The 115,343-nt window shown below is 47.4% G+C and carries 99 protein-coding genes, 3 tRNA genes and 1 pseudogene (1 of these 103 running past the window's edge); 65 read left to right on the forward strand and 38 right to left on the reverse strand.

Translation table 11 applies throughout. The features are described from left to right. Window positions 1–56: 56 nt before the first annotated feature. The 7 genes from ACTNEN_RS01100 (at window position 57) to ACTNEN_RS01130 (ending at window position 8,171) form a co-directional block, all read left to right on the forward strand. On the forward strand, window positions 57–2,516 hold the full coding sequence (locus ACTNEN_RS01100) for an ATP-dependent Clp protease ATP-binding subunit (protein WP_441204216.1): 2,460 nt from the start codon (window positions 57–59) through the stop codon (window positions 2,514–2,516). Continuing rightward, window positions 2,516–3,901, forward strand: coding sequence for a DNA repair protein RadA (radA, locus tag ACTNEN_RS01105; RefSeq protein WP_441204217.1), 1,386 nt, complete (start codon window positions 2,516–2,518; stop codon window positions 3,899–3,901). Before ACTNEN_RS01100 ends, radA begins: the two co-directional genes overlap by 1 nt. Window positions 3,902–3,947: 46 nt before the next feature. Next, window positions 3,948–4,018, forward strand: a tRNA-Trp gene (locus ACTNEN_RS01110). A gap of 318 nt (window positions 4,019–4,336) precedes the next feature. Beyond that, a complete protein-coding gene (locus ACTNEN_RS01115; RefSeq protein WP_441204218.1) occupies window positions 4,337–4,666 on the forward strand; it encodes a hypothetical protein in 330 nt (109 codons plus the stop codon). Window positions 4,667–4,671: 5 nt separating this feature from the next. Continuing rightward, window positions 4,672–5,073, forward strand: coding sequence for a hypothetical protein (locus ACTNEN_RS01120; RefSeq protein WP_441204219.1), 402 nt, complete (start codon window positions 4,672–4,674; stop codon window positions 5,071–5,073). Window positions 5,074–5,197: 124 nt separating this feature from the next. Next, window positions 5,198–6,271, forward strand: a complete 1,074-nt coding sequence (locus ACTNEN_RS01125; protein WP_441204220.1) for an MBL fold metallo-hydrolase — start codon at window positions 5,198–5,200, stop codon at window positions 6,269–6,271. Between the two features lie 10 nt (window positions 6,272–6,281). Continuing rightward, window positions 6,282–8,171 (forward strand): ABC-F family ATP-binding cassette domain-containing protein, encoded by a 1,890-nt coding sequence (locus ACTNEN_RS01130; protein ID WP_441204221.1) that lies wholly within the window; start codon window positions 6,282–6,284, stop codon window positions 8,169–8,171. A gap of 281 nt (window positions 8,172–8,452) precedes the next feature. Here ACTNEN_RS01130 and ACTNEN_RS01135 read toward each other — a convergent pair. Beyond that, window positions 8,453–8,537, reverse strand: a tRNA-Ser gene (locus ACTNEN_RS01135). Window positions 8,538–8,806: 269 nt separating this feature from the next. Here ACTNEN_RS01135 and ACTNEN_RS01140 point away from each other — a divergent pair. The 24 genes from ACTNEN_RS01140 (at window position 8,807) to ACTNEN_RS01255 (ending at window position 37,195) form a co-directional block, all read left to right on the forward strand. Beyond that, a complete protein-coding gene (locus ACTNEN_RS01140; protein ID WP_441204222.1) occupies window positions 8,807–11,020 on the forward strand; it encodes a PIN domain-containing protein in 2,214 nt (737 codons plus the stop codon). 247 nt (window positions 11,021–11,267) lie between these two features. After that, entirely contained in the window at window positions 11,268–13,589 is a 2,322-nt protein-coding gene (ppk1, locus tag ACTNEN_RS01145; RefSeq protein WP_441204223.1) for a polyphosphate kinase 1, read from the forward strand. Window positions 13,590–13,687: 98 nt separating this feature from the next. Further along, window positions 13,688–13,771: transfer RNA gene (locus ACTNEN_RS01150), tRNA-Leu, on the forward strand. Window positions 13,772–13,940: 169 nt separating this feature from the next. After that, the gene (locus ACTNEN_RS01155; protein WP_441204224.1) at window positions 13,941–14,702 is read left to right on the forward strand and encodes an SDR family NAD(P)-dependent oxidoreductase; all 762 of its coding nucleotides are present in this window, start codon (window positions 13,941–13,943) and stop codon (window positions 14,700–14,702) included. After that, window positions 14,699–15,754, forward strand: a complete 1,056-nt coding sequence (locus ACTNEN_RS01160) for an RluA family pseudouridine synthase (protein ID WP_441204225.1) — start codon at window positions 14,699–14,701, stop codon at window positions 15,752–15,754. The genes ACTNEN_RS01155 and ACTNEN_RS01160 overlap by 4 nt, the downstream gene beginning before the upstream one ends. A gap of 231 nt (window positions 15,755–15,985) precedes the next feature. Beyond that, window positions 15,986–17,548, forward strand: a complete 1,563-nt coding sequence (locus tag ACTNEN_RS01165) for a YifB family Mg chelatase-like AAA ATPase (RefSeq protein ID WP_441204226.1) — start codon at window positions 15,986–15,988, stop codon at window positions 17,546–17,548. After that, window positions 17,545–18,459: a DNA-processing protein DprA gene (dprA, locus tag ACTNEN_RS01170; RefSeq protein ID WP_441204227.1), complete on the forward strand. Its 915-nt coding sequence runs from the start codon at window positions 17,545–17,547 to the stop codon at window positions 18,457–18,459. Before ACTNEN_RS01165 ends, dprA begins: the two co-directional genes overlap by 4 nt. Before the next feature lie 73 nt (window positions 18,460–18,532). Next, window positions 18,533–20,620: a type I DNA topoisomerase gene (gene topA, locus ACTNEN_RS01175; protein ID WP_441204228.1), complete on the forward strand. Its 2,088-nt coding sequence runs from the start codon at window positions 18,533–18,535 to the stop codon at window positions 20,618–20,620. 177 nt (window positions 20,621–20,797) lie between these two features. Continuing rightward, complete coding sequence (rpsB, locus tag ACTNEN_RS01180) at window positions 20,798–21,547, forward strand: 30S ribosomal protein S2 (protein ID WP_441204229.1); 750 nt, start codon at window positions 20,798–20,800, stop codon at window positions 21,545–21,547. 88 nt (window positions 21,548–21,635) lie between these two features. After that, window positions 21,636–22,568: a translation elongation factor Ts gene (tsf, locus tag ACTNEN_RS01185; protein WP_441204230.1), complete on the forward strand. Its 933-nt coding sequence runs from the start codon at window positions 21,636–21,638 to the stop codon at window positions 22,566–22,568. A 157-nt stretch (window positions 22,569–22,725) separates the two neighbouring features. Further along, window positions 22,726–23,070 carry an acylphosphatase gene (locus tag ACTNEN_RS01190; RefSeq protein ID WP_441204231.1) on the forward strand — a complete coding sequence of 115 codons (345 nt, stop codon included), beginning with the start codon at window positions 22,726–22,728 and terminating at the stop codon, window positions 23,068–23,070. A gap of 18 nt (window positions 23,071–23,088) precedes the next feature. Then, on the forward strand, window positions 23,089–23,865 hold the full coding sequence (gene truA, locus ACTNEN_RS01195; RefSeq protein WP_441204232.1) for a tRNA pseudouridine(38-40) synthase TruA: 777 nt from the start codon (window positions 23,089–23,091) through the stop codon (window positions 23,863–23,865). A 107-nt stretch (window positions 23,866–23,972) separates the two neighbouring features. Beyond that, entirely contained in the window at window positions 23,973–25,355 is a 1,383-nt protein-coding gene (locus tag ACTNEN_RS01200) for an MATE family efflux transporter (RefSeq protein WP_441204233.1), read from the forward strand. A 24-nt stretch (window positions 25,356–25,379) separates the two neighbouring features. Further along, a complete protein-coding gene (locus ACTNEN_RS01205) occupies window positions 25,380–26,093 on the forward strand; it encodes an MBL fold metallo-hydrolase (protein WP_441204234.1) in 714 nt (237 codons plus the stop codon). A 64-nt stretch (window positions 26,094–26,157) separates the two neighbouring features. Beyond that, window positions 26,158–26,952, forward strand: coding sequence for a L,D-transpeptidase family protein (locus ACTNEN_RS01210; protein ID WP_441204235.1), 795 nt, complete (start codon window positions 26,158–26,160; stop codon window positions 26,950–26,952). A 43-nt stretch (window positions 26,953–26,995) separates the two neighbouring features. Beyond that, window positions 26,996–27,856: a patatin-like phospholipase family protein gene (locus tag ACTNEN_RS01215; protein ID WP_441204236.1), complete on the forward strand. Its 861-nt coding sequence runs from the start codon at window positions 26,996–26,998 to the stop codon at window positions 27,854–27,856. Between the two features lie 54 nt (window positions 27,857–27,910). Further along, on the forward strand, window positions 27,911–28,780 hold the full coding sequence (locus ACTNEN_RS01220) for a YitT family protein (protein WP_441204237.1): 870 nt from the start codon (window positions 27,911–27,913) through the stop codon (window positions 28,778–28,780). Further along, window positions 28,761–29,885 (forward strand): SLC13 family permease, encoded by a 1,125-nt coding sequence (locus ACTNEN_RS01225; protein WP_441204238.1) that lies wholly within the window; start codon window positions 28,761–28,763, stop codon window positions 29,883–29,885. Before ACTNEN_RS01220 ends, ACTNEN_RS01225 begins: the two co-directional genes overlap by 20 nt. Before the next feature lie 117 nt (window positions 29,886–30,002). Then, window positions 30,003–30,959 (forward strand): tRNA dihydrouridine synthase, encoded by a 957-nt coding sequence (locus tag ACTNEN_RS01230; protein WP_441204239.1) that lies wholly within the window; start codon window positions 30,003–30,005, stop codon window positions 30,957–30,959. Then, window positions 30,956–32,029 carry a flagellin lysine-N-methylase gene (gene fliB / locus ACTNEN_RS01235; protein ID WP_441204240.1) on the forward strand — a complete coding sequence of 358 codons (1,074 nt, stop codon included), beginning with the start codon at window positions 30,956–30,958 and terminating at the stop codon, window positions 32,027–32,029. The genes ACTNEN_RS01230 and fliB overlap by 4 nt, the downstream gene beginning before the upstream one ends. 52 nt (window positions 32,030–32,081) lie before the next feature. Then, window positions 32,082–33,500, forward strand: coding sequence for an MATE family efflux transporter (locus ACTNEN_RS01240; RefSeq protein ID WP_441204241.1), 1,419 nt, complete (start codon window positions 32,082–32,084; stop codon window positions 33,498–33,500). 154 nt (window positions 33,501–33,654) lie between these two features. Continuing rightward, entirely contained in the window at window positions 33,655–35,139 is a 1,485-nt protein-coding gene (locus ACTNEN_RS01245; protein ID WP_441204242.1) for a DUF1846 domain-containing protein, read from the forward strand. Between the two features lie 37 nt (window positions 35,140–35,176). Beyond that, complete coding sequence (locus ACTNEN_RS01250) at window positions 35,177–36,172, forward strand: Kae1-like domain-containing protein (protein WP_441204243.1); 996 nt, start codon at window positions 35,177–35,179, stop codon at window positions 36,170–36,172. A 120-nt stretch (window positions 36,173–36,292) separates the two neighbouring features. Beyond that, a complete protein-coding gene (locus ACTNEN_RS01255; RefSeq protein ID WP_441204244.1) occupies window positions 36,293–37,195 on the forward strand; it encodes a LysR family transcriptional regulator in 903 nt (300 codons plus the stop codon). Between the two features lie 39 nt (window positions 37,196–37,234). On the opposite strand, the gene ACTNEN_RS01260 is transcribed toward ACTNEN_RS01255, so the two are convergent. After that, window positions 37,235–38,530: an SLC13 family permease gene (locus ACTNEN_RS01260; protein WP_441204245.1), complete on the reverse strand. Its 1,296-nt coding sequence runs from the start codon at window positions 38,528–38,530 to the stop codon at window positions 37,235–37,237. 40 nt (window positions 38,531–38,570) lie between these two features. Continuing rightward, window positions 38,571–39,494, reverse strand: a complete 924-nt coding sequence (locus ACTNEN_RS01265) for an MBL fold metallo-hydrolase (RefSeq protein WP_441204246.1) — start codon at window positions 39,492–39,494, stop codon at window positions 38,571–38,573. A 533-nt stretch (window positions 39,495–40,027) separates the two neighbouring features. On the opposite strand from ACTNEN_RS01265, the gene pyrH reads away from it, so the two are divergent. The 30 genes from pyrH to ACTNEN_RS01415 all read left to right on the forward strand — a co-directional run bounded on the left by pyrH (window position 40,028) and on the right by ACTNEN_RS01415 (window position 72,430). After that, window positions 40,028–40,735, forward strand: coding sequence for a UMP kinase (pyrH, locus tag ACTNEN_RS01270; RefSeq protein ID WP_441204247.1), 708 nt, complete (start codon window positions 40,028–40,030; stop codon window positions 40,733–40,735). A gap of 47 nt (window positions 40,736–40,782) precedes the next feature. Beyond that, window positions 40,783–41,337, forward strand: coding sequence for a ribosome recycling factor (gene frr, locus ACTNEN_RS01275; protein WP_441204248.1), 555 nt, complete (start codon window positions 40,783–40,785; stop codon window positions 41,335–41,337). After that, window positions 41,334–42,116: an isoprenyl transferase gene (locus tag ACTNEN_RS01280; protein WP_441204249.1), complete on the forward strand. Its 783-nt coding sequence runs from the start codon at window positions 41,334–41,336 to the stop codon at window positions 42,114–42,116. The genes frr and ACTNEN_RS01280 overlap by 4 nt, the downstream gene beginning before the upstream one ends. Then, window positions 42,088–42,945, forward strand: a complete 858-nt coding sequence (locus ACTNEN_RS01285; protein WP_441204250.1) for a phosphatidate cytidylyltransferase — start codon at window positions 42,088–42,090, stop codon at window positions 42,943–42,945. Before ACTNEN_RS01280 ends, ACTNEN_RS01285 begins: the two co-directional genes overlap by 29 nt. A 65-nt stretch (window positions 42,946–43,010) precedes the next feature. Next, window positions 43,011–44,171 carry a 1-deoxy-D-xylulose-5-phosphate reductoisomerase gene (locus ACTNEN_RS01290; RefSeq protein ID WP_441204251.1) on the forward strand — a complete coding sequence of 387 codons (1,161 nt, stop codon included), beginning with the start codon at window positions 43,011–43,013 and terminating at the stop codon, window positions 44,169–44,171. A gap of 32 nt (window positions 44,172–44,203) precedes the next feature. Then, window positions 44,204–45,412, forward strand: coding sequence for a M50 family metallopeptidase (locus tag ACTNEN_RS01295; RefSeq protein ID WP_441204252.1), 1,209 nt, complete (start codon window positions 44,204–44,206; stop codon window positions 45,410–45,412). 13 nt (window positions 45,413–45,425) lie between these two features. After that, on the forward strand, window positions 45,426–46,481 hold the full coding sequence (gene ispG / locus ACTNEN_RS01300) for a flavodoxin-dependent (E)-4-hydroxy-3-methylbut-2-enyl-diphosphate synthase (RefSeq protein WP_441204408.1): 1,056 nt from the start codon (window positions 45,426–45,428) through the stop codon (window positions 46,479–46,481). A 114-nt stretch (window positions 46,482–46,595) separates the two neighbouring features. Continuing rightward, entirely contained in the window at window positions 46,596–51,176 is a 4,581-nt protein-coding gene (locus ACTNEN_RS01305) for a PolC-type DNA polymerase III (RefSeq protein WP_441204253.1), read from the forward strand. Window positions 51,177–51,298: 122 nt separating this feature from the next. After that, window positions 51,299–52,393: a prephenate dehydrogenase gene (locus ACTNEN_RS01310; protein WP_441204254.1), complete on the forward strand. Its 1,095-nt coding sequence runs from the start codon at window positions 51,299–51,301 to the stop codon at window positions 52,391–52,393. Between the two features lie 94 nt (window positions 52,394–52,487). Next, the gene (locus ACTNEN_RS01315) at window positions 52,488–54,581 is read left to right on the forward strand and encodes an elongation factor G (protein WP_441204255.1); all 2,094 of its coding nucleotides are present in this window, start codon (window positions 52,488–52,490) and stop codon (window positions 54,579–54,581) included. Between the two features lie 211 nt (window positions 54,582–54,792). After that, complete coding sequence (gene plsX / locus ACTNEN_RS01320) at window positions 54,793–55,821, forward strand: phosphate acyltransferase PlsX (RefSeq protein ID WP_441204256.1); 1,029 nt, start codon at window positions 54,793–54,795, stop codon at window positions 55,819–55,821. Then, on the forward strand, window positions 55,821–56,072 hold the full coding sequence (acpP, locus tag ACTNEN_RS01325) for an acyl carrier protein (RefSeq protein WP_441204257.1): 252 nt from the start codon (window positions 55,821–55,823) through the stop codon (window positions 56,070–56,072). The genes plsX and acpP overlap by 1 nt, the downstream gene beginning before the upstream one ends. Window position 56,073: 1 nt before the next feature. Then, window positions 56,074–56,778, forward strand: a complete 705-nt coding sequence (rnc, locus tag ACTNEN_RS01330; RefSeq protein WP_441204258.1) for a ribonuclease III — start codon at window positions 56,074–56,076, stop codon at window positions 56,776–56,778. Beyond that, complete coding sequence (gene smc, locus ACTNEN_RS01335; protein WP_441204259.1) at window positions 56,759–60,040, forward strand: chromosome segregation protein SMC; 3,282 nt, start codon at window positions 56,759–56,761, stop codon at window positions 60,038–60,040. The genes rnc and smc overlap by 20 nt, the downstream gene beginning before the upstream one ends. Window position 60,041: 1 nt before the next feature. After that, window positions 60,042–60,917: a signal recognition particle-docking protein FtsY gene (ftsY, locus tag ACTNEN_RS01340; protein ID WP_441204260.1), complete on the forward strand. Its 876-nt coding sequence runs from the start codon at window positions 60,042–60,044 to the stop codon at window positions 60,915–60,917. A 79-nt stretch (window positions 60,918–60,996) separates the two neighbouring features. After that, the gene (locus tag ACTNEN_RS01345) at window positions 60,997–61,311 is read left to right on the forward strand and encodes a sigma factor-like helix-turn-helix DNA-binding protein (protein WP_441204261.1); all 315 of its coding nucleotides are present in this window, start codon (window positions 60,997–60,999) and stop codon (window positions 61,309–61,311) included. Continuing rightward, window positions 61,301–62,686, forward strand: a complete 1,386-nt coding sequence (gene ffh, locus ACTNEN_RS01350) for a signal recognition particle protein (protein ID WP_441204262.1) — start codon at window positions 61,301–61,303, stop codon at window positions 62,684–62,686. Before ACTNEN_RS01345 ends, ffh begins: the two co-directional genes overlap by 11 nt. Window positions 62,687–62,762: 76 nt before the next feature. Continuing rightward, window positions 62,763–63,002: a 30S ribosomal protein S16 gene (gene rpsP, locus ACTNEN_RS01355; RefSeq protein ID WP_441204263.1), complete on the forward strand. Its 240-nt coding sequence runs from the start codon at window positions 62,763–62,765 to the stop codon at window positions 63,000–63,002. Between the two features lie 30 nt (window positions 63,003–63,032). Beyond that, window positions 63,033–63,260, forward strand: coding sequence for a KH domain-containing protein (locus ACTNEN_RS01360; RefSeq protein WP_441204264.1), 228 nt, complete (start codon window positions 63,033–63,035; stop codon window positions 63,258–63,260). 10 nt (window positions 63,261–63,270) lie between these two features. Next, window positions 63,271–63,789: a ribosome maturation factor RimM gene (gene rimM, locus ACTNEN_RS01365; protein ID WP_441204265.1), complete on the forward strand. Its 519-nt coding sequence runs from the start codon at window positions 63,271–63,273 to the stop codon at window positions 63,787–63,789. Further along, window positions 63,786–64,544, forward strand: a complete 759-nt coding sequence (gene trmD / locus ACTNEN_RS01370; RefSeq protein WP_441204266.1) for a tRNA (guanosine(37)-N1)-methyltransferase TrmD — start codon at window positions 63,786–63,788, stop codon at window positions 64,542–64,544. The genes rimM and trmD overlap by 4 nt, the downstream gene beginning before the upstream one ends. Before the next feature lie 170 nt (window positions 64,545–64,714). Beyond that, a complete protein-coding gene (gene rplS / locus ACTNEN_RS01375) occupies window positions 64,715–65,065 on the forward strand; it encodes a 50S ribosomal protein L19 (RefSeq protein WP_441204267.1) in 351 nt (116 codons plus the stop codon). 170 nt (window positions 65,066–65,235) lie between these two features. Beyond that, complete coding sequence (gene lepB, locus ACTNEN_RS01380) at window positions 65,236–65,763, forward strand: signal peptidase I (protein ID WP_441204268.1); 528 nt, start codon at window positions 65,236–65,238, stop codon at window positions 65,761–65,763. Then, the gene (gene ylqF, locus ACTNEN_RS01385; RefSeq protein WP_441204269.1) at window positions 65,763–66,620 is read left to right on the forward strand and encodes a ribosome biogenesis GTPase YlqF; all 858 of its coding nucleotides are present in this window, start codon (window positions 65,763–65,765) and stop codon (window positions 66,618–66,620) included. The genes lepB and ylqF overlap by 1 nt, the downstream gene beginning before the upstream one ends. Window positions 66,621–66,624: 4 nt before the next feature. Then, a complete protein-coding gene (locus ACTNEN_RS01390) occupies window positions 66,625–67,338 on the forward strand; it encodes a ribonuclease HII (protein ID WP_441204270.1) in 714 nt (237 codons plus the stop codon). Beyond that, window positions 67,328–67,684, forward strand: a complete 357-nt coding sequence (locus ACTNEN_RS01395) for a YraN family protein (protein WP_441204271.1) — start codon at window positions 67,328–67,330, stop codon at window positions 67,682–67,684. The genes ACTNEN_RS01390 and ACTNEN_RS01395 overlap by 11 nt, the downstream gene beginning before the upstream one ends. Before the next feature lie 174 nt (window positions 67,685–67,858). Next, a complete protein-coding gene (gene trpS / locus ACTNEN_RS01400; RefSeq protein WP_441204272.1) occupies window positions 67,859–69,013 on the forward strand; it encodes a tryptophan--tRNA ligase in 1,155 nt (384 codons plus the stop codon). Window positions 69,014–69,029: 16 nt separating this feature from the next. Further along, complete coding sequence (locus ACTNEN_RS01405; protein WP_441204273.1) at window positions 69,030–69,578, forward strand: Holliday junction resolvase RecU; 549 nt, start codon at window positions 69,030–69,032, stop codon at window positions 69,576–69,578. A 27-nt stretch (window positions 69,579–69,605) separates the two neighbouring features. After that, window positions 69,606–70,961 (forward strand): Trk system potassium transporter TrkA, encoded by a 1,356-nt coding sequence (gene trkA / locus ACTNEN_RS01410; protein WP_441204274.1) that lies wholly within the window; start codon window positions 69,606–69,608, stop codon window positions 70,959–70,961. Window positions 70,962–70,978: 17 nt separating this feature from the next. Further along, window positions 70,979–72,430, forward strand: coding sequence for a TrkH family potassium uptake protein (locus tag ACTNEN_RS01415; RefSeq protein ID WP_441204275.1), 1,452 nt, complete (start codon window positions 70,979–70,981; stop codon window positions 72,428–72,430). A gap of 261 nt (window positions 72,431–72,691) precedes the next feature. Here ACTNEN_RS01415 and ACTNEN_RS01420 read toward each other — a convergent pair whose 3' ends face one another. Then, window positions 72,692–74,920, reverse strand: coding sequence for an ATP-dependent helicase (locus tag ACTNEN_RS01420; RefSeq protein ID WP_441204276.1), 2,229 nt, complete (start codon window positions 74,918–74,920; stop codon window positions 72,692–72,694). A 233-nt stretch (window positions 74,921–75,153) separates the two neighbouring features. Between ACTNEN_RS01420 and ACTNEN_RS01425 the strand changes: the two genes are divergently transcribed. The 3 genes from ACTNEN_RS01425 to ACTNEN_RS01435 all read left to right on the forward strand — a co-directional run bounded on the left by ACTNEN_RS01425 (window position 75,154) and on the right by ACTNEN_RS01435 (window position 78,381). Then, the gene (locus ACTNEN_RS01425; protein ID WP_441204277.1) at window positions 75,154–75,762 is read left to right on the forward strand and encodes an AAA family ATPase; all 609 of its coding nucleotides are present in this window, start codon (window positions 75,154–75,156) and stop codon (window positions 75,760–75,762) included. Between the two features lie 104 nt (window positions 75,763–75,866). Next, window positions 75,867–77,228 (forward strand): MATE family efflux transporter, encoded by a 1,362-nt coding sequence (locus ACTNEN_RS01430; protein ID WP_441204278.1) that lies wholly within the window; start codon window positions 75,867–75,869, stop codon window positions 77,226–77,228. An 85-nt stretch (window positions 77,229–77,313) separates the two neighbouring features. After that, complete coding sequence (locus tag ACTNEN_RS01435) at window positions 77,314–78,381, forward strand: tyrosine-type recombinase/integrase (RefSeq protein ID WP_441204279.1); 1,068 nt, start codon at window positions 77,314–77,316, stop codon at window positions 78,379–78,381. 8 nt (window positions 78,382–78,389) lie between these two features. Here the strand turns inward: ACTNEN_RS01435 and ilvN (ACTNEN_RS01440) are convergent, their stop codons facing one another. The 6 genes from ilvN (ACTNEN_RS01440) to ilvB (ACTNEN_RS01465) all read right to left on the reverse strand — a co-directional run bounded on the left by ilvN (ACTNEN_RS01440) (window position 78,390) and on the right by ilvB (ACTNEN_RS01465) (window position 84,910). Beyond that, on the reverse strand, window positions 78,390–78,869 hold the full coding sequence (gene ilvN / locus ACTNEN_RS01440) for an acetolactate synthase small subunit (RefSeq protein WP_441204280.1): 480 nt from the start codon (window positions 78,867–78,869) through the stop codon (window positions 78,390–78,392). After that, window positions 78,870–80,498, reverse strand: a complete 1,629-nt coding sequence (ilvB, locus tag ACTNEN_RS01445; RefSeq protein ID WP_441204281.1) for a biosynthetic-type acetolactate synthase large subunit — start codon at window positions 80,496–80,498, stop codon at window positions 78,870–78,872. Window positions 80,499–80,599: 101 nt separating this feature from the next. Beyond that, a complete protein-coding gene (ilvA, locus tag ACTNEN_RS01450) occupies window positions 80,600–81,796 on the reverse strand; it encodes a threonine ammonia-lyase (RefSeq protein WP_441204282.1) in 1,197 nt (398 codons plus the stop codon). Between the two features lie 74 nt (window positions 81,797–81,870). Then, window positions 81,871–82,887 (reverse strand): ketol-acid reductoisomerase, encoded by a 1,017-nt coding sequence (ilvC, locus tag ACTNEN_RS01455; protein ID WP_441204283.1) that lies wholly within the window; start codon window positions 82,885–82,887, stop codon window positions 81,871–81,873. Window positions 82,888–82,964: 77 nt separating this feature from the next. Next, the gene (gene ilvN, locus ACTNEN_RS01460; RefSeq protein WP_441204284.1) at window positions 82,965–83,225 is read right to left on the reverse strand and encodes an acetolactate synthase small subunit; all 261 of its coding nucleotides are present in this window, start codon (window positions 83,223–83,225) and stop codon (window positions 82,965–82,967) included. A 26-nt stretch (window positions 83,226–83,251) separates the two neighbouring features. Next, window positions 83,252–84,910 carry a biosynthetic-type acetolactate synthase large subunit gene (gene ilvB, locus ACTNEN_RS01465; RefSeq protein WP_441204285.1) on the reverse strand — a complete coding sequence of 553 codons (1,659 nt, stop codon included), beginning with the start codon at window positions 84,908–84,910 and terminating at the stop codon, window positions 83,252–83,254. 476 nt (window positions 84,911–85,386) lie between these two features. On the opposite strand from ilvB (ACTNEN_RS01465), the gene ACTNEN_RS01470 reads away from it, so the two are divergent. Beyond that, window positions 85,387–86,724 carry an ATP-binding protein gene (locus ACTNEN_RS01470; RefSeq protein WP_441204286.1) on the forward strand — a complete coding sequence of 446 codons (1,338 nt, stop codon included), beginning with the start codon at window positions 85,387–85,389 and terminating at the stop codon, window positions 86,722–86,724. Here the strand turns inward: ACTNEN_RS01470 and ACTNEN_RS01475 are convergent. From ACTNEN_RS01475 to mutL, 28 genes and pseudogenes are all read right to left on the reverse strand, one after another. Beyond that, window positions 86,708–87,400, reverse strand: coding sequence for a response regulator transcription factor (locus ACTNEN_RS01475; RefSeq protein ID WP_441204287.1), 693 nt, complete (start codon window positions 87,398–87,400; stop codon window positions 86,708–86,710). The genes ACTNEN_RS01470 and ACTNEN_RS01475 overlap by 17 nt on opposite strands. Then, window positions 87,327–88,754, reverse strand: coding sequence for a sensor histidine kinase (locus ACTNEN_RS01480; protein ID WP_441204288.1), 1,428 nt, complete (start codon window positions 88,752–88,754; stop codon window positions 87,327–87,329). Before ACTNEN_RS01480 ends, ACTNEN_RS01475 begins: the two co-directional genes overlap by 74 nt. Beyond that, entirely contained in the window at window positions 88,747–90,456 is a 1,710-nt protein-coding gene (locus tag ACTNEN_RS01485) for a hypothetical protein (RefSeq protein WP_441204289.1), read from the reverse strand. The genes ACTNEN_RS01480 and ACTNEN_RS01485 overlap by 8 nt, the downstream gene beginning before the upstream one ends. A gap of 44 nt (window positions 90,457–90,500) precedes the next feature. Beyond that, the gene (lexA, locus tag ACTNEN_RS01490) at window positions 90,501–91,145 is read right to left on the reverse strand and encodes a transcriptional repressor LexA (protein WP_441204290.1); all 645 of its coding nucleotides are present in this window, start codon (window positions 91,143–91,145) and stop codon (window positions 90,501–90,503) included. Window positions 91,146–91,247: 102 nt separating this feature from the next. Then, entirely contained in the window at window positions 91,248–91,607 is a 360-nt protein-coding gene (rsfS, locus tag ACTNEN_RS01495; RefSeq protein WP_441204291.1) for a ribosome silencing factor, read from the reverse strand. Beyond that, window positions 91,597–92,253 carry a bis(5'-nucleosyl)-tetraphosphatase (symmetrical) YqeK gene (gene yqeK / locus ACTNEN_RS01500; protein ID WP_441204292.1) on the reverse strand — a complete coding sequence of 219 codons (657 nt, stop codon included), beginning with the start codon at window positions 92,251–92,253 and terminating at the stop codon, window positions 91,597–91,599. The genes rsfS and yqeK overlap by 11 nt, the downstream gene beginning before the upstream one ends. Window positions 92,254–92,265: 12 nt before the next feature. Then, on the reverse strand, window positions 92,266–92,883 hold the full coding sequence (gene nadD, locus ACTNEN_RS01505) for a nicotinate-nucleotide adenylyltransferase (protein ID WP_441204293.1): 618 nt from the start codon (window positions 92,881–92,883) through the stop codon (window positions 92,266–92,268). After that, window positions 92,876–93,178 (reverse strand): YhbY family RNA-binding protein, encoded by a 303-nt coding sequence (locus ACTNEN_RS01510; protein ID WP_441204294.1) that lies wholly within the window; start codon window positions 93,176–93,178, stop codon window positions 92,876–92,878. The genes nadD and ACTNEN_RS01510 overlap by 8 nt, the downstream gene beginning before the upstream one ends. A gap of 3 nt (window positions 93,179–93,181) precedes the next feature. Next, entirely contained in the window at window positions 93,182–94,555 is a 1,374-nt protein-coding gene (gene obgE, locus ACTNEN_RS01515; RefSeq protein WP_441204295.1) for a GTPase ObgE, read from the reverse strand. A 220-nt stretch (window positions 94,556–94,775) separates the two neighbouring features. Beyond that, window positions 94,776–95,042, reverse strand: coding sequence for a 50S ribosomal protein L27 (rpmA, locus tag ACTNEN_RS01520; protein ID WP_441204296.1), 267 nt, complete (start codon window positions 95,040–95,042; stop codon window positions 94,776–94,778). A 31-nt stretch (window positions 95,043–95,073) separates the two neighbouring features. Beyond that, a complete protein-coding gene (rplU, locus tag ACTNEN_RS01525; RefSeq protein ID WP_441204297.1) occupies window positions 95,074–95,379 on the reverse strand; it encodes a 50S ribosomal protein L21 in 306 nt (101 codons plus the stop codon). Window positions 95,380–95,544: 165 nt separating this feature from the next. Next, window positions 95,545–98,013, reverse strand: a complete 2,469-nt coding sequence (locus ACTNEN_RS01530) for an NlpC/P60 family protein (RefSeq protein WP_441204298.1) — start codon at window positions 98,011–98,013, stop codon at window positions 95,545–95,547. 98 nt (window positions 98,014–98,111) lie between these two features. Next, window positions 98,112–99,038 carry an RluA family pseudouridine synthase gene (locus tag ACTNEN_RS01535; RefSeq protein WP_441204299.1) on the reverse strand — a complete coding sequence of 309 codons (927 nt, stop codon included), beginning with the start codon at window positions 99,036–99,038 and terminating at the stop codon, window positions 98,112–98,114. Further along, window positions 99,028–99,540: a signal peptidase II gene (gene lspA, locus ACTNEN_RS01540; RefSeq protein WP_441204300.1), complete on the reverse strand. Its 513-nt coding sequence runs from the start codon at window positions 99,538–99,540 to the stop codon at window positions 99,028–99,030. Before lspA ends, ACTNEN_RS01535 begins: the two co-directional genes overlap by 11 nt. After that, window positions 99,530–100,645, reverse strand: coding sequence for a 3-dehydroquinate synthase (gene aroB / locus ACTNEN_RS01545; RefSeq protein WP_441204301.1), 1,116 nt, complete (start codon window positions 100,643–100,645; stop codon window positions 99,530–99,532). The genes lspA and aroB overlap by 11 nt, the downstream gene beginning before the upstream one ends. Before the next feature lie 184 nt (window positions 100,646–100,829). Continuing rightward, the gene (locus ACTNEN_RS01550) at window positions 100,830–101,387 is read right to left on the reverse strand and encodes a cell division protein SepF (RefSeq protein WP_441204302.1); all 558 of its coding nucleotides are present in this window, start codon (window positions 101,385–101,387) and stop codon (window positions 100,830–100,832) included. Window positions 101,388–101,536: 149 nt separating this feature from the next. After that, on the reverse strand, window positions 101,537–102,964 hold the full coding sequence (locus ACTNEN_RS01555) for an HlyD family efflux transporter periplasmic adaptor subunit (protein WP_441204303.1): 1,428 nt from the start codon (window positions 102,962–102,964) through the stop codon (window positions 101,537–101,539). A 6-nt stretch (window positions 102,965–102,970) separates the two neighbouring features. Continuing rightward, entirely contained in the window at window positions 102,971–103,390 is a 420-nt protein-coding gene (locus tag ACTNEN_RS01560) for a twitching motility protein PilT (RefSeq protein WP_441204304.1), read from the reverse strand. 74 nt (window positions 103,391–103,464) lie between these two features. Next, window positions 103,465–104,475: a D-alanyl-D-alanine carboxypeptidase family protein gene (locus ACTNEN_RS01565; RefSeq protein ID WP_441204305.1), complete on the reverse strand. Its 1,011-nt coding sequence runs from the start codon at window positions 104,473–104,475 to the stop codon at window positions 103,465–103,467. 19 nt (window positions 104,476–104,494) lie between these two features. Next, complete coding sequence (mgsA, locus tag ACTNEN_RS01570; RefSeq protein ID WP_441204306.1) at window positions 104,495–104,884, reverse strand: methylglyoxal synthase; 390 nt, start codon at window positions 104,882–104,884, stop codon at window positions 104,495–104,497. A gap of 58 nt (window positions 104,885–104,942) precedes the next feature. Then, the gene (locus ACTNEN_RS01575; RefSeq protein ID WP_441204307.1) at window positions 104,943–106,076 is read right to left on the reverse strand and encodes an FtsW/RodA/SpoVE family cell cycle protein; all 1,134 of its coding nucleotides are present in this window, start codon (window positions 106,074–106,076) and stop codon (window positions 104,943–104,945) included. Between the two features lie 15 nt (window positions 106,077–106,091). Beyond that, window positions 106,092–108,974: a penicillin-binding transpeptidase domain-containing protein gene (locus tag ACTNEN_RS01580; protein ID WP_441204308.1), complete on the reverse strand. Its 2,883-nt coding sequence runs from the start codon at window positions 108,972–108,974 to the stop codon at window positions 106,092–106,094. A gap of 14 nt (window positions 108,975–108,988) precedes the next feature. Then, the gene (gene mreD, locus ACTNEN_RS01585) at window positions 108,989–109,546 is read right to left on the reverse strand and encodes a rod shape-determining protein MreD (protein ID WP_441204309.1); all 558 of its coding nucleotides are present in this window, start codon (window positions 109,544–109,546) and stop codon (window positions 108,989–108,991) included. Window positions 109,547–109,887: 341 nt separating this feature from the next. Further along, window positions 109,888–110,706, reverse strand: a pseudogene (mreC, locus tag ACTNEN_RS01590) (rod shape-determining protein MreC); the annotation flags it as partial. Beyond that, window positions 110,696–111,397, reverse strand: a complete 702-nt coding sequence (gene radC, locus ACTNEN_RS01595) for a RadC family protein (RefSeq protein WP_441204310.1) — start codon at window positions 111,395–111,397, stop codon at window positions 110,696–110,698. The gene radC and the pseudogene mreC, both read right to left, overlap by 11 nt. Before the next feature lie 139 nt (window positions 111,398–111,536). Beyond that, window positions 111,537–112,820, reverse strand: coding sequence for an aminotransferase class I/II-fold pyridoxal phosphate-dependent enzyme (locus ACTNEN_RS01600; RefSeq protein WP_441204311.1), 1,284 nt, complete (start codon window positions 112,818–112,820; stop codon window positions 111,537–111,539). Then, complete coding sequence (miaA, locus tag ACTNEN_RS01605) at window positions 112,784–113,776, reverse strand: tRNA (adenosine(37)-N6)-dimethylallyltransferase MiaA (protein WP_441204312.1); 993 nt, start codon at window positions 113,774–113,776, stop codon at window positions 112,784–112,786. Before miaA ends, ACTNEN_RS01600 begins: the two co-directional genes overlap by 37 nt. Beyond that, a protein-coding gene (gene mutL / locus ACTNEN_RS01610; protein WP_441204313.1) for a DNA mismatch repair endonuclease MutL crosses the window boundary here: on the reverse strand, window positions 113,773–115,343 show its 3' portion. The gene runs 481 nt beyond the window's last position; 1,571 of the gene's 2,052 nt are visible here — the last part of the coding sequence; its start codon lies beyond the right edge, outside the window; it ends in the stop codon at window positions 113,773–113,775. Before mutL ends, miaA begins: the two co-directional genes overlap by 4 nt.

Below are 115,343 nucleotides of genomic sequence, written 5' to 3' on the forward strand. Positions count from 1 at the left end.
AAATCCGCAGAGTACTCGCACAATTTGGTACTCATAAATTTAAGAAAGGCATTTTAATGAACCAATTCACCATTCAGGCGCAGCGGGCTTTGCAACTCGCGATTGAAAGCGCTGAAGAGCTGAATCAGCATTATATTGGCACAGAGCATATCCTGATGGGGCTCCGGCGGGAAAATACCGCTGTAGCTGCCAGGGTGCTTGCCGCCAATGGAATAAATGAAGATAAAATCCGTGAGATGATCAGCCGTTTTATCACTCCGGACAGTAATGTTGCGCTGACAGATCGTTCCGGCTATACTCCATCAGCAAAAAAGGTCATGGAGGGAAGCATGCAGGAAGCCATGCACAGCCGTTCCCGGCTGGTTGGTACAGAGCATATCCTGATTTCCATCCTGAAGGATCCGAACTGTGTTGCGTCCAGAATTATTACAACGCTGGGCGGCAATGCGCAGAAAATTTATCAGCAGATTATGTCTGCGGTAGGAGACGATAGTTATGTGGATAATAAAGCCGGAAGCGCCTCTACGCAGAATGAAAGTACCACACCGACTCTGGATCAGTATTCAAGAGATCTGACACGGCTCGCTGCTGATGGCAGGCTGGATCCGGTTATTGGCAGGGATAGAGAAATCATGCGGGTCATTCAGATTCTCTCCCGCAGAACGAAAAACAATCCATGTCTTATCGGAGAGCCGGGAGTCGGTAAAACTGCAGTTGTAGAGGGTCTTGCAGAGCGGATTCAGTCCGGAGATGTGCCAGATTCCATCCAGGGGAAGCGTCTCGTTACTCTGGATATTTCCGGCATGGTCGCAGGCTCCAAATACCGCGGAGAATTTGAGGAGCGTATTAAAAGAGTCATTCAGGAAGCACAGAATGACGGTGAAGTACTTCTCTTTATCGATGAGATCCATACGATTATTGGTGCCGGTGGCGCAGAGGGTGCTTTGGATGCTGCCAATATCCTGAAGCCTGCACTTGCCCGTGGAGAGCTGCAGATCATCGGCGCAACAACGCTGGATGAATACCGGAAGCATATTGAAAAGGATGCGGCTCTGGAACGGCGTTTCCAGCCGGTGACAGTTGACGAGCCAGGTGAAGAGGAAACTTTACAAATCCTGCTTGGTATACGATCTAAATATGAGGAATTTCATCATGTGGTATATGATGATGACGCTCTCAAAGCTGCGGTAGCCTTGTCTGCAAGATATATCAATGACAGATATCTGCCGGACAAAGCCATTGATCTTATTGATGAAGCCGCGGCAAGGCTCAAGAGCAATGCTTCCGGTGAACCAGAGACAATTAAGAAGCTTAAGCAGCAGCTCGAGGATCTGGAAAACCAGAAGGAAGAGTTTATTAAAGCCGAGAATTTTGAGGGAGCTTCCGAGATCAAGAAAAAGCAGGAGCAGAAAAAGGACCGCCTTGACAGGGAAGTATTAAAATGGCAGCAGGAGAAGGAAGATAAAAAACTTCATGTCACAGAATCCGATATTGCTGATATTGTTTCCATGTGGACCGGTATTCCGGTAAAAAAGCTTGCGGAAGAAGAGACAGAACGCTTAAAGAATCTGGAAACCACATTGCATCAGAGAGTGGTTGGACAGGATGAGGCTGTTTCTGCTGTGGCTAAGGCGATCAAGAGAGGACGTGTCGGTTTAAAGGATCCAAAGCGTCCGATTGGTTCCTTTATGTTTCTGGGACCTACCGGTGTCGGAAAAACCGAGCTTTCCAAGGCGCTCGCCGAGGCAATGTTTGGTTCGGAAAATAATCTGATCCGCGTCGATATGTCAGAATATATGGAGAAGTACAGTGTTTCCAAGATGATCGGTTCTCCTCCAGGATATGTCGGTTATGATGAGGGTGGACAGCTCTCGGAAAAGGTACGCAGAAATCCGTACTCGGTTGTGCTGTTTGATGAAATTGAAAAAGCGTATCCGGATGTACTCAATATCCTGCTGCAGATTCTGGATGATGGTCACATTACAGATGCTCAGGGCAGAAAAGTAAGCTTTAAAAATACAATCATTATTATGACGTCAAACGCCGGAGCCGAGGAAATCCTCAGTCCGAAGCGTCTGGGCTTTGATTCCGGAGACGGTAGTAAAGATAAGGATTATCAGTTCATGCGCAGCCGTGTTATGGACGAGGTACGTAGAATCTTTAAGCCCGAATTTCTGAATCGTATTGATGAAATCATCGTATTCCATCCTATTACCAAGGATAATATGACAGAAATCCTCAATATCATGATGAAGGAGGTACGTGCACGTGCCAAGAAACAGATGGAGCTTAACATCAGCATGGATGCCAAGGCGAGCGCATTATTGATTAATAAAGGCTTTAATCCTAAGTTTGGTGCCCGCCCACTACGTAGAACCATACAGACGCTGGTTGAAGATCCGATGGCAGAGGATATTCTGGATGGGAAGATCACGGAAGGATCATCTGTAAGAATTACTGTATCCAAAGAGGGCACAGAGCTTAAGTTTATTACACGTAAAAGGAGAAATGCCTGATGGCAAAAATCACATCCCGCTATTTCTGTAAGGAATGCGGATATGAAACGGCAAAATGGCTTGGACAGTGTCCTGCCTGCAAGGCATGGAATACATTTGTGGAGGAACCCGTGGCAAAAGCAGCGGGTTCCTCTGCCGCCTCTGGTAAAAAAAACATCCGGCAGCAGCGCACCCGCCCTGTTAAAATAGATGAAATAAAGCTTATTGAAGAAGACCGGATGGACACCGGCTTCCGGGAGTTAAATCGAGTTCTTGGCGGAGGCATTGTTGTAGGGTCGCTTATCCTTTTGGGAGGAGACCCCGGTATAGGTAAATCCACAATTTTACTGGAGGTGGCAAGAAATCTTGCCGCAGAAGCCTCAAAATCTGTCCTTTATGTTTCGGGAGAAGAGAGTCTTAAGCAGATAAAAATGCGGGCCATGCGCATAGCGGACATTTCCGGAGACCTCAGGTTTATGACGGAAACCAATGTAGAGAACATTGTGGAAACCATAACAGAAACACAGCCGGATCTGGTTGTGATCGATTCGATTCAAACCATGTATACAGAATCTGTGACAGCTGCTCCCGGATCTGTCAGTCAGGTAAGGGAGTCTGCAGCTCAGTTTCTGCGGGCTGCCAAGGAAAACGGAATTGCCATCGTTCTGGTAGGACATGTAACCAAGGACGGTGCAGTTGCCGGTCCTAAGGTGCTGGAGCATATGGTGGATGCTGTACTGTATTTTGAGGGAGAAGCCGGCGGGAATCTACGCATACTGCATGGACAGAAAAACCGGTTCGGATCTACCAATGAAATTGCGGTATTTGAGATGAATGCAGACGGTCTCCGGGAAGTCCGGAATCCATCGGAAATGCTGCTTTCCGGTAGACCTGAGAATGCTTCCGGCTCAGTTGTCACCTGTGGTATGGAGGGAACCCGCCCGCTTCTAATTGAGATTCAGGGACTGGTTGCTCCTACGAGCTTTAATTACCCCCGGAGAACAGCCAATGGCGTAGATTATAACCGCTTGAACCTTCTGACTGCCATTGTTGAGCGAAGACTTGGGATCGATCTTTCCAAATACGATGCTTATGTAAATATTGCAGGCGGTCTTAAAATTTCCGAGCCGTCTACAGATCTCGCCATCGTAATGGCACTAATTTCCTCATGGAGAAATATTCCGGTTCCGGATGATGTCATGATTTTTGGAGAGGTGGGGCTGTCAGGTGAGGTGCGTGCTGTCTCATCAGCTGAGCAGCGTATGGAGGAAGCTGCCCGCCTGGGATTTCATAAAATTGTCATGCCGTACTATCATAAGGATCGGATCCAGTTCCATGAAAATCCTGACGTTGAAATCATCCCTGTAAAAAATATCAGAGAAGCATTGACAATACTAAAGAAATAAGGTATATTTACTGTCGTTGCTGCTAAAGACAAAAGAGCAACGAGATAGGGGTGTCATCCAATGGTAAGATACCGGTCTCCAAAACCGTTCATCAGCGTTCGAATCGCTGCACCCCTGTGAATCCAGTTGAACTTCAACTGGATTTTTTTTGTCCATCTTTTTCTCGCGTTTTTATAGTGTTTGTTAACAGTGTTTGTTATCAGTGCTTGTTATCGCCGCTGCGCTTATCAATGACATATTTCAAAAAGCAGCCTGGACACACTTAGTATAAAAAAGATATTTTTTATAAATTTGCAGATATCTTTAGCTTGGCTACACATTTACGTCACAAATCATAAGTACAATGCATCTGATTTCTGATATGTAAGAGAATTAGCATCAGAGTTAATATTAGAATTCATATCAGAGTTAGTAGAAAGGAAATGAAAGAACCGTATGAAACGAAATTTTGTAAATACAAGCTTAGCCGCTGCAGCCCTCATTCTGTGCATGTCTTTAGCAGCCTGTGGCGGAAATTCTGATAAACAGGAAAGCACCGCACAGGAAAGCGTGCAGGCAAGCGAGACTCCTGCCGCAGAAACATCCGGGGCTGCTGCAGAAACATCCGGGGCTTCTATGGAAACATCCAAAGCGCAGGCATTTGCAGATTCTAAATCTACAGACGCTGCTGATACATCCAAAACGGCAGAAACCAAGGAAACCTCTGTTGACACAGATCCGGGACTCAGCGATCTGGTGGGACACCATGCACATAAATTTAAATAAGCTCTATGAAAAATTTACTTAAGCTTGTAAAAAGCATGCGCTATGAGGTCGCATACTATGACCCCATGAACGGCGCCCAAAACAATTATCATCTTATTTACGATATCCCTAAGTCCGGTGACATTCGCTATCGGAAATTTATCGGAAGCAATGGTGAAGCCTCCCGGATCATAGACCGGACAGCAGCTCCCGAGGAGGTCAGTCGCTATTATGCGGATGTGCTTAAGCTGATAGATGAAGCGGACAATGACGAAGCTGCCATTGATGATTTCCATGTTACGTTGACTGTCTTTACGGATAATAGCGATATGACATTTGCCAGAGGTCTTGGAAACAGTCAGAAGCATGTAAGCAATCTTACAAGAGAGTTCCTGGAGTCTGTCGGCTTTTCCGATGTAAAAGCCTAAACGTACATTTATATAATAACCAGTACTCAAATGTACGGTGGTGTTTTGGCAGAAACCTATTATAATATGGAGTATAAGCTGCGCGGTTTCCAAAGCCTGCGCCAGATCATGGAGTACGTAAGCTATGTCAGATTTTAATAGATCTACCGTAAGAGAAGTAGAGCCGGGTATTTTTGTAACGGAGCTTTACAATAAAACAGCAGAAAACGGAGTACAGCAGATCCATATTTATATTATTCCCGGGAAAGCCGGGGTTAACCATGGCAGAAGCCTGATGATCGATACCGGTTTCCGAACGACAGATTGTCTTGTCACTCTCGAGCAGGCGCTGAAAGACCTGCATATTTCTGTCACAGATCTTGATATATTTTTGACTCACCGGCATCACGACCACAGCGGACTTGCCAGCATTCTCACAAAGGAGGGGGCGCGTGTCTACATGAACCGGCAGGAGGAGCGGCACCCATATGACTGTATTGCGTATAAGCTTACAGTTGAATCTCGGGAGGCTCAAAAGCATGTCCTGCATTCGGTCGGTGTAGACCCGGACCATACGCCGGAAATCTGGAGTACCTTTATGCGCCTCTCGGAGCGAGTGGAGGAAGAAGGCGAGAGCGTCCTTGCGACACTGGGCTTTCCCTATACCGATGTAAAAGCCGGGGATCTCTTTTGCTATGGAGATTACGCACTTAAGGCAGTGTCCTTAAAAGGGCATACATATGGACAGATGGGACTGATTGATGAGGCACATCGTCTGTTCTTTCCGGCGGATCAGCTAATTGAGGGGATCTCTCCAATTGTTGCAACCACCTATCCGGATGAGGCTCTGCTGGATGGCTTTTTCCAGTCTCTTGCGTGGATCAAGCATCACTGCAAGGAGAGTGAGGGCTGGAAGCTGTATCCCGCGCATGGCAATGTGATTACCAGAATCTGTAAGGATGTGGATCTTACCGTATACTCTTATCTGAATAAATCCTCAATAATAAAGGAAATCTTAAAAAAGGCAGACCATCCTATGACGGTGCGTGAGGTGGCAGAGGCGGCGTATCATATACAGAAGCTTCCCGGTGATGATGGAGCGTTTTTCCAATACAAGATGATGGTCACCAAAACCTTCAGTCTGCTGGAATACCTGATGGGACTTGATTTCGTGACCCGCAGTGATGTCAATGGAACTTTTTACTGGAAGATAAAATAAGATATTTTCTATGGCAAACAATATCGTAACAATTGAACATTTCAGCAAGGTGTATACCGAGCGTCAGCTGTTTGACGACACAGATTTTTACCTGCAGGAGGGGGAAAAGGCAGCTTTAATCGGAATCAATGGCACAGGAAAATCCACCTTGCTAAAGATTGTTGCCGGACTGGAGGAGCCAGATCAGGGCAGACTTGTGATGCGCCGCGGCTTAAGCATTCGCTTCCTCCCGCAAAACCCGGAGTTTCATCCGGAGGACAGCATCCTGGAAGCTGTGCTGCGCGATAATGAAGGAAAACAGCATGTCTATAACCTGGAAGCAGAAGCCAAAAAAATGCTGACAAAGCTCGGAATAGAGGATTTGACAGCGCGGATGGGTACCTTATCCGGAGGGCAGCGGAAGCGGATTGCGTTGGCAAGCACCTTATTATCCACGGCAGATCTTTTGATCCTGGATGAGCCCACAAACCATCTGGATGGAGAGATGTCCGAGTGGCTGGAAAGCTATCTTAAAGCATTTAAAGGAAGCCTCCTGATGGTGACGCATGACCGGTATTTTCTGGACTCCGTCTGCGACCGGATCATGGAGCTGGATCAGGGTAAAATTTACAGCTACAAAGCGAACTATGAGGGATATCTGGAGCTTAAAGCGGAGCGTATGGACATTGCCAAGGCGCAGGAGCGCACCCGGCAGAACATCCTTCGTAATGAGCTGAAATGGATCCGCCGTGGTGCCAAGGCCCGGACGACCAAGCAAAAGGGCAGAATCCAGCGCTATGAAAAACTTTCGGAAATGCATGGTCCGGTAGAGGATGCGGAGCTGAAGCTTTCTTCCATCTCAAGCCGGATTGGCAAGACCACGATTGAAATCGACAATATCTCCAAAGGCTTCGGCAACAAGACGCTTATCCGGGATTTCACGTACTATTTTTTACGAAATGATCGAGTCGGCATTATCGGTCCTAATGGCTCCGGCAAGTCCACGTTGCTTAAAATGATAACCGGGCGGGAGATGCCGGATCAGGGTGAAATCCGGATCGGGCAGACCATAAAAATCGGATATTTCTCACAGGAAAATGAGGATCTGGACGGTGATCAGCGTGTCATTGATGCCGTGAAATCCATTGCAGAATATGTGCCGACGGTTGACGGAAGCATCTCTGCCAGTGTAATGCTTGACCGCTTTCTGTTTCCACCGTCCCAGCAGTACATGATGGTATCCAAGCTCTCCGGCGGCGAGAAGCGCAGGCTCTATCTCCTTCAGGTCCTGATGAGTGCTCCCAATGTGCTGATCCTGGATGAGCCCACCAATGACCTCGATATCCGTACAATGACGATCCTTGAGGACTATCTGGATCAGTTCCAGGGAATCGTGATCACGGTGTCTCACGACCGGTATTTTCTGGACCGCTGTGTAAACCGCATCTTCGCCTTTGAGGGAAATGGCAAAATCAGTCAGTACGAGGGCGGCTTTACGGATTATCAGGTCGAATATCTCCGGCGCCATCCGGAGCTCGAAGGCAGTGGATCTGTCTTTGCCAATGGTGGTTCCATCGCCGGCGTTAATACCTCTGTGACAGATCTGGCACCTCAGAATACTTTCGGCGATGTCATGTCCCAGGGGGCAAGTACGTCTGCTGCATCCGGTCGTGGAACGCACCGGCTGAAGTTCAGTTACAAGGAGCAGAAGGAGTGGGAGAGCATAGAATCTGAAATTGATCAGCTGGAATCCAGAATTTCAGAGCTCGATCAGGAGATTCTTAAAAATGCCAACGATTTTATCCGGCTGAATGAACTCACAGAACAAAAGAATACTGCAGAAGCCATGCTCGATCAGAAAATGGAACGCTGGGAGTATCTCAGTGAACTCGCATCGAGGATTGAAGCGGAAAACAGCTAGTCAGGAGATGCTGAAATGTAATGACGGTTACGGTCTGCTCTCGGATATCATTCGGAGGTACTCTGACTGTGACATTTCAAAGATGTACCCGAACCATACATGGGTTTTCGGGTACATCTTTGTTTTCATCCGGAAGTGCTGTTTATAGAGTTCTTGTAGGGTAAACATAGTGTTTTTCAGAGAATAAAATGTTTACGAAAAAGTAAAAATACGTAGCGAAAAAGCACGTATTTTCAAGGCTTTTAAAGCTTTTCCTTGAAAACACGTGCTTTTTTAAAGAGCGACGAGGATGAGACTCGAACTCACAACCCGCACAAGCGAGCACCAACTTTCCAGGCTGGCCGACTACCATTATCACACCTCGTCTCGCAACTCGTTTATAATAGCAAAGTATTTTTAAAAAATCAAGTATGTTTTTTAAAAAATATGCTATATAATAAAAACGGTTTTAACACCATTTAAATCGACACGATCCAATGAAGTTTATAATTCCAGGATTCAAAATAATAGATGAACTCTTATAGATTATTGAAACTGTAATTTCATAAAGTCAAAAGACAGTAGATGAAATAGATTTCATAATAAATTGGAACAAAAGAAAATAAAAAAGTCATTAAATAAATCGGAGGACTCTAGTGATCATTTTAGTAGATTTTGAAAACACCCATGTAAGTGGGCTTGAGGGGTATGAGTATCTTAATGATACCGATACTCTGGTAATGTATTATAGCGATGAAAATTCCGCTGTGACGAGAGGCATTGTAGACGATCTCAAAGAAAAAAATGTAAATGTCCGGATGGTTAAGCTTTTAAAGCAGCATGCCAATGCGCTGGATATGTACATCGCATCTACAACCGGCATGTTTCTGGATACCGGAGAAAAGATCTGCATTGTGTCAAAGGACAAGGGCTACGCTGCCGTACGGGATTTCTGGCATAGCCTCCGGGGCGCTGAGATTCTGCTAGGCGAAACCATTGAGGAATGCTTCCTGAACTCTGTTGCCAATGATGAGGAGCGCCTGATACGCTGCAAGGAACGAAATCAAAAGGCTCTCCTTACAGATTCGTTTGAAACAATGAATACGATCCCGACGCGTCCGACGCTAAGCCGCAGCAATCGACGCAGAAACGCAAATCCAAGTGCAAATCTGCACCGGGATGAGCCAAAACCGATCCTTCCCAATCCCCTGATTCAGCAGGAGAATAAGAGCAGTGAGCTCTCGGAAATCAGTCGGGTAATTCCTAAAAAAGTGGATACACAGGCTGTAAAATCCGCTCAGGATACCTCTTCGGAAAAAAATACAATTAAGGCGGCTCCGACCGCAAATGAGTCCGTTGCATCTGCTCCTAGCGTAAACACAAGATCCCGAAACAATGGAAATACAAGACCCAGAACGCCGCAGGCTCCAAATTTCAATATGCCTTCGGTTAATCCATATGCTTCAATGAATGAAGGAATTCTCGGTAAAAGCTCCGGGGAGCCGGACATTTCCGTAAGCAGTCCTTCCATGCAGAAAGCGGCAAAGCCGGAGCATAAAGCTAAAGAGGCACTGGAACGTGAGACGCATTCTCAGGATAAAAAAGCTGTAAAAGCTGTAACGGAACAGCAGAAGGTTGAACCCCGTAAAGAACAGCGCGAGCAGTCTCAAACTCAAAATAGAGCGAGCACAGCAAAGCAAAGCGAGCAGCAGAATGCCGCGAAACAGCTTGACACTTCTCTGCAAGCATCATCTGCGAATGCTTCTGAAATCACCCCATCTCAAAAGCCGGAATCAAAGCCTGTGTTCCATGCTGTTGTACCGCACAAGGAGCCTGCGGCATCAATTGCCAATGTAGAGAAAGAAGATCCTAACAGAGTACACTTTATCTATGATCCGGTTTCCAGAACTATGGTCCGTAAAGGCGGTTCCCAGAACGCAGAGCCCGTCACAGCTGAATCACACCCGAAGGAAGCCTCTGATACAAAAGCCGAAAGAGAAGTGCCTGCAGTATCAGAGACAACATTTGAGGAAACATCATCAGACAATACAGTGGAGGACTCCTCCAAGGCAACTTCCGTTTCTCAAAAGAAAAAGATCAAAACGGAAGCTGATGAAAGCCCTGAAAAAATGATAGTCTCCAGTAAAGTAAAAGAGCCTGTCTCAAGGGAAGCAGAAAAAAAGGAAGTCGTAGAAGATAAAACCGGGACTATAAATGCATCAGATGCTGAGAGGGCTGAGGATCAGAGCTCCGATGCGTCAGCTAAAACGGCTCCGCAAGAGAAAGCAGCACCGGAGAAGAAACAAACAGCACGTAAATCCAGAAGCAGAAAAAGCAATAAGTCAGCAAACAAGGATACAGCAGGAAACAGCAAGCCATCGGAGCACTCTGATACAGAAAAAGCTCACATTCCTATAACAGCTTCAGTGCAGGAGAATCTCGTGGTGAAGGACTCTATTTCAGATCATTCCGATACCACGCAGGAGGATTTGGAATCCAGTTCTAAACCGACTATGCCTGAAAAGCCACAATCCAGGCAAACTGCCTCGCATCAGACTGCAGTGAATTATGATGCTGCAGAGGTGCTGGAAAAATACGGTTCCAATGCCAACACCCTGCATCAATACTATTTAAAGATGATGAAGGCATTTGGCAGAGAGCAGGGCCGCATCATCTATGATGAGACCAAAAAGTCCTTCCAGAACATGGTCAAAGAACGGAAAGCTGCAAAAGCCGCTCCAGTGGAGTCCGAGGCTTCTGTAGAAAAAAGTGAACGCGCTGATGCAGAAAAAATGGAATCTGCAGATGTACCAAAAAGCGGGCAGCCGTCAGCAGAAGTGATTAGTTCCAATCCGTCAGCAAGCGTGTAAGCTTACTCATTTTACAAAGATTTAACAAAATATGTAGAGCTCCATTAACCGGAATCTCCTAAGCTGTACGTTGAAGCAGTAAGGCAGATTCCGGTTTTTTACGATCAAAATTCAAAATTCAGATTAGATCCAAGCATATTGAAAGAATCTTCCGTATGAATTAAAATATAGGAATATAGATATGTTGAAAATACAGAATGGATTAAATCAATTTATATAAGTATATCGTACGGAAGGAAACAAGCTTATGCCAATAAAGGATCTGTTTCGCTGGCTTAGACATAAGGATACTGCATCAGAGATAAAGGACAGGGAAGAAGAAATGAAAAAGGATAAGGCAGCCCGGAAAGCTCATATTTCAGATGATTCAGAGCTTAGACCAGGCATTTTTTCAGAGCAGGAAGTACCTGCCAAAGCCGTACCGGATGTACCGGTAGAGGATACAGAGGAGCAGCTGTCCCAGGTAGAGCCTGAGGATAAAAATAAGAAAAAAAGTATCTCAAAAAAAGATCCTTTTCCGCTTAACTGTTATAAAAACCGGGAGTTGTCCTGGCTTCAGTTTAATGAACGTGTATTGAATGAAGCCGGAAATCCTAAGGTTCCGCTGGCAGAGAGACTTACCTTTGTCTCGATCTATCAGACCAATCTGGATGAGTTTTTTATGGTGCGTGTCGGTACCCTGATGGAACAGATGCGTTCCGGCGAGGATGTCCGCGAAAATAAAACCAATATGAGCTCTGAGGAGCAGGTTCACGCAATCCTCAAGGAAGTAAAAAAACTGGAAAAAAAGCGAAGTGAAATCTACCACGGACTCATGCGTCAGCTCGAGGAAAAAGGTATTCACATTGTCAACTTTGATAAAATGTCAGCCTCGGAGCAGAGTATGCTGGAAGGCTATTTTGATCATATGATCGCTCCGTTTCTTTCTCCGATGATACTGGGAAAGCAGCAGCCATTTCCGTTTCTGCATAACAAAGAGCTTTATGCCGTGGTCCTGCTGAAATCCAAGGGTGGAAAAAACAAAACCGGTATTGTGCAGTGCTCCAATCCTGTGTTTAAACGTCTGATTGAGGTGCCGAACCGTCCGGGATATTTTATGCTGTCTGAGGAGTTGATTCTGCATTTTGTATCAAAGCTGTATCCAAAGCATGAGATCCGTGAAAAATCGATTATCCGCGTCACAAGAAATGCTGACATTGATCCGCTTGAGGTCTTTGATGAGGATCTGGACTACCGTAATATGATGGAGCGCATGGTGCGTCAGCGGAGCAGGCTGCATCCGGTCCGTTTGGAGCATACGAGGGCACTGAATGACTCGGTAATAAAGGAAATCGCAAAATACCTGGAAATTTCCGTGGATCACGTGATTAAGGTTGATACACCTCTGGATATGTCCTATGTCTTTACTCTGCAGGATACTCTCCGGGATCAGACCGACCTCTTTTATCCAAAGCGTTCTCCCAGACCTGCAGCTTCCGTCAATCCGCGTGAGCCGATGCTTCCTCAGATTGATAAAAAGGATTTATTGCTTTCATATCCGTATGAAAGCATGCGTTCCTTCATTCGTCTTTTAAATGAAGCCGCTGAAGATGATACCGTTGTATCCATTAAGATGACCCTGTATCGCGTGGCAAGCCGTTCCAAGGTAGTGGATGCGCTCTGTGAAGCTGCGGAAAACGGTAAGGAAGTGCTTGTACTGATTGAGCTCCGTGCGCGCTTTGATGAACAGAACAACATTGAAATGTCCCGTCGTCTGGAGAATGCAGGCTGCCAGCTGATCTACGGTCTCGAGAAATATAAGGTGCACTCTAAACTTTGTCTCATTACCCGGAAGACGAGTGATGGTTTCCGTTATACTACGCAGATCGGCACCGGAAATTACAATGAAAAGACAGCTGCGCTGTACACAGATCTCTGCCTTATGACAGCAAATCAGGAAATCGGAGCTGATGCCGCAGAAGTATTCAGAACACTTTTACAGGGTACTACTGTAGAGCATACAAGACAGCTTCTAGTCGCTCCGAAATGTCTGCAGAAGCCGGTACTGGAAATGATGGCTGCGGAAATTCATAAGGCAAAACAGGGCTTACCAGCATATATTGGCGTAAAAATCAATTCTCTGACGGATAAGGATATTATCAACAAGCTGATTGAAGCTTCACAGGCAGGGGTCAGAGTCGAGCTCATTGTACGTGGAATCTGCTGCCTCATCCCCGGTATCCCCGGATATACGGATCATATTACGGTGATCAGTATTGTCGGCAGATTCCTGGAGCACTCAAGGATTTATCGATTCGGTGCCGGAGAAGATCAGAAAATCTATATTGCTTCGGCGGATTTTATGACAAGAAATACGCTCCGCCGAGTGGAGGTTGCTGCGCCGGTTTACGATCCGGAGCTGAGAGCGCGCATCATACATATCTTCGATACCATGATGGCAGATGATGAAAAGGGTAAGGAGCTGAAGTCAGATGGTCTCTACCATGATCGTCAGCTTCATGCGGAAGGCAGTATCAATGCGCAGGAGCAGTTTTATCAGGAGGCATATGACGCTTCTGAAAAAGCATAGGTTCTGAGGCTCTGAGGGACGGTTCTGAGGGATACAGAGATAAGTTCTAAAAAATGCTTGCAAAAAAAAGACAGACGTGATAAGATAATGCCTGTCTTGCGGGAGTGCTGAAATTGGCAGACAGGCAAGACTAAGGATCTTGTGTCCGATAGGACGTGTGGGTTCAAGTCCCATCTCCCGCAGCAAAGCATCAGAGATGATCTCTGGTGCTTTTTTTATAATTATTTTGAACTAATATCGATATTTACGTATTATTTTGTAACTGGTTTTAGAACGCTTTTAAAATGCTTTTTGAGATGTGTTGAATTATATTAAATCCTTTAAATCCTCCAAGCATAGAAAGGGTTTCGTATGAAAATTGCTGTAATCACCGGAGCCTCATCCGGCATGGGCAGAGAATGTGCCAAAGTGATTGATCGTCTCATTCCCAATATCGAAGAGTTCTGGCTCATCGGAAGGAGCAGTGCAGAGCTTAAGGAAACTGCGGAGCAGCTGCATCGACCTGCAAAAACGCTTGCAATGGATCTCCGTAAAAAAAAGAATCTTTACAGCTATGAATCTTTGCTGCTTAAAGAAGCTCCAGAGATCGTTTTTCTTGTAAATGCAGCAGGATTTGGCAAGCTTGGGTCCGTATCACAGATACCGGTTAAGGACGCAGGTGATATGGCGGATCTTAACATGCGGGCGTTAACCCTGATGACAAAGCTTAGTCTCCCGTATATGGCTGCAAAATCCAGAATCCTGCAATTTGCATCTGCAGCAGCCTTCCTGCCGCAGCCTAACTTTGCAGAATACGCTGCTTCTAAAAGCTATGTACTGAGTTTCTCCCGCGCTTTAAACGAGGAGCTCGGAAAAAGCGGCTGCAAGGTTACCGCCGTATGCCCCGGACCGGTACACACAAAATTTTTTGAGCGTGCGGAATCCAGCGGTACTACTGCGTGGTTCAAAAAGTTTTTTATGGCAGAGCCGGACAAGGTCGCGTATAAGGCAGTGAAGGACAGTGTGATTGGTAAGGATATTTCCATATACGGTCTGCCGATGAATGTCTTAAGACTTTGTACTGTGCTTATACCGCACAAATTGATATTTGTTTTACTGAGGATCATAGCATGAAGGAAATTATCGCCGGTGTTAATGAATCCGGTCAGCGTCTGGATAAGCTTCTGCATAAATATTTGAGTCAGGCAGGCAGTGGCTTTATCTATAAGATGCTTCGCAAAAAAAACATTGTCCTAAACGATAAAAAAGCCGGGGGAAATGAGATTCTTAGTCCCGGAGACTCGATCAAGCTTTATCTCTCTGATGAGACACTGACGCTTATGACAGGCAGGTCTATAACATCCGGTAATGAACATAGTAAAGATCACGCTGCGGATAAAGCTGTGAAAGCATCGAAATCCGAGAATGATAAAAAGGCAAAGAAAACTCGTGACAGCAGGCTTCCGAACCTGCCAAAGCATTGTATCGTATATGAGGATGCAAATCTTCTGGTTATTAATAAACCGGCAGGGTGGCTCTCTCAGAGTGATGGAAGCAAAACTCCCTCCGCTAACGAGATCTGTCTTAACTATCTGATCCGGAAAGGTGAGCTGACAGAATCTCAGATGGAGACCTTTAAGCCAGGAATTGCCAACCGGCTGGACCGCAATACCTCCGGACTCCTTTTGTTTGGTAAAACGCTGCCGGCACTGCAGGAGCTTGGCAAAATCCTTAAGGATCGAAGTCTTAAGAAATATTACCTCACGGTAGTCTCCGGCGTGATTTCCAGTGAGCATCAGATCGATGGATTTCTGTATAAAAATCCCGCCAACAACAAAGTCGAGATCCGTCTGGAGCCTTTTAAAGATGCATCGGAAATTCATACTGCATACCAGCCTCTGGAATCCAATGGTGCATGGACCGTCCTGAAGGTGCATCTTATTACCGGAAAAACACATCAGATCAGGGCACATCTTGCTTCCATTGGTCATCCGATCCTGGGGGATCCGAAATATGGCAAGTCCCGGATCAATGAAATCTGCCGTAAAAAATACAAGGTTGAGCATCAGCTGCTGCATGCATGGCAGCTTTGCTTTCCGGACATGTCAGGAGTACTGTCTGGTCTCAGTGGTAAAACGCTTGTTGCAGAGTATCCGGATGATCTGAAACAATTCTATCACGGATAAAGTTTGCCGGGACATATCCGGTCTTGAAGACAGCTTGGACCATCCGGATCGACCGGACGGATCAGGCTGGACTGCAATTGGCAGAGAAATCCTGTAAATTATCATATATCACGCAAAAGATATCGTGTAAAATTACGTGAATTTATAAGCTTCTGTTTACAAGCTCCTGCAAATCATGTATGCTTGTAAAAGATTCTTTGTATAAACACTCCTGATTCCCATCGTGGTATCATGCTATCAAAAATTTATAGCGGCGGTCTGTCCGGTCTCAGCGGATATCTGGTTTCCGTTCAGGTGGATGAGAGCGGCGGGCTGCCCCGCAGTATTATCGTAGGTAATGTCTCCGCCAGTGTGCGGGAAGCTGTCGAGCGGTGCAATGTTGCCTTACGTAATTCTGATATTTTTCTTCCTCCTAAAAGAGTCACCATTAATCTGCAGCCGGCAGACATCCGGAAGGATGGAACCTATTTTGATCTTCCGATTGTGACCGGGATGCTCAGGATCCTTGGCATAACCGAAAGCTTCCCTTTGGATGCGTATGGAATTGTAGGCGAGGTCGGACTGGATGGTCAGATCCGTCCTGTTCGTGGCATTTTATCTATTGTATCCGAGTTCCGGAAGCAGGGACTTACCGGTGCCATCGTGCCCGCGGAAAATGTGAGAGAAGCTCTTGTAGTGGAAAACATGGATATCATCGGACTATCCACGGTGAGAGAGCTTTTAAAGCTGATTTCCACCAGTGAGCATTTTAAAAGCTTCCCTCGCCCGGCGCCGGAGGAGCTGTCCGTAAAGGAGACCGCCATGCTGGATTTTTCCGATGTGCAAGGGCAGTCCGTCGGTATAAGAGCCGCCTTGATCGCCGCTGCCGGTAAACATAATCTGCTGCTCTCCGGCATGGCAGGTTCCGGTAAAACCATGATTGCAAAACGCATCCCGGGGATCCTGCCTCCACTTACACGCGATGAAAGCATAGAAATTTCCAAAATCTATTCCATCGCAGGACTGCTGCCTAAGGACAGCGCCCTTTTGTATCAACGTCCCTTCCGAAGTCCGCATCATACCATCACAACGCCTGCTTTGACCGGCGGCGTACAGGGAGGTGCTGTGGTTCCGGGAGAGCTTGCATTATCCTCCGGAGGTGTATTGTTTCTGGATGAGCTTCCCCTATTTTCAAAATCCGCAATCGAAGCTCTGCGTCAGCCGCTGGAAGAACGGAGAGTCATTATCAGCCGTATGCAGGGGACCTTTACGTACCCCGCAGACTGCCTGATGGTCGCTGCCATGAATCCCTGCCCCTGCGGTTTCTATCCGGATCGTGACCGCTGTCATTGCACCCCGGGCAAAATCCGTGCGTATCAGCGGGGGATCTCCCGTCCGATTCTGGAGCGGATTGATATCTGCGTAGAAGCATCGCCTGTTACATTTGAGCAGGCAGAGGGCAGAATCCCCGGCGTCTCCTCTATGGAGCTGCGTGTTAAGGTTCAGAAAGCAAGAGAAATACAGCTTAAGCGCTTCCGGGAAATCCCCGGGATACGATATAACGGTGAAATGAGCATTCGCGAAATCCACAGCTTCTGCAGTCTGGGTCCTCAGGAAAGTGACTATATGAAGCGGATCTATGAGAAACGGCAGATGTCCGTCCGTGTGTATCATAAGGTACTGAAGCTTGCGCGAACGATCGCGGACCTCGACGATTCCCCGGAGATCCGGATGATGCATCTCGCCGAGGCTGTCAGCTACCGTTCCTTTGAGGACCGTCTGTATGGTTCCGGAGACATGGGAGGCAGACTATGACCAACAGAGACATGCACTTAAAAAGTGAAATCCGTGAGCTCACGCCTCTGGATCCGGATTTTCCAAAACGCCTGAGAAATATCCCCCGCTGTCCGCGAACCATTTATGTACGAGGAAACCTCCCAAAGGACGACGTGCCAAGTGCTGCGATTATCGGTGCCAGGGATGCCACTCCTTATGGTCTTGATATCGCACGGTCTCTTGGAAGCGCTCTTGCAGGTCAGGGCATCCAGATCATCAGCGGTATGGCATACGGGATAGATGCCGCCGGACAATGGGGCGCGGTAGATGCCGGAGCGGAAACCTTTGCAGTATTTGGCTGTGGACTGGATATCTGTTATCCGGAATCAAATTTTCGTCTATATGACAAGCTCCTGCGCCTGGGTGGCGGCGCCATCTCAGAACATCCGCTGGAATCCCCGCCGCTTCCATCACATTTTGCCAGCAGAAACCGGATTATCGCTGGGCTTGCAGATGTTGTCCTTGTGATTGAAGCCAAGGAACGTTCCGGTACGTTTATTACCGTCGGAAATGCACTCGAGCAGGGAAAGGAGGTGCTGGCTGTGCCCGGCAGAATCAATGACCGCTTATCCAGAGGCTGCAATGAGCTGATCCGGCAGGGAGCCGGGATCCTGACTTCAGTTGATGATGTACTGGAGGTTCTTAATCTTAAGCTGCAGGGGGAATTGCTGCTACCGGAGCGGAAGCTTGAGAAACTGAGCCGGCTGCAGAAAAAGGTGTATCTGGAACTCGCCCAGGATGTCCGCCATATGGATGAGATTATTGCCGCGACCGGACTATCTGTTCAAAGGACAGCAGAAGTATTAGTAGAGCTCGAAATGATGGATTACATCGAGAGTCCAAGAGTCGGTTACTATCGCCAGAAACTATCTTCCGGTCTTGCAAAATAAAAAAAGCTGTTATATAGTGAGTGCACTTGACCCAGATCTTTGGTAAGAATTTATATATAAGGAAGTTTATTTCATGGCAAACAGTTTGATTATCGTTGAGTCACCGGCAAAGGTAAAAACGATTAGCAAGTTTCTCGGAAAAAACTACACAATCGATGCTACCATGGGGCATCTTATTGATATGCCCAAGAGTTCTCTCGGTGTAGATGTGGAGCATGATTATGAGCCGAAATACATCACGATCCGCGGAAAGGGCGAGCTTTTATCCAAGCTCAAAAAGGAAGCAAAAAAGGCTGACAAAATTTATCTCGCAACTGACCCGGATCGTGAGGGGGAAGCGATCAGCTGGCATCTTAAAAATGAGCTTGACAAGGATAAAAACAATCAAAATAAAATTTCCAGAATCAGCTTTAATGAAATCACTAAAAATGCCGTCAAAACTGCCTTAAAAAATCCCAGAGAAATTGATATGAATCTGGTCAATGCCCAGCAGGCACGTCGTGTCATGGATCGTCTTGTGGGTTACACCATTAGCCCCTTACTCTGGAAAAAAATCCGTAAGGGTCTCAGCGCCGGTCGTGTACAGTCAGCAGCTCTCAAGCTGATCGCCGATCGGGAAAATGAAATCGCAGGCTTTGTGCCGGAAGAGTACTGGTCACTGGATGCCGAGCTGGAGGCCGGCAGAAAGAAACTGATGGCAGCCTTTTATGGTAAGGGGAAAAAGCAGGTGCCTGCCAATGAAGCAGAGGTTCAGGAGATCATAGATGCCATCGGATCCGAGGATTTTATCGTAAGCGACATCCGTAGATCCGAGCGTAGAAAGAAGGCACCGCTTCCATTCACCACGTCCACGATGCAGCAGGAAGCCGCAAAGCTGCTCGGATTTCCTACCTCCAAAACCATGCGTATAGCGCAGTCTCTCTATGAGGGTGTCAACGTAAAGGATCACGGAACGATCGGACTTATAACCTATCTGCGTACGGATTCTACCCGTATTGCCGAGGAGGCAGATGCCCAGGCAAAAGCATTTATTGCGGAAAAATACGGTGATGCTTACGTGGCTTCGGAAAATCAGGAAAAGAAGCAGGGCGAGGTACGGATCCAGGACGCACATGAAGCGATACGTCCGACTTATCTTACAATCTCTCCGCAGGAGGCGAAGGAAAGTCTTCAGCGGGATGAGTTCCGCCTTTATCAGCTGATCTATCATCGCTTCCTTGCGTCCCGGATGCAGCCCGCTGTATATGACACAGAGAGTGTCAGGCTTGACGCTGCAGGCTACACCTTTACACTGTCCGGTTCCAGACGGAAATTTGACGGATTTCTGACTGTATACATGTCCGAGGAGGATAAGGTTGAGAAGGATGTTTCTCTCCCTGAGCTGGAGGTCGGCGCAAGACTCAAAAATGCCGGATTCCATCCGGAGCAGCATTTTACCCAGCCACCGGCACACTATACAGAAGCCTCTCTCGTAAAGGCGCTGGAGGAGGACGGCATCGGAAGACCGTCTACCTATGCACCGACGATCGGCACGCTGCTCGCAAGACGCTATATAACAAAAGAGAAGAAAAACATCTTTGTAACAGAGCTCGGGCAGGCGGTGAATGAAATGATGGTCGGAAACTTCCCGCAGATCGTTGATACTGCATTTACCGCCAATATGGAATCTCTTTTGGATAGTGTGGCAGATGGTCAGATTGAATGGAAAACGATCATTGAGAACTTCTACCCGGATCTCGAGGAAGCCGTCAATAAGGCAAATGAGGAAGTGGAGAAAATTACCATTAAAGATGAAGAAACCGATGTTGTCTGTGACAAATGCGGAAGACATATGGTTATTAAATACGGTCCTCACGGTAAGTTCCTTGCCTGTCCCGGGTTTCCGGAATGCCGTAACACCAAGCCCTATATTGAATACGCAGGCTTTTTATGTCCAAGCTGCGGCAGGGAATGCATCAAGCGCCGTTCCAAAAAGGGTCGTATTTTCTATTCCTGCTCCGGGTATCCTGATTGCAGTTATATGACCTGGACCAAGCCCAAGGATGCGGCAGCAGGTAAAAAGAAAGAAGGCGACATCTATGTGATGCCGGATACAGCAGATAAAAATATGGCAGAACAGGCGGCTATTACAGAGCCTCAAGAGCCTAAAGAAAGCAATTGACATAGTATCTTGCAGTATGCTATATTTAAGAACGCGTCTTGACAAACCAATAATTTTATGTTTTGTCAGGGCAGTATCAATCAAGCACATCTGATGTAAAACCGATTGGGTGCTTTTTGTAAGTGATCGTCGGTATGCACACAGCATCAGATGGAAGAAAAACCAGGAGGTAATAAAATGAGTGCAATTGGAATGAAGCAGCTCCTTGAAGCTGGCGTACACTTTGGCCACCAGACCAGAAGATGGAACCCTAAGATGGCTCCATACATCTACACAGAGCGTAATGGTATCCACATCATCGATCTTCAGAAGACTGTCAAGATGGTAGATGATGCTTACAATGCAATGGTTAAGATTGTTGCAGACGGCGGCACTGTTCTTTTTGTTGGTACCAAGAAGCAGGCTCAGGATGCTATTAAGTCCGAGGCTCTGAGATGTGGAGAGTTCTACGTAAACGAGAGATGGCTCGGCGGTATGCTTACCAACTTCAAAACCATTCAGAGCCGTATTGCTCGTCTTAAGGAAATCGAGAAGATGTCCGAGGATGGAACCTTTGATGTTCTGCCAAAGAAGGAGGTTACTCTGATTAAGAAGGAGTGGGCTAAGCTTGAGGCTAACATCGGCGGTATCAAGGAGATGACCCGGATCCCGGATGCAATCTTTGTCGTTGATCCTAAGAAGGAGAGAATCTGCGTTAAGGAAGCTCAGTCTCTCGGAATCACAATTTTTGGTATTGCTGATACCAATGCTGATCCTGAAGAGCTGGATTACATCATCCCGGGTAATGATGATGCAATCAGAGCAATCAAGCTGATCGTATCCAAGATGGCTGATGCTGTAATCGAGGCTAAGCAGGGCGATATGACTGAGGAAGAAGCAGCCGCAGCAACTGCTGAGGATGCAACCGTAGTAGCAGACAACCAGTAATAAAATTTCCGGAAATCAGCATTACAGACCCTCATGCCTGCGACGCTGATTTCTTATTATCTTATAAATATCCAAGGAGGATACCAAGATGGCAATTACAGCAGCTCAGGTTAAGCAGTTACGTGATATGACAGGAGCCGGCATGATGGCATGCAAAAAGGCTCTTGCTGCAGCAGATGGTGATATGGATAAGGCAGTAGAGGTTCTCAGAGAGCAGGGTCTTGCCGGTGCAGAAAAGAAGGCAGGCAGAATTGCAGCTGAGGGTGTTTCCTTTACTAAGGTAGCGGATGACAGAAAGTCCGGCGTTGTAGTTGAAGTTAATGCAGAGACCGACTTCGTTGCCAAGAACGCAAAGTTCCAGAATTATGTCAACGAGGTTGCTGCACAGGCTCTTACCACTACAGCTCAGGATATCGATGCATTCCTCAATGAGAAGTGGGCTCTCAATCCTGAGAGAACCGTTGCTCAGGAGCTTTCCGAGGAGATTTCCATCATCGGAGAGAACATGCACATCAGAAGATTCCAGAAGCTTGTTCAGAACGATGGATTTGTACAGGACTATGTACATGCCGGCGGCAGAATCGGTGTTATCCTGTCTGTAAAGTCTGATGTTGTTAACGAGGCTGTTGAAGAGATGGCAAAGAACGTTGCTATGCAGATCGCAGCTCTTAACCCGAAGTATACTTCCAGAGCAGAAGTAGATCAGGACTTCCTTGCAAAGGAGACTGAGATCCTTACAGAGGCTGCAAGAAATGAAAAGCCAAATGCTCCTGAGAAGGTTCTGAACGGTATGGTTATGGGTCGTCTGAACAAGGAGCTTAAGGAAATCTGCCTTGTAGATCAGGTTTATGTAAGAGCCGAGGATGGCAAGCAGACGGTACAGCAGTATGTTGATTCTGTAGCTAAGGCGCAGAATGCCAAGATTCAGCTTGTAACCTTTGTTCGTTTTGAGACTGGTGAAGGTCTTGAGAAGAAGAACGAGAACTTTGCAGAAGAAGTTGCAGCGCAGATGAAAAAGTAAGGATTTTTTCCTTAAAAGGTTGTAATATAAAAATACCCGGAATTTCCGGGTATTTTTTAATATCTGTAATAACTGTTAACATCCGTTAATTTCCGTAATACATAGCTCTCCAGCCTTTACAGATATTTTCTCGTTTTCTTAAGGAGGTGCATGGAATATGCTGCATTTTTTTGATAAGGAAGCCAGGAAGGACAGCACACTGTCCGATCAGGACCGGCAGTATCTAAAACTTCTCACCCGGAAGCACATTGTGTTTCATGGCGAGGTGCAGGGCGTCGGATTCCGTTATACTGCCTATCACCTTGCATCCCGCTTAGGATTGACCGGTTGGGTCAGAAACGAGTACGATGGAACCGTGACCTGCGAAATCCAGGGAAAGCATGAGGATCTCATGGAGTTTTTAGATGATATCCAAAACCAACGTTATATAACCATCGACTATATGGAACAGAAGAACATGGATCCCGTGATGGAATCCTCTTTCCGCGTGATCGGATACTAACCTACAGGAGATTTGTACGTGAAGCATAATTATAAAATGATTTTAAGCTATGACGGCTCCCGCTATTTCGGATGGGAACACCAGCCTAATACAGAGATGACCATTCAGGGGAAGCTGGAGCTCGTATTATCCCGGATCCTGTATGGCGAAGATTATCGTCCTAAAGACTTTGCAAGCTGTCCTGTGACTGTGATCGGAGCAGGACGTACCGATGCCGGCGTGCATGCCAGAGCCATGACTGCCAATGTTATCCTGGATACCGATCTTACAGAGGAAGCGCTTCGTAATATGATGAACCGGTATCTGCCGGAGGATATCAGTATTAATGAACTGAAAATCTGCAGCGACCGTTTCCATAGCCGCTTTAACGCAAGCGGGAAAACCTACCGCTATACATGCTACTATGGCAGCTCCAAGCCTGTATTTGAGCGGAAATATCTTACGGTGCTTGAGTATCATCCGGATCTTGACAGGATGCGGGAAGCCGCCGCACTTTTAATGGGAGAGCATGATTTCAAGAGCTTCTGTGGAAACTCCCATATGAAAAAGTCTACGGTTCGCAATGTGGACTCGATTGAAATCACAGAAACCGGTCCCTATATCCGCTTTTATTATCATGGAAACGGTTTTCTGCAAAATATGGTCCGGATTATGACCGGGACGCTTTTGGAAATCGGCTCAGGCAAGAGGCGTCCTGAAGAAATCACAGCAATCCTTAACGCTAAAGACCGGAAAATGGCAGGCTATACAGCAGAGGCTGCCGGTCTCTGCCTTATGAAAGTGGATTATGATTAACTGAGCCTAATACAAGCTTTAAAATACGAGCCGGAAATAAAGAGCCGGAAACAGTTACCGGAGTAAATATCAGTACAAGCTTATAGAATTACAGAATGAGTAAAATTATGAAAGAAAAGCAGCAGAGCAGCGCAGATGAGGCAAGAACAAAACGATATATTTACATGACAGAAACTCCGGTTCCAAAGCTGGTTTGTGAGCTGTCTGTACCAACCATTATCAGTATGCTGGTATCCAGCTTATACAACATGGCAGATACCTTTTTTGTAGGCAGAATTTCGACAGCCGCTACCGCGGCCGTAGGAATCTCATTTTCTGTGATGTCGATCATCCAGGCGCTCGGATTTTTCTGCGGTCACGGATCCGGCAATTATGTATCTCGTAAATTAGGCGCCGGAGATACCTCGGAGGCTTCAGAAATGGCTGCCACCGGCTTTGTCCTCTCATTTCTGCTGGGGCTTACGTTTTCTGTAACCGGCTTGCTGCTTCTGGACCCTCTGGTCCGCCTCCTGGGCGCTACAGACACCATCATCCCCGACGCCAAGGCATATTTACGCTTTATACTGATTGGGGCACCTTTTATGTGCTCCCAGCTTGTCATCAATAATCAGCTCCGTTTTCAGGGAAGTGCCGCCTATGCTATGGTGGGTCTTGTTTCCGGTGCCGTCATCAATATCGGACTGGATCCGATCTTTATTTTCCGCCTCCATATGGGCGTTGCCGGTGCTGCGCTTGCTACAATACTCAGCCAGCTCATAAGCTTCTGCATCCTTTTCATAGGAACCTATCAGGGACCAAATATCCATCTCCATATAAAAAATGCACGCTGTACCCGTCATTATTTTCTGGAGATTGTGAATGGAGGCTTCCCGTCACTCGCCCGTCAGGGTCTCAATGCAGTCTCCACGATGGTACTCAATACTACCGCCGGTTTAATCGGCGGCGAAGCAGCTATTGCCGGAATGTCCGTCGTCACCAGAGTCATGATGCTGAGCTATGCGGCACTGATTGGCTTTGGACAGGGCTTCCAGCCGGTAGTCTCCTTTAACTATGGAGCCGGACTCTATCGCAGAGTAAAGGATGCCTTCTGGTTCTGTGTAAAATATGGCACCATACTCCTTAGCATATTTGCAGTAGTAAGCCTTGGCTTTGCCCCGGCGATTATCCGCTTTTTCCGGGATGATCCGGACGTTGTAGCCATTGGTACAGTAGCACTCAGATTCCAGAATCTTGTGTTTCCTCTGGCAGCCACCTCAGTGATGTCCAGCATGATGCTCCAGTCCTCAGGAAGCGGTGTCAAGGCGTCGATCCTGTCCGCCGCACGTGCCGGTCTGTTTCTGATTCCATTTGTACTGATTTTCTCTCATTTTTTTGGTATGCTTGGACTGGAGTTTTCCCAGGCGGTGGCAGATGCCTGCACATTTCTTATCACCATACCAATCACCATTTCCTTTTTCCGGGAAATGGACCAAAATAGTACAGAACCTTAAAAGTATAGAATCAGAGGCAGCAAAATGAAAATTACACATATCTATCACAGCGGGTTTGCCGTTGAGCTCACGCATTGCATCCTTATTTTTGACTGGTATAAGGGGGTACTGCCGGAATTTACAAAAGCTGATACCAGCAGAGAAAAAACCTATTTCGTTTTTGCATCGCATGCACATGGAGATCACTTTAATCCATCGATTTTTAAGCTGATGCAGCCCGGCAGGACAGTACATTACATCTTGTCCAACGACATCCATGCAAAAGCTACAGATCCTGCGGCTGATATCTGCTTTGTTATGCCGCATAAAAGCTACGATATCGACGGTATCCATGTAGAGACGCTGTTTTCCACAGATCTGGGCGTAGCATTTTATATCGAGGCGGAAGGGCATACGTTCTATCATGCCGGTGACCTGAATCTCTGGTACTGGAATGGAGAACCGGACCAGGACAATCTCTGGCAGATCGAGCACTACCATAAGGAAATAGATCTATTACAGGGCAAAAAAATCGAAGTGGCATTTCTGCCGCTGGACAGCCGTCTGGAGGAGCATGGTGCAGATGGTGTCCTCTACTTTATGGAGCATGTCGGTGCAGAATATGTATTTCCGATGCATTACTGGGACGACCTTGACGGATCTCGTGCATATCTATCACAGGCAGAGCTTCGACCGTATCGGGATGCCTTTCATTTTGAGGACTGCTTCCTGATCCCGGACAGTGTAAGTAAAAGGTAAGAGATATGTTCTTTACCCTCTTTCCATCGTGCATTATCATAGATGTCAAAGGAGTTGTTGCAAAATGAAAAATAAACTATGTAAATATCTTGCTGCTATATGCATCACCCTACTGTGTCTTGGCTTCACAGCACTTGCGGAAACAGGCCCGGGGATGAATCTCAGGTACAAACAAAGTGGTACAGGAGCCGGAGCACTCACGACCTCCGCTAAAAAAGAAGCACTCTATCCTCTGACAGCTGCAGATGTAACTGTTCAGGATACCGATGCAGAAAGAGAAGCGCTGCTTCGTAAGTCCAAAACAGCGCTTCTTACCGATCAGATCATCCTGGTGGTGGATCATAATCTTACACTCTGGGATAAAAATGCAGACGGTTCCTTTACAAAGCAGATGGACGTATACTGCGGATACGGAAGAAATGGCATGAAGCCTGCAGCAGTGCGTGTAGAGGGAGATGGAACCACGCCGATCGGGACATTTCCGATTCTTTTTGCATTCGGCTTTGGAGAGAATCCCGGCACAGCTCTTACGTGGAGAAGCATAAGCCCCGATTCCTACTGGTCCGGTGAGAAGGCAAGCTACAACACCTGGGTGGAGAGCAGTAAAAGAATTGCCGGAGAGCATTTAAGCGAGTATACGATCTGCTATAAAAAGGCACTTGCCATCGGTTTTAATCAGGATCCTGTCGTGTATGGCAGAGGCTCCGCGATTTTTCTCCATATTAAAAATCCTGCGACCTGGAGCTCGGCGGGCTGCGTCAGCGTAGAGGAGAGCAATATGACGGCACTTCTTGCAAAATGCCATGACGGTGTCCGCATGATCATTGTGCCGGAACAGTCTGATATTGCAAGCTATTAATCATTTTAATTCTGTATAATCTGTGAAATGGAGGAAGCAAAACTTGGCAAAGACAGGCTTGATCCTTGAGGGCGGTGCCATGAGAGGCATGTTTACCGCCGGCATTCTGGATGTCATGATGGAAAACAATATCAGCTTTGATGGTATGGTCGGTGTTTCTGCGGGTGCCGCATTTGGATGTAATATGAAATCTCATCAGATCGGGAGAACCATCCGCTATAATCTGAAATATGCCGGGGATAAGCGTTACTGTAGTCTCGAGTCCCTGATCCGGACCGGGAATCTCTACAATGCCGAGTTCTGCTATCATACGATTCCTGAAACACTGGACCCGTTTGACTGGGATACCTATCTTAAAAATCCGATGGAGTTTTATATCGTCGCCACGGATGTCAAAACCGGAAAGCCAGTATACCATAGAGCCGGCACAAGCAAAACACGTCATGATGAACTGGAGTGGTTCCGGGCAAGTGCTTCCATGCCTACCGTTGCGCGTCCGGTTTTAGTGGATGGGTATGAGCTTCTGGACGGAGGCATTTCTAATTCTATCCCTCTTCAATTTTTTGAACACATAGGCTATGAACATAATGTCGTAGTGCTGACACAGCCGGATGGTTTCAGAAAAAAGCTCCCGAAGGGCTGGGCTCTGATGAAGCAGGCGCTCCGGAAGTATCCGGCAATCGTAAAAGCCATGGAGGAGCGGCCTGCCATGTACAACGAACAGCTCGACTACATTCACGAAGCGGAACATGCCGGCAGGGCGTTTGTGATCCGACCGGAGAAATCTCTCGGGATCTCAAGGACCGAAAAAAATCCGGAGGAATTAAAACGTGTATACGAGGAAGGCAGATCGGTAATGCTAAAAAGACTGCCCGAGCTCAGGGAATTTCTCTCGATCCGTTGATACGATCCTGGCCTGACCAGACTTCTGGCCAGGCATATTTTTTAAGGAGCTATGATGCTGTCAAGGCGAACACCATTCAGAGATTATCTTATGATTCTTGTCGGCGCAATTCTTGTAAGCATTGCGTCTAAAAACATTTATGATCCGGCTGGGCTTGTAACCGGAGGTGTCGGGGGACTTGCAATTATTATAAAGCGTCTCACCAATGTGCCTCTATGGGTCAGCAATACCATCATTAACATTCCTCTCTTTATCGGCGGGTATTTTGTAAAGGGATGGAAGTTTCTAAAAAGGACGCTTTTTGCCACAATGCTGGTTTCACTGGCTTTAATTTTACTGCCGGACATCAATCTGATCCCGGATCAGGACTTTTTCCTGGCTTCTGTTTTTGGAGGAATCCTGATGGGCGTCGGATCCGGTCTTGTATTTGTCGCTATGGCAACCACTGGAGGCACCGATCTGCTTGCCGCAATCATACAGTCCCGGCTCCGCCATGTAAATTTAGCTGAAATCATGCAGGTCCTTGATTCACTGATTGTGATCCTGGGGATAGGTATGTTTGGAGTGTTCCGCTCCATGTATGCGATTGTATCCATCTATATTTTTTCCCGCATTTCCAGTAATATTATTGATGGTATGCATTTTGCCAAGGTTGCCTATATCATATCGCGGAAGTCAGACCAGATCGCAGATAAAATCATCCATGAGCTGGACCGGGGTGTAACCGGGATCCCTGCCAGGGGTATGTACAGCGGGAGAGATGCCATGATGCTGTACTGTGTGGTTTCTAACCGAGAGGCTGCGCTGGTGCAGGATCTGGTCCGTGCCGTGGATCCGGAGGCATTTGTCATAATTTCAGATGTGAGAGAAGTGCATGGAGAGGGATTTACCTGGAAAAAGCAGTATGGAAAAACGTTTGATTAAATTAGTAAAAAGCGAGACCGTTCTGTCAGCAGCCTTCCTGCTGGCTCTGGTTTCCTGCTTTCTTGTACCGCCGGATTATAAATACGGAAGCTATATCAATTACCGGGTGCTGATACTTTTATTCTCGATCATGAGCGTCACAGCAGGACTGAATCGTATCGGTATTTTTGAGATGATATCCGGGAAGCTGACAAAAAAGATACATTCCACACGGAACATGGCGCTGTTTTTAGTGCTGCTATGTTTTATTGCCAGCATGTTCCTCACCAACGACATTACACTGATGACTATGGTGCCCTTTACCTTGATGATATTTCAAAAGGTGGAGGACACATCCGCGCGGATCCATGTGCTGGTGATTGAAACTGTGGCGGCAAATCTTGGCAGTATGTTTACTCCTTTTGGCAATCCGCAGAATCTCTATCTCTATGCAGCATACGGCTATAGTCTTGGGTCCTTTCTGCTTTTGATGCTTCCATTTACACTGGCATCTTTATGCCTGGTGATCCTGTATACAGTGACGTTTCACCATATGTCCGGCACGCTGCCGGATGTAAGCCTAAACGGTGACTTCCATCCGGATAAGAAAAAGCTTCTCGGATATCTCCTGCTGTTTGTGCTCGCAATGCTCTCTGTCGCAAGAGTTCTGGATGTTCGACTGCTGCTGCTCATTACAGTTGCCGGGATACTGCTAATGGATAAAAGCATCTTCCACGCAGTGGATTACTCCCTCTTACTGACCTTTGTCTTTTTCTTTATTTTTGTGGGAAATACTGCACGGATCCCTGCCATAAGCAATCAGATCATGCAGATCATCGAGGGCAGAGAAACACTGATTGCGGTGCTTTCCTCTCAGATCATCAGTAATGTCCCTGCCGCGATCCTTCTCTCCAGTTTTACAACCAATGGACGGAACCTGATTGTCGGAACCAATATCGGAGGTCTAGGTACCCTGATCGCCTCCATGGCAAGTCTCATCACCTACCGTCTGTACACAGAGTCGTCTCATGCAGACCGGCAGAAATACCTGATTCACTTTACCTGGGTCAATGTACAGATTCTGGTGGTTTTATACTTCCTTGCATTTTTCCTGGGAGATGTATAGAGCTGCTCCGGAATCTGCCGCTTTGTTTTCCAGAATCTGCTGTTTCGATTACGCTCACGATTTTATTTATTAAAGAAAGACATTCAAACCTTTGCTATGAAGTTTTATTATGCTCCAATGGAAAGCATCACAGGCTATCCTCTCAGAAACACACATCATGCCTTTTTCCCAGGGATTGATAAATACTATACCCCGTTTTTATCAGCAAATGAAGCCGGCCGTTTTACCGGAAGAGAAGGCCGGGACGTGGATCCTGCCAACAATACCGGAATCAATGTTGTTCCACAGATCCTCACAGGAAATCCCGAGCATTTTGTATGGGCTGTAGAAGCAATGGAGCAGCGAGGCTACCGGGAAGTGAATTTTAACCTTGGCTGTCCCTCTGGAACTGTCGTTGCCAAAGGAAAGGGCTCCGGTTTTCTGCGTGATCCTGACCGGCTGAACGACTTTCTGGAAACCTCATTTACAGAGATCGAAAAGCTTCGGCTCACGCCTGAAATTTCCATCAAAACGAGACTCGGCATCCAGGATCCGGGAGAGGCTCTGGAAATCATCCGGATCTATAATCAATATCCGATCTCTGAGCTTACGATTCATCCGAGAGTTCAGAAGGATCTGTACCGGAATCCTGTAAATCTTGATGCATTTCTTGCAATGGCACTTAAAAGTAAGGCTCCGGTGGTTTATAATGGAGATATCAATAGCGTGTCGGATTACCAGCATATCATGAGCTATCTTAAGGACCGGGGCTTTACACCGGAGGCTGTGATGCTTGGCAGAGGCCTGGTACGAAATCCTGCGCTGGTTCGTGAGATTAACGGTGGGAAACGAATCACCAAAGAGGAGGTCTCCCAGTATGTAAGGACTCTCCGTTTAAGCTATGAAAAGGAAATCCCGGGGGAGAAAAATGTTCTTTTTAAAATGAAGGAAAACTGGAATTATTTAGGTACGCTGTTTCCGGGATCAGATCGATATCTTAAGGAGATACGGAAAGCCAAAACAAGAGCAGAGTATCTGTCTTCTGTAAACGTACTTCTATCTAACTGCGACATTGCCTGTGAGGTAAAAAAATGATCTGTGAATATCCGGATTACTATGAAAAATTTCACTGTATTGGCGGAAGCTGCCCTGACACCTGCTGTGCCGGCTGGGAAGTGGACGTGGATGAAGAGAGCTTAAACTATTATAAATCTCTGGAGGGTCCGTTTGGCGATCGGCTTCGGAGCCATCTTAAAGAAGAAAATGATGAAGTTTATTTTCCTCTCACAAAAGAGAACCGCTGCCCGTTTCTAAACAAAAGTAATCTCTGTGATATCTATATAGAGCTCGGAGAGGAGAGTCTCTGCCAGGTATGTACCGAATATCCCCGCTATTTTATGGACGTCGGAAACTATGAGCAAATTGACATGAGCCTCTCCTGTATGGAACTCGGGCGGATTTTTTTCAGTGATCCGGGTCTGGTGCATTATATACGTTCGGAAAACGATGTTCTAGGCGAGGAGCTTGCTCCGGAAGAGGAAAATGAGCTGGTTCACGTATTAGCGCTTCGTAATGAAGCGATCGAAATCCTCCAGGAAACTCCGGCACGCCCTCTTACAGAACAGCTAAAGGATGTGATCTCCCTGGTAGAGGACGCTGTATCCCTTGATCCATCTGTTTCTATCCTTGAGGGAGAGGAGGCGAATGTCCTCTCCGCGGCGTACCATCATCGTAATGCAGCATTTATTTCTGAAACTGCGGATGATCTGCTGCAGCTTATGACAAAGCTTGAGGTCCTGGATGAGCGATGGACAAACGAGCTTGATAAACTTGGGAAATGCGCCGAAACAGATTTTAATGAGCAGCTGAAGCTTTTTAAAAAGACTCTCGGCAGTCAGGGGGAACACTGGTTCCGCAGACTTTCGGTATATTTTGTCTATCGCTATTTTATTGATGCGTCGATGGATGGAGATCTCATGCGGTCTCTACGGATCCTGATCCGTTCACTCAAGATCATCCTCCGGATGGCAGTACTTCGCTTTAAAGAGCAGGGCGGAAGCTTTACGCAGATGGACATGGCAGACGTCTGTCATTTGTATTCCAAGGAAGTAGAACATTCGGATGATAATGTGGAGATTATGAAAGCTCCTTTTGATAAGGGATAAAACAACCCATACGCACATGTACATGGAAATTTGAGATGAGGAGTCATGCAGTATGCTTTCCGATATGAGTAATGCAAAAGTAATCCGGGACCTGGCAGGTCATCGTCAGCGCACAAAAAACGAGCAGAAGCTCCGTAAGGATTATAATGCGATTACAAACGGAGTCATCTGGAAGGAGTTGATCCGTTATGTACTGCCTCTTATTTTCGGTACATTTTTCCAGCAGCTATACAACACCATTGATGCTGTCGTTGTAGGACGTTTTGTGGGAAAAGAGGCTTTGTCTGCGGTCGGCGGAACCTCCTCTGTAATCGTAAACCTCTTTGTCGGTTTTTTCGTGGGTTTAAGCTCCGGTGCAAGTGTCATCTGTGCACAATATTTCGGCGCTGAAAAGCGGGAGGAATTAAGTCACGCAGTACATACTGGAATCGCGCTTTCCATCATCTCAGGTCTGGGACTTATGCTGATCGGAACCGTGCTGGCTCCCATGTTTACACTCTGGATGCATACGCCGGAGGAAATCCGTCCGCTTACCACACTATACTTACGGATTTATTTCCTAGGTATGGTGCCGAATCTCCTTTATAATATGGCTGCCAGCATCCTGCGCGCGGTCGGGGATTCTAAAAGACCGCTGTATTTCCTGATCGTAAGCTGCATTCTGAACATCCTCCTGGACCTCCTGCTGGTGCTTGGATTTCGGACGGGTGTTGCCGGCGTAGCGATTGCAACCATCCTATGTCAGCTGATTTCCTCTGTACTGGCAGTTCTCGTCCTTATGAGGACACATGCATCCTATCGCCTGTTTCCCCGGAAAATCCGGATGCACCGCATGCAGCTTGAAAAAATCGTAAGCATTGGTATCCCGGCAGGTCTGCAGGCACTGATGTACAGCATATCCAATGTTGTGATTCAGACCAGCATCAATGGCTTTGGCACAAACAACGTCGCTGCCTGGACCGCCTATGAAAAGCTGGATGCCATTTTCTGGCTGATCTCCAGCTCCTTTGGCGTTGCCATCACGACCTTTATCGGACAAAATTACGGTGCTGGTCTCTATCACCGGTTGCATCAATGTATCCGGCAGGCGCTTGTGATCATCACACTGGTATTTGTAAGCATCAGCAGCATCTTTTGTATCTTCGGTCCGACGGTACTACAGCTTTTTACAGAGGACGCCTCCGTGCTTCAGATCGGAACCATGATGGTCCGCTTTCTCTCGCCGTTTTATTTTACGTATATCGGAATCGAAGTTTTTTCCAGTACACTGCGTGGTCTGGGCGATGCCGTGCGGCCTATGCTGATCAGCCTGTTTGGCATCTGCGTATTACGGGTCGTCTGGATCCTCGTGGCAGTTCCAAGATGGCACTCGGTGAAGACTGTCATGTTAAGCTATATTATCACCTGGGCTGTCACATCGATACTCTATATGCTGTATTACCGGCACTATACCAGGGTACACGGGATCTGAGAGACTCGCACAAAACCGCTTACATATTTATCTTACATCGCGGCTTAACATGCTTGGGTACAATCTTTGTATGTGAATGCAGATTGACACACAAATGCACGCCACTTATAATTTTCCATATTACAATTACACATAGATTTGCAAAGGGGCAGATATGACAAAAATCGGATTTGACAATGAAAAATATCTCAGCATGCAGTCAGAGCATATCAAGGAACGGATCCATCAGTTCGGAGGCAAGCTCTATCTTGAGTTCGGAGGGAAGCTTTTTGATGATTATCATGCATCCCGGGTACTGCCGGGATTTCAGCCGGACAGTAAGATCCGGATGCTGTCCCAGCTTAAGGACGATGCGGAGATTGTCATCGTGATCAATTCCGGTGACATAGAAAAAAATAAGATCCGCGGTGATCTTGGCATCACCTATGATATGGATGTTCTCCGCCTGATTGATGCCTTCCGGAGCTACGGGCTTTATGTCGGTTCCGTGGTATTGACGCGCTTTGACGGACAGGATAGCGTCACAGCCTATCAGCGGAAGCTGGAGTCCCTCGGCATCACGGTGTACCGGCATTATTCCATTCCTTCCTATCCGAGCAATGTGCCGCTGATCATCAGCGAGGAGGGCTTTGGTAAAAACGATTACATTAAAACCAGCCGCAGTCTTGTGGTTGTTACGGCACCGGGTCCCGGATCCGGTAAAATGGCAGTCTGCCTCTCTCAGCTCTATCAGGAGCATGTACACGGTGTGAATGCGGGCTATGCCAAGTATGAGACCTTCCCCATCTGGAACCTGCCGCTCCAGCATCCGGTAAATCTTGCCTATGAAGCGGCGACCGCGGATCTCAATGATATCAACATGATCGACCCGTATCATCTGGAAGCCTACGGAAAAACCACGGTAAATTATAACCGTGATGTTGAGGTCTTTCCGGTTCTGAATGCCATGTTTAACAAAATCTATGGCAGATCTCCCTATAAATCTCCGACCGATATGGGTGTCAATATGGCAGGAAACTGCATTGTGGATGACGAAATTGTCTGCGCCGCCGCAAAGCAGGAGATTATCCGGAGATATTATGATGCGCTTGTAGATCTCCGGAAGGGAAGAGGCAGGCAGGAAATCGTCGATAAAGAAGAGCTTTTGATGGAAAAAGCCGGTATTACGACTTCTGAACGTCCGGTCGTATCCGCTGCAAAACAGAAAGCAGAGCTTACCGGCGGACCTGCTGCCGCAATCATGCTGCAGGACGGCAGGATTGTAACCGGTAAAACCTCCCCGCTGCTTGGAGCCTGTGCTGCTATGCTGTTAAATGCGCTGAAAACACTGGCAGGACTGGACGATTCTGTAAACCTGATTGCACCGGAAATAATCGAGCCGATCCAGCATTTAAAGCTTGCACATCTCGGAAACCATAATCCGAGGCTTCATACGGATGAAGTTCTGATTGCGCTTACGATCTGCGCAAACTCTGACAGTAATGCAGAGCTCTGTATGCAGCAGCTTGTAAACCTCACAGGTTGTGAAGCCCACTCTACGGTCATTCTCTCCAGTGTCGATGAAAAAATCTTTAAAAAGCTGGGTGTGAATCTCACATGCGAGCCGGTGTACCAGTCCAAAAAGCTGTATCACCGCTGATCATCCGGATCTAAAGCAAAAGAAAAGGATAATGAAAATGTTGAACATGCAAAACCATTCCCTTCAGGATAGATATGAGAATCCCGTCGTTGCACATTTTCAGAAGGAGCTTGCGCTTCTGCCGGAGGAGTCTCGACAGCTTCCGGTATTTGGCATTTGCGGGGATATCCCGGAAAAGGCGCCGGATGGCTCTCTCTGGGGCGGGGAACTGCTGCTTGCAAGGAGCGGACGCATTATAAGGCTTGCCTCCATTCATCCTTTTCTGAAACCGGAAGTCCTGAGTGACGAGACCGAAAAGGCAGTACTTGCCGTATCCATGATTTATCAGATCGCATGCTTACAGAACCGTGTGGATCCGGAAATCGAGAGCTTTATTGCAAGAGAGAAAGCAGAAGAGCTGTCCCGTACACTCGGGCTCCTGGATCTTAACTCGCTCCGGCGTCTCATGGTGACGCTGGAGAAGCAGCAGGGAACCATCAGCACCACAGCGCTCAGTGATTACCTGGATGCAGCTGCAGCAGTGCTTGGTTTCTCCGGATGGAAGGAGCTTTGCAAAAGAGGACTGGCATGGCTGTCCTGCTTAAGCAGCATGGAAGACGGCGGGAAAGTGCTGGAGCCTCTTATGTCACAGTTTCTTACGATCCGGGAATCCACAGCACGGCGCTTCTCAGAGCTTCCGGAGGAATCCCCGGCAGAGCTTTGGGAAAATACGGAATGGATAAAGCTTCTGCCAGAGGAGACAGATTGTCTGTGCCAGTTGGAAACGGATCTTCTGTTTCAGCTTGTGCTGAAGGAACATGTGCAATGGAAAATCCGGGAAGCTTCCGGAACATTAAAATATCATGAGGAAAAGGATGCGCTTAAGCATGCGGAAAGGCTTGCAGCATTCATGCTCCTTGCAATAAAGCAGTTGTTTCAGGAAGCGATTTCCGGGATCCGCCAGAGGGAAAATCTTAAGGAAGGGCCGGTTCTTTGCTTTGGTGCAGTTCTACAGGGATTAAATATTGAGCTTCATCGGTATACATTCTTATAGCCCACCTCTTTAGCAGCCAGTGTATTGGATGATGTAAGTAATTAATATTTACAAATTATTTTCTGATTGATACAATTATTTTAATGTTTTGAGCGGTCGTGATAACAGGCAGGGATCTATATGAATATTAAAGACTACGAATATATTGTTTCTATAGCGAACCAAGGTGGTATTACTAAAGCATCAGAACAATTATTCATTTCTCAACCGGCGCTGACAAAATTTCTTCAGCGTATAGAAGATGAAATCGGGATGAGTCTTTTTGTTCGTAATGGGAAGCAGTTTATTCCTACAGAAGCCGGACAGAAGTATATTGAGGCGGGGCGTGAAATCCTGCGATTAGATCAGGATTTAGCAGTCCAGCTTAGATATGATAAAATAAAGCAGTTTAAGAGAATTCGCATCGGTTATCCCGTGGGACGTTCCAGCGGTTTATTGCATAATATTTTACACAGATTTGTTGCGCTCTATCCGGATATTAATATTTATACGTCTGTCGCTAGTAGTCGTCATTTATTCGAAGCTTTGCAGAACAGGAATCTAGATCTGGCTGTTATTATGAATGTTGAGCAACATGTGGGATATACGTATCAGCCTATCGGAACTTCGTACTTATCCATTGCGTCTGCCAGTACAAATCCTCTTGTTTCAACAGCCATAAAGGAAGATGGCTATCCGTATCCTGTTGTGGATACTTCATCTTTGAATCAGCAGAAGTTTATTATGGTTCATGAAAATACAAATTCCGGACGATTGATTCGTGAGTTATTCAGGCGATATGATATTCATCCCAATATTATTATGAATGTGGATGATGTAAGAAGTATTATTGATGCAGTACGTTATGGAATAGGGATATCAGCCTTTATGTCTGTACCTTTAGACACCCGGGAGATCAGTTATCTGTCATTCAGAAACATCAAACCCATTAAGCAGATTGTTTATCTTGTTTACCGGTCTGATCTGGCCCTTTCTGAGCCTCTCAAAACACTTATTTCGATGATCTGTGAACTAAGCAGATAAATGATCCCCTGGTGCCATTAAGGTAAAGGTGAATTAGATTCAAAGGGCAGGGTAGATTGTCGGTACCCACAGCATATATAAAATCATATACAGGATAAAAGTGGGAAGGCCGGCTTTTACATACTCTTTTACAGAGTAGCCGCCTTCGGCAAATACCATAGCCTGCGTTGCAGATGCAGTTGGAAGAAGAACGGAACATGTTGCTCCCATTTCAACTGCAACCATGGCGGATCGAGCATCGAATGCGCAAGCTACGCTGATCACGGCTGCTAATATTCTAAAAATATTCAAGGTACTGGAATTGTTCATGAATTGCGTACATATTGTTGACGCCATTACCAGAATAAAGGCGATAAGATATGGATTTGTAATCCCTCCTAAAATATTCTGCATAAAATTCGAAATTACATCTGTAGCGCCAGATGCATTAATTCCCGCAGCTAAACAGATTGTGCCTGCATAGATGGAAATTACTTTAAGATTGATTGCTTTCATTGCCTCCTTTTCGGTTAGTATGCCAGTGAACACCATAAGGAGTGCGCCTATTGCTGCACATGCAGCTGCGTTAATTATTTTTATATAATTTGAAATGACAATTGCGGCTATGGTTAAAGTGAAAATGATAAAGGTCAGTTTTTCCTTTCCAGAAGACAGGGTTGTCTTATCTTGCCCTTTTCCGTTGCTTTGACTGAATTTCAGAGTATCAATCCCCGTGTAATTGTCCGGTGTAAAACGATATCCGACTGCGAAAATAAAAAGTGAAATGATTAAAACGATCGGCAATCTTGCGATTACAAATGTCATTAGTGTAAAGTTGGGATTTCCGCCAAGAGACTCCATCATTTGATTGCTGACGCTGTACGCAGTGAGTCCGAGTCCGACTGGAATTACGCCGGCCCAGATACTTGATAAATCCACTGCCGGCTTCAGAAGACGTTTTGGTGAAATTTTGGCTTTTTCAGCGACATTATAACAAATAGGAATCAGTGTTGCCATTGTTGAAGATGTGTTGCTGAAAATTGTCAAAAAGATAGAAAGCAGGCCGCAACCGATAACAGCTCTTCGCTCACTGCTGCCTTCAGGAACAATCAAAGAAGAAAGTCTTGACAATAGCGAGGTCTTGGCCAGCCCTGCAGATAAAACAAACATACTGGCAAAGAGAATGGCGGTAGAACTTGAAAAGCCTGCCCATGCTTTTTCAGCAGGCAATACTCCGGTTATTTCTAAAATGACAATTACACTAATTGCCACAGCCGGGTATGAAAATTTGTTTGAGGCAAAACCTATGATCATGAGCAATGCTACGATAAAAACAATTAAAATCTGAGTAGACATATGGATCTCCTTTCCTGCATTGAATTAAGTAACACAAGCTTTATTCCTTTGGTGCATCCTCTATAATTGAGAGATTGATTTGATACCATTTGTAAGGCTCCGGATTGAAGGCCCTTGCCGTGCTTCCTGACGCTTCAAGAATAGTATTTACTTTTTCGAAGTAATCATTCAAGTCCTCTCCATTTGCACGTGCATTATTATGATGAAGCGGCATCATTAATTGTGCTCCCATTTTTAAAATCTGCTCTGCACAGTACTCCGGCGTGTAAGTTCTGATTCGATGCCGGAGCATTAAATTGGGTTTTTCATCTGCCACATGTTTCACATGTTCTTCAAAATCGCGCCCTGCAGAAAAGTCAATTTTGAAATTCTGTTGTGTTTCGATAATGTAGTTAATGTTAAAAATAGAGCCTAAGGGACCCAGCCTATTTGGAACAGGAATGTCAAAGTCCTCCGTGCCTTCGTACAAAGTCTTGGAATTGCTTGGCCTATGAAACCGGTTTTCGCGAAATGCACGATTATCGTGTGCTCCAGGGTAAGTCTTCAAAGTAAAATCATCAAAATAATATGTGTTCCCGGGAGCTAACGGATAGAAAGCTCCATATGGAATGTCAAAAATTTTGGCTGCCTCCTCACAGCAGTATGCCGGGCATAATATGCGCCCATAAAACTTATTCCATAGTTGTCCAATGAGGTTACAATGGTCACCATGTACATGATTCAAAATAATATAATCGGCGCCCGTAAAGTTTTCTACATTGAATCCACGCTGTGCATAAACAGTCCGAACCATTTTTTCTTTTTCACTTAAGTCTGTCATGTTATCAAATTTGTCTGCATCCAAATAAAAAGGGTCCGTAACAATAACCTTTCCATTGGGAAGTACAATTTCATAACATTGGACTGAAATCCAGCGAATTTTTAGTGCCAGGGAAGAAATTTTTTCTACATAGGGTTTTGACATTTTGTGTCACCTCCAATTTGATATATGTGGTAATAAGCTCAGAATTACCCCCATGATTTGACTATATCAGGCATATAAATATAGATCAAATGTATTGCTGTTATATAATTATTACAAAATGTTATCTAAAGATAAATGAGATATATAGGAAATGTTACAGAAAGAGGGAAAGCTAAAGATGATTAATGGGGTAATTTTTCAAATTAAGAGTGAGAAACTATAGTTTTTAAAATTAGGTAGACACGATTATTGAAAAATAGGGATACATGATTTCTTTAGAATCGTGTCTACTACTGTCTTATTTCCCAGAGTACCGTTACGATGCTCTGGGAAACAAGACCTATAAAAAGGACCCAAACGTTCTTGTCACAAGCTGTCAACTACCCACGACCTAAAGGTCGTGGGCTTGTAACTGCCCGGTCGTAATGAAATCCTGATCTTGAGAAGGATTATCAGAATCAGAAACAATAGAAATTGCCGTTCCTGGGTCCTTGTGGTAAAATAAGATCATCTCAAGAAGGAGAAATTCAGATATGTCTAAAACAAGAAGAGTCATGCTCAAGCTTTCCGGTGAGGCACTTGCCGGAGATAAGCATTTTGGATTTGATGATGATACCATCCGTGCGGTGGCAACGCAGGTGAAGTCAGCCGTAGATGACGGCGTCGAGATTGCTATTGTGATCGGCGGAGGCAATTTCTGGAGAGGCAGACAGTCGGAGACCGTGGACCGCTACAAGGCAGACCAGGTCGGCATCCTTGCCACAGTAATGAACTGCGTCTATGTATCCGAGATTTTCCGCGCTGCCGGCATGAAAACCAAGGTGATGTCCGCCATCGGAATCGGAGATATTGCGGAGCTTTTTAATAAGGATAAGGCTGTAAAGCTTATGAAAAAAGGCTATGTATTGTTCTGTGCCGGAGGTACAGGACATCCTTACTTCTCCACCGATACCGGAGTAGTACTGCGTGCCGTGGAGCTGGAGTGTCAGGAAATCCTCCTTGCAAAGGCTGTGGATGGTGTTTATGACAGCGATCCCAAGACCAATCCGGATGCAAAGCGCTTTGATACCATCTCTATTTCCGAGGTTGTGGAAAAGCGTCTCGGTGTCATTGATCTGCCGGCATCCGTGCTTTGCATGGAAAACCATATGCCGCTCGCTATCTTTTCGCTTAATGAAAAGGATGGCATTGCCAATGCCCTTAAGGGTAAAATTAACGGAACCCGTGTAACTGTTCAGTAATTTCTTTATATAATCAGAATCAAAGCTTCAACAAGGAGGATATCTATATGGATGACCAGTTTACAATTTACATTGAAAAAATGCATAAGACCCACGACAATCTGATGGAGGAGCTTGCCGCGATCCGTGCAGGCCGCGCCAACCCTCATGTCCTTGATCGTATTAAAATTGATTATTACGGAGCACAGACTCCGATTGCGCAGGTCGCTAATATTTCCGTACCGGAAGCAAGAATGATCCAGATCCAGCCCTGGGACAAGTCCATGCTGAGAGCCATTGAAAAAGCCATCAATATGTCGGATCTCGGCATCAATCCGACGGATGACGGCTCTGTGATCCGTCTGGTATTCCCGGAGCTTACCGAGGAGAGACGTAAGGAGCTTACCAAGGATGTAAAGAAAAAGGGCGAGGAGGCTAAAATTGCCATCCGTAACATTCGCCGTGATGCGATGGACCTTGCCAAGAAGCTGGAGAAGTCATCCGAAATCACAGAGGACGATTTGAAGCGGGAGACCAAGGATATTCAGGATCTGACAGATCATATGTGCGATAAGATTGACAAGTCCGTAGAAGCCAAGAACAAGGAACTAATGACGATATGACAGGAGATGTAGTCAACCCGGAGGGCAGAAAAATTCCTCGTCATATTGCAATCATCCTGGATGGAAATGGCAGGTGGGCGGCTCGTCACGGGCTGCCTCGTGCCATGGGACATAAAAAGGGTTGCGAGACACTGGAGCAGATTGTCGCGGATGCAGCAAGACTTGGGGTAGAATACCTTACGGTTTACGGCTTTTCCACGGAGAACTGGAAGCGGTCGCAGGAGGAAGTCGGCGCGCTCATGAATCTGTTCCGCTTTTATATGGTAAAGCTCATCAAAGTGGCAAATGAGTATAATGTGCGTGCACGAATGATCGGGGAGCGTTCCCGATTTGCAAAGGATATTCAGGATGGCATTGACAGGCTGGAGCGGGAAACTGCGGCTAATACCGGCATGACCTTTGTGTTTGCGGTAAATTACGGTTCCAGAGATGAAATCGTGCGTGCCGTGCGGAAATATACGCTGGAGGCTCTCAAAGAGGGTAAAACGGTAGAGGAAATTGAAGCGCTGACCGAGCAGGAGTTTGCCGGATATCTGGACACTGCCGGTATGCCGGATCCGGATCTCGTCATCCGAACTTCGGGAGAATTGCGTCTTTCCAACTACCTGCTCTGGCAGTGTGCGTATGCAGAATACTATATTACGCCTGTGCTCTGGCCGGACTTTAACAAGGATGAGCTGCTTAAAGCCATTGATAATTATAATTCAAGAGAAAGAAGGTTCGGCGGCAGGCTGAAAACTACAGATAACTATGACAGATCAGGAAAATCAGGAACTTAAGAAGGGGCAGAATGAACGGAAGCTTAGTTCCTTCCGGAAGCGGCTGATCAGTGGTATCCTGCTCATCGCGATTGCGGCGGTTGTAGTTCCGAGCGGCGGTATGCCTTTGTTCTTTACTACCTTGCTGATCTCACTGCTCGGGCTTTTTGAGCTGTACCGTGTATTTGGCATAGAGAAAAAGTCTCTCGGGTATGTAGGATATCTCACAGTCATCGCGTATTATATTCTGATGCTGTTTCATCCGGGGGAGTATTTTACCCTTAACATCATTGTATCTCTGATGGCGCTGATGGCATTTTATGTCATTACCTATCCGGCATATAAGATCTCGATGGTTGCCAAGGCATTTATGTGCGTAGTATATGCCGGGGTCATGACCTCGTATCTCTATCTTACAAGAGAAATGCCGGATGGCAAGTTTCTGGTATGGCTTATATTTATCGCAAGCTGGGGCAGTGATACCTGTGCCTACTGTGTCGGTATGCTGATCGGGAAACATAAAATGACACCGATTTTAAGCCCTAAAAAAACGATCGAGGGTGCCGTCGGCGGTGTCCTTGGTGCGGCACTGCTGGGATTCCTCTATGCATTTCTTTTTAGAAGGCATTTTACAATGGTTGCCAATCCGCCGCTAACATCGGCAATTGCAAGTGCAATCGCCGCACTGATTTCCATGATCGGTGATCTGACTGCATCCGGCATCAAGCGGGATTACGGCATCAAGGACTACAGTAATCTGATTCCGGGTCATGGCGGAATCATGGATCGCTTTGATTCCATGATTTTTACCGCTCCGGTCATATACTTTGCACTGACATTTATAAAATGATTCTACATGAGAGGCCGGGGTTACCTGACCTCTTATTTCTCTAATTGCATACATTAGGAGGCAACATGCGAAATATTGTCATTCTGGGCAGTACCGGTTCCATTGGTACACAGGCGATTGACGTTATAAAAGATGATCCGGATTTTCACGTCGTAGGACTTGCTGCATATGGCTCCATCGAGCTGCTGCGTGATCAGGTAAAACTGCTGCATCCGGAAGCTGTCTGTGTTTATGATAAAGCTAAGGCAGAAGCATTCCGGACCTACGGATTACCGGTAAGGGTTTTATCCGGTATGGATGGTCTGATCGAGCTTGCCACGATGCATAGCTGCGAGGAAGTGATCGTATCCGTAGTCGGGATGATCGGTATCCAGCCGACTATTGCAGCGCTGAAGGCACACAAAATGGTCGCGCTTGCCAACAAGGAAACTCTGGTCTGCGCGGGACATATCATAATGCCGCTTGCAAAAGCTCAGGGTATTGAAATCAAACCGATCGACTCCGAGCATTCTGCCATCTGGCAGTCTCTTAACGGCGAATGTCACAACCGCATCGAACGCATCCTGCTGACGGCTTCCGGCGGTCCTTTCCGTGGAAAAAAGCGTGAGGAGCTTCGCGGAAAAACCAAAGAAGATGCCCTGAAGCATCCCAACTGGTCCATGGGTCGGAAAATCACCATTGATTCCGCTACGATGGTCAACAAGGGACTGGAGGTGATCGAGGCAAAGTGGCTTTTTGATGTACCAGTGGATAAAATCAAGGTCGTAGTACAGCCACAGAGTATCGTGCACTCGGCAGTGCAGTATGTAGACGGCTCTATCAAAGCACAGCTCGGTCTCCCCGATATGCGGATCCCGATTGAGTATGCCCTGTATGCTCCGGACCGGCATCCGCTGTTAAAGGATGAACGCCTGGACCTTGCGAAGCTTGGTACATTGACCTTTGAAGAGCCTGATCTTGAGACCTTTAAGGGTTTGAAGCTCGGCATCCAGGCGGGTGCCACAGGAGGTTCCATGCCAACCGTTTATAATGCAGCGAACGAAGAAGCGGTGGCGATGTTTCTTGAGGACCGCATCGATTTCCTTGAGATTGCCGATGTCATTGAGGAAGCCATGGATGCACATGCATCCGACATCATTCCCAGCCCGACGCTGGAGGAGATCCTTGAGACAGAATGCTGGGCGCGTTCCTATGTCCGTGAGCATTCTGTACTGACACATCGATAATTCACGCTTGGTTTCATGGAGGATTTGTTTCATTGAGTATTATTGTTGCAATACTGGCACTTGGATTTCTGGTCTTTTTTCATGAGCTCGGACATTTCCTCGCGGCAAAAGCCTGCGGTGTGGCTGTCCTGGAATTTTCCATCGGCATGGGACCGAGGCTTTTGTCAAGAGTCGTGCACAATACCAGGTATTCCTTAAAGCTGCTGCCTTTTGGAGGATCGTGTGCCATGCTCGGAGAGGATGATGCCGGATCCGGAGATTTTTCCACTGCGGAGGGTACCGAAGGCACGGATGGATATATGGACTATGACGGCGTCCGCATCAAGGCATCAGAGCTTAAGGCACAGAACTTCCAGGATAAACCTGCATGGAAGCGCTTTATCATCTGTATTGCCGGTGTGTTTAACAATTTTCTGCTTGCCTTTCTGCTTGCAGTCATCATGATCGCGATGAGCGGATTTGATAAGCCCTATATCATGGGTACGCTGGAAGGATCTCCGGCATCAAAAGCGGGCTTTACCGTATATCAGGATAACAGCGGCATGACCTTATCGGATCTTGATCTCATGACCGGGATTGATCTTGACGGCAGGTATCATAAGTCAACCGGCTCCTTCCGGGATCTCTACATCTGGCTCTATGTACATCAGCCGGATTTTTCCGGGAACTCCGAGATTCATGTAAGCTTCCTCCGAAACGGAGAAAAGCATACTGTGGCACTGCATCCCGTATATTCTGCGTCCGACGGCAAATACCGGCTCGGAATCAGCTTTTTCAGCGGCAGAGTCCAGGCTGCAAGCCCCGGAGAACTGATAAAGGACAGCTTTTATGAGCTTCGCTACAATATCTCAATCGTGATTGAGAGTCTCAGAATGATTGCGCGCGGTCAGGTGCATCGAAATGAAGTCATGGGACCGGTCGGTACAGTATCCGTCATCGGTGATACTGTGCAGGAGTCCTCGCAGTATGGCATGCGTGCCGCCTTGATCGTACTACTGGAATTAAGTGTCATGCTGAGTGCCAATCTTGGTGTCATGAATCTGCTGCCTGTCCCTGCGCTGGACGGCGGGCGGTTGTTTATGATCCTGGGTGAGATGCTTACCCGTCACAGACTTGACCCGAAATGGGAAGCGAGGATCAACGAAATCGGCATGATTTTATTGCTGCTTATCATGGTACTTGTGTTAGGTAACGATATTTTTAATGTCATCACCGGAGCGTATCAGAATATCGGAGGTTAAAATAAAACATATGCTGCCTAGAGAACGTACTAAAGTTGTGAAGATTGGAAACGTAGCCATCGGTGGAGGGAATCCGGTTGCCATCCAGTCTATGTGTAATACCAAAACTACAGATGTAGAGGGGACAGTCTCCCAGATTCATCGGCTGGAAAAAGCCGGCTGTCAGATCATCCGGGTAACGGTGCCGACACTGGAGGCTGCCAAAGCCCTGGGCGAAATCAAGAAGCAGATTTCGATTCCGATTGTCGCGGATATTCATTTTGACTACCGGATGGCTATTGCCGCGATGGAAAACGGAGCCGACAAGATCCGGATCAATCCGGGAAACATCGGGTCTGATGCCAAGGTCAAAGCGGTGGTGGACTGTGCCAGGGAACGAAGCATTCCCATCCGTGTCGGCGTTAACTCCGGTTCCCTCGAGAAGGATCTTATTGCAAAATACGGCGGACATGTCACTGCCGAGGGAATTGTGGAGTCTGCTCTCAATAAAGCGCATATGATCGAGGATATGGGATATGACAATCTCGTTATTTCCATCAAATCCTCGGATGTCCTGATGTGCGCAAGAGCATATGAAATGATCTCGGAAAAAACAGATCATCCGCTGCATGTCGGTATTACCGAGGCAGGTACCGTCTGGTCCGGCAACATCAAGTCTGCCATGGGGCTTGCGCTGATTCTCAGTAAGGGCATAGGTGATACCATCCGGGTAAGCCTGTCCGCTGATCCGGTAGAGGAAATCAAGTCGGCAAAGCTGATCCTCCGGACGCTCGGTTTAAGAAAAAATGGCGTCACGGTGGTTTCCTGTCCGACCTGCGGCAGAACCAACATTGACCTCATCGGGCTTGCCAATCAGGTGCAGACGCTGGTGGAGGAGTATGACGACAAGGATTTAAAGGTTGCAGTCATGGGCTGCGTGGTGAACGGACCTGGAGAAGCCCGGGAAGCGGACATCGGCATTGCCGGTGGAAACGGCGAGGGGCTCCTCATTAAAAAAGGCGAGGTGATCCGCAAGGTACCGGAAGCAGAGCTTCTTGATGTCCTCCGGGAGGAGATTGAGAAATTTTAACCGCCGCATATGTAAAGCCAAGGCATATGAGGCAGACGATATTTGTTAATGATAGATGGCAAACGATAGCAAGCGGTCATATACAAAGCGGCGGCTTGCAAAGCTAAGGCAACCATGAAACGATTTTTTGAAGTATTTGAAGCTCTGACGTTAAGTCCGGAGACGGAACAGCTCTTTACAGATGCGGCTGTAACACGGGTCACCATGTCCCGTGATCGAAGCCAGATCCGGATCTATATCCTGGCAAAGCACCTCATCGGAAAAAAGCATGTCCGAGAGGCGGAAGCTGCCATCAAAACCCAGCTGTTTCCGGGAAAGCGTCTCGGGATCAAAATCATAGAAAAATTCAAGCTGTCCTCTCAGTATTCTGCGAGGACTCTTTTTGATATGTATAAGGACTCCATTTTTATGGAGCTCAAGGCATACGACATCCTCCTTTACAATATGCTCTCAATTGGAAGAATCGACTGGAAAAACGATGATACCATGTATCTCACGATTCCAAACTCGCATCTTTATGCCAAATCCGAGCCGGAATTTATCCGTGTCATGAAAAAGCTTTTTGAGGATCGCTGCGGCGTGGAATTTGAGATGGAGCTGATCTATGAGGAGCGGGCAGCAAAGGATGCGAATGCCTATGCCCGGAGAGAAATCCCTGCCGAGCTGCGTGGTCAGACTCCGGAAACAATAAAAGCTAAGGATGCTGCAAGAGCCGGTGCCGGTCGCGCCATGCATGCCGGCGAGGGCTTCTTGCATGCTTCGGATCCGTTTAACATGGAGGGCGCGATGAAGGCTGCCGGAGGCAGTGCGGAGCTCGCAGCTGCCGGTATGCGCATACAGCACGGCAGTGGAAAAGCTGCGCCTGTGGCAAGTCCCTCTATGAAAGCCAGCGGTAATACAGCTCCCGGAGCAATGTCGCAGGATCGCGGCTTTGATAAATCCGGACGGAGAAAGTTTGCCTTTAAGCGTTCGGAGTCAGAGGAGGTTCTGTACGGACGGGATTTCATGGATGCTCCGGTCCGGATCCAGGAGGTTAGTGAAGCCTCCGGTACCGTAGCCGTAGGCGGAGAAATCATGACCGTAGACGAGCGCAGAACCAGAACCGGCAAAAATATCCTGTCCTTCACGATCACCGACTTTACGGATTCCATCGCCTCCAAGATCTTTGTGGATGATGAGGACCTGGATGCAGCACATGCCTTTTTAAAGCCCGGCTCTCAGATCCTCGTAAAGGGAGTCATTGAATTTGATACCTTTGACCATGAGCTCGAGCTGTCCCACGTCTATGGCATCAGGAAGTATCACATCGAGAAGACAAAGCGCAGCGACAACAGCAGGAACAAGCGCGTGGAGCTGCATTTTCATACCAAAATGTCCGATATGGACGGCGTATCCGATATTTCAGATTATATCGATACTGCCGTCTCCTTTGGCATGCATGCTATGGCGATCACAGATCACGGTGTGGTGCAGTCCTTCCCGGATGCAGCTCTCCATCTTAAAAAGATCGGGCATGACAAGGATTTCAAGCTGATTTATGGTATGGAGGGTTACCTTGTAGATGATCTGCAGACGATCGTTGTAAACGGCAAGGGGCAGTCCCTCGATCAGGAAACCGTGGTTTTTGATATTGAGACTACCGGCTTCAGTGCTAAAACCGACCATATTATTGAAATCGGTGCAGTTAAGCTGAGAAATAACGAAATCGTTGACCGGATGGATATTTTTGTAAATCCAAGGGTTCCGATCCCGTACCGGATTACACAGCTTACCTCTATTGATGACAGCATGGTGATTGATGCTGATCCGATTGAAGTTGTTCTGCCTGCCTTTCTCAAGTGGTGCGGCGATGCCGTGATCGTAGCGCACAACGCGGAATTTGATACCGGATTCATTCGCGCCAATGCAAAACGCCTGGGACTTCCCTATGACCCGACCATCGTAGATACCGTAGGTCTGTCACGTCTGCTGCTGCCGCAGCTGAACCGGTATAAGCTGGATACGGTGGCAAAGGAGCTGAAGGTGTCTCTGGAAAACCATCACCGCGCGGTGGATGATGCCGGCTGTACTGCTGAAATTTATATTAAGGAAATCCTGATGCTCAAGAACCGGGGTGTAAAGCTGCTCTCGGAGATTGATTCTCTGGAATACGATCATGCAGCCAGCGTCATGAAGCTGCCGACCTATCATATCATCCTGCTTGCCAAAAACGATATCGGGCGGATCAATCTGTACCGCCTGGTGTCCGAGAGTCATCTGCATTATTTTAAAAAGAGTGCCAGGATCCCGAAGTCTCTTTTAAAGGAGCATCGGGAGGGATTGATCATCGGTTCCGCCTGCGTCATGGGCGAGCTGTTTCAGAACATGCTGCGTGGTGCGGATGAGGCGACGCTGCTCTCGATTGCCTCCTTTTATGATTATCTGGAGATTCAGCCGCTTGGAAACAATGACTTTATGATCGGGAATGATAAGTATGCGGCATCCTCTAAGGAGGATCTTATCAACTATAATCTTAAGATCATTTCGCTCGCAGACCAGCTGCATAAGCCGGTATGCGCAACCTGTGATGCGCACTACGTAGATCCCGAGGATGACATTTACCGTAAAATTATCCAGGCGGGGCGGGGATTTGAAGAGGAGGAGAGCGATGCCTGCCTTTATTTCCGTTCCACGGATGAAATGCTTAAGGAGTTTGACTACCTGGATCCAAACCGCGCAAGGGAGGTTGTGATCGATAATCCCAACAGGATTGCCGATATGTGTGAGGTCATTGCTCCGGTGCGCCCGGACAAATGTCCTCCCATCATCGAGCATTCAGATGAAACGCTGCGACAGATCTGCTACGAGACGGCTCACCGGATGTACGGTCCGAAGCTCCCGGAGATTGTCGCCAATCGTCTGGAAATCGAGCTTACTTCGATTATCAAAAACGGATACTCCGTTATGTACATCATAGCGCAGAAGCTCGTGGACAAGTCCAACGAGGACGGATATCTCGTAGGCTCCCGTGGCTCCGTCGGTTCCTCCTTTGTCGCCACCATGGCACATATTACCGAGGTAAACCCACTGAGTCCGCACTACGTCTGCCCCAAATGCTTCTGGTATGACTTTGATTCGCCGGAGGTCAAGGCGTACTCCGGCATGGCGGGCTGTGACATGCCGCCGAAAAAATGCCCGAAGTGCGGCGCAGAGCTGAACCGCTGGGGCTTTGATATCCCATTTGAAACCTTCCTTGGATTTAACGGAGACAAGGAACCGGATATCGATCTGAATTTTTCCGGCGAATACCAGGCGAAGGCGCATGCATATACCGGCGTGATCTTTGGTGAGGGACATACATTCAAGGCCGGAACCATCGGAACGCTGGCGGATAAGACTGCCTATGGCATGGTGAAAAAGTACTATGAGGAGAAGGGTGTTGCAAAGCGGAATGCCGAGATTGACCGTTTGGTGCAGGGCTGTGTTGGTGTCAGGCGTACGACAGGACAGCATCCGGGAGGTATTGTCGTACTGCCGCACGGAGAGGAAATCAATACCTTTACACCGGTACAGCATCCTGCCAATGATATGGAATCTCCGATCATCACGACGCACTTTGATTACCATAAGATTGACCATAACCTCCTGAAGCTGGATATCCTCGGACATGATGATCCGACGATGATCCGACGCCTGCAGGATCTCATCGGGATTGATCCGGTAAAGGACATCCCGCTGGACTGTAAGGAGGTCATGAGTCTCTTTCAGTCGACCGAAGCGCTGCATATCCGCCCTGAAGACATTCACGGCGTAAGACTGGGGTGCCTTGGTATCCCGGAATTTGGTACGTCCTTTGCCATGCAGATGGTGGAAGATACCAAGCCGAAATATTTCTCGGATCTCCTGAGAATCTCCGGTCTCTCCCATGGTACGGATGTTTACCTCAACAACGCACAGGATCTGATCAAGAGCGGAGTTACCACGCTGCAGCAGGCGATCTGCTGTCGTGATGATATCATGGTGTATCTCATGCATAAGGGTCTTGAGCCTGGTGAGGCATTTAAGATCATGGAGTTCACAAGAAAGCATAAGCCGCTGAAGGATGAATGGTGTCAGGATATGCTGGATCATGATGTGCCGCAGTGGTATATCGATGCCTGCAAAAAGATCAAGTATATGTTCCCCAAGGCGCATGCCGCAGCTTACGTTATGATGGCATGGCGTGTGGCGTGGTGCAAGGTATTTTACCCGAAGGAATACTATACTGCGTACTACTCGATCCGGGCGGATGGCTTTGATTATGACAAAATGTGCGGAGGTCTCGACAAGCTACGGTATTATATCGACGAATATCTTAAGAAGCCGTCAATGACCAATACCGAGGCTGTGTGCCTTAGGGATATGAAAATCTGCGAGGAAATGTATGCCCGCGGCATAGAGTTTGCTCCGATTGATATCTATAAGGCTAAGGCAAAGGACTTTACCATCACAGAGGATGGTCGGATCATGCCGAGCTTCACCTCAATGGCAGGTTTGGGAGAAGCTGTTGCGCAGGGCATCGAGGATGGTGCCCGGGGCGGAAAATATCTTTCCAAGGATGACTTTATCAACCGGACACACTGTCCCAAGGCATTTGTGGATAAATTTGCGGAGCTGGGACTGCTGGGAGACATCCCTGCATCCAACCAGATGAGTATTTTTGATTTTATGAAATAATATGCAATACTATGCGGAATGCTGTGGCAAAATCATGCGAAAGTATGCAAATCAGAGCACAGTTGACTTTTTCGCTTTTAAGCGTTAAAGTATTGAGTAATTCTTTTTAAGGAGTACATATTATGGCATCAACAATTGGATTTATAGGTTTTGGACTGATTGGCGGTTCACTCGCCAAGGGACTGAAAAAGAAGCATCCGGAGCTCCGGATCATGGCATATTCGCATAATCCGTCGGAGCTTGAGGTAGCGCAGGAGGATGGTATTGTAAACGTTGTACTAAATGACGCGCTTTCTCCCAAGCTTACGGAGTGTGACATGATTTTCCTGGCAGCTCCGGTAGAGCATAATATCGAGTATCTTAAGCCGGTATCTGAGCTTATGAAGGAGGGCGCAATTCTTACCGATGTAAGCTCCACAAAAACGGAGATCTGCGAGCGGGCTAAAGAATTGGGGCTGGGAGACCGTTTTATCGGAGGACATCCGATGGCAGGCTCAGAGCAGTCCGGATATAAAGCCGCAACAGATTATCTTTTTTCCAACGCTTACTATATTATCAGCCCGATTTCCGAAAACCAGCGTCTCATTGATGCGTTAAAAACCGTTGCTGCGGATCTGCAGGCAATCAGTATCGTGGTAGACCCGGTAAAGCATGATAAGAGCATAGCTGCAGTATCCCATCTGCCGCACATCGTAGCAAGCTCCCTTGTAAACATTGTAAAGGAATCAGATGACAAAAATCATACCATGAAAACCCTCGCCGCAGGCGGTTTCCGTGATATCACGAGAATTGCGTCCTCAAGTCCGGAAATGTGGGAGCAGATCTGCGACACCAATGCAAAGCCGCTCGTGGAGATTCTGGACCGTTATATTGCTATGCTTCAGGGGATATCCACCTCACTTAAAAAGGATACAAGTGACAAGACCATCCTTCACATGTTTGAGAGCTCCCGGGAATACCGCAATTCCATTGATGCCAAAAACAAGGGCGCCCTTACGCCGGATTATGGATTCTCTATTGATATTGCGGATGAAGTAGGTGCCATCTCCACGATTTCTGTGATCCTTGCATCCAAGGGCATTTCCATTAAAAACATCGGCATCAACAATGCGCGGGATCATGGAGAGGGAGCGCTCCGGATTTCCTTCTATCAGGAGGATGCCGAGGAACGCGCAAGAGAAATTCTTACCCATTATCAGTACGATATCCGCGGCTGATCATTGTGAAATATGCATGATAATCTTGTCAGGAGCGATGTTTTTTAGTAAAATAGAGCTAAATACTTCGTAGACTTACAGGAGGAAATGACTTATGAAGGTATATGACACCGGAAACATACGTAATGTGGTACTTTTAGGGCACGGCGGCGCAGGCAAGACCACCGTTGCAGAAGCACTTGCTTATGTTACAGGTACGACAACTAGGATGGGCAGTGTTCCTGAAGGTAACACAATTTCCGATTACGATAAGGAAGAAATCAAGAGAAAGTTCTCGATTTCCACTTCGGTCATTCCGGTGGAATACAAGGGTGAGAAGGGTGAATATAAAATCAACATCCTTGATACACCGGGATATTTCGATTTTGTCGGAGAAGTCGAGGAAGCTGTTTCTGTTGCGGATGCAGCAATCATCGTAGTGAACTGCAAAGCCGGCGTTGAACCTGGTACCGTAAAGGCATGGGAGCTGTGCGAGAAATTCCATATTCCCCGTCTGTTCTTTGCGACCAATATGGATGATGATCATGCATCCTACCGTCAGCTGGTACTGGATCTGGAAAAGCGCTTCGGTAGATCCGTGGCTCCGTTCCAGCTTCCGATCCGTGAAAATGAGAAGTTTGTCGGCTTTGTAAACGTAGTAAAGATGGGAGGTCGTCGTTTCACTCATCTTTCCGATTACGAGGAGTGTGAGATCCCGGATTATGTACAGAAAAATCTGGGCATTGCAAGAAACGCTCTGCTGGAAGCCGTTGCAGAAACTTCTGATGAATTTATGGAGAAATATTTCTCCGGCGAGGAATTCAGCGTTGAGGAAATTCAGAGTGCTCTCCGTGCAAGTGTAAAGACTTGTCAAATGGTGCCTGTACTGATGGGCTCCGGTGTCAATATCCAGGGATTTAATGTACTCCTGCAGGTCATCGAAAAGTACTTCCCGGCTCCGGATGAGTTTGAGACCGTTGGTGTGGATGCATCCACAGGTGAGCGTTTTACGGCAAAATACAATTCCGAGGCATCTCTTACCGCCAAGGTATGGAAGACCATTGTGGATCCGTTTATGGGCAAGTATTCGCTTGTAAAGGTCTGCACCGGTACGCTGAAGCCAAACTCCGAGGCTTACAATGTAAATAAGGAACAGTCGGAGAAGATCGGTAAGGTTTATATCCTGCGCGGTGAAACGCCGGTTGAGGTTCCGGAGCTTCGTTCCGGAGATATCGGAGCAGTTGCAAAGCTCTCTGTAACTACGACGGGGGATACCATGGCGCTGCGCAATGCGCCGATCCTTTACCATGGTCCGCAGTTCTCCAAGCCGTATACCTATATGGCATATCGTGCGGAAAACAAGTCGGATGAAGACAAGCTCTCCACAGCTCTTGCCCGGATGATGGAGGAGGACAAGACCCTCAAAACTATGGGCGATCCGGAGAACCGCCAGTCCCTGATCTACGGTATCGGAGATCAGCAGCTGGATGTGGTATCCAGCATGATCCGTGAGCGCTACAATGTAGGCATCATTTTGGAGAAGCCGCGTTTTGCTTACCGCGAGACCATACGTAAGACAGTCAAGGTACAAGGCAAGTACAAGAAGCAGTCCGGAGGACATGGACAGTACGGCGATGTTATCATGGAGTTTGCGCCAAGCGGTGATCTGGAGACTCCATATGTATTTGAGGAAAAGGTATTTGGCGGTTCTGTGCCTAAGAACTACTTCCCGGCTGTAGAGAAGGGGATCCAGGAGTGCTGCAAGGCAGGTCCTCTTGCAGGCTATCCGGTCGTAGGCATCAAGGCAACGCTTCTGGATGGCTCCTATCATCCGGTAGACTCTTCCGAGCAGGCATTTAAGACTGCTGCATCTCTTGCCTTTAAGGATGGATTTATGCAGGCGCAGCCGGTTCTGCTGGAGCCGATCGTAAGTCTTAAGGTAACGGTGCCGGACAGCAATACAGGTGATATCATGGGAGATCTCACCAAGCGGAGAGGCAGAGTGCTCGGTATGGAATCCATCCATGGCGGTAAGCAGGTCATCAGTGCCGAGATCCCTATGTCCAATCTGTATGGATACAATACGGATCTGCGTTCTATGACCGGCGGTGCAGGTGAATATGAATATGAATTTGCACGCTACGAGCAGGCACCTGGTGATATCCAGAAGCAGATCGTAGAGGAAAACGCGCAGAATCCGCAGCAGTAATTCGGATTCATCCCGGTATTCGTCCGGAGGGATCCGTTAAAGCAGCTACTGTAAGCTGATGCCATACAAGGCGGATACGTTTGTGTCGTGTTCCGATGGGGAGATCGTTTCCTGAGAAAACAGGAAACGGTCTCCTTTTTATATGACTTGACGTTAATTTATGAATCTACTATAGTTATTGAGTATTATTGTACAGATACGGAGGAAGCGAATGATCAGAATTGCAATTGATGCGATGGGTGGAGACAATGCTCCGGAGGCAATCCTCAAGGGAGCTGTTGCATCTCTTGATCTCGTAAAGAACACAAAGCTCTTTTTGTTTGGACCGGAAACGCTTCTCAGAGACAAGCTCGCAGCGATGAGCTATGATAAGGATCGTATTGAAATCATAGATGCACCTGATGTCATTTCACTTCATGAGGCTCCGGTGCTCGCAATCCGCAGAAAAAAAGATTCGAGCATTGTGAGGGCGCTGCATTTCCTGAAGGAAGGTAATGCCGACGCCTTTCTGTCCGCCGGTTCCAGCGGTGCAGTTCTGGCAGGAGGGCAGCTGATTGTCGGGAGGCTCAAGGGCGTACAGCGTCCACCTCTCGGGGCTCTGATTCCGACACGGAAAGGGGTATGTCTCCTGGTGGACTGCGGCGCAAATGTGGATGCCAAGCCTGACTGGCTCGTGCAGTTTGCGGAAATGGGATCGATTTACGTGAAATACATGCTGGGAAAGGAAAACCCAAGCGTGGGGCTCGTCAATATCGGTGCGGAGGAGGAAAAAGGCAATGCCCTTGTAAAGGAAACCATGCCGATCCTGAAGTCACAAAAGAGTCTTAATTTCATCGGCTCTGTCGAGGCGCGAGATATCGTGGAAGGTAATTGTGATGTTGTCGTGGCAGATGCATTTGTCGGAAATGTCGTACTAAAGATGTACGAGGGCGTCGGAAAGATGCTGCTTACAGAGGTTGTCGGCGCCATGAAATCCACACCGGTCTCCCTCATGGGTGCTGCACTATGCAAGCCGGCTTTAAAAAAGACGCTCCGTAAATTTGATGCCAAGCAGTACGGTGGTGCACCGATCCTAGGGCTCAAAGGGCTCGTGGTCAAGGTCCATGGAAACACCGATGGTCGTGAAATCACCCACGCAATCCGGCAGTGCGCGGATTTTGTCAATAACAATATCGTTGCAAAAATAGCTGCTCAGATCGAAGCAGAAGCAGAAACAGAAAACAAGGAGGAGAAGGTATAATGGTTTTTGAAAAATTAAAGGAAATCATCACAAATGAAGTGCCATCCGTGGATGTAGACAAGATTTCCATGGATGCAAAGTTTGCTGAGGATCTCAACATGGACTCTCTGGATGTGGTTCAGATTGTCATGGCGGTAGAGGATGAGTTTGGCATTGAGGTGCCGGACGATGCGGCAGAGAAATTTGCCAATGCCACTGTTGGTGATGTTGTAAGAGAAATACAGAAGGCAACAGGAGATAAGGAAGACTGATATGGAAGATTTAGACAAGCTGATGGATGCGCTTGGCTATCACTTCAAGGATGCGTCACTGCTCAGACATGCGCTGACGCATCCTTCTTATTCCAACGAAAACGGCGACCCCAAGGAAGCCTCCAATCAGAGACTGGAGTTTCTCGGGGATGCTGTGCTGGAACTGATTTCAAGCGTTTTTTTATTTAACAGAAAGCCCGTAATTCAGGAGGGTGTCATGACCAAGGTGAGAGCCGCACTGGTATGCGAGCCTACACTGGCAATTGCAGCTCGTAAGGTCGATCTTGGTGACTACATCATCCTGGGCAAGGGCGAGGCAAGAGAGGGCATCAATAAGAGAGATTCTGTTCTGTCGGATGCCTTTGAGTCTGTAATCGGCGCGATTTATCTGGATGGCGGATATGCGCCTGCAGAGAAATTTGTACAAAGCCTTGTGCTCTGTGACATTGAAAATGCCAGTCTCTACCGGGATGCCAAAACTGTGCTGCAGGAGTACTGCTCCCAGAACCGGATCGAGCTTAATTATGAGATTCTGGAGGAGTCCGGACCCTGCCATGACCGTTTTTTCCGGATTGCCGTTTTCTTAAATGGAGAGCAGTTCGGTGAGGGACAAGGCTCCTCCAAAAAGAAGGGTGAGCAGGGTGCCGCATATCAGGCATTGATCAGGATCAAGACGGAGACAGGACATGTATTTAAAATCTATTGAGATTCAAGGCTTTAAATCCTTTGCCAATAAAACCGTGCTGGATTTCAGCAAGGGAATTACCGGCATTGTCGGTCCCAATGGTTCGGGAAAATCCAATATCTCCGATGCGGTACGATGGGTACTTGGTGAGCAGAAGGTAAAGCAGCTTCGTGGATCCTCCATGCAGGATGTTATTTTTGCCGGTACGCAGCAGCGGCGGCCACTGGGCTTTGCTTCTGTAGCGATCACACTGGATAACTCGGACCGGAGTCTCCCTGTCGACTATGACGAGGTAACGGTAACCCGCCGTCTGTATCGTTCCGGAGAATCCGAGTATCTATTAAATGGTACGGAATGCCGTCTCCGCGATGTAAATGAGCTCTTTTACGATACCGGTATCGGTAAAGAGGGCTACTCCATCATCGGACAGGGACAGATCGACAAGATCCTGTCCGGTAAGCCTGAGGAGCGTCGTGCGCTTTTTGACGAGGCTGTCGGCATTGTGAAATTCAAGCGCCGTAAAGAGCTCGCGCAGAAGAAGCTGGAAAACGAGCAGCAGAATCTGCAGCGTGTGACGGATATCCTGAAGGAGCTGGAACGGCAGGTCGGTCCTCTCAAAAAGCAGTCTGAGCAGGCAAAGGCATACCTTGGTCTCAGAGACCAGCTGATTATTGCGGATTCCAATCTGTTTATCCGCGAGATGAACCAGACTATGAAAAGTCTGGATACGGTAAACGAAAATCAGGATACCGTCAATGCAGATCTCGCCTCCGTACGTAAAGAGTCCGAAAGTCTCACAAAAAAATACGATGAGATAGAGGACAGACTGAAAACTCTTGAGCTTAAGATCACCAAGGCGCGTGAGGAGATCAGCAAATCCGATCTTTTAAAAACCAATCTGAGCGGACAAATTGATGTGCTTAACGAGCAGATCAATACGGAAAAAAACAATGCTCTGCATTATGCGCAGCGGATCAATGCTCTCAAAAAAGAGCAGTTTGATGTTATTTCCCAGATTGAAGACAATCTCTCTCTTTTACACTGGATGAGAGAGCAGCTTACTTTTATTAAAAGCAATAATTCCGGTGAAGTAGAGCACGATAATATTGATCTGGATCTGCAGATTATTGCATCCACCTTGGATGAGGTAAAGCTCACGGTTGCCACCTGCATGGGTAAGGATTATGAGCTTGAGGAGCGTCCGGTAAAGGAGGCGGAAAAGGCTGCGCCAGGTAAAAATGATGACTTTTTAAAAAAGATCGAGGAGCGCCGCGGGGAGCTTAAAAAGCTGGGAAGCAAAATCTCGGAATGGAAAGAACGGATCAGCCAGAGCGCAGATGAAATTGCGCGGCTGGAGCAGGACCTGCATTCGCTTCAGACCGAAATCTTCCGGACCCGTCAGCAGCGGGATGCCGCCAGAAACCGCCTGGAAACCATCCGGAATCTTGCGGAACGGTATGAGGGCTACGGAAATGCCGTTAAAATGATCATGGATCAGCGGGACCGGTATAATGGGATCCTGGGTGTTGTGGCGGATCTTATCGAGGTACCGCGCAAGTATGAAACGGCTATTGAAACCGCGCTTGGCGGTTCGATTCAGAATGTCGTTACAAGTGATGAGCTGACTGCCAAAAACCTGGTGCAGTTCCTGAAGCAGAACCGCTATGGTCGGGCGACCTTCCTGCCGCTTACCAATATCCGGGGGAAACGGGATGAGAGATGCGAGCAGGCGGCTCATGAGCGGGGAGCCATCCGACTCGGCTGTGATCTCGTAAGCTTTGATCCGCAATATAAAACCCTGTCGGAATATCTCCTCGGACGTGTGCTGGTCGTTGACAGCATTGACAATGCGCTTCAAATCCAGCGGAAATATCATCAGCAGCTCCGGATTGTAACCTTGGAAGGGGAACAGTTAAATCCCGGCGGATCCATCTCCGGTGGTGCCTTTAGAAATAATTCCAATCTTATGGGAAGGAAGCGCGAGCTCGAGGAACTGGAGTCCACAATCCTCTCCTTTGAGGAAAAGCTGGAAAAGCAGAAAAAGCAGATGGAGATGGCAGAGCAGTCTCTCACAGCTAAAAAAGCAGCACTGGAAAAGGACAAGGCAGAGCTTGGACAGTTACAGCTGGAAGAAAATACCATGACCCTTGGTATTGCATCCGAGCTTAACGTGGAGTATTCCTCCCTCTCTACCCGCACGGATTTTGTCACAGAAAATTTGCACCGACTGGACGGAGAGCTCGAGAAGGTCTTTACAGAAAAGACAGAGCTGGAGGATCAGCAGAACAACAGCGATTCTGTCCTTATGGAAAAGAACCAGAAAATCGCGGAGCTTAGAGAGCTTATTGCCAATGCCTCTTCCGCTGCGGATACCATTGCAGCGGAAATCCAGGCAGATGAAAAAGATAAGGAAGCACTGCTTACAGAACGGAAATCCTTCTTTGGGCAGAAGGATGAAATCTCGGAACGGCTTCTTAACATGGAAAAGGAGTCTCTCCGGGTACAGAACAAAAAGGAAAAGCTGGATCAGAAAATTGATGCGCTTACCTCCTATATGTTTGAGGAATACAACATGACCTACCAGTCCGCGCTCAGTAAGTACTCCCCTGACTTTGACAATGCAAAGGATCTGCGGGCGACCGTTTCCGATCTTAAAAACCAGATCCGGGGACTGGGCTCTGTCAATATTGACGCGATCGAGCAGTATAAGGAAATATCCGGTCGATATGAATTTCTGAGTGGTCAGTATCAGGACCTGATCGAATCCGAGAAATCCCTGGAAAAGGTCATTGAAGATCTGGACCGTGGTATGCGTAAGCAGTTCAATGAACAGTTTTCGCTCATCCAGCAGCGCTTTAACGAGGTATTTAAAGAGCTCTTTGGAGGTGGTCAGGGTAAGATTGAGCTGGATACGGAGGATCCGGATGTGCTCACTACCGGTATCAGCATCATTGCGGAACCGCCGGGGAAAAAGCTGCAGAACATGATGCAGCTGTCCGGTGGAGAGAAGGCTCTTACGGCGATCTCGCTGCTTTTTGCGATTCAGAGTCTTAAGCCATCGCCCTTCTGTCTTCTGGATGAGATCGAAGCAGCGCTGGACGATTCCAATGTAACCAGATTTGCGCAGTATCTGCATAAGCTGTCAGAAACACAGTTTATTGTAATCACACACCGACGTGGCACCATGGAAAACGCCGACCGGCTCTTTGGTATCACAATGCAGGAGAAAGGAGTTTCCACCTTGGTTTCGGTAGATCTCGTTGCCGACCAGCTGGACGCATAATATGGCAAATTTCTTTTCAAGAATCATCAGTAATCTTTTCCAGTCCAATGAAACCGCGGATGACGAGTTTTATGAAAAGCTGGAAGACGCCATGATCATGAGTGATGTTGGCGTGGATACGACAATGAAAATTATTGACGCTGTCCGTCATGAAGCAGACCGGCAGGGTGTCAATATGACAAAGGATGTAAAGAAAATCCTCCGGGATTATCTCTATGAGCTTATGAGAGTGGACGACTCCTACTATGAGTTTGCGCATCAGAAAAGCATCATCTCTGTCATCGGTGTAAATGGTGTAGGTAAGACCACCTCCATCGGTAAGCTTGCTTATCACTTTAAGCATAGCGGCAAAAGGGTCATCCTGGCTGCCGCAGACACCTTCCGTGCCGGGGCAATCGAACAGCTTGTCGCCTGGGGTGAACGCACCGGAGTCGATGTCATTCACCAGAAGGAGGGCTCGGATCCTGCCGCTGTTGTGTTTGACGCATTGCAGTCCTTTAAGGCTAAAAACGCGGATCTTCTGATCATCGACACTGCCGGACGTCTGCACAATAAGAAAAATCTCATGCAGGAGCTTGGCAAAATCAACCGGATCATTGACCGGGAATTTGCCGAGGGTTACCGTGAGACGCTGGTTGTGCTGGATGCCACCACAGGACAGAATGCCATGAGTCAGGCGCAGATCTTTAAGGAGGCCTGTCAGGTCACCGGTATCATCCTCACCAAGATGGATGGAACCGCAAAGGGCGGCATTGCTCTGGCTGTACAGTCCGAGCTCGGTATCCCGGTGAAATACATCGGCGTCGGTGAAAAGGCTTCCGACCTTAAGCCATTTGATGCTAAGGAATATGTGGACGCGATCTTTGAAAATACCTGAGCAGCAGAATGGGTGTCAATAAAAATCCTTGACAGCATATGTCTCCTTTGCTATAATGCTCAAGGTTTGGAGAGTGTGTATGGAAGATTTTGTAATCAAGGGCAACCTTTTTGAACTGTATGGTGACCTGTTAAAGGGGAATCAGCGTAAGGTTTATGAATATCATATCATGGATGACATGAGCTTTACGGAAATCGGCGAGGAAATGGGGATTTCGCGTCAGGCAGCGCAGGAGCTTTTCCGCAGAGCAGACCAGAAGCTGCAGGAAACCGAGCGGATTCTGGGGCTCCAGGATAAGCTCTCGGAAATCCGTTCGATTGCAGAAAAAATTCAGGATCTTTCACAAGAAGAAGCGATCCGTAAACTTGCAGGAGAGATTATTAATGGCATTTGAAAATTTATCCGATCGTTTAACGAACATATTCGCAAACCTGAGCGGCAAGGGGAAGCTTACTGAGGATGATGTTAACAAGGCGCTGCGAGAGGTCCGCATGGCACTGCTCGAGGCGGATGTAAACTTCAAGCTTGTTAAGGACTTCGTTGCCAAGGTTAAGGAAAAGGCGGTAGGTGAGGAAGTACTCAATTCTCTGACACCTGCGCAGATGGTTGTAAAAATTGTAAATGATGAGCTCACTGAAATGATGGGCTCGGAAACAACCGAAATCCGCCTGCGCCCGCAAAACGAAATTACAGTCATCATGATGGTGGGTCTGCAGGGTGCCGGTAAAACCACAACAGCCGCGAAGCTTGCCGGTAAATTTAAAGCGATGCATCGCTCTCCGGTGCTGGTTGCCTGTGATGTATACCGGCCTGCAGCAATCGAGCAGCTGCGTGTCAACGCCGAGAAGCAGGAGGTACCGTTTTTCTCCCTGGGAGACAAAATCAGCCCTGTAGAGATTGCGCAGAAGGCTGTAGAGGAAGCTAAGACACAGCACTGGAATGTCGTGATCCTGGATACTGCCGGACGACTGCAGATTGATGAGCGTCTCATGGACGAGCTCAGCAACATAAAAAAAGCCGTACAAGTAGACTGGAGCATCCTTACCGTGGATGCCATGACCGGACAGGAGGCTGTGAATGTAGCACAGACCTTTGTAGACAAGGTGGGCATCGATGGTGTGATCCTGACAAAATGTGATGGTGACACACGAGGCGGTGCTGCGCTGTCGATCAAGGCGATGACCGGGAAGCCGATCCTGTACTTAGGTATGGGCGAGAAGCTCTCCGATCTTGAGCAGTTCTATCCTGACCGTATGGCTGGGCGTATCCTGGGCATGGGCGATGTGCTTTCTCTCATCGAGAAGGCGCAGCGGGAGATGGATGAAGAAAAAGCCAAGGAGTCGGTACGCCGCCTGTCCAGGGGACAGTTCAATTACGACGACTTTATGGATCAGATGGATCAGATGAGCCGCATGGGTGGTCTTGCCGGTATCCTGAAGATGCTTCCCGGCATGAATAAAGCCATGGGCGATTTTGATCTTGAGGAATCCGAGAAACAGATGGCAAGGATCAAGGCGATTATCCAGTCCATGACCTTAAATGAGCGTGCCAATCCCAGACTCATGAATCCTTCCCGCAAGCGTCGGATCGCTGCCGGTGCGGGCGTGGATATTGCCGAAGTTAACCGCCTTGTGAAGCAGTTCGATCAGATGCAGAAGATGATGAAGCAGTTTGGCGGGTCAATGAGAGGACGGCACGGATCCATGCCAAAGCTTGGAAACCTAGGCGGTCTCGGAGGCTTTGGCGGCAGAAAGGGCAGACCTTTCTAACACCTTAACACAGGTTTCTACAGCATAGCTGTTGAACATATATTTTTACGTATTGATAAACTAAAGGAGAATTACAATGGTTAAGATCAGATTAAGAAGACTTGGACAGGCACATGCACCTTTTTACAGAGTAGTGGTTGCAGATTCCAGAACTCCGAGAAACGGCAAGGCAATCGAGGAGATCGGTATCTATGATCCGACAAAGGAGCCGACTGTGCTTAACATCGATGCAGAGGCAGCTAAGAAGTGGCTTGCCAACGGCGCTCAGCCAACAGAGACAGTTGCAAAGCTTTTAAAGAAGGCCGGCATCTGCTAATTGATCCCAACGAATTGTGAGGTGTCCTAAATGAAGGAATTACTGGAAACAATTGCGAGAGCTCTTGTTCAGTTTCCTGATGACGTAAAGGTCCAGGAAGAGGATAAGGACGGCGAGGTTCTCCTTACCCTGTCTGTGAACGAGCAGGATATGGGAAAGGTAATCGGTCGTTCGGGACGAATTGCAAAGGCAATCCGCTCAGTTATGAGTGCTGCCGCATCCAAGGCGGATGTCAAGGTATCCGTAGATATAAGATAAAGGAGACTTTATGCAGAAAAAGCTTACCGTTGGTAAAATTGTTACCACCCATGGCTTAAAAGGCGAAGTCAAAGTATATCCTACGACAGAAGATCCAGACAGATTTTTGGACTTATCCAGGGTCTGGCTGGATCTTGGCGTTTCCGGATATAAAGAGCTGGAGGTGGAATACGTACGCTTTCAGAAAAATATGGTACTGGTAAAATTTAAGGGACTGGATCGTATCGAGGATGTGCAGTCCTTCCGGGATCATATGCTCCTTGTTGACCGTGAGGATGCCATCCCTCTGAAAGAGGGCGAATATTTTGTGGGCGATGTCATCGGTCTCACGGTGATAACCGATGAGGATGTAACGCTCGGCACGGTAAGTGATATCATGGAAACCGGCGCCAATAACGTATTTATCGTAAAAGACGATACCGGCAGAGAATATCTGATTCCGCACTCTCCCAATATTGTCAAGGAAATCAATCCCGAGGGAGGCTATGTCCGGATCCATGTGATCCCGGGACTTCTGGAGCTTACATGAAAAAATATTATGTAATGACGCTGTTTCCGGATATGGTACTGAACAATGTCCGGACAAGCATTACCGGCAGAGCAATTGCCGATGGCAAAATTTCCGTCGATGCCATCAATATCCGGGAGTATACAGAGGATAAACGGCATGGCAGAGTGGACGATTATCCCTATGGCGGAGGTGCCGGTATGCTCATGCAGGCACAGCCGATTTATGACTGCTACCAGGCGATCAGCGGAGCTCTCGGACATAATCCACGAGTACTTTACATGTCACCGCAGGGCAGAACCTTTGACCAGCGTATGGCAGAGGAGCTTGCCGGGGAGGAGGAGCTTGTGTTCCTCTGCGGTCATTACGAGGGCGTAGATGAACGGGCACTGGAGCTTATTCATGCGGAGAATGTCTCCATCGGCGACTATGTCCTGACCGGCGGGGAACTGGCAAGCTGCGTCATGATCGATGCCATTTCGAGGCTTGTGCCCGGAGTGCTGAACAAGGACGCGTCTTATGAAATCGAGAGCTTCTCGGACGGGCTTCTGGAATATCCTCAGTATACACGCCCCGAGGAATATATGGGGCTGAAGGTGCCGGAAATCCTTCTGTCCGGAGATCATAAAAAAGTAGAGGAGTGGCGGCACAGCATGAGTCTGGAACGCACAAGATCCGTCCGTCCGGAGCTATATGCGCTCTATCAGCAGGAGCACCCCGAGGAGTTTATGGAAAAGCCGAAGCGGAGGAGAAGAAAATCTCACACGGACAGCTGAGAAATCTATTGCATTCTCCTCGTATTTATGTTAATTTATAAAAGTTGTGACTTTAAAGAGATGTTCCTCTGACGAGGGAATCCGTAAGATGAGGGATTCGTGCCAATGCGCCGGAAATAGGTTCCGGGTATGCCGTGAATGAACGTCAAATAGAAAATGGAGGTATCACAATGGCTAACAGCGATATTATTAAGAGCATTGAAGAGGGACAGCTTAAGAAAGAGGTTCCTGCATTCAGAACCGGTGACACTGTAAAGGTGTACAACAAGATCAAAGAGGGCAACCGCGAGAGAGTTCAGATTTTTGAGGGTACTGTACTCAAGATCCAGGGCGGTTCCAACAGAGCTACCTTTACGGTACGTAAGGCTTCCAGCGGTATCGGCGTTGAGAAGACCTGGCCGCTTCACAGCCCGATGGTTGAAAAGGTTGAGGTTGTACGTGCAGGTAAGGTTAGAAGAGCAAAGCTTACCTATCTCCGTGAGAGAAGTGGTAAGGCTGCCAAGGTTAAGGCTCAGATCTGATCTTTTACAGCAACGATTCTCCAGGTGCTCCTTTAAAAAGGGGCGCCTTTTTTATTCATGGAAATTTTTTAGAGTTTGCTGGAAATTGTATCAGTAACAATAATTGGAACCATTTCGATGCGATTAGGACGACGCGAAATCAGGAATCGTCCTGAAAGGAAATTGTCGCAATGAAGGAAAAAAACATGATTCAGAGCATTGTGAGGGGCTTGTCCAACATCGTGGTACTAGTCGCGCTGGCATGGTTTGTGGTGCACAGCTTTCTCTCCCAGGCGTATGTCAGCGGACACAGCATGGAGCCCGCACTTGCTTCCGGAGATCTGGTCCTGGTGGATACGCTTAGTTATGATTTTGTGAAGCCCGCCCGTATGGATGTAGTGATTTTCCGGCGCAGTGATCATTCGCAAAATATCAAGCGGATCGTCGGTCTCCCCGGGGAAACGGTACTCATCCGCAGCGGTCATATCTATATCAATGGAAATCTACTGGAAAGCGACGAGATCTCGGATATTTCTCTTGCAGGTATTGCGGAAAATCCGGTGGAGCTGATGGATGACGAATATTTCCTGATCGGTGATAATGCCGATTCCTCCGAGGACAGCCGCTTTGCAAATATAGGTAATGTCAAGAAATCACAGATGATCGGCAAGGTATGGTTTGTACTGACCCCATTATCTAGAACAGGATTGGTAAAATAATGAACATTCAATGGTACCCGGGCCATATGGCCAAGGCAAAACGAAATATACGAAACGACCTGCAGCTCGTGGATCTGATCATCGAAATTCTGGATGCCCGCTGTCCGGAATCCTCCCGTAACCCGGATATCGACAGCTTTTCCAAGGATAAGGCTAGAATCATGCTGCTCAATAAAGCAGACCTTGCAGATCCCTCTGTGACGGCACAATTTGACCGGTATTTCCGGAACAAGGGCTTCTACACGCTGGAGGTGGATGCCCGGAACAAGGGCAGCCTGAAAAAGCTGAACGCTCTCATTGAGACAGCCTGCGCACCAATTGTGGAGAGAAACAAGGCGCGAGGCATACAGACTCCCGTGATCCGCGCGATGGTTCTCGGGATTCCGAATGCAGGCAAGTCTACCTTTATCAATTCCTACGTTGGTAAGGCAATGGCTAAAACCGGAAACAAGCCCGGTGTGACCCGGGGCAATCAGTGGATCAAGGTAAATTCACGGCTTCAGCTTTTGGACACGCCCGGCATTACCTGGCCGAAATTTGAGCGGGAAATTGTCGGTATGAATCTTGCCATCATCGGCTCTATCAATGATCAGATTTTAAATATTGATGAGCTGGTATTTTACCTGATCAAATATCTGGTACGGTATTATCCGTCCTGTCTCAGCGATCGCTATGGGGTTGAGATTGAAACTGCGGAGGAAGCGATCCGGGTGTTTGATGAAATCGGTATAAAGCGCGGCTGTCTTAAAAAGGGCGGAGATGTGGATTACTCCAAAACTGCCAAGATTATTCTGGATGATTTCCGGAGCGGAAGACTTGGCAGGATCACTTTAGAGCAGCCGATGCGGGAAGTGTGACTTTATGAGAGAGCTGAAGGGGGAACGTCTGGCAGCAGAGCTTACACGCCTTAAGGCGATGCGGGCGTATGAGGATCAGGCATCAGAGCTTTTATATATTGCAGGGATTGACGAGGCCGGCCGCGGACCGCTTGCGGGGCCTGTTGTCGCTGCCTGCTGCATCCTGCCTAAGGACGCCGTCATCCTGTATCTCAATGATTCTAAAAAGGTATCCGCCATCCGCAGGGAAGCATTACTCCCTGAAATCGAGGAAAAAGCGCTTGCATTTGGCTATGGTGTTGTAAGTGAAAAACGAATTGATGAGATCAATATCTTAAATGCCACCTATGAGGCCATGCATCTTGCAATCGCGATGACAGAAAAAAAGCTTGGAAAATCGCCGGAACTTCTTTTAAATGACGCGGTGACAATCCCGGGCGTAAGCATTCCCCAGATCCCGATTATCAAGGGAGATGCCAAGTCGGTTTCCATTGCGGCTGCCAGCATCATCGCCAAGGTGACGAGGGATCATATGATGGTCGAGCTTGACAAGCTATATCCGGAATATGGTTTTGCAAAGCACAAGGGCTACGGCACGGCACAGCATATTGCAGCGCTCAGAACCTACGGACCCTGCCCGATTCACAGAATGAGCTTTATCACAAAATTTATTGACAAGAGTAAGCGGGACAGCTGGAAATATAAGGACAGGCTTTACGAGGAGTTCGGTGCAGAGTAAATCAGAAAACCATACAAAGGGACAGAAATACGAGGAAAAAGCCGCGTTGTATCTTTTATCTCTCGGATATGAAATCCTCGAGCGGAATTACCGTTTCCATCGAAATGAAATAGATATCATCGCAAAAGACGGTGCATATATCGTATTTACAGAGGTAAAATACCGTTCCGGAACGGATCTGGGCTTTGGTTTTGATGCCGTAGATGCCCGAAAGCAGCAGCGGATCCGTAAGGTTGCCGAGAGCTATCTTATAAAACAAAGGCTCGGACTCTACAGCACGCCCTGCCGCTTTGATGTCATCAGTATTGACGGCACTGAGCTCAAGCATTTTATCAATGCGTTCTGAGGGATATCGGACAGCATGCACTCGCAGAAGCTAAAAATGCCAATCCAAAGTGGATCAGTGCGCACTTGTGCGCTGCTCTTCTTATTTTTCAGGAACTATGATATAATGCAATAAATCTTGCTCTATGGACAATATCTTAAAATTTATAGAGAGCTTATGTAAGTGGAGGCATACATGTTAGCTAAAGACTGTGAAAAGAAAATTATACTGACCGGAGACCGTCCGACCGGGAAGCTGCATCTTGGACACTATGTTGGTTCACTGATGCGCCGGGTTGAACTGCAAAATTCCGGAAAATTTGACGAAATCAACATTCTCGTCGCAGATGATCAAGCGCTGACCGATAACTGGGACAATCCCAAAAAGATCCGTGACAACATCATTGAGGTAGCTCTGGATTATCTCTCGGTCGGCATTGATCCGGATAAGTCCTTTATCTGCATCCAGTCGGCAATCCCGGCACTGCATGCCCTTACCTTTTATTATATGAATATGGTAACCACCCAGAGATTGTCCCGTAACCCTACGGTAAAGTCTGAAATGGCACTGCGGGGCTTTAACGGAAGCAGTACCGAGAACGATAATGAGGCGGGACTTCCGGCTGGATTTTTTACCTATCCGGTATCCCAGACTGCCGATATTACAGCATTTAAGGCTACAAACGTGCCGGTTGGCGAGGATCAACTGCCGATGCTGGAACAGGCAAAGGAAATTGTGCGGAAATTTAACAATACTTATAATTGCGACGTACTGGTAGAGCCGGATATTATGCTTCCTGAGAATGCCACACAGCGAAGACTTCCCGGTCTCGATGGCAAGGCTAAAATGTCCAAGTCTCTTGGAAACTGCATTTACCTCTCTGATGATCCTAAGACCGTAAAAAACAAGATCATGAGCATGTATACTGATCCGACACATATCAATATTTCAGATCCGGGACATGTTGATGGTAATATGGTATTTACCTATCTGGATGCCTTTTTAAAGGATGACAGCCAGTTTGCGGAATATCTGCCGGAGTATAAGAATCTGGATGAGATGAAGGAGCATTATCAAAAGGGCGGTCTAGGTGATGTAAAGTGCAAGAAATTCCTGCTTAAAATCATGGAAGAAACACTGGAGCCGATCCGCGCGGAGCGTGCAAAATGGGTACAGGATATCGGTAGTGTATTTGACATCCTTAAAGCCGGTACAGATCATGCTGTCAAGGTAACCAATGAGACGCTCAATGAGTGCCGCGCAGCCATGAGGATCAATTATTTTGATGATAAGCCATCCATCGTAGCCGACTGGGAGGCTTGGGAAAAGGAGAGTCATCAGGCGCAGTAAGGCGTCTTTTATATTTATGGGCACCTGGAAATCCCGCGGGTTAAGAGGCTCCCGGCTGGAGGAGCTGATTAACCGTACCAATGAAATCTATCTTGAGAAGCATCTCGCCGTGGTACAGAAAATACCAACCCCGATCACACCGATCAATATGAATCCGGATCATACCCAGATCACACTGGCGTATTTCAATCAGAAATCCACCGTCGATTATATCGGTGTAGTCCAGGGAATTCCGGTATGCTTTGATGCCAAGGAGTGTGCTCAGAAATCTTTTCCTCTTGCCAATGTACACCCGCATCAGATCCGTTTTATGTCGGATTTTGAGTCTCAGGGTGGCATCAGCTTTATTATCCTTGCTTTTACAGGGCTCAATGAGACCTATTATGTTCCATTTCGAGACATACTTACGTTCTGGAACCGGATGCAGGATGGCGGCAAAAAGAGCTTTAATTATGAGGAAATCGATCATAGCTATCAGATCCGCTCGCATAAAGAAATGCTTGTGCATTATCTTGAGCCGCTCCAGAGAGATCTCGATGAGAGAGCGGTGTTGGAGGATGGATAACTGACAGCAAAACCTGATGGAGGCTATATGAATATAATTGTTGTAGGCTGTGGCAAGGTTGGCATGGCTTTGGCTGCACAGCTCAACAAGGAAAACCACAATATTACAATCATTGACAATAATGAAAAGGTACTAAGACATGCAGTTGACACATTGGATGTCATGGGCATCCATGGCAATGGAGCCATGCTTCAGACCCAGCGTGAGGCGGATATCAAAAATGCAGATGTCATGATTGCCGCAACCAATTCGGATGAGATTAATATGCTTTGCTGCCTCATCGCCAAAAAGGAAGGAAACTGCTCCACAATCGCAAGAATCCGTGATCCTCAGTATACGGATGAGGTTTCCTATCTGCGGGATGAGCTGAACCTTGCCATGGTCATCAACCCGGAGATGGCTGCTGCCAAAGAGGTGGAGCGACTCCTGCGCTTCCCATCAGCAATGAAGATCGACAGCTTCTCCAAGGGAAAGCTGGATCTGATCCGCGCCAAAATCCCGGAGCACTCCAATATCTGCGGCAAAAAGCTTTCGGAGCTTGGCAAAAGTCTTAACGTACTGATCTGTATCATTGAACGTGGGGAAAACGTCATGATTCCGGGTGGTAATGATGAAATTCTTGCCGGCGATACGATCAGCTTCATTGCAAAGCCGCATGAAGCCAACAGCTTTTTCCAGCAATGCGGTATTGAATATTCTCCAATCCGCAGCTGCATGATTGTAGGCGGTGGAAGAGTAACGTATTATATTGCAAAATATATCCAGGAAAGCAGGCTTAACATCAAGCTTAAAATCATTGATATTGATAAGGACCGCTGTGAATTCCTTGCCGATGAGTTTCCGGATGCAACGATTATCAACGGAGATGGCACCGACCAGGATCTTCTCCTCCGCGAGGGGATAGAAAACCTGGATGCCTTCTGCTCGCTGACCGGCTTTGACGAGGAAAACATTATGCTTTCCTTGTATGCCGGCAAGCTTTCCAAGGCGCGCCTTGTTACCAAAATCAACCGTATTGCCTTTGAAAATGTCATCAGCGAGATGTATCTCGGATCCGTCATGTATCCGAAGCAGATCGTTGCGGATTATATTGTGCAGTATGTACGGGCGCTGCAGAATTCGCAGGGTTCCAATATTGAAACGCTCTACAAGATCGCTGACGGCAAGGCGGAAGCTCTGGAATTTAAGGTAAATAACAATCCGGCAATTGTAAATCATACCTTCATGGAGCTTAATTTCAAGCCCAATGTACTGGTTGCCGCAATTATCCGTGATCATAAGATTATCACCCCCGGTGGTAGTGATTTTATGCTGCCCGGGGACCGGGTCATTATCATAACCACCAATACGGGCTTTAATGATCTTAAGGACATTCTGGCATAAGGAGGAGAGTAAGTTATATGAATTTCAGCATGATCCTGTATGTGCTGGCATGGGTTTTGAAGCTGGAAGCCCTTTCCCTCATACTGCCTCTCATCTGTGCGGTGATCTATCATGAGTGGGCTTCGTCCGCAGCGATCCTGCTTACCGCAGTCGGCGCTGCCGTCATTGGTCTTTTGCTTGGACAGAAGAAGCCGAAGAGGACAGATTACTATGCCCGTGAGGGATTCATTACCGTAGCACTCTGCTGGATCATCATGTCACTTGTAGGTGCGCTGCCGTTTTTCCTCACAGGCGCGATTCCGTCTTATATCGATGCGGTTTTTGAAATTGTATCCGGATTTACAACCACAGGCTCCTCCATACTTACAGAGGTAGAGCACCTGGGCAAGGGACTGCTTTTCTGGAGAAGCTTCTCCCACTGGATCGGAGGTATGGGCGTACTGGTGCTGGTACTGACCATACTGCCGCTCGGAGGCGGATATAACCTTATGATCATGAAGGCGGAATCTCCGGGACCGGATGTGTCCAAAATGGTTCCGAGAGTCGCAGATACCGCCAAAGCCTTATATAAAATCTACCTGATTTTGACCATCTTCATGATCCTTATTTTTGTATTAAGCGGCATGCCCGTATTTGATGCACTCTGCATCGGATTTGGAACCGCAGGAACCGGCGGGTTTGCTGTAAGGAACTCCGGAATGGCAGATTACAGTATGCTGAGTCAGTTCCTGATTACGGTCTTTATGATCATGTTTGGCGTTAATTTTAACGTCTACTACATGATGCAGCAGAAACGGATCAAGGATGCGCTGCACTGTGAGGAAGCTAGAATTTACCTGATCATCATTGCGATTTCCACCTTTTTTATCGGATGCAATATCCTGCCACAGGTGGGAGATCTCCATCAGGCGTTCCATCATGCATTTTTTACTGTCGGCTCGATCATTACAACAACCGGTTTCGGAACGCTGGATTTTGCGCTCTGGCCCCAGGCATCGCAGATGATTCTTTTGTTTCTTATGCTCTGCGGAGCCTGTGCAGGCTCAACCGGCGGCGGACTTAAAGTATCCAGAGTTATTATCATGATGAAGGAAATCCGGAAGGAGCTTACGGTCATCATCCATCCGGAAGCGGTCATGCACATCCGACTGGAAAAAAAGAGTATTGAACACAGCGTCGTGCGGTCTGTAAACTGTTATCTGATCATGTATGTGCTGATTTTTCTGATTTCCGTATTTTTAATCAGTTGGGCAGATAATTTTGATTTTACGACCAATTTTTCCGCGGTTGCTGCAACCTTTAATAATATCGGTCCGGGCTTAGGCATGGTCGGACCAACCAGTAATTTCAGTACATACTCGGATTTTTCCAAGCTGGTACTTATTTTTGATATGCTTGCCGGAAGACTTGAAATTCTGCCGATGATGATTCTTTTTACTCCAAGAGTCTGGCGTAAATCCACATGGTAATCACCAGGTGGCAATCCGTCAGATCACAAAAATCACAAATTTCTGCATAATCTGCCCACTTCCGGATTCAACTATTCGTTAAACTAGAGTTTCGCGAATAGTTGAATTTCAGAGATCTGAACCCACTCTATCCGGATATTTCCCGGATGATTCCGGATTTCCGGTGGTCCGGAGCCATACATTGATATTTATTGTATTTTTTAAAATATATATAAATATCAGTGTATTTTTTTCTATGTATTTTCTGTCCTAAATTCCTTATCATTGAAACTGAATCAGACGGTTCTGGTACAGATACGAAATCAGGAAAACACTTTCCTTGCCATTATCAAACTTGATCCGTACCTTTACATCATCCATCATTGTAATGCAGCCTTTTCCTAAGGTCCGATGCATTATTTTATTACCGGGCTTAAGCTTTATCATAAATGCTTCCGGTATTGTTGTGGATTTTCCTTCCTTTGCCTTTATGTAATAACTCTGATTCTTTCGCTTCCATGCGTTCATTGCCTCTTTGGAACGAACTTCTCTTGATTCCTGCTTCGATCCCGGAAGCTTAGCCGATGCTTGTGCGTTCCTGATTTTATCATACGTTTTTACGGCATAGCTTTCCATAAACTGATGGATAAAGCTTGTGGCTTCATTTTTATAATTGAAAAGAATCAGCTGATTTTTGGCTCTGGTCACGCCAACATAAAAAATCCGACGTTCCTCCTCATATGTTTCCAGCTCCTTACGATCCTCACCGGTACAGGTTTTACGTATTTGTTTATTTTTTAACGAAATATCCGGTATCTCCTGAGGGAAAATACCATCGATCACATCCATAAGATAAACGGTATCATATTCCAGCCCCTTACTTGCATGGATCGTGGACAATATAAACGGACAATCCGGCTTACTCTGCTTCTCCTTAAGGATGGTCTCTAATTCCTTGAGCCTTGTAAGAAGCCCCTCCGGTCTCTCCACCTGATAAGACAAGAGGCGGAGAATCTGTATTTTGGAATCCGAGAGCTTGTTCCGGTCGAGGTATGCGCCGTATCCCATCTTGTGCACGATTCGGTTAAGAGCCTGGTCTGCACGGTCCGACTGCATATTTTTGAAATGAACCCGGATCGTGAGAACATTTTCCTCCATGGAGCGCGTCAGATGACAATACGTAAGTGCCGCATCCAGCACCGGCAGCTTATGCTCTACACTCTCACGGCATGCCTGCTCGGCAATTGCCCTCGTAAGATACAGCTGCAGCTTATAATAGATCTGCATAAACAGTTCTGTATCATATGGATCCTCCATAAACCGGAAGATATTGCTGATGTCCACCACCGTCCGCTGTCCAAAAAAAAGCAGCTCTGCATTTTTAATCCGATACTCGATTTTATTTCGTTCCAGGAGATCCACAAGCGGCAGCATGCTCTCATTATCCCGGTAGAGAACTGCCGTTTCACTCCTGCAATCCGCCGCAGCCTTTAAAAGATACCTGTACTGACTGCTTCTCGACGTAAGCTCCACGGTCCGGATATCTCTCCCCTCAGGTCTTACACTGCGAATGTGTTTCTCGTAGCGAAGCACGTTTTCCGCGATAAAGCGGTCTGCCTTATCTACAATTTTTTTCTGCGAACGGAAATTGTCCTCCATCCTAAGCACTTTTGCACCGGGGTGATCCTTAGGGAATGTCAACAGTGCTTCGGGATACGCTGCACGGAAGCCGTAAATACTCTGGTCCTCATCTCCGACCATAAAAAGCTGATCCCGTTTTCCGGACACCAGACGGATAATTTCATGCTGTATTCTGGAGGTGTCCTGTGCCTCATCCACCAGTACATACGGGTACCGGTTTTGGAAGTATTGCAGCGTTTCCGGGCTCTTTTTAAGGATCGACAAGGCATAGATCATCTGATCATCAAAGTCCATCCTGCTTTCCGCACGCATTTCCGCCTGATATCTCCGGTAGATCTCGTCAAGTTTAAGCTCCAGCCGTTCTCCCATCTCTTTGATTTCCTTAGGACCTGCCATACTGTTTTTAATCGACGTAATGGCAATCCGAACCATCCGGAGATCACTTTCTGCCGGATACTCCTTTTGCACTTCCTGATAAATCCGGGAAAGTATCCGGTTGATTTCCTGATCGTCCATAACAAGGGCATAGGGTCGTTTCCCGATTCTCCTGCCATAATACTGTATGATCCGGTAAGATAAGCCATTAATGGTGCGGAATTCCATAGATTCTGCAAGCTCCGCTCCAAAAAGCAAGGCAAATCTTGCCTTCATATCCTTCGTTGCTGCAACCGTATAGGTCAGCGTCAGAATCTGCTCCGGGCTTACTCCTCCAACAAGGATCATGTATCCAAGACGGCTCACAAGCACCGTGGTTTTGCCTGATCCCGGTACCGCAAGAAGCAGCACAGGACCATCGATTGTTGTTACAGCGATCCGCTGCTGCTCTGTCAGATGAATATTTGCATTTTCAAGATATTTTGTAAACTGCATGCAGCCATTATAGCAGAAAAACGCAATTTCTCATGTAACTTTACGGATAATTAGGCTATAATTCAGATAACGATACGCATCTGCCCTAAGCTCTGTCCGGAACATAGGCTTCAATGTATGCAGGAGCCGGTAACGGCAGCAGCTTTATGGAACCATACAGGATAAGTGATCTCCGGATGCTTCGGAGCAGCAAGGGCGGTATCTTAATAGAACAATTACGGAGGATGACAGCAATGGCGAATCGAATCATTACAATCAGTCGTGAATACGGTGCCAACGCGCACTGGATCTCCGGTAAGCTCTCGGAGCGGCTCGGACTTCCTTATTATGACAAGGACTTTATCCGGAAAACCGCAGCAGAGCATGGTTATGATCTGGATACACTTAAAAAGGAAAGTGAAAATATCTCCAATGCATTTCTGAATCACCTCATAAATATCACTTCCCCCGTGTCCTATAAAAGCAGCTATGATACCATTTTTGCAGCCCAGTCCCAGGTTGTGCTGGAGCTCGCCAAACATCCTTGCATCATCGTCGGCCGCTGCGCAAACTACATCCTAGAGCAGGCAGGGATACCATCCTTTGATATCTATCTTTATGCAGAGGATGCCTGGAAGATACGACATGTAAAGGAGCTGGATCTGAGTCCTGAGGCGAATGCAGATCCCCTTGCCTACATTCGCAGACAGGATCAGGAGCGTCAGCACTACTATAAGCGCTATACCGGCAGAGATATGGGGCGCGTGGAAAACTATAATGCCTGCCTGGATGTGGGCTGCTTTGGTCTCGAAAATACGGTTGAGGTTCTCGTGGACATGATTCAAAAGACCAGAATGGATTGACAAAATCTGCCTATATGATAAGATGCTTTACAGGTATCAAAGGAGCAGTTCCTGCGCTGCTCCTTTTTTGTACGAGTATTTTATAACGGATACAGGAAGGTAATATGGCAGAAGCTGTAAGAAAAGAAAACAAGATGGGATACATGCCGGTAAAGCCACTGCTGATCTCCATGTCTCTCCCGATGATGATTTCCATGATGGTCCAGGCATTATACAATGTGGTGGACAGTATTTTTGTTGCACAGATCAGTGAGGACGCACTGACTGCCGTAACTCTGGCATTTCCGCTGCAGAATCTCATGATTGCTGTCGCCTCCGGAACCGGCGTAGGGATCAATGCGCTGCTGTCACGTGCGCTTGGAGAAAAAAACTACAAGACCTCGGATGCGGCGGCCAACAACGGGCTTTTTCTGACCCTGATGAATACCGTGGTCTTTTTTCTGATCGGTATTTTTTTGTCTGATTTTTTTATTACTTCACAGACAGACGCGCCGGTCATCCGTGCGTATGGCGATACCTATCTCTCCATTGTACTCTGCTGCTCCATCGGACTCTTTTTCCAGATCACTTTTGAGCGGCTGCTGCAGGCGACAGGTCTGACTCTCTACAGCATGCTGTCGCAGGGTACCGGCGCGATCATCAACATCATCATGGATCCGATCCTCATCTTCGGGTATTTCGGTCTGCCGGCAATGGGTGTGGCAGGCGCTGCCTATGCAACTGTCCTCGGGCAGTGTATCGGCTCCCTGATCGGGCTTACTTTAAATGTAAAGAAAAACTCCGAAATCCGTTTAAAGCTTGCTTCGATCCTGAAGCCGCAGACGGAAATTATCCGGTCCATCTATGCCGTAGGTGTCCCCTCGATCCTGATGATGTCCATCGGCTCTGTCATGACCTATCTTATGAACCGGATTCTGATCGTTTTTTCAACTACAGCTGCTGCTGTTTTTGGCGTGTACTTCAAGCTTCAGAGCTTCTTTTTCATGCCAATCTTTGGTTTAAATAACGGACTCATCCCGATCCTTGCGTTTAATTACGGAGCTAAAAAGAAGGACCGGATCAAGCATACCCTTCGCTTTGCCATTACTCTGGCTGTATGTGTAATGCTTTTTGGCTCGCTGCTGTTTGAGCTTCTGCCGTCTGTACTGCTTGGAATGTTTAATGCATCTCCGGAAATGATCCGGATCGGTGTTCCGGCACTCAGGATCATCTGCCTGAGCTTCCCGCTGGCAGGAGCAAGTATTGTTATGGGCTCCATCTTCCAGGCATTTTCCGAGAGTATTTACTCTCTTATCATTTCTGTTGCGCGGCAGCTGGTGGTATTGATTCCCATCGCATGGCTTCTCTCCCGGATCGGAGATGTAACCGATGTATGGTGGGCATTTCCGATCTCCGAGATTGCGTCCTTCTGCCTGTCACTATACTTTTTCCGGGGATTATATCGTACAACCGTATCTAAACTGTAACGAGAAAACAACGCAGCGATACAGTATACTGTAACGAGAATAATAATCCTGGCAGGCATCTCGTAGATCGATAAAGGAGTCTCTCATGGAACTGAAATACAGTCAGCAGGAGGAAATACGCAATATAAAAAAGCTCCGGGAGCTTACGAAAGAGCTTCCGGAGCTTTGCAGCACCTTTTTCCGCGGGATCGAGCCCCGGACCTCCTCCCGGACCCGGATTGCCTATGCCTATGATTTAAAGGTGTTTTTTCAGTATCTGATTGATGAGAACCCTGTGTACAAGGATCATAAAATCCGCGACTTCACACCGGAGGAGATTGAAAAAGTAAGCGTGCTTGACCTTGAGGAATACATGGAATACCTCAAATACCGCCCTACAGCCTCCGATACGGCATCTTCCGCCTCGCAGGGTATACTTAATGGCACAAGGGGCATAAAGCGCAAAATAGCCTCTTTAAAGAGCTTTTACAACTATCTCTACAAGGATGAGATCATTCATCAGAATCCTGCTGCGCTGGTATCCCTTCCGAAGCTCAGGGAGCAGGACATCATCCGCATGGATACCAATGAGGTTGCGGATTTTCTGGATGAGGTTGAGTCAGGAAACCGTCTTACAAAAAAGCAGCAGCAGTTCCATAAAAAAACTGCGCTGCGTGACTCTGCCATGATGAATCTGATGCTTGGCACCGGCATCCGTGTCAGCGAATGTGTCGGACTCAATCTCTCCGATGTGGATTTTAATAATGACGGCATTCACATCCACAGAAAGGGCGGAAAGGAAGTAACCGTATATTTTGGGGACGAGGTGGAAAGCATTCTCCGGGAGTATGTCGAGATGCGGAAGCACCTGATCCCTAAAACTGGAAGCGAAGATGCCCTGTTTCTCTCGCTCCAGAATAAGCGCATCGGTGTCCGGGCGGTGGAAAATCTTGTAAAAAAATACGCGATGACTGTCACTCCCGGAAAACATATCACACCACATAAGCTGCGTAGTACCTACGGCACCAATCTCTACCGGGAAACCGGAGATATTTATCTCGTAGCAGATGTCCTGGGACATAATGATGTCAATACAACCAAAAAGCATTATGCCGCTCTGGAGGATGAACGCCGCCGCTCCGCACGTAACAAGGTGCATCTCCGGGAGGACTGATCTATCTTCTATTCCTTACACTTCATGAGTGCCAGGGTTCCTGTCCGGGCAATCTCGACGATACTGATGGTACGGAGCGTTTTGAGAAAAATCTCCACTCGCTCCGGCGTATCGCAGATCTCGATCATCATCTGTGTCTTGGAGAGATCTACAATCTTTGCCCCCATGATCTGACAGTTTTCCATGATATCCTTCCGGTTGTTCCGGTTATACTTTACCTTTACAAGGGTTAACTCACGCGAGATGCATTCACTCTCCTCAAAGGTCCGGACCTTAATGACATCCAGCTTCTTGTTAAGCTGCTTCTCGATCTGCTCTAAGGTCCGCTCGTCTCCGGAACTCACAATCGTCATACTGGAAACGGAATGATCCTCGGTCTCACCCACCGCAAGGGAATCAATGTTAAAGCAGCGTCTCCAGAAAAGTCCGGCAACCTTGCAGAGGACGCCGGATCGGTTTTCTACCAGTACAGAATATATCCTCTTCATTTACACCACCTCATCCGGATCGGTATCCACTTCCAGAAGAAAGGACTCCTCTTTTTCAAGAAATGCGTCAATAGCCTCCTGCATGCCCTGATCCGAGCGTAATTTCCGGTATTTCATGCCATAGGCTTCCGCAAGCTTGTCAAGCTCCGGACTTCCGCTTAAATCCGTTACGGAAAAACGATCATGATAGGTAAGATGCTGATACTGTCTGACAAGCCCCAGTACATTGTTTTTAAACACGCAGATTTTGACAGGCACATGGTACTGACGCATCGTGCCAAGCTCCATCATGCTCATCTGGAACGCGCCATCTCCTAAGACCGCTACAACCTCCCGCGTAGGATCCGCAAGCTTTGCACCTACTGCTGCCGGAATCGCATATCCCATGGTTCCCATGCCGCCGGAGGTAAAGAACTTACCCTTTTTCATAAAGTATCCAGCACAGGACCAGAGCTGATTCTGTCCTACATCCGCAACATATACCGCAGTATCCGATAAGCTCCGGCAGAGCGTCCGGACAAACTTAAAAGAGGATACATAATCCGGTTTTTCCTGCTCCAGACGATGATGAATCGACTCCAGATATTCGCTTCTCACTTCATTTAAATGCTCCATCCACTCCGTATAGTCTCCGGCAGGAGCTTCTTTATTGAGCACCGTAAAAATACTGCGAATGTCTCCGACCAATGGAATCGTCGGACCAGCATTTTTACCGATTTCCGCCGGATCCACATCAATATGCACCAGCACCTTCCCCTCTGTAATCAGACTCGGCTGGCTGATGCTTCGGTCAGCAACCCTCGCGCCTACCATGAGGATGAGATCCGCTTCATTCATCACCCGGTTTCCATACTTTCTGCCGTTGTTTCCAACCATTCCAAAATAGTACGGGTCATCTGTAGGCATGACTCCGATCCCCATCATGGTAGCAACTGTCGGCAGCTGGTTCCGGTTGACAAACTCTCTTACCTCCTGCTCCGCATGGCTGAGATGTACTCCACCGCCGATACAGAGGATCGGACGCTTTGCCTTCTTCAGTTCCTTAAGCAGCTTATCCATCTGTACCTTATTTCCCTGCACCGTGGGCTTATAGGTTCTGAGCTTAACCTCCTCCGGATAGCGGAAGCGGCTGATTTCCTCCTTCTGTACATCAATCGGGATATCAATCAACACTGGTCCCTGACGTCCGGTACTGGCGATATAAAACGCTTCCTTTAAGACCTCAGGGATCTCCTGTACATTCCGGATAATGTAGCTGTACTTTACGAAGGATTCGCAGGCACCCGAAATATCCGCTTCCTGGAAAACATCGCTGCCCATCAGATGACTGTTGACCTGACCGGTAATGCACACCATAGGAATGCTGTCTGCAAATGCCGTCGCAATCCCGGTAATCAGATTGGTCGCGCCGGGACCGGAGGTGACTGCTGCCACTCCGACCTTACCACTGGTTCTCGCATATCCACTGGCGGCATGCGCTGCATTCTGCTCTTCCCGCACCAGCACGGTTTTAATGTCGGTATCCAGGATGCTGTCATAAAACGGCGCAATTGCCACTCCAGGATAGCCAAATACATACTCCACGCCTTCTTTTTCAAGACACCTTACGATGGCGTCGGCACCTGTCATATATCCTCCTTTACATAGCTAGACAAAATCCCGGCAGTTTCATGCCGCCGGGATTTTCATTTAAGGATTTGAGTCTCATAAAATTTTAAAGAAGTATCATTTCAGACGAGCTTAAATCCCTCTTCAATAAATTTTTGACGGATGGCTTCAATATGGGCAAAGTCTCTTGTCTCCATCTGCACCGTAAGATAGCATCCGTTGATGTCGGTATTTTCTGCGGAGCTGTTGTGATCCACCTTGGTGACATTGGCGCCCATGGAAGCAATAATACGAGAAACAGCAACCAGCTGTCCCGGCTTATCCAGGAGCTCAATGGTAAGCTCTGCCTTCCGGCCTTCCTTTATGAGACCCCGGTTAATTACGCGGGAGAGGATATTGACATCAATATTACCGCCGCTGACAACACAGACAACCTTCTTGCCTTCCACCGGAAGCTTGTTAAAAAGCACCGCCGCTACAGGAACAGCACCAGCTCCCTCTGATACCACCTTCTGCTTTTCCATCAGGGTCAGGATCGCAGCTGCTGTCTCATCATCTGTAACCGTAACAATGTCATCCACATATTTGAAAACCATGTCAAAGGTAACATCGCCAGGCTTTTTAACCGCGATACCATCCGCAAAGGTTGACACACTGTCAAGTCCTTCCAGCTTATGATCCTTGATAGCCTGATACATAGATGCTGCACCTGCTGCCTGCACACCGTAGACCTTACAGCGGGGATTCAGCATTTTAACCACAAAGGAAATTCCTGAAATCAATCCGCCTCCGCCGATCGGTACTACCACGGCATCCGCGTCGCTTAGCTGGTCCATAATTTCCAGTCCGATGGTACCCTGACCTGCTATGACATCCGGATCATTAAACGGATGGATAAAAACCGCTCCGGTTTCCTGCTGGTATTTTACCGCAGCCTCGTAGGCGTCATCGTAGACACCATCAATCATACGTACCTCTGCACCGTATCCACGGGTAGCTTCCACCTTGGAAATCGGTGCAATGGCAGGGAGGAAAATCGTGGATTTGGTACCGGCACGGGTTGCCGCCAGTGCAACTCCCTGTGCATGATTTCCCGCAGAGCATGCTACCACACCTCTGTCCTTCTCCTCCCGGGTCAACGTGGATATCTTGAAATATGCACCCCGGATCTTAAAAGAACCTGTATTCTGCAGATTCTCTGTTTTGAGATAAAGGTCACAGTTTGTATTGATCCTGGTCGCATGTACCAGTTCGGTGCGATTGACTACGGGTTTAAGCACATGAGCTGCCTGATAGACCCGGTCCAGTGTTAGTTCCATAATATTTTCCTCCAGGAAGCCGCATGCTGCGGCTTCCGCATAGCTTTATCCTGCCTTAAGCAAATGACGAGCAATTATCTTGCCTCGTCAAGATCCTTGGTCTGCTTCCATCCCATCTTAGCCCGGAGATCTCTGCCTGTCTCAGATGCAAGCGTATTGGCATGAGCCTCTCTCATAGCATAGAAGGAAGGTCTGCCAGCCTTGTTTTCAAGCAACCAGTTCTTGGCAAAGGTACCATCCTGGATCTCGCTCAGCACATCCTTCATAGCCTGCTTTACCTCCGGTCCGATGATTCTCTTACCGGATACATAATCGCCGTACTCTGCAGTATCGGAGATGGAATACCGCATGCCCTCAAATCCTGCATTAAAGATCAGGTCTACAATCAGTTTCATCTCGTGGATACACTCAAAATAAGCATTCTCCGGCTTATAGCCTGCCTCAACAAGCGTATTGAAGCCTGCCTCCATCAGTGCACAAACGCCGCCGCAAAGCACCGCCTGCTCACCAAACAGATCGGTCTCTGTTTCCTCACGGAAGGTTGTCTCCAGGATTCCTCCTCTTGCACCGCCGATGGCAGCAGCATATGCCTTGGCAACATCCATGGTATTTCCTGCCGGATCCTGATAGCATGCAACCAGGCATGGTACACCCTTGCCGTCAACGTACTGAGAACGAACTGTATGTCCCGGTCCCTTAGGAGCGATCATCATTACATTAATATCCTTAGGCGGGATGATGCAATGGAAGTGAATATTGAAACCATGAGCAAATGCAATGGTCTTGCCCGGAGCAAGGTTCGGAGCGATTTCGTTTTTATAAAGCTCTGCCTGCTTCTCATCATTGACAAGGATCATGATGATGTCTGCTCTCCTGGTTGCCTCTGCAGTGGTGTAAACCTCAAAGCCCTGTTCTCTTGCCTTGGCAGCACTCTTGGAGCCCTCATAGAGACCGACAATGACATTAACACCGGAATCTCTCAGGTTAAGGGCATGTGCATGACCTTGGGAGCCGTAGCCGATGACAGCAACGGTCTTTCCATTTAACAGATTAAGATCGCAATCCTTCTCGTAGTACATTACAGCAGCCATAGTTTTTTCTCCTTTTCATTTAAAAATGTGCTTGTAATTGATATATCTTTAAAGCAATGGAGTGCTTTAAATTCAATTTAGTGGTCCGGATAACTCTTGTCCTCATTGGTGATTTCCACCTTCCGGACATCATAGAGCTTCTCCAGTTGGGACACGACCTGTGTCCGCATATAATCATCTCCGGTGGAAACAATCTCGATTTTGGTCACACCCGGGATTTCCGTAGGACCGGCATGGATGGACTCGATATTATAGCACCGCTTTGCATAGAGTCCTGTGATACGGTTTAATACGCCAAATTTATTGTTGACCCAGAGGTCAATGGTAAATCTGCTCATTTCCTGGTACCTCGCATGATGATGGATTAGTTCTTAAGAATAATACTGTCAATCGATTTTCCTGGCGGAATCATCGGATACACATTTTCATCCTTGTCAATATGGCAGTCAATCAGATATGCACCTTCATCTCCAGTATCCGTTTCTTCCAGCACCCGGTTCAGTTCCTCCATACTGTGTACAGAGAAGCCCTTTAGTCCAAATGCTTCCGCAAGCGCCGGGAAATCGGTCTTTCTGTTAAGCGTTGTTTCCGAATATCTTCCGCCGTAAAAGATCCCCTGCCACTGCCGTACCATACCAAGCACGCCATTATCCAGGATTACAATGGTAATCGGCAGATCCTGGCTCACAACCGTACAAAGCTCATTTAAGTTCATACCGAAACTACCCTCGGAGGTAAACAGAACTGTACGTTTCCGTCCGACACCGATACAACCGCCAATCGCAGCTCCCAGTCCGTAGCCCATGGTTCCAAGGCCACCGGAGGTAAGTAGTGTTCTCGGTTTCTCAAAATCATAGTACTGAACCGTCCACATCTGATGCTGTCCCACATCCGTGGCGACAACTGTGTCATCCTTGGTATGCTTCCGCACCGCCTCGATGATATTTTCAGGTACAAACTCACCGGGACGCTTTACAGAGCCCTTGGCTTTATAATTTTCGATTTCCTTACGCCACTCCGGATGCTTCACCGGCTCAAGCTCGCTTAAAAGATACTGTAGGATCTCCTTGACATCGCCCTGCACCGAGAGATCCGGATTTACATTTTTACCGATCTCCGCCTTATCGATATCAATATGGATCACTTTGCATTTACTGGTATATTTCATGAGATCGCCGGTCGCACGATCCGAGAACCGTACACCTGCTGCAATCATAAGATCACATTCGGACTGTGCCTTACTTGCGGCAAATTTACCATGCATGCCACACATACCGAGATTATACTCATAGGAATCCGGCAGTGCCGTACGTCCCATCATGCTGAGTCCTACAGGGGCATCCAGCCGTTTGGAAAGCTCCAGAAGCTCCTTTTCCGCGCCGGAGGAAACTACTCCGCCGCCACAGTAAATAAACGGCTTTTTGGCATTCCGGATGGTTTCCAGCACCTGTTCCTTATGAAACGCAAGCTTTGGTTTGTCCGTCATCCTTGGAACCTGGGCAATGCCGTATTCACATTCTCCCACCTGCACATTTTTAGGAATATCAATGAGTACCGGACCCTTGCGCCCATGATTTGCGATATAAAAGGCTTCCTTGATGGTCTGCTCCAGTTCCGTAACATCCCGTACCATAAAATTGTGCTTCACTACCGGCTGCGTGATGCCTACGATATCAACTTCCTGGAAGCTGTCACGCCCCAAAGCGCTCATCGCTACATTTCCTGTAATGGCTACCAGTGGCACCGAATCAAGGTTGGCATTGGCAATACCAGTCACCAGATTGGTTGCCCCCGGTCCCGAGGTTGCAAGCACCACTCCGGTTTTGCCTGTGGCTCTTGCATACCCGTCGGCTGCATGGCAGGCTCCCTGTTCATGGGCGGTAATGACATGGTGGATCCTTCCACTTGCTTTATAAAGCTCATCATAGATATTGAGCACTGCTCCGCCGGGATAGCCAAAGATGGTATCAACTCCCTGCCGGATCAGCTCCTCGATCAGGATCCGGGCACCGTTCATTTTCATAAAGATTCCCCTTTTAAGATTACTAAAAATCTACGAAACTCAGCTTGCCTTACGATAAAAAAGCAATAGAAAAAGGCAGCTCTCCCAAATCAAAAATGATTTCATAAAAAAATCCTGCAGTGCATTGCACTGCAGGATTTTTAAACGCTTCAGAAGTTTCGTATTACCTGTTTTGTGCAACGTAAAAACTCATTACCGAGGGAGACCACGCTAATGCTAATCAGGTAAATGACGATTGTGAGCAGATTCATTTCACTGGCATTTGCTTTAACTTTGCAAGTCATCGGATAACCCATTGCTTTTACATTGCCTTTCTGCATCCAACTTTGGGATGCGTTTTGTTTCCCATATCATCCCATAAATGCTTTTTTTCGTCAAGAAAATAATCGATAAAAAATATATTGAAATTTCATGCAAAGTATAAACGGATGTGATATGTTTATAGCCAAGTTATAACCAAAAAGGAGGTACAAAAAATGCTTTATCATCTGCTCTCGGGGCTTGTCGTATATCAGTCACTGAAAAAAGATCCCGTAATCCGCACGCTTGCGGACATAGAAAAACATGCACTTACGGATAATGGATATGTTACGGACCACAGAAATACGCACACGGATCCTGAGGAGCTCCGGTCTCTGGTGCTGGATCAGGTGCACAGGATTATGGAAGTTGGAACGACCTATGGATTTCAGGATAATCTCTGGCAATGTTATCTTACCTATCTCATTATGAATGATGAAAACCCTCTGGCACTTGTTTCCGAGAAACGGCTGATGCAGCAGGGCTCCGCCTCGCTTCTTGCGCTTAAAGACGGAGAGCTCCTGATGAAGCTTCTCCACTATGACCTCCAGCCTCTTGTCAAGGCTCTCGATGTCCCTGCATTATCCATATTGACAGAGTATCATGCGATAGAGAAGCATGAGCGGATGTATCATCACTATATCAGCGCAATCGTAAACGACCTGAATCATAAGCTCGCCGCAAGTACCACAGCGGAGGAATTTCAAGCCTGCCTGATCTCCTTTTATCAGCAGTACGGTGTCGGCATGTTTGGCTTAAACAAGGCATTCCGAATCCGAAATGATGTCGACGGCACCCCGGAGCTGATCCCGATCAACAATCTGGATCAGGTAAATTTTGATGATCTTGTAGGATATGAAGCGCAGAAAAAGCAGGTCTATGACAACACGCTTGCATTTATTGAGGGACGTGCAGCCAACAATGTACTGCTTTACGGAGATGCCGGCACAGGTAAATCCACAACCGTCAAGGCAACGCTCAACGAATTTTATCCCAAGGGTCTCCGCCTCATTGAAATATACAAGCATCAGTTCAAGGATCTCTCCTATGTAATTTCCAGAATCAAGTCCAGGAACTATCGCTTTATCATCTTTATGGATGACCTTTCCTTTGAGGAGTTCGAGATCGAATATAAATACCTTAAGGCTGTCATTGAGGGTGGCTTTGAAACCAGACCTGACAACATCCTGATCTATGCTACTTCAAACCGCCGGCACCTGATTAAGGAAAATCTCTCCGACCGGAAGGACATGGTCGATCAGGAGGATCTGCATCATTCCGATACAATGGAGGAGAAGCTGTCGCTCGTAGACCGGTTCGGACTGAATATCCTTTACACAAGACCAAGCTTTGATGAATATCACGAAATCGTTAAAAAACTCGCTGCCAAATACAGGATTTCACTGCCGGAGGAAGATCTAATCCGTAAGGCAAACACCTGGTCTGTCCGGAAGGGTGGTCATACCGGCAGGATTGCACAGCAGTTTATCAATTCCCTTAATCCGGCTCTATAAGCTGCCGGTCATTGATCACGATGCCGGCCTGACTGATTTTTACAGCAAGCTCTGTGCGGGAGTGCAGCCCTGTTTTAAGCAGCAGTTTCTTGATATAGTCCTTGACGGTAAAAAGACTGAGATGCAGCCGGTCCGCAATCTCCTGGTTGGTATCTCCGGTGATCAGCTCCCGCAGGATTTCGATCTCACGATCCGTAAAATCGGAGCTGAGCGCATCTCCAAGCTTCACAACCGGCGCCTCATCCGGATATACATGCTCTCCCTGCATGGTCCGGTCCATAATAGACAGGATCGGCTCCTCGTTCACCTCCTTATACCAGAAGCTGTCAACGCCGAGGTCTCTGGCACGCCGGATCCAGCTGACCTCCGGCATGGAGGTGACGATAATGATCCGGATTGCCGGAAACCTCCTTTTGATCCTTCCGGCAGCATTGAGTCCGCTGGCGCCAAGCTCCGTCAATACATCCATCAGGATGAGATCCACCTTGCAGTATCCGCAGACAAGGTCCGCCATATCTGCACTGCGAATGCTTTTTACAAGCCCATATCTCCCGCTTCCAGCAATCATCGCTTCAAAAAGCTGGCGGGGCATTTCCTGATCCTCAACAATCAGGACCCGAAATCGCTGTACCTCCGACAGTTCCGTACTTTTCTGTTGATCCGTATTTTCCTGCATCTGTTTTTCCTCTTTCCGGCAAAAAAATAGTAAGGATAAAGAAATTACCGGTTGCAATCGCCATATGTCCTCCGGCATGTTCCGTTTGCTTACGTAAGCCCGAGAGACCGCCGCCCTCGATTATTTCTCCCTTCGGGACCTTACCGTCATTCTGATATTTTATGGTCGTCCCGCCATCCTCTTTTATTATACTTATCCACATATGCTGCGCTCCGGCATGGCGGCAAGCATTGGACAGTGTCTCACGTGCGCCCATCATAAAGATCTCCCTTTCTACAGGCGTAAGCGAGGTGATTTTACCTGAGATCTCCGTCCGGATTCCAAGAAGCTCCGATACCTCCAGGATAGTGCGCACGGCATTTTCTTCCTTTCCGGGCTCCGTCGCGGTATGATTCAGAAACATCATTCGCTGCCAGAGCGGCAAAAGCTCCTCCCGCGTCGGTGCATCCTGTGCACCTGCAAGATACCTTTTGGTGGCAAGCATAACCCGTCCTATCTCATCATGAACCTGGATTTTAGCCTGAAGCACTTCCTCCTCGTGTGTAAGTTCGCGCATGTTTTCGCTATAATGCCTGAGTCTGCCTGCAATTTTCCGGAGCTCTCCGTACTGGATATAAACCTCCTCATGGAGACGATTTTCTTCCGTGATATCATATGCCAGTACTTCATGCACCGTCCATTTACCAATCAGAAACTCCCGCATATGAAACTGCCATACCTTTTGATCTGCAAGCTTTACCGTAAGCTGAGGACCCCTGTCCATAAACTTGCATCCCTCCGACAGCTTACCTTCTCTTATGCTTTTTTCCAGTGTCATACCGTTTCCGACTGCATAAATAGACCTTCCAAGCATCTTTTGGGCAAGAAGATCCATCTCCAGGTTTGCAAACATCAAAGCACCATCCTCCCAGTAATACAACAGCCCTGTTGGGAGATAATCCAGCCCCTCCTTGATGGAGCGCACGGTAGGGTGCTTTGCGACATAGTTCCATAGTTCCGTATAATAAAACACAAGTGACAGACTCTCCAGCAGCAATACCAGCACAAGAACCACTGCATTCATCCTCTGAAATACTATAGCAGCTGCACGTGCATATCCCTCGACCGGTTCGACCCGCAGCCGATCTGCAAAATAAATTCCCTGGACCAGTATGTAAAGTCCTAAAAGATTAAGCAATGTATGTAAGAAATACTTCCATGGACGCCGTAAATATAGATTCACAAGACCAATATGGATAAATACAAGGATCAAAAGTGAGCTCCAGAACATGCAAAGCTTGATAAAAGCGACAGGACAATCGATAAGGGTCCGGTATAAAAGGATATGGATATTCCGCTTGAAATCCTCATGCATTGTCGGAACCTCCCTGTGGTGTAGTCAGTGTAATATAAAGGGTGTCATCCTCCAGGACTTCGGTCTTTTTACCTCCCGAGGCAATCAGCCTCCCGGCAAGCTCGGCAGAGCTTAAGCCTACGTATCCGGTGGTACCGTGATCTTTCGTACCTTTTGCAAGTGATGCGATAAGCTTAAAGGTCAGTGCATTTTCTGCAACCAGGCGGACCATCAGCGCCTCAAGCAAACCTGTTCTTTCCTCAATAAAGCTCTCAAAATAATCATATAGCAATAGGATCGTATCAGCAGAATAGGTGCACACGCTTGTCTTAAGCAGCATCGTAACATGTGTGGAAATATCCAGAAACTGGAGATACTCCATGCTTTCTCTTATGGACAGCAAAAGCTCTCGGGCGTCGATCAGACCTGTCTGTTCTTTTAAAAACATAAGATTTGCCCTCCGCTTGATATAGGCAGAAGCAACGCACGCAACCGATGCCTGCCTGCGAAACGTTCTATCACTAAGATCCTGCTGAAAAAGCTCCGCTCTAATCCTTGTGAAATACGGCTTTGCGATAAGCGAAATTTCATCATAGAGTTGGTTTTTCCATTCATTTCTCAGCTTGTTTTCCTTAAGCTCATTTTCCGCGGATAAGAGGGTATTGCTTTCTGCAAGCTGCTCGGCAGCCTCTCTGTACTGATGCGATAGCCTGTGGATCCCGGAAAGATCACTGACCCAGTAAATCCAGCCGCCCTTCACCTTATGACTCTGGAGTCTCATATCCGGAGCAATGTAGCAGGCATCCTCTCGTGCCATTAGAAGCTGTTCCTTGGAGGGGCACTTTGCCGAAGCTGACTTCAGAACAATGTCCCCATTTTCATCCACCAGGATCGTCCGGATCCTGGACATCTTAAAAATACCACTATACTCACTGTTAGCGGAAATAAGACCGATCTGTATATTAGCCTCCCAGAATGCGATATTACATATGGAATATACTTCAGAAATCCGGAAATATCCAATAATGGGAAGATCCGGTGTCTGTCCTTTATAGAGAAATATAATAAACATATATAAAAGCTCGAGCACCAGGACGCTGATCGGATAATAGACCTTCTTTTTTACCTGAGAGAGCGTGCATTTCCTGTATAGAATGATAAAGCTGCATGCAGTAAGTATGAGAACCCAGACAACAGACAGATAATATACAGGTCCGTAGCTGTATCTCTCATAATCCGGGTTTCCCTGAAACCTAAAGCAAAGCTCATGAACATCATTGCCAAGAAAAGTCAAAATCAAAAGAAGTCCGACCAGATACAGTGCATACCAGCGGAAATGAAGCCTTTGGTCGTCCTTCATACCAATCCGAACTGCGATCAGTATGGAGCATAACGGGATCCCGATAAAGGGAATATAGTAGGCATACCAGAAAAATCTGTGCGCTCTGCCAAAATCCGGAATCAGATTGTACCGCACAATTTTAAAGTAAAAAAAGAGAAGTACCAGCGCCGCAATGGCTACAAGCAGAGAACGAACCTTTCGTTCATTGATACGGATCAGTATGGAAATCATCCAGGCAATGGTGATTCCACAGTAAAAAAAGCCCTGCAGCATTGTTGACGTTAAAAAAGGCACTTTAACAGAGCGTATCAGTGCGCTAAGTAAAAGTGCCAGTAGAAATCCAAGTGCTATTCTTTTTACAGTTTTTGTAATATGGAGCATCGGTACCCTCCGGTCAACTACATATTATTACTGTTATATACTGCCTATTTCACGCCCATCCGGAGCAGTCCGATCACCTTGCCCAGAATCCTGCAGTCCGGAACAATAATCGGTTCCATCGCATCATTTTCCGGCTGCAGACGGATATGCCCGTTTTCCTTGTAAAAACGCTTTACCGTAGCACTGTCGTCAATCAATGCAACAATAATTTCACCATTTTCACAGGTATTTTGCTGCTCCACAATAACGCGGTCTCCATTATAGATGCCGCAGTTGATCATGGACTCTCCCCGGACTGTCAGCATAAAAACCTTTTTATTAGGCAGCATGTCTACAGGGATTGGAAAATACTCGGTTATATTCTGCTCTGCAAGGAGCGGAAGTCCTGCCGCCACCGTACCGACAACAGGGATCTGCGCAATTTCCTGCTCCTGCTGTGCCTGAAATTCTCTAGTCATGATCTGCAGTGCTCTGGGATGTGCTGGATCCTTTTTAATGAGTCCCATCTGCTCCAGATCGTTGATGTAGGAAAATACACTCGATGTGGATTTTAATCCGACCGCCTTGCAGATATCTCTGACAGAGGGCGGATAATTCCGTTCCAGGACACAGTCCTTGATATAATTAAAAACCGCCAGCTGCTTCGGCGTCATATTATTAGGATCCGGCTGTTTTTTATGTCTGCCCATAGGACTCTCTCCTGTCATGGTATTTTAAAACGCATGTTTCATTTGTAAAAGTATAGCATAGCCCCTGTAAAAATGCAAACATCCGTGCGGGACAATATTTCGTTACAGCTTGTTTACATCAACCACCTTTTTACCGTCGGACCAGATCCTCTCAAGGTCATAAAAGAGTCTCTGTTCCTTATCAAAGATATGCACAATGATGTCATTATAATCCAGTAAAATCCATCCGGAATTTTGTACACCCTCCGCACGGCGCAGCTCAAATCCGGCCTCTGCCATCTTATCCTGGACCGCATCCGATAATGCATCCACCTGCCGCATGTTATCTGCGGTAACGATGACAAAGTAATCCGCAATCACCGAGACTCCGGAAATGTCAATGACGGAGATGTCTCTGCCCTGCTTTGCCTCCAGTGCGTTGACGCAGGTTTTAACCATAGCTTTTGATGTTTCAGTTGTCATGCTTTGCCTCCTGATGTTGTTTGTCCTGAAGATTTTTATAATATTGAAATGCATCCAGTGAATCACGGCAAATATAGGATCCGCTCTGTTTAAGATACTGCATAGTATCCTTCATGATTTCATATATACAGCGATCAAGATCTGTAAATGCCAGCTGGCGGATTTCCGGAAGCCTTGCCGCTTTGCAGCGTCTGACCTCAATATAATCTGCCGTAAATACAATTTTTTCCAGCATCGTCATCTCCGCTCTGCCAAGTGTATGATAATAAACTGCTGATAGAATCTCCGGATCCTCGATGCCAAAAAGCTTCCTGGCATACACTGCCCCATAGACGGAATGGATCACCTGTGGCGCCTTGAGCATATCCTCTGTCAGCGTAATCCCGTCTTCCCTGCAGCGTCTGATCAGCTCATCATGCTTAAACTGCTTTGCGCAGTCATGCACAAGCCCCGCAAGCTCCGCCCGATGGAGATCCTCGCCATAGCGCATTGCAAGGCAGATCGAAGTAAAGCTCACGCTGATGGAATGCTCATACCGGTCCGGCTTGAGAATTTCCTTAAGCTTTTCACGGATCCTGAGAATCCCGGAAATATCCGGCTTTCCGTCATTCGCCGCCAAATGTTCTGTATATTTATCCGATGCCATTTTGTGTTCTCCTCATCCGTTATCACAATAAAGCTTATGCTCTTTGATATATTCAGCAACTCCCAGTGGAACCAGTTGTGAGATGTCTTTGCCTCTACGAACCATCTCCCGGATCATCGTACTTGAGATATCGATCTCACGTAAAGATAAGATTCTGACATCGCCGTGGTATTTAGCGGCAAGGTAGGAAGCCTCCGCACGTAATGACCTGGGTCTGTCAGGATACTCCCGCTCTGCTGTCACAAGTGTCGCGAGCCTGAGGATAGTCTCCGGTTGATACCAGCTTTCTATCTGATACAGGGAATCGGAACCTGTCAGGAAATAAAAGTGGTCCTGCGGATACCGCATATGCAGATATTTCAGCGTGTCTGCTGTATAGGTTTCTCCGTCGCGTTTCTGTTCCAGCCGGGACAGGAAGAAGTGCGGCTTCCCCGCAATGGCAAGCTCTGTCATCCGGCAGCGGTCCTCTCCGTCGGTTACATGTCTGTCCTTTTTAAAATATGGATTTCCTGCCGGCATGAACCAGACTTCGTCCAAGGACAGCTGTATCAAAGCACATTCGGCTAAGGCGAGATGGGCATTATGGATCGGATCAAAGGTTCCGCCCATAATGCCGATCCTTTTATTCATATCGTCTGTCCTTCGGATCCTTTGCCGGTTTATATAAAACAATTTTGCGTCCGATGATCTGCACTACCTCCGAGAGAGATCTCTCAGCCAGAGTATACGCAATTTCCTTTACATCATCATCGCAGTTCTTAAGTACATTGATTTTGATGATTTCATTTTTGGCAATATTTTCACTGACAGCTGCGATAAACTCCGGAGTAAGTGAATTTTTACCGATGGCAAGCACCGGATCCATATGCATGGCAGCTCCCTTTAAGAGCGCGCGTTGTTTACTGTTGCTGATGTACTGCTTCATGACTTACTCCTCCGCATCCTTGTGATCGCTTACTCCAAAATTCTCATCCTTAAAGTCATCGCGTTTCCCCGCGTCATACTCCTCGGTGTCGAGATATTCAAACTCATGACCGTAAATCTTAATCGTATCTCCATCCTTAAGTCCCATCTTTTTAAGGCGCTTGATAATCCCCTGCTCCACCATGAAATGCTGGAAGAAATTAAAGCCTTTTTCTGCTTCCAGGTTGGTATAACCAAGCATCTTGTCGATCTTCGGTCCCTCAACGGTAAAGACACCATCTGTTGGGTTATTGAGAATGATGCTGAGCTGCTCGACCTTGCCGACCTCCTCCGGACTGATTTCACTCTGATAGGTCACCGGCGTGTTTCCTATTTTGTCTACAAACTCCCAGGCTGCCTCCAGAAGCTCCCGGAGTCCCTGGTTGGTGGCTGCAGAAATCGGCAGAACCTTGATCCCCTTCGGCTCATAGGCACGCTTCAGGCGCTGATACCCATTGTCCGGATCTTCCATGTCATAAATCAGATCGGTTTTGTTGGCAGCAATGATCAGCGGGCGCTCCAGAATGGATGCGTCATACTTCCGGATCTCCTCATGGATGGTTTCCACGTCCTCCACCGGGTCTCTGCCTTCACTTCCAGAAGCATCCACCACATGGATCAGCGCCTTACATCTCTCTATATGACGTAAGAACTGGTATCCCAGCCCCACGCCCTCGGAGGCTCCCTCAATCAGGCCCGGAATATCCGCCATGACAAATGAACGGTCGCCGGAGAGATTCACGACACCGAGATGCGGATTGATGGTTGTGAAGTGATAATTGGCAACCTGCGGACGTGCATTGGAGCACATAGTGAGGATGGAGGACTTACCGACATTGGGGAATCCGATCAGTCCGACATCCGCAATTACTCTCAGCTCAAGCCTGAGCCAGAGCTCTCTGGAATCCTGACCAGGCTGCGCAAATCGTGGCGCCTGCATGGTAGGCGTAGCGAAATGCATATTACCAAGTCCCCCGCGACCGCCTTTAAGCAGCACAAGACGGTTATTACTTCCGGACATGTCCGCAATAATCTTGCCGCTTTCGTCATCCTTGATAATTGTGCCCTCCGGAACGCGGATGATCATGTCCTTACCGTTTTTACCATGCATCCTCTTTCCACCGCCTTCCTCACCGGGCGTGGCAATATATTTCACCTGATTCCGGAAGTCCTCCAGCGTATTGAGTCCGGTGTCTACCTCAAATATGACATCGCCGCCCTTTCCGCCGTCACCGCCATCCGGACCGCCTGCCGGCACATACAGCTCTCTGCGGAAGGACACATGTCCATTTCCGCCCTTTCCGCTTTTTACAAAAATTCTTGCTACATCAGCAAACATAAATTTCTCCTATAATCTACCCGCTCTCCGGATATACATACCGGCGCGGCTATTGCAATTACGTCCCTGCAGAGACGATGTCTCCACTGTTATGGATATGATAGCACGCTGAAAACCAGGCTTTCAACGTCATTTTATAACAAATACCGCATTCAGAAAGATTTGTTAAAAAAATCCCCACACCGGAAGCTCCGGCATGGGGAATGTGAGTTTCTAAAGCTTACTCAGTAACAACCTTAGGAAGAACAGAAACCTGCTTCTTGTCTCTGCCAAGACGGGAGAACTTTACAACACCGTCGATCTTGGCAAAAAGAGTGTAATCATTACCGAGACCTACATTCTGACCCGGGTGGATTCTTGTTCCGTTCTGCTTATATAATACGTTACCTGCCTTGACGAACTGTCCGTCAGCTCTCTTGGCACCAAGTCTTTTAGACTCCGAATCTCTACCGTTTTTGGTAGAGCCCATACCTTTATGATGAGCCATTGTGATTTTCCTCCTCTGCTAAACTAAATACTCAGCCGATTGAATCAATCTTTACTTCTGTAAAGAGCTGTCTGTGACCGTTTTTCTTGTGATAGCCAGATTTTCTTTTGTAACGGTAAACAATGACCTTCTTGGCCTTGCCGTTCCTGGTTACAGTAGCGGAAACCTTGGCACCTTCAACAACAGGTGTTCCGATCTTCATAGCACCATCATTGAGAACAAGGACCTGATCAAAGGTAACCTGATCACCTTCCTTGGCGTCAAGCTTCTCAACTCTAATGACATCGCCTTCGCTAACCTTGTACTGCTTACCACCAGTAAGAATAACTGCGTACATACGAGGGACCTCCTATAATCATTACTCGCTAGCTTTGGCAGATTTCCTTATGAAATCATTTACAAACCTCGCTAAGCGGCATACTTAATTAAAATACACTGAAGCAAGATGGATGTCAAGTCTTTTGCATGACAACTTATAGGAAATTTTATGTCATTCCAGGTCTTACTCGATCAGCTTTCTGTAATACGGGTAATTGACATTAAGCTCATCGACAGAAACGTTGTTGGAGGCTGAATTTTCATGGATGACAACCATTTTGCCGTCCTCTGACCATTGCAGGAACATAAGCACATGTGAGTCTGTACCCACCCGGACAATGATATCCCCGGGCTTTAGATCCGCCCGATTGATCCTTTCTCCCAGTCCGATTAAAACCGAAGTACTGGTAGCATCCTCCAGCCGGTTTCCGATGGCAGACCAGTATACCCACTGCACCCAGCCGGAGCAGTCCAGTCCCCGCAGTATCCTGCCTTTATAATCCGGGTCTGTTACCGAACCGAAGCCGTTGCCATCGTATCCGGCGCGGCTTGCCTTACCGCCCCAATAGTATGGTATTTTGCCTACAGAGCCAAGCGCGAATGCAAGCACCTTTTTACGATCCTCGCTGATATCCTCAGGGAGCTTTGAAAGGTAAGCGGATATTTCCTCCTGGGTCAGCGGTTTTTTAGGATCCAGTGCAGAGATTGTGAGTCCATAGGTCGTAAACCAGTCCTGAGAAATCAGTGCCTCCGCAGAAGCAATATTTTCCTGATCCCAGCCAAACCAGCGGCAGTTGGGACTATCCTTATCCATCGCTTCGAGGGCATCGTCAGAGCTTAGATCAATGGCACGAAGTCCCTTCTCATCATCAAACCCGCACAATGTCACGGAAATATTAAGGTCTATATGCCCCGGGCAGTAATTTTTGCTGGATATATCCTCTGACTCCGCCCCGGAAACATGAGCTGTATCTGATTTAGCGTTGTCAGAATTCTGATTCCCGGATTCTTCTGACGGTTTCACCGTTTGACCCTCGTCTTTTACGCTTCCGCTTTCCTGCTCCTTGGTCAAGGTCGTATCACCGCTTTCCCCCGCCGGACTTGTTACTGCGTTCTGATCCTCGCCCTGCGCTTTGCTTCCATCCGTCACCAACGCAGTATTGCTCATAGGCTTAGCCTTATATTTCTCCGGTATATATACCATGGAGGATGCCTTACCGGCGGAAGTCCGATATGCTGTCGTATATTTCCCGTACCCGGATCCGCCTCCCTGATACCTCATACCAATAGCTCCCTTGCCGCCGGACGCCTGTGCATCACCGCTGCTTCCTGCAGCGCTGCTCTCCGGATTTCCGGAAACAGCTTCCGTACCTCCAGCTTGCGTGGTCTCCCTAAAAGAAGCTTCCGTAGACCCGGTTTCCGATGCAGCTTTACTGGTTTCAGCCTTTGTAGTTTCCTGCGTCTTTTTATTAGAAGCAGAAGGATCCGCCTGTGTGCTCTCCGGCAGAGACTCTCCTGATGCAGATATCGTTTCTTTTTGCGGGTTTTCCGTAGAAGCTTCCTTGCCAGACGCAGACTGCGTTTCGGTATCCGCACCGTTGTTTCCGGAAATTTTACCTGTGTACTCCTCGAGCGGAGTAAAGCTTACACGGCTTCTGCCATTTTCATCTCTTTCCCCTTCGTAGGTCACCACATACTGCTTTCCGTCCTGCTCGATAATTCTGATTTCTCTTCCGGCAGCATCCGTCTCTCCATCACGCAGCGCTGCATTAGAAGCCGCATAGCTGCTCTCCGCCTTGCCCTGTCCGGAAGTATCGAGGAGTCCCTCGGATTTTGCCGTCGCACGCTCCAGGCTTCTGGAGAGATTTTCCGCCTGCTTTTCCTCCTCTTCCGCCTCCTCTGCTTCCTCCTTTATGCTTTTATGAATGCATCCGTCATCATAATATACCGAGCCGATGCTGACGCGATAGGAATGTGATTTTTCATAAAGCTCATGACAGATCCTTGAAAACGTCTCATGGTCCAGATAATTATGTTTAAAGCAGTACACACTGGCCATCGCCATGATGTCCTTTACATTGGAATACTCATTGACCTGATTTCCATCCGCATCATAAAACGTAATATTGACGCGTTTAAATTCCGGCACTGCCCAGGTGGACGGATCCCCGGGATCCTGTCCCGCATTGGGATTATATTTCCCCATGACTCTGCCGGTACGTACTCCCAGCTGTTTTGCCATTGCCAAAGGAGAGGTCCCTGCGAGATCATAGATTCTGGCAATGTACTGCTCATCCTCTCTCATGAGATCCCGATATACTTCTCCTGCGTAGGAATTAAGCACATCACTCTCATCCGCATCATCCGCATAGAAATAGGCAAGATTCAGCTTGTCAGCTGCCGGATGAAACGTTCCCGCATCCTCACTGCTGTCGATATCCAGAAGGCTCGAGTGGGGGTTGGCAAACCGGGATGCTGCATTCGCATCAGAATCCGTTGCGATCTCGCTTTCCGTCGCTTTCTCTGTTTCCGGAGGCGCAGGGAAACTTCCCATATGCCCGGCAATGGAACTTATAAGTATGCCGGCTGCCGTAAGCACTGACGCAGCGAGCTTCTGTTTTCCTGTGAAATTAAAATCTTTTCTGATTGACATAAAATACTATAACCTGCGAACAGCATCCGGTAAGCTTAAATTTTATTCTCAAGCTTCTATGTCCAAGCTTTTAAAACCATATTTTGAAATGCACGATCTCATTTTCCAGCTCTCCGCTCTCTAAGCTTCACAAGGAGCTTTGTAAAGTACTCGGGATAATCCGAATCAAACTCCACATACTGTCCGGTAGAAGGATGAATAAACCCCAGCGTTTTGGCGTGCAGACATTGTCCCTCCAGATGGAACGGACAGGATTTCGGACCATATACGTCGTCCCCCAGAACCGGATGCTTGATACTTGCCATATGCACACGGATCTGATGGGTACGCCCCGTCTCCAGCACACATTCGATCAGCGTATACTCGCCAAACCGCTCCAATACCCGGTAATGGGTCACTGCACGGCGGCCATTCAGCTCGTCAATTGCCTGCTTTTTCCGGTCTGTCCTGCTCCTTGCCAGAGGTGCATCCACCGTGCCCTCGTCCTCGCGAATGTTTCCGACCACAATCGCCGCATACTTCCGGGTGATCGTATGTGCCTTAAGCTGCGCTGCAAGTGACTGATGTGCATGGTCATTTTTACAGACCACCAGAAGCCCTGTCGTGTTTTTATCAATTCTATGCACAATGCCCGGCCGCAGTACTCCATTGATCGAGGATAATTCCCTGCCGCAATGGTACATGACTGCATTGACAAGCGTTCCCGTATAATGTCCTGCCGCAGGATGTACAACCATGCCTTTAGGCTTGTTGACAATCAGCAGGTCCGCGTCCTCATATACAATGTCAAGCGGAATATTTTCCGGCTCTACATCCAGCGTTTCAGGCTCCGGAATATCCAGCCGGATCTGATCTCCGATCTTTACCCTTGTGCTTGCCTTGGCGGTTTTTCCATTCACAAGGATTTCCTGCTCCTTGATCAGCCTTCCAAGGTACGTACGGCTAAGCCCCAGCTCTGTACGTTCCGAGAGATACTGATCAAGTCTCTGTCCGGATGTATCCTCTACGGTAATTTCAGTGATCATCCTTCCGCCTCTTTACAAAATCAAAATCATCATCCTTATAATAAAACAAAAACAGCAGCACCAGGGCAAAGCAGCCAACGGTCACAAAGATATCCGCCACATTAAAAACCGGAAAATCGATCGGACGGAAATAGATGAAATCCACAACATAAGCCTGGCGTACCCGGTCTATGAAATTTCCCAGCGCACCTCCGAAAATTAGACCGGATACCAGAAGCAGCGGCCGATACCGTCGATCAGTGGGAGTCCTGCCGACGATATACAGGATCGAGAATAATACCACAATGGTGATGATATAAAAAATCCACTGTCTCCCATACAGGATCCCAAAGGCAGCACCCCTGTTTTCCACGTAAAGTAAATACAGGATGTTAGGGATCAGCGGGATCGAAGTTCCGTCACTTAAATATTGAACTGCAAGCTGCTTGGTCCACTGATCCGGCAGAATCAAAAGTGCAGAAATGAGCGCAAATAGAATACTTTTTTTTACGTTAAGCTTCATTGTTTAAAATCTTTCCGGTTTGCATAAGATACTGAAGTGCAGATGCCATATCCTGATCCGTCACATGTGTGTCAATATACGCCTGACCAATGTCATGAAGCAGGATAAAGCTGACATGCCCATGATCCATCTTCTTATCCTTCCGTGTAGCCGCAAGGATTTCAGGAACATTCATCTCCTTAAGCTTTGTATCAAGACCAACAGACTCCATCAGGGAGCGGATCTCATTATTTTCCTCCTCGGTGGTAATATGTGAGAGATGGAGGGCTCCAAGACAGCCAAATGCCACACATTGTCCATGTGTATAGGAAAAATGCGAGCATTTCTCGATGGCATGTCCAAGAGTATGTCCGAAATTAAGGATTTTACGCTCTCCATGCTCCTTCGGATCCCGTTCAACCACATCCCTCTTAATCAGATTAGAGTAATATACCGTTTCCTCCAGCACATCCGGATCCCGCGCTTCCAGCTCCTTTTTATGTGTTAAGAGATAGTGATAATAATCCACTCCATTGATCACCTTGATCATGGAATGCTTAATCACCTCTCCCATACCGGATGCATATTGCGCCTCGTCTAGACTTGCGAGCGTCCCGATGCAGCTGTAAACAAGCTTAGGCATGTGAAACGCACCAACCATGTTTTTATACGCCCGGAAATCCACTCCGGTCTTGCCTCCGATAGAGCTGTCTACCTGTGCGAGCAGTGTCGTCGGCACCTGGATAAACGCGATTCCCCGCATATAGGTTGCTGCCGCAAAGCCTGTCATATCTCCGGTAACACCGCCCCCAAGTGCAAGGAGGTAATCATTTCGATCAAATCCGTCCAGAATCAGCCGTTCATAAATTTCGGAAATCGAATCCGTATTTTTATGTTCCTCTCCGGGCGTAAGCACAAGGCTGTCCACATACTCAAAGCAGGTCTTACAATGCTCCTTTACCTCATCGAGATATAGCGGTGCCACATTGGTATCGGTTACAATCAGTACCCTCCTGCCGGAGACAGGCAGGGTTCTGATTGCTTCAGGTAATTTATCAAAGCTTCTCTCAATATAAATTGAGTAAGCGTAGTCTCCGTCACAGCTTACATCTAATTTTCTGGGCATTTGCGCTCCTTCCATAAGACAAAAGACGAGTTTCAACAATGGAAAAATGTGATATCAACAGGAATATTATAAAAATCAGCCAAACGTCTGCATCCGAAATCATGATAATCAGAAAATGCTGAGATAAAAAATAAGGCATATCCGAGTAGATCAGATATGCCCTTTATTACTATTACTATGAAGATCAGATGCGCATGTTGATGTTGTTGATGTCCGTATTTCCCGCAAGCATATTCTGGAAATCACCGGAAAGCTCTACATTTTCCGGAGTAGCGATAAAAATATAATTGGAAATCTTTTGCAGGTTACCATCCATAGAATATGCCGCACCTGAGGTAAAATCAATGATCCTCTGTGCGATTTCCATATGGAGTCCCTCCATATTAAGCACTACTGCCTTACCATTGAGCAGGTAATCACAAATCTCTCTGGAGTCATCCATCGATGTAGGTTTAATCATTGTCACTTCCATACCTGTTGATCTCCTCTGCGTGTCATCTGCGTTTCTGGATCTGCCAAAGATCCTTGGCTTTGCATCCACAACATCATCCGCATCGTCCTCAGGATGTCCGCCGATACCGCCTGTCAATCTGGATAAAAATCCACCTGAACGGGGCTCTGCATCCGCATCACCTCCGTCATCGTAGCTTCCATCATCATCAAAATCATAATCATCATCAAGATCATAATCATCATCCTGATTCAGTTTCATGCTCTTCATAATATTACTAATAAAACTCATTTTTTCTGTTATCTCCCGTCTGACCAGATAGGTATTATTTCATTCTTTTGTCATGCTAATAAAAACCATTTTAAACAATTTTCAATACTTGTCAACCTTGCATGAAAGGATTTTAGCTCATTAGAGCATGCAAAGGCTCGTGTATAAGATCATTGATAGATCAGCTGCCCTTCCTTAACCATAGAAGCATCCAGAACGATATGATCATATACAGCAATGCCATAATCCGTATTTTCCTCAACAATCATGTATTCGTTGTTGGATTCCACAGGCACAACCTGTCGGAAAATACAGTAGCCCTTGTTGATATTATACACGCCCTGTATGTTTTTGGTAGGGCCGATCTGATAGGTCTGGTCGGTACCGGACTTGGTAACAAAATCACCAGCCTTTAGACTCGTTGAGTCCTGGGCATCCGGAACATTAAGATAACAGAACTGATCATCCATGCGATAAATTTCAGCCGGAACAAACTCTGTATTATTACCTGAACCATCTCCGGAGACCACCTGCCTGTTAAAGCCGGTGCTTCCGTCCTCTCCTTTGGCCATAAAGTCCTTAGGCACAACGTAAAACGCTTTTTCGGTTACTGCGGAAAGCGGGATCTTCAAGCCGTTTTCATCATTTGTTATGATTTCAAACTTCACAAAACGGTCATCGCAGAACTTCTCCATAAATTCATTCAATGTGATCTTGCCATAATCCTTACCATCTGCTGCGGTAAAAAGACTCAGTTCTGCGTTTTCCGCTGTCACATCCTGCTCTGGGAAATGGACATTTACCGTCTTTATGTCCTGATACTGTGCTTTTTTTGTGTCATCAATGGGGAAAACAATGCTCCAGCTGGAGGAGGTGATCAGCTTATATACCGGCGTACCAGCCTCAATCAGCTGCCCCGGCTTTGTGATATTTTTTTTATATCCATTCATGCTGAGGAGATCCGCTGTCACATCCTGATCCTTCAGTCCCTCATCTCCATCAATTGCATAGGACACAACGCCTGCAGCATCGGAGGTTACTCTGGTAAAGCTGATTCCGGCATCATTTAATGCCTTTTCCAGATCATCCGCACTGGAGAGACTGGAAAACTCTAGTGCTGCGGCATCCAGAGCATACCGCATATCATAAAGCGCGCTAAAGTTGTCATTAGAAAAGTCTCTAGAAAAAGCGGTTAAACGGTAACGTATATCTGAAACCTGGTCAGGGCTGAGCTCTGCTGTCAGCTCCGGATGTTCCTCCAGATATTTTTCCAGTGCACCGGTTTCATCTACTGTATAAACATCAGAGCCTACGCCAACCCTGCGCCCATCCTGAATATAATAATGGATATATCCTGAGCTTGTGGCATTGACCGCCTGTTCCTCCCGGAGAGCAACTCCGGTATACTCCTCCTGACGAACAATTCCACCCTTCAGTACCTCATAGTACCGGATCTGCTGCCGTGTTGTATAGGAGTACACACTAAAAACAATGTAGAGAAATATAATTCCGAAAATTATAATCCCTACATTGATTTTAAGTGGTCTTGATTTAGACGGCTTACTCTTTTTCGTTTGCGTTTTTTGCTGATTAGCCATTAGAAATTAGAGAGCAATTGCTACGTCCTTTTTTACACCATCAGGAAGTTCCTCGGCATCCATGGAGACACTGAGCACAAAGGTGATTTTATACTTTTCACCAAGATCCTCAAGTTTCTTGATACAGTCTGTGATATCCTTGCCCTCGAGACCGGAAAGCTTGAGGAAGCTGTCCAGGAACATATACTCAAGGTCATGGTCCTGAGATACAATACCGCTTACAAAGCCGATAAATGCATCCTCGTTGTCAATTGGAAATTCATTAACATTGATAAGACGAATCTTATTGTTAAGCTCATACATGTGCTGTGCGGACTTGTCAAGAAAATCGACAGTACCATTTGCTTCTTTAATAACGGAATTAGCCTTATCGAGAAGCTGCTTTGTCTTGCCCTTGCCTCTCTTACCTACAATCAACTGTACCATAGCGAGTACCTCCTAACTTGTTGTGAATTAAGTATATTACAATCAGATCTCAAATTCAAGCTGACAATCCCGCTTTAATGAATCTTTAAAATCAGGTTTGTCATATTGGTATAAAGGTCTGCCTTAGACTCATTTTTCATTGATACTGCAATATATTCCTCACCGCTCGCTGTTTTCTGCACGTCCATCGCAAGGCAGTATCCTGCAGCATTTGTTGTACCGGTTTTACCCCCTAGCACTTGATAGCCATCCGGCGTCGGAACTTCTCCCAGCATAAACTGATTGGATCCTTTCCACTCCTGGGTTTTGGGCATACCGTTTTTATCCTTGTACTGCGCCTTGTAATCCGTAGTACCAACAATTTTACGGAACTCATCATACTGGAGTGCCTTATGCAGGATCAGATAAATATCATATGGTGTAGTGTAATGATTCTCATCCGGCAAGCCATTGGGATTGGCAAAATGCGTTCCGGTGCAGCCAAGCTTAAGCGCTTCTTCATTCATCGTCCTGACAAAGGCATCTACCGAGCCTGCCGTTGCTTCCGCTACCGCTACCGCAGCGTCGTTTCCCGACGGCAGCAGCATACCGTAGAGCAGATTCTCAATGCTTAGGGTCTCTCCTTCATGTAAGAAGGCAGTGGAAGACCCGGAAACCTTGATCACAGAATTTTTTGTTACTGTAAACTCCTTTTGTAAATCATCTGTATTTTCCAGACAAACTAGTGCCGTCATAACCTTGGTGATACTGGCGGGATAGGTTTTGACATACGGATTACTGTAGGATAAAGCTTCCGGATGATCTGAATTCGATCCCAGAGGAACCAGTAGAAATGCCGGAGATGTAACATTATCCTTATTAAAGTCCGTTTCTCCCGGGATCGCCAGTCCGTCTGCAAAGCCATGTGCCTGAGAGGTGCTGGTCTGACTGGCAGAGACAGAGTTCATACGCAGAAGCGCTGTATTAATATCATATGCATGGTCCAGCTTCACTCCGCAGGAGCTAAGCGTAAGAAGCAAAAAAAGAACGGGCAGTAAACCGTACAGACGTTTATGCCCGGTCCCCACATAAGGTTTATGTATCATCAAAAATCTCCCATCAGGATCAGATATTTCTCCACTCCAGATCGCCGCGCTCCAGGGCTTTGACCAGAAGCTCCGCCGTTGCCAGGTTGGTTGCGATCGGAATATTATAGGTATCGCAGAGCTTTACAATAGAGTTTACCTCCGGCTCATGATCCTTGGCATGCAGCGGGTCTCTCAGAAAAATTACCATATCAATATTTCCCTGCTCAATCTGTGAAGCAAGCTGTCTGGAGCCTCCGGTCTCACCCGGCAGGAATTTATGGATTTTAAGGTTTGTAACTTCCTCCACGAGCATTCCAGTCGTACCGGTGGCATAAATTTCATGTTTACTGAGTATGCCACGATAAGCAATACAGAAATTCTGCATAAGCTTTTTTTTGGCATCATGTGCAATAAGACCAACGTTCATCCAATCTGCCTCCATCATTATAAATATTAAAAACGTATCTCTCTTATTATGATCCGTATCATGTTCTACGCTGCAGTGCAACATTGAGGACTATCCCAAGCCCAATATACACAGAAATCAAAGAACTGACACCTCTGGAAAAAAATGGAAGTGTAATTCCAGTATTTGGAAAAAGACCGGTTGCTACGGCAATATTGGTATAGGTCTGAAATCCGATCCAGGCCATCATACCAACACAAATCAGTCGTCCACTTAAATTTCTTGCTTTTGATGCTATTATAAGACATTCTATGATAATCAACAAGAAAATTATGATAATAATTGCCGCTCCACGGAAGCCAAGCTCCTCTCCTATCACCGCAAAAATAAAATCATTGTCCTCCTCTGCCAGGAAGTTTCCATTTTTAACAGAAAAAATCGAGTTGTTATTAAGACCTTTACCGGTAAGCTTACCGGAGCCGATGGCCATCATAGAGTACATCTGCTGATAGAAGGTCTGTGTGTTTTCCGATGGATTCAAAAACGTAAGAATTCGTTCTGCCTGGTAGCCATGCAGAAACGGTATCTTATCATACAGTCCGGACCGGAACAGGAAAATAAAAGCAATGATAAAAGGTATAAGTGCAGCGATCACTCCCAGCAGCCACTTATAGCTGATCGGCGAAGCAAACACAATTCCGGCAATTATAATTGTAAGGATAATTGCCGTCGAGAGGTTCGGCTGCAGCAGAATCAGAGCCGTCGGTGCAAGATAATAAAGAAACGCCAGAAGTATATTATGCGGCAGGTTGATCTCTTCCTTAACCTTTTCAAAATATGCCGCATAAAAAACGATCATTGCAATCTTTACAAATTCTGCCGGCTGTACCTGTCCAAGCACAGGAACCTGTATCCAGCGCACCGCTCCATGTCCGGATGCGGTTCCATATGCCAGTACGCCTGCAAGCATGGCAATGGACAAAATATAAATCGGCATGTACTGCCGGACAATTTTCCGGTAATCCACAAGAGAAAGTCCGACGCAGACCGCAAAGCCTGCAATCGATCCAAGGATCTGCCGCACTACCAGCGGATCCTTATAGCTTGTCGCGCTTGTGGCGGATCGGATGATCATAATCCCTGCAATATTAAGGATCACAATGTAGATTACCAGACGAAAATCATATTTTCTGAAATTATAGTCAAATCTCATAAGCTCTCTGCCGGATCAGTCTGAAACATTGAGTGAAGTAATATAGGATGCATCCCTAGAAAGTATGCTTTCCAGACTATCCTTACCGAAACAATAATTATATACGTGATTTGCCAGATTTGCAGCATTACCTGAGGAATATCCATACGGAATATTGACGGTAACACTGATTTCCGGATGATCATAGGGCGCATAGGATACAAAGACCGCATGGTTTCCGCGGTCCTCCCGCTCCTGTGCTGTACCGGTCTTTCCGGCAACCGTGATATCCTGTCCTTTAAAGACACTGGCGGCAACTCCATGGGTAATCATCTCGCGGAGTCCTGTATGCACCGCACTCCAGGTACGTGAGCTTACATTCAGCTGTTGTTCCACTTCCGGATCGATCGTCTTGATCACGTTGCCATCGGCATCCGTGATGTGATCCATGATAGACAGCCTGTAAAGAGTTCCGCTATTGGCAACCGCCGTGATATACCGGGCAAGCTGCGCGCCGTTGTAGGCATGATTTCCCTGTCCCATGGCAGAACGTTCCGGGTCATAATCGGAGATTCTCGGTTCAGCCTCATCCAGTTCCAGACCGGTTTTTTCACTAAGTCCGAACATTGATGCATACTTCTGGATCCGGCTGATCCCCAGCTGCTGATTATACGTTCCGTCATCTCCAGTGGCAAGCTTATGTCCAACCTCGGCAAAGAAGTAGTTACAGGAGTTTTTAATGCCATCGACGATATTTTCGGGACCATGCGCGGAGGGATAAATCCAGCACTTAATGTCCGGTGTAACCTCTGTATAATCTCCGGTACAATCTATGACACTATCCAACCCCATAACGCCCTCCTCGAGAGCCGCCACAGAAGTAATGGGCTTAAAGGTGGAGCCGGGTGCCAGCTGTGTCTGTGTTGCCGAGTTAAGCAGTGGCAGGGAAAGATCAGCATTGCATTTTGCGAGATACTGCGGATCGTTGATCCTGTTATTATCAAAGCCCGGATAGGTTACAAGTGCCCGCACCTTGCCGGTATTGACATCGGTAACCACAACAGATCCGTTGCAAGGATCCAGAGCAAGCTGTGCAGGTGTAATCTCTATTTTCCGGATTTTATCGATCAAAAAGGTATACGCAAAATGCTCGTCTCCCGCCGCAAGCTGCTGGTAGGCTGCATCATCCTGCGCAAGAACCCCCTGTTCAAACAATGCCATCATAAGCAGATACCCCGGCAGGATACGGTCCGTGATCGCATATTTGTATAATACCTTATCAAAAGCCGTATCCTCATTGAGATGCGCAATAAGCTCTGAAACAAGTGCCTGGAAAATGCTCTCGGTATCCGAATACGCCTGATCCAGCTTCAGCTTTGAGGTATCAAGCCATCCTTCCTCTATGCCCTCCAGGATAAAATCATGGAGCGAGATGGTGTCATCTCTCCATGCAGTATATGCCTTGGATTTAAGATAGCTCTGACTTTTGGTGTCAATCATGCCGGAAGCATCCGATGTGATGTAGTCATAAATATAGACAACATACGCCTGCATGTCCTGCGGGAGCATTTCCAGACTGCTGCCACTCGTGGAATACAGCTCGTTCTGTATTTCTGTAAGCTTCTGCGCCTTGTCCGCGCTGAAGATCGCAGCGATCTGCTGCTCGGCACTTCCTGCGTGCTCATCAAAAAAGTGCTGTGCATCCAGCACATTATTGTTTATCAGCTGGAAATACGCATCCTTCAGAGGAATCATGATCTGCGACTGCTTGATATTGGCATTTTTATTATCCTCATAGCTCTCGGTGATCTTGGAAACCAGGATACCTGCCAGCTCCTGCTCCAGTAAATGATAAATCGCCATCTGGTCCGCCGCAGATATCGTGGTATAAATGTCATCACCGGCGCTGGCTTCTGTTTCAGAAACCACATCCAGGATACTTCCCACAGAGTTTAAATACATCTTGCGGTGACCCTTCTTACCCTTTAATACACTTTCCTCGCTTTTTTCGAGACCCCAGACGCCAACCGTATCATTAAGCTCATAGCTTGGATCCGTCTCCTTAAGCGCTTCCAGCTGATCTGCACGGACCTGTCCGGTATAGCCTACAATATGAGACACATAAGGCGCGTAATTGTATTTCCGCACGGAAACATTTTCAATGCCGACGCCCTGCAGCTCACCCATCGCTTCCTGAATCTCCGACATGCACTCCTCGGAGACGTTACGCACGATTGTCGTTGTCTGATATCTCTGATATGCAGTCAGCCGCAGAGTATAAAAAATATTAATCATATCCAGTGCGGTACTGTTTTCCAGCACAATGGGATTGCCCTTTTCATCCTTGATATCATCAAAGCGATAGCGATGCTTGCTGTACGCGAATGCTTCCGGCGCCGTAAGCTCAAAATCCTCTGCCTTAAGATCCGCTGTATTTCTGCCACGGAGGTTGGCAATAAAACGGCGCTGATCATCCTCCGATGTTGTCGTGTACGTAAACTCTCTATTGTCATCAAGACGGATCTTGTACTGTCCATCGACATGATAGCCATATTTCTCGATGATTCCGGCAAGACGGTACAGCATCCGGTTTCTGGCATTGATGCCTGCATCCGTGGTATCATATGCGCCATTATCCGAAATGGTAATGTTATACTGAAGCTCATTGTATGCCAGCAGATTTCCGTCCCTGTCATAAATATTACCGCGGGTTCCGGTAGTCGTAACCTCCTGCAGCGTGCGGCTCTGATAATCCGCCATATATTCATCGCCATGGATAATCTGCAGTCGGAAAAGCTGCAGTATGAGGATGCTGAAAAGTACTGTAAATACGGTTCCCAGCGCAAACAGGCGCGAGGTCACAATCCGCAGTACCAGCTCTTTTATCATTTCCAGTAGTTCCTTGATTGTATGCATCATCAATAAAAAAACCTCTAGCTGTCGATTTTTTCACTTGCAGTAAAGAAAAATCGATAAAGAATCAGCGTAACCAGTACAGAAAAAACCACAGACGGAAGCACAATCCTCATGAAGTAATAAGGAATGCTGAATTTCGCGCGGATCAGAAAGCGGAACACATAAATGTAGCTGTGATAGATCAACAGACTAAACACGCACATGAGCACAGGCAGCGTATTGTATTCCTCATAATAATAATGACTGAAAAAGCCATTGATATAACCGATAAAGATAAAAATCAGGCTATAAAATCCAAAGGGGCCGGAATAAAACATATCCATGAGCAGCCCTGCTCCCAGTCCATACAACATCCCTCCCAGATTACCGTGAATAAATCCAAAGGAAAACGTCAGAATCAGCAAAAGATTAGGGGTTGCCGCAAGAAATGGAATCAGCGGAAACACACTGGTCTGAATCAGAAACGCAAGCACAATGGACAGTACATAGATCACAAACCTGAGCCTTAGCCGGAGAAGCTTCTGTGACCGTTCCGAGGTACTGAAGCTTATTTTACCGGATTTTTTCTTTTTCATTACTGGCTTCCCTCCCCGGAAGCGGTCCCGTTACCGGAGGCCGCGGTATCCTCCTCCGTCTCCGGATGGTTTCTTTCATATTCTGAAATCTGTTCCGGAGTAAGACCTCCTGCCTCTCCCTGGGTTTCGGTATCCTGAGACGCTTGCGCGCCCTGATAGGATTGCGACAAAGATTCCACAAGAGAGGATGCCGCCGGGCTGGATTCTGCCGGAGCAGCGGTCTCACTCTCCTCTGTTGCGGCGTCCTCCCCGGAGGTTTCCACCGCCGGAGCGGGCGCTGCGGCAGTTCCATCAGACACCGCAACGTCACTGCCGTCGTTGGTATCCTTAAAGCTGTCCGCTTTGACCTCTGTAATAACGAGAACCTCGGACATATCATCAAAATCAGCTGCCGGTATCAGATATCCGTTTTTCATGAGATGCTTTTCGTCATCATGAACATCCACTGCATATCCGATCAGGATTCCCGGTACAAATTTAGAGGAGATGTTGGATGTGACGATTCTGTCTCCATCCTGAATGACTGCATCCTTTTTCATATCCGTAATGCGCAGACGTCCTTCCTGAAAGAGTGTAAGGTCACCTGCCACAATACAGGTATCGCTGGACTGGATCCCCATGGCGGATACCCTGGACTCATCATCAATGATGGAGCGAACGGTTGCGTAATTTAATCCTACATCTGTAACAATTCCAACCAGTCCTCCGTTGGCAATCACGTTCTGATCTACGCGGATCCCGTCCTGAGAACCCTTATTAATCCGGAAGACCTGGAACCAGTTTTCCGAATCCTTTGCTATAATCCTCGCTCCGACCTTCTGATAATTAAGATAATCCTGGTCCAACTGATACAGTGAACGCAGCCGGTCCAGTTCCGCGCTGTTCTGTTCCAGGATATTGTTTTCTTCCGTAAGGAAATCCACCTTATCCTTCAGCGTATCATTTTCCTTCCGGATTTCCTCAAGGGTGCGGTGATCTGCGAGCTGCTCGTAAATGGCATAGCCGATCCGGTTAACTCCGGACTGCACCGGGACCAGTACATAGCCTATAGTGTTCCGAATCGGGTTCATGAGACCGTCCTTTACAGAGGAAAGAACGATCAGCATGACGCAAAGTACCGATAATATGATGAAGATATATTTACTATGTTTATTTTCCACTGAAATTCAAATCCTGCTCTCTGAAGCTGTAATAGCAGTTATCTCCGATAATCACATGGTCTAAAAGCGGAAGCTCCATCAGCTTGCATGCAGCCTCCAGTTGTCGTGTAAAAAAAATATCCTCCTCCGAGGGTGTCGGATCTCCTGCCGGATGATTGTGGCATAAGATCATGGACACCGCACTGCAGCGAAGTGCCCGGATCATAATATCTCTTGTTGAGATCACCGTCCGGTTGCAGGTGCCCGAGGAAATCAGCGCATCCTGGATCAGATGCAGATGATTGTCCAGATACAAGACACGTATCACCTCATGATCCAAATGTCTTAAATCCTCCTTAAAATACTGTATGACGGCATCCACTGAGCGGAAATCCTGTATGCTCTGTCTTCTGGACCGGTTCCAGATCCGACGCGCGATCTCTCCTATTACAGAAAGCTGTACTGCCTTGATCTCGCCGATCCCGGAAACCTCCTGATACGTTTTGATGTCAAAATGCATCAGCCCTACCAGACCGTCAAACTGCGGATTAAGCTTAAGAATCTCCTCTGAAACCTCCAGCACGGAATGTTCTTTGGTTCCGGTGCGTATGAGGATTGCCAGAAGCTCTGCATCACTTAAAGCCTCAGGTCCCTGCCGTAAGCATTTCTCCTGAGGCATGTCCTCGGATTTCATTGTTTTAAATTGATTCATTTTTCTCCTGTTCTGCCAGGAACCGGAGCCCACATTTCTAATATATTAGCATAGGATGCAGAACAGAACAATGCATTTTGAAATTCTTAAGGAGTGCATGAAAAGTGTTTTTATGGATCTTAATGGTACGATACCAGGCTTATGCGAGCCTGATCAGCCCCTTTTCATACATCTTTTCCACCGTCATCAGAACTCCGAGCTTGGCATGATACCAGGTAAGCCCGCCCTGGAAATATACATTGTACGGCTCACGGATCGGTCCGTCCGCAGACAGCTCAATGGACGAGCCCTGTACAAAGGCTCCTGCTGCCATAATGACCTTGGAGTCATATCCCGGCATATCATCCGGATACGGCGTCACAAAGCTATCGACCGGAGCTGCTGCCTGGATCCCCTGGCAAAATGCGACCATACCAGCCTCCGAGCCAAGCGTAATTGCCTGAATGATGTCGTATCTTTTGTCGGAAGCCTTAGGATGACAGGCAAAGCCCAGCTTTTCATACACGCTTGCTGCAAAAATCGCTGCCTTCTCTGCACCTGCGGTAATTGTCGGTGCCATAAACAGTCCCTGGAAAAAGCTCTTGTTGGTATCAAGGGATGGTCCGACCTCTTTGCCAAGTCCCGGCGCGGTAAGACGGACAGCACAGCGTTCAATGCATTCCCTGGTGCCGGCAATGTAACCACCGATCGGCGCAAGTCCGCCGCCCGGATTTTTAATCAGCGACCCTACAACCATATCCGCCCCAAAGTTACTTGGCTCATCCCGTGTAACAAACTCTCCATAGCAGTTATCCACCATGCAAATGACATCCGGTTTGATGGACTTGATAAAACGGATGAGCTCTCCAATTTCCTCCGGAGAAAATGTATTACGGGAGCTATAGCCCTTGGAGCGCTGAATCTCAACGAGCCGCGTCTTATCTGTAATGGCATTTCGGATTTCCTCATAGCGGAAGGAACTGTCCGGATTAAGATCCACCTGCCGGTAGCTTACACCATACTCCTTGAGCGAACCTGCAGACGGGCGGATCCCGATAATCTCCTCCAGTGTATCGTAGGGCTTACCAGCCGGGCAGAGAATCTCGTCGCCGGGTCTTGTATTTGCCTGAAGAGCAATTGCAAGCGCATGTGTGCCGCAGATGATTTGCGAACGCACCAGCGCATCCTCTGTCCCGAACACATGGGCATAAACCTTTTCCAGCGCATCCCGTCCGATATCGTCATAGCCGTAGCCCGTCGTACCGTAAAGATGTGCCTCGGAAACCTGTGCCTCCTGCATCGCGCGGATCACCTTGACCTGGTTATACTCTGCGATCTCATCAATTTCCCGGAAACGGTCCTCAAGAGACCTCAGCACCGGCTCACAGAAATCCAGCACTTCCTTTTTTATCCCCATTGATTCATACATTTCTCTATTATCCATTTTGCTATACTATCCTTTTTATAATCAAAATCCTTAATATTTACCCAGATGACATTCCGCTCTCTCCGGAACCAGGTCAGCTGCCGCTTGGCATAATTCCGCGAATGCTTCTTAATAAGCTCTATCGCATCCTCTAAGCTGATATTTCCATCCAAATACTCCAGGAGCTCCTTATAGCCGATCCCCTGCATGGAGGTAAGGCTCCGATCAAGCCCCATGTCTCTAAGCCTTTGGACTTCATTCAGAAGCCCCTGCTGCATCATAAGATCCACCCGGTCATTGATCCTCTGGTACAAGGCCTCCCGGTCATCGGTAAGTACAAAAAACATACTGTCATAGATCGGAGATTTCTTCCGCTCCTCCGCATTATGCCGGGAAATCGGCGTTCCATGCAGGCGATAAAACTCGAGTGCACGGATCACCCGGCGGACATTATGCGCATGGATCTTTACTGTAGAGGCAGGATCCACGCGCATGAGCTCTGCATATAGCTTCTCCGGACCTCCCGGCAGCGCCGCCTGCTCTTCCAGCTTCCTCCGGAGTGCGAGCTGCTCCTCCGAGGGCTCCTCTGTAAAGTCTATACCGTACAATAAGCCCTGAATATAAAATCCGGTACCGCCGACCAGGATCGGGATATGCTTCCTTTCATATACATCCTTGATTGCAGCTCCTGCCATACGCTGAAACATCGCGGCATCATAATTTACCGTCGGAGGAATCACATCAATAAGATGATGCGGAACTCCCTGCATCTCTTCTCTGGTCACCTTGGCGGAACCGATGTCAAGCCCCTGGTAGATCTGGACAGAGTCGGCGGAGATGCATTCGCCATGCATTGCTCTCGCGACCGCTACCGAAACCGCGGTTTTACCTACAGCGGTAGGTCCTGCGATGATAATCAGCGGCTTCTCTGCAGCAGTCGGATGCGGTTTTATAAAATCCATTTCTTGTGTCATACGATTCTCTTGAATTTCTTTTCCAGCTCATATTTTGACATGGAAATGATGGTTGGGCGTCCGTGCGGGCAGGCATACGGGTTATCCAGGCTTAAAAGCTCATCAATCAGCGCATCTGCCTCCATGAGACTGATCCGGTTATTGCCCTTGACGGCTGCCTTACAGGACATGGACGCAATTTTATAATAAATGGAGTCTGCCGTTGTCATGCCCGTCTCCTCTGTGAGATCATCCAGCATTTCCAGAAGAAGCTCCTTTTTTCCGATTTCCGGAAGGTCTGTTGGCACCGCAGATACGCTGTAATCCCGTCCGCCAAGATAGGAAAGCTCGTACCCCATTTGTTCAAAATAGCTCTGATACTTCTCAAGCATCGAGGACTCCTCCCCGGATAAATTGAGAAGGATCGGCGGATTTAAATACTGCGATGCCGGCTTTTTATCCTTGAGTCGCTTCATAAGCCGCTCAAAGTTTACCTTCTCATGGGCGGCATGCTGGTCAATGATGTAAAGCTTGTCGCCATATTCCACGAGCCAGTAGGTATCAAATACCTGCCCGATGATCCGATGCTGAAGTCGTGCCTTCTCGCTGAGGAAGCGCTCGCTGAAAAGCGTTTCCTGCACCGGCTTCTCCTGTGCCTTGGTAAGATCAAAATCGCCGTAGGTAAAGCGACCGCTGGAGCCGCCCAGCGCCTCCAGCTGCTCCGGGACCGCTTCCGGATGCAGAACCGGACGCAGCGCTTCCTCATATTGGCTTCCGCTTAAATGCTCACGTCTCGTTTCAAAAGGCTCCACATGCGGAAGCCGGGGAGCATTTGCATTCGCATCCGCAGTATGGGATGGAGAAGCCATTGCTGCATCAGGAGCTTTTCCATCTGGAATCGTACCATCAGGGCTTTCCTTTTCTGAAAATCCTTTATTTAAGGCTTCTGAAGCCCGAAGCTCCTGTTGCATAGTTAAAGGCTCTGTTTCCTTTGTCACCTTCACAGAAGACGCCGGCATTTCCTGCACCGGCGCATCCAGATCGGTATTGACAATCAGCTCTGCCTGATGCAATGCCTCGTGGATACTGTCTACCAGACAGTTATAGATCAGCATGCCATCCGAGAACCGAACCTCCATCTTCTGCGGATGCACATTGACATCCACAATTTCCGGATTGACATCAATCCTGAGCACCGTAAACGGAAATTTATGCTGCATGAGGAAATCCCGGCAGCCATCCTCAATCGCTTTGGAAATCATCGGATTTTTTACATACCGGGAATTGACAAAGTAAATTTCAAAGTTCCGGTTGCTCCGGTTGATCTGAGGCCTCCCCACAAAGCCCCGGACGGTCACCGCCGGAATCCCGGTAAAGGAAGACCGCTGATATGCTTTATTGACAGAGATCAGCTGGTTCGTGACATCCCGACCGTAAATCGAGTAAATGACATCCATGAGGGAGCCGTTACCGAGCGTGGCAAGACGCTGCCGGCCATCCTGGAGGTAGCGGAAACTCACTTCCGGATGTGCCAGAGCTTCCATCTCTACAATATCCTGGATCCTGGAGGACTCCGTCTGCGGGGATT

Origin of the sequence: Oribacterium sp. HCP28S3_H8, from assembly GCF_052064775.1 — a bacterium.
Classification (GTDB): domain Bacteria; phylum Bacillota; class Clostridia; order Lachnospirales; family Lachnospiraceae; genus Oribacterium.

Coding starts and splice junctions, on each gene's coding strand:
- ACTNEN_RS01100 (WP_441204216.1), top strand. CDS start 57: ATGAACCAATTCACCATTCAGGCGCAGCGGGCTTTGCAACTCGCGATT.
- radA (WP_441204217.1), top strand. CDS start 2,516: ATGGCAAAAATCACATCCCGCTATTTCTGTAAGGAATGCGGATATGAA.
- ACTNEN_RS01115 (WP_441204218.1), top strand. CDS start 4,337: ATGAAACGAAATTTTGTAAATACAAGCTTAGCCGCTGCAGCCCTCATT.
- ACTNEN_RS01120 (WP_441204219.1), top strand. CDS start 4,672: ATGAAAAATTTACTTAAGCTTGTAAAAAGCATGCGCTATGAGGTCGCA.
- ACTNEN_RS01125 (WP_441204220.1), top strand. CDS start 5,198: ATGTCAGATTTTAATAGATCTACCGTAAGAGAAGTAGAGCCGGGTATT.
- ACTNEN_RS01130 (WP_441204221.1), top strand. CDS start 6,282: ATGGCAAACAATATCGTAACAATTGAACATTTCAGCAAGGTGTATACC.
- ppk1 (WP_441204223.1), top strand. CDS start 11,268: ATGCCAATAAAGGATCTGTTTCGCTGGCTTAGACATAAGGATACTGCA.
- ACTNEN_RS01155 (WP_441204224.1), top strand. CDS start 13,941: ATGAAAATTGCTGTAATCACCGGAGCCTCATCCGGCATGGGCAGAGAA.
- ACTNEN_RS01160 (WP_441204225.1), top strand. CDS start 14,699: ATGAAGGAAATTATCGCCGGTGTTAATGAATCCGGTCAGCGTCTGGAT.
- ACTNEN_RS01165 (WP_441204226.1), top strand. CDS start 15,986: ATGCTATCAAAAATTTATAGCGGCGGTCTGTCCGGTCTCAGCGGATAT.
- dprA (WP_441204227.1), top strand. CDS start 17,545: ATGACCAACAGAGACATGCACTTAAAAAGTGAAATCCGTGAGCTCACG.
- topA (WP_441204228.1), top strand. CDS start 18,533: ATGGCAAACAGTTTGATTATCGTTGAGTCACCGGCAAAGGTAAAAACG.
- rpsB (WP_441204229.1), top strand. CDS start 20,798: ATGAGTGCAATTGGAATGAAGCAGCTCCTTGAAGCTGGCGTACACTTT.
- tsf (WP_441204230.1), top strand. CDS start 21,636: ATGGCAATTACAGCAGCTCAGGTTAAGCAGTTACGTGATATGACAGGA.
- ACTNEN_RS01190 (WP_441204231.1), top strand. CDS start 22,726: ATGCTGCATTTTTTTGATAAGGAAGCCAGGAAGGACAGCACACTGTCC.
- ACTNEN_RS01200 (WP_441204233.1), top strand. CDS start 23,973: ATGAAAGAAAAGCAGCAGAGCAGCGCAGATGAGGCAAGAACAAAACGA.
- ACTNEN_RS01205 (WP_441204234.1), top strand. CDS start 25,380: ATGAAAATTACACATATCTATCACAGCGGGTTTGCCGTTGAGCTCACG.
- ACTNEN_RS01210 (WP_441204235.1), top strand. CDS start 26,158: ATGAAAAATAAACTATGTAAATATCTTGCTGCTATATGCATCACCCTA.
- ACTNEN_RS01220 (WP_441204237.1), top strand. CDS start 27,911: ATGCTGTCAAGGCGAACACCATTCAGAGATTATCTTATGATTCTTGTC.
- ACTNEN_RS01225 (WP_441204238.1), top strand. CDS start 28,761: ATGGAAAAACGTTTGATTAAATTAGTAAAAAGCGAGACCGTTCTGTCA.
- ACTNEN_RS01230 (WP_441204239.1), top strand. CDS start 30,003: ATGGAAAGCATCACAGGCTATCCTCTCAGAAACACACATCATGCCTTT.
- fliB (WP_441204240.1), top strand. CDS start 30,956: ATGATCTGTGAATATCCGGATTACTATGAAAAATTTCACTGTATTGGC.
- ACTNEN_RS01240 (WP_441204241.1), top strand. CDS start 32,082: ATGCTTTCCGATATGAGTAATGCAAAAGTAATCCGGGACCTGGCAGGT.
- ACTNEN_RS01245 (WP_441204242.1), top strand. CDS start 33,655: ATGACAAAAATCGGATTTGACAATGAAAAATATCTCAGCATGCAGTCA.
- ACTNEN_RS01250 (WP_441204243.1), top strand. CDS start 35,177: ATGTTGAACATGCAAAACCATTCCCTTCAGGATAGATATGAGAATCCC.
- ACTNEN_RS01255 (WP_441204244.1), top strand. CDS start 36,293: ATGAATATTAAAGACTACGAATATATTGTTTCTATAGCGAACCAAGGT.
- ACTNEN_RS01260 (WP_441204245.1), bottom strand. CDS start 38,530: ATGTCTACTCAGATTTTAATTGTTTTTATCGTAGCATTGCTCATGATC.
- ACTNEN_RS01265 (WP_441204246.1), bottom strand. CDS start 39,494: ATGTCAAAACCCTATGTAGAAAAAATTTCTTCCCTGGCACTAAAAATT.
- pyrH (WP_441204247.1), top strand. CDS start 40,028: ATGTCTAAAACAAGAAGAGTCATGCTCAAGCTTTCCGGTGAGGCACTT.
- frr (WP_441204248.1), top strand. CDS start 40,783: ATGGATGACCAGTTTACAATTTACATTGAAAAAATGCATAAGACCCAC.
- ACTNEN_RS01280 (WP_441204249.1), top strand. CDS start 41,334: ATGACAGGAGATGTAGTCAACCCGGAGGGCAGAAAAATTCCTCGTCAT.
- ACTNEN_RS01285 (WP_441204250.1), top strand. CDS start 42,088: ATGACAGATCAGGAAAATCAGGAACTTAAGAAGGGGCAGAATGAACGG.
- ACTNEN_RS01290 (WP_441204251.1), top strand. CDS start 43,011: ATGCGAAATATTGTCATTCTGGGCAGTACCGGTTCCATTGGTACACAG.
- ACTNEN_RS01305 (WP_441204253.1), top strand. CDS start 46,596: ATGAAACGATTTTTTGAAGTATTTGAAGCTCTGACGTTAAGTCCGGAG.
- ACTNEN_RS01310 (WP_441204254.1), top strand. CDS start 51,299: ATGGCATCAACAATTGGATTTATAGGTTTTGGACTGATTGGCGGTTCA.
- ACTNEN_RS01315 (WP_441204255.1), top strand. CDS start 52,488: ATGAAGGTATATGACACCGGAAACATACGTAATGTGGTACTTTTAGGG.
- plsX (WP_441204256.1), top strand. CDS start 54,793: ATGATCAGAATTGCAATTGATGCGATGGGTGGAGACAATGCTCCGGAG.
- acpP (WP_441204257.1), top strand. CDS start 55,821: ATGGTTTTTGAAAAATTAAAGGAAATCATCACAAATGAAGTGCCATCC.
- rnc (WP_441204258.1), top strand. CDS start 56,074: ATGGAAGATTTAGACAAGCTGATGGATGCGCTTGGCTATCACTTCAAG.
- smc (WP_441204259.1), top strand. CDS start 56,759: ATGTATTTAAAATCTATTGAGATTCAAGGCTTTAAATCCTTTGCCAAT.
- ftsY (WP_441204260.1), top strand. CDS start 60,042: ATGGCAAATTTCTTTTCAAGAATCATCAGTAATCTTTTCCAGTCCAAT.
- ACTNEN_RS01345 (WP_441204261.1), top strand. CDS start 60,997: ATGGAAGATTTTGTAATCAAGGGCAACCTTTTTGAACTGTATGGTGAC.
- ffh (WP_441204262.1), top strand. CDS start 61,301: ATGGCATTTGAAAATTTATCCGATCGTTTAACGAACATATTCGCAAAC.
- rpsP (WP_441204263.1), top strand. CDS start 62,763: ATGGTTAAGATCAGATTAAGAAGACTTGGACAGGCACATGCACCTTTT.
- ACTNEN_RS01360 (WP_441204264.1), top strand. CDS start 63,033: ATGAAGGAATTACTGGAAACAATTGCGAGAGCTCTTGTTCAGTTTCCT.
- rimM (WP_441204265.1), top strand. CDS start 63,271: ATGCAGAAAAAGCTTACCGTTGGTAAAATTGTTACCACCCATGGCTTA.
- trmD (WP_441204266.1), top strand. CDS start 63,786: ATGAAAAAATATTATGTAATGACGCTGTTTCCGGATATGGTACTGAAC.
- rplS (WP_441204267.1), top strand. CDS start 64,715: ATGGCTAACAGCGATATTATTAAGAGCATTGAAGAGGGACAGCTTAAG.
- lepB (WP_441204268.1), top strand. CDS start 65,236: ATGAAGGAAAAAAACATGATTCAGAGCATTGTGAGGGGCTTGTCCAAC.
- ylqF (WP_441204269.1), top strand. CDS start 65,763: ATGAACATTCAATGGTACCCGGGCCATATGGCCAAGGCAAAACGAAAT.
- ACTNEN_RS01390 (WP_441204270.1), top strand. CDS start 66,625: ATGAGAGAGCTGAAGGGGGAACGTCTGGCAGCAGAGCTTACACGCCTT.
- trpS (WP_441204272.1), top strand. CDS start 67,859: ATGTTAGCTAAAGACTGTGAAAAGAAAATTATACTGACCGGAGACCGT.
- ACTNEN_RS01405 (WP_441204273.1), top strand. CDS start 69,030: ATGGGCACCTGGAAATCCCGCGGGTTAAGAGGCTCCCGGCTGGAGGAG.
- trkA (WP_441204274.1), top strand. CDS start 69,606: ATGAATATAATTGTTGTAGGCTGTGGCAAGGTTGGCATGGCTTTGGCT.
- ACTNEN_RS01415 (WP_441204275.1), top strand. CDS start 70,979: ATGAATTTCAGCATGATCCTGTATGTGCTGGCATGGGTTTTGAAGCTG.
- ACTNEN_RS01420 (WP_441204276.1), bottom strand. CDS start 74,920: ATGCAGTTTACAAAATATCTTGAAAATGCAAATATTCATCTGACAGAG.
- ACTNEN_RS01425 (WP_441204277.1), top strand. CDS start 75,154: ATGGCGAATCGAATCATTACAATCAGTCGTGAATACGGTGCCAACGCG.
- ACTNEN_RS01430 (WP_441204278.1), top strand. CDS start 75,867: ATGGCAGAAGCTGTAAGAAAAGAAAACAAGATGGGATACATGCCGGTA.
- ACTNEN_RS01435 (WP_441204279.1), top strand. CDS start 77,314: ATGGAACTGAAATACAGTCAGCAGGAGGAAATACGCAATATAAAAAAG.
- ilvN (WP_441204280.1), bottom strand. CDS start 78,869: ATGAAGAGGATATATTCTGTACTGGTAGAAAACCGATCCGGCGTCCTC.
- ilvB (WP_441204281.1), bottom strand. CDS start 80,498: ATGACAGGTGCCGACGCCATCGTAAGGTGTCTTGAAAAAGAAGGCGTG.
- ilvA (WP_441204282.1), bottom strand. CDS start 81,796: ATGGAACTAACACTGGACCGGGTCTATCAGGCAGCTCATGTGCTTAAA.
- ilvC (WP_441204283.1), bottom strand. CDS start 82,887: ATGGCTGCTGTAATGTACTACGAGAAGGATTGCGATCTTAATCTGTTA.
- ilvN (WP_441204284.1), bottom strand. CDS start 83,225: ATGAGCAGATTTACCATTGACCTCTGGGTCAACAATAAATTTGGCGTA.
- ilvB (WP_441204285.1), bottom strand. CDS start 84,910: ATGAAAATGAACGGTGCCCGGATCCTGATCGAGGAGCTGATCCGGCAG.
- ACTNEN_RS01470 (WP_441204286.1), top strand. CDS start 85,387: ATGCTTTATCATCTGCTCTCGGGGCTTGTCGTATATCAGTCACTGAAA.
- ACTNEN_RS01475 (WP_441204287.1), bottom strand. CDS start 87,400: ATGCAGGAAAATACGGATCAACAGAAAAGTACGGAACTGTCGGAGGTA.
- ACTNEN_RS01480 (WP_441204288.1), bottom strand. CDS start 88,754: ATGCATGAGGATTTCAAGCGGAATATCCATATCCTTTTATACCGGACC.
- ACTNEN_RS01485 (WP_441204289.1), bottom strand. CDS start 90,456: ATGCTCCATATTACAAAAACTGTAAAAAGAATAGCACTTGGATTTCTA.
- lexA (WP_441204290.1), bottom strand. CDS start 91,145: ATGGGCAGACATAAAAAACAGCCGGATCCTAATAATATGACGCCGAAG.
- rsfS (WP_441204291.1), bottom strand. CDS start 91,607: ATGACAACTGAAACATCAAAAGCTATGGTTAAAACCTGCGTCAACGCA.
- yqeK (WP_441204292.1), bottom strand. CDS start 92,253: ATGGCATCGGATAAATATACAGAACATTTGGCGGCGAATGACGGAAAG.
- nadD (WP_441204293.1), bottom strand. CDS start 92,883: ATGAATAAAAGGATCGGCATTATGGGCGGAACCTTTGATCCGATCCAT.
- ACTNEN_RS01510 (WP_441204294.1), bottom strand. CDS start 93,178: ATGAAGCAGTACATCAGCAACAGTAAACAACGCGCGCTCTTAAAGGGA.
- obgE (WP_441204295.1), bottom strand. CDS start 94,555: ATGTTTGCTGATGTAGCAAGAATTTTTGTAAAAAGCGGAAAGGGCGGA.
- rpmA (WP_441204296.1), bottom strand. CDS start 95,042: ATGGCTCATCATAAAGGTATGGGCTCTACCAAAAACGGTAGAGATTCG.
- rplU (WP_441204297.1), bottom strand. CDS start 95,379: ATGTACGCAGTTATTCTTACTGGTGGTAAGCAGTACAAGGTTAGCGAA.
- ACTNEN_RS01530 (WP_441204298.1), bottom strand. CDS start 98,013: ATGTCAATCAGAAAAGATTTTAATTTCACAGGAAAACAGAAGCTCGCT.
- ACTNEN_RS01535 (WP_441204299.1), bottom strand. CDS start 99,038: ATGATCACTGAAATTACCGTAGAGGATACATCCGGACAGAGACTTGAT.
- lspA (WP_441204300.1), bottom strand. CDS start 99,540: ATGAAGCTTAACGTAAAAAAAAGTATTCTATTTGCGCTCATTTCTGCA.
- aroB (WP_441204301.1), bottom strand. CDS start 100,645: ATGCCCAGAAAATTAGATGTAAGCTGTGACGGAGACTACGCTTACTCA.
- ACTNEN_RS01550 (WP_441204302.1), bottom strand. CDS start 101,387: ATGAGTTTTATTAGTAATATTATGAAGAGCATGAAACTGAATCAGGAT.
- ACTNEN_RS01555 (WP_441204303.1), bottom strand. CDS start 102,964: ATGGCTAATCAGCAAAAAACGCAAACGAAAAAGAGTAAGCCGTCTAAA.
- ACTNEN_RS01560 (WP_441204304.1), bottom strand. CDS start 103,390: ATGGTACAGTTGATTGTAGGTAAGAGAGGCAAGGGCAAGACAAAGCAG.
- ACTNEN_RS01565 (WP_441204305.1), bottom strand. CDS start 104,475: ATGATACATAAACCTTATGTGGGGACCGGGCATAAACGTCTGTACGGT.
- mgsA (WP_441204306.1), bottom strand. CDS start 104,884: ATGAACGTTGGTCTTATTGCACATGATGCCAAAAAAAAGCTTATGCAG.
- ACTNEN_RS01575 (WP_441204307.1), bottom strand. CDS start 106,076: ATGAGATTTGACTATAATTTCAGAAAATATGATTTTCGTCTGGTAATC.
- ACTNEN_RS01580 (WP_441204308.1), bottom strand. CDS start 108,974: ATGATGCATACAATCAAGGAACTACTGGAAATGATAAAAGAGCTGGTA.
- mreD (WP_441204309.1), bottom strand. CDS start 109,546: ATGAAAAAGAAAAAATCCGGTAAAATAAGCTTCAGTACCTCGGAACGG.
- radC (WP_441204310.1), bottom strand. CDS start 111,397: ATGAATCAATTTAAAACAATGAAATCCGAGGACATGCCTCAGGAGAAA.
- ACTNEN_RS01600 (WP_441204311.1), bottom strand. CDS start 112,820: ATGGATAATAGAGAAATGTATGAATCAATGGGGATAAAAAAGGAAGTG.
- miaA (WP_441204312.1), bottom strand. CDS start 113,776: ATGACACAAGAAATGGATTTTATAAAACCGCATCCGACTGCTGCAGAG.